A 115,343-nucleotide genomic window follows, 5' to 3' on the forward strand; every position below is an offset into this window, starting at 1 on the left:
CTTCATCGGCCACCACGGCAAAGCCACGACCTTGCTCGCCGGCACGGGCCGCTTCGATGGCCGCGTTGAGCGCCAGCAGGTTGGTCTGTTCGGCAATCGAGGTGATCACGCTGACGATGCCGCCGATTTCCTGAGAGCGCTGACCAAGGGTGTTGATCACGGTTGCCGTGGTGTTCAGCGCGCCGGCAATCTGCTCCAGCGAGGACGATGCCTCTTCCATCGAGCTGCGGCCGATCTGGGTCTGCTGCGCGTTTTCCTGGGCCAGACGCTGGGTGTTGCCCATGTTGTCGGCAATGTTCAACGAAGTGGCGGAAAACTCTTCAACCGCACCGGCCATGCTGGTGATTTCGCCGGACTGCTGCTCCATGCCTTCATAGGCGCCACCGGACAGACCGGACAGCGCCTGCGCACGGCTGTTGACCTCCTCCGAAGCGCGGCGGATGTGCTCGACCATGGTCGACAGCGCCTGACTCATCTGGTTAAACGCACGGGCCAACTGGCCGATTTCATCGTTGCTCGACACATTTAGGCGCACGCTCAGATCGCCGGCACCCAAGGCTTCGGCCTGACGCACCAGATCACCCAGCGGTTGCAGTTTGCTGCGCAGCAGCCACACCGCCGAACCGACCGCGATCAGCATCGCCAGCAGGCTGCCGATGGCCAACTGGAAGCCAACGCTCCAGGTCACTTCGCGGATCTCGGACTTCGGCATGCTCGCCACCACCGACCACGGTCCACCTTCGAACGGCACGGCGATGCTGTAGAAATCCTCGGACGTATCACTCCAGAACCGGCCCTTGCCCGGCGCTTTCGCCAGACCGTTGACCACGGGCACCGCTTGATCCGGCGCCTGCACGCCAGCCGGCGCGACCAGCCATTTGCTCTGTTCGTCCAGCAGCGCCAGGGAACCGCTCTGGCCGATGCGGAAGCGCTTGAGGTTGTCGAACTGGGCGTTCTGCGCGTCGGTGTAATCGAATCCGACGAACAACACCGCGATCACCTTGCCGCTGCTGTCACGCACCGGGGTGTACTGAGTCATGTAGGAACGATCGAACAGCAGCGCACGACCGACGTAGCCCTGCCCCGCCATCAACTTTGCGTAGGCCGGGTGCGCGTGATCGAGCAAAGTGCCGATGGCGCGGCTGCCGTCCTGTTTGGTCAGCGAGGTACTGACCCGCACGAAGTCTTCGCCGCTGCGCACGAACAGCGTGGCAACGCCCGCCGTCATCTGCTTGAACTCGTCGACTTCCTTGAAGTTGTTGTTCAACACTTCGCTGCCCAGGTGCAGGCCCGGGGTCTGGGTGCCTGCCACGCTGACCGGCTCGTCCGGGTGAATGCTCAGGCCCGCGCTGAAGCGCTTCTCGAACAGCCCGCTCAGGCGCTGGGTGCTTTCACGCAGCGTGCCGTGGAAGGTGCTCAACTGGTCGGCGAGCAGACGGGCCTCGCTGGCCAGGTGTTCTTCACGGGTGGCGAGGTTGGCGGTGTCCAGCGAACGCAGGGCGAACACCGTACTGCCACTGATGACAACCGCCAGTATCACGGCGAGCGCAAGGCCCAGCTGCGAGGCGATCCGGGCGCGAGGTTGAGACATGGACAGCTCCTGGCCGAGTCTGCGGATCCTCCCTGATCGCGGCTCGGAAAAATTCTAATAATGGGGGTGATGCGCAGAACCGGCACGACGGTTCCACTTGGACGTATTCGGCGGTGAAAGCGAATACTTGAGCGCACAGCAGGGTTATGGCCTGGGGCCGGCATTGTGGCGGCTCGAACGTTTCAGCTCAAGCGCGCGACCACCGGCAGTTCCATCGCCCGAACTTCGCCCTGAAGGAAATCACTGAGCCGGCGCAAACGTTCACCTCCCGGACGGGTCTTTGGCCACACCAGGTAGTAATTCAGGCCGCTGGCGACCGCCGTCGGCCACGGCAGACTCAAACGTCCTTGCGCCACATCCTCGGCCACCATCAGCAGATCGCCCATGGACACGCCATACCCCCGGGCGGCCGCGATCATCCCCAGTTCCAGGGTATCGAACACCTGTCCGCCCTTGAGTGATACCTGATCCGACAACCCCATGTGCTCCAGCCAACTGCGCCAGTCGCGACGATCCGGTGTCGGGTGCAGCAATTCGGTGGAGGCCAGTCGTGCCACATCCCAGGGCTGGTCATTGAGCAGGTTGGGCGCACCTACCGGGATCAGCTCTTCCGGGAACAACAGGCTGGCCTCCCAGTCCGGCGGAAAATGCCCGTCGCTGAGCAGCACCGCGCAATCAAAAGGCTCGTTGTTGAAGTCCACCGAGTCCACGTCCATCCAGGCACTGGTCAGCTGCACTTCATTACCCGGCTGCAAATGGCGGAAGCGACTGAGCCGCGCCAACAACCAGCGCATGGTCAGGGTCGACGGGGCTTTCATGCGCAGGATGTCATCTTCGGCGCGCAAGGTATTGCAGGCCCGCTCAAGCGCCGCAAAGCCTTCACGGATGCCCGGCAACAGCAGGCGCGCCGACTCGGTCAGTTGCAGGTTGCGTCCGCTGCGGTGGAACAGCCGACAGGCGAAGTGCTCTTCGAGCGTGCGGATGTGCCGGCTCACCGCACTTTGAGTGATCGACAACTCTTCGGCGGCGCGGGTGAACGAACTGTGCCGCGCCGCAGCTTCGAATGCACGCAGGGCATACAAGGGTGGAAGACGACGGGACATGCACAGCGCTCCAATGGCGGGATTGCGCCAACTTAGCAGAATCGCGGCTGGATGAGTTTTAATCATGCCACCCATCCTTTTTATCCCTTTGTGCAACCCGCGCCAAACCTTGAGAATCGACGGTCTCTTGCTCCCTCTTTTATAAGGATGTGAAACCATGCAGCGTCCTGTGCGTACCGAACTCTGGGCCATCCTGCGGCTGGCGGGGCCGTTGATCGCCTCGCAGTTGGCGCACATGCTGATGGTGCTGACCGACACCCTGATGATGGCCCGCCTCAGCCCCGAAGCGCTGGCCGGTGGCGGTCTGGGCGCGGCCAGCTATTCGTTTGTGTCGATCTTCTGCATCGGCGTGATCGCAGCGGTCGGCACCCTGGTGGCGATCCGTCAGGGTGCCGGCGACATTATCGGCGCCGCCAGACTGACCCAGGCCGGACTCTGGCTGGCGTGGCTGATGGCGCTGGGCGCCGGGTTGCTGCTGTGGAATCTCAAACCGGTGCTGTTGCTGTTCGGCCAGACCGAGACCAACGTCAACGCTGCCGGACAATTTCTGATCGCCCTGCCGTTTGCCCTGCCCGGCTACCTGAGCTTCATGGCCCTGCGCGGTTTCACCAGTGCCATCGGCCGGGCGACGCCGGTGATGGTCATCAGCCTCGCCGGCACGGTGGCCAACTTCCTGCTCAATTACGCGTTGATCACCGGCATGTTCGGCCTGCCGAAACTGGGGCTGACCGGTATCGGTCTGGTTACCGCGATTGTGGCCAACTGCATGGCGCTGGGGCTGGCATGGCATATCCGTCGGCATCCGGCCTACGACGCTTATCCGCTGCGCGAGGGCCTGTCGCGGCCGAACCGGCAGTACCTGAAAGAATTGTGGCGCCTGGGCCTGCCGATTGGCGGCACCTACGCGGTGGAAGTCGGACTGTTCGCCTTCGCGGCGCTGTGCATGGGCACCATGGGCAGCACCCAACTGGCGGCGCACCAGATCGCCCTGCAAATTGTTTCGGTGGCATTCATGGTCCCGGCGGGGATGTCGTATGCGATCACCATGCGCGTCGGCCAGCATTACGGCGCCGGGCAATTGAACGATGCGCGAATGTCCGGGCGAGTCGGAATCGTCTTCGGTGCAGTGGTGATGCTGGGGTTTGCGATGGTGTTCTGGCTGTTGCCGAACCAGTTGGTCGGTTTGTTCCTCGACCATAACGACCCGGCGTTTGCCGAGGTGATTCGTCTGGCCGTGAGCCTGCTGGCGGTGGCGGCGTGGTTCGAGCTGTTCGACGGTACGCAGACGATTGCCATGGGCTGCATCCGCGGACTCAAGGATGCCAAGACCACCTTCCTGGTCGGGCTCGGTTGCTACTGGCTGATCGGCGCGCCGGCGGCGTGGCTGATGGCGTTCCATCTGCACTGGGGGCCGACCGGTGTCTGGTGGGGGCTGGCGCTGGGCCTGGCCTGCGCAGCGATCAGCCTGACGCTGGCGTTCGAATGGAAGATGAAGCGGATGATTCGGCTGGAGCCGCAATCTCGAGGATTCAAGATCGCTCAGGCCGAGTGAGTTTCCCTGTGGGAGCGAGCTTGCTCGCGATGAGGGTGTGTCAGTGACCAATAAGTCGACTGTTACTCCGCCATCGCGAGCAAGCTCGCTCCCACAGGGATTTGAGGCTAAACCACAATACCCAACGGAGGCTGGCTGGCGTCAGCAATCAGATAGTCAACCAGCTCCGCCAACGGCAACGGCTTGCTGATCAGGTAACCCTGTACCTGATCGCAGCCGAATCCGCGCAACAGATCCAGTTGCTCCCGGGTTTCCACCCCTTCGGCCACCACTTCCAGGTGCAGGTTGTGCGCGAGGTTGATCATCGCGTGCACCAGTTTGCGGTTTTCTTCGCGCTGCTCCATGCCGCCAACGAAGCTCTTGTCGATCTTCAGCAAGGTGATCGGCAGACTGTTGAGGTGCACGAACGACGAAAACCCGGTGCCGAAATCATCCAGCGAAAAGCGCACGCCGAGGCGACCGAGGGCGTCCATGGTCTGTTTGACCAGGTCGCTGCGGCGCATCACGGCGGTTTCGGTGAGTTCGAACTCCAGCCACTGCGCCTCGACCCCACGCTCGGCGATCAGACGGCTGAGCGTCGGCAGCAACTGGCTGTCCTGAAACTGGCGGAACGACAGGTTGATCGCCATGTGCAGCGCTGGCAATCCGCGTTCGCGCAATGCCTGCATGTCGCGCAGGGCCCGGGAAATCACCCAGTACCCCAGCGGCACGATCAGACCGCTCTGCTCGGCCAGCGGCACGAATTCGCTTGGCGGCAACAGGCCGCGTTCGCTGTGACGCCAGCGCACCAGGGCTTCGAGGCCGACGATCTGACCGTCCTGCATGTCCAGGCGTGGCTGGTAATGCAGCTCCAGTTCGTCGCGGCGCAACGCCCGGCGCAGTTCGCTTTCGAGGTCGGCGATGCTGCGAGCGTTGCGGTTGATTCGTTCGTTGAAGATGTGAAAGGTGCAGCCCTGCGTGCTCTTGGCCTGCTGCATGGCGATGTGCGCATGCCACATCAGCGGATCGGCGCCACCCTGGGCGCGGGCGTGTGCAATACCCAGACTGGAGCCGATCAGCAGGCTTTCACCGTCGATCCAGTAAGGCTCGGCCAAGGCTTCGGTGATGCGCTCGGCCATCCATTCGGCCCGTTGCGGGGCGCGGCGGGTGTCGATCAGCAGGGCAAATTCATCGCTGCCCAGGCGCGCCAGTTGATCGCCGGCCTCCAGCTGGCTTTTCAGCCGGGCGACCACTTGCAGGATCAATCGGTCGCCGGCCTGATGGCCGAGGGCGTCGTTGGCGTAGCGGAAGTTGTCGAGATCGAGGTGCCCGAGGGCCAGCCCGCGACCGTCATTTTCGGCAAGACGCGCGGTCAGCAAAGTCTGGAAGCCCTGACGGTTGGCGATGCCGGTCAAGGGATCCTGTTCGGCCAGGCGTTGCAGGGTGTTTTCCAGCACGCCGCGTTCGCGCACGTGACGCAGGCAACGCCGCAGCATGCCGGCATCGAGGGCATCGAACACCAGCCAGTCGCTGACGCCATCGGGGGCGGTCGCCGGTTCGTGCTCCAGCAGCAACACGGTCGGCAGGCTACAACGGCCGGGGGCCGGCTGCAGGGCGGGAACGGTCAACAACACCGCATGGCGGTTGTCTTCGAACAGACTGCTGACCGACTCCCAGCTCGGCGCGCTGATCAGCACCGCCGCGCTCCCCAACGGAGCCAGACACTCGCGCAATAACGCTGTCCACGCTGGCTCTTCGGCCAGTAGCAGCAAACGCAAGGGTTCGACAGGCGTAGTCAAGCTGACTCCCTAGACTCTGCAATGATGTGGGCGGCGGGCATTATGCCGTTCTGCCAACCAATGACCAAATGACAACGGTTATCAAAACGTTATTTTGTGTCACGAATGAGAACATTAGCCGCAAAATCACCGCGCATCCTGCGTGAAAGTATCAAAACCGGCAAATTTGAATCGCGTGGTGCGTCACAAGTCGGAGAGAGCAGCACAAATCGCTGAGCCTGTTAAAATGCCGGCCCATTTCGTCAACGACTCCCGAATTTTCGTATGTCCCGACTCAATCCCCGGCAGCAAGAAGCCGTGAACTACGTCGGCGGCCCTCTATTGGTGCTCGCCGGTGCTGGCTCCGGCAAGACCAGCGTGATCACGCGCAAGATTGCGCACCTGATCCAGAATTGCGGCATCCGTGCCCAGTACATCGTCGCCATGACCTTCACCAACAAGGCCGCGCGCGAAATGAAGGAACGGGTCGGCACCCTGCTGCGCCCCGGCGAAGGTCGCGGCCTGACGGTCTGCACCTTCCACAACCTGGGCCTGAACATCATCCGCAAGGAACATGAACGTCTGGGCTACAAACCCGGTTTCTCGATCTTCGACGAAACCGACGTCAAGTCGCTGATGACCGACATCATGCAGAAGGAATACGCAGGCGACGACGGCGTCGACGAGATCAAGAACATGATCGGCGCCTGGAAAAACGACCTGATCCTGCCGGCCGTGGCCCTGGAAAACGCCCGCAACCCCAAGGAACAGACCGCCGCCATCGTCTACACCCACTACCAGCGCACGCTCAAGGCGTTCAACGCAGTGGACTTCGACGACCTGATCCTGCTGCCGGTGAAACTCTTCGAAGAGCACGCCGACATCCTCGAAAAGTGGCAGAACAAGGTGCGTTACCTGCTGGTGGACGAATACCAGGACACCAACGCCAGCCAGTATTTGCTGGTGAAAATGCTCATCGGCAAACGCAACCAGTTCACCGTGGTGGGCGACGACGACCAGTCGATCTACGCCTGGCGTGGCGCGCGACCGGAAAACCTGATGCTGCTCAAAGACGACTATCCGTCCCTGAAAGTGGTGATGCTGGAGCAGAACTACCGCTCCACCAGCCGCATCCTGCGCTGCGCCAACGTGCTGATCTCGAACAACCCTCACGAATTCGAAAAGCAGCTGTGGAGTGAGATGGGCCACGGTGACGAGATCCGCGTGATCCGCTGCCGCAACGAGGACGCCGAGGCCGAGCGCGTGGCCATGGAAATCCTCAGCCTGCACTTGCGCACTGACCGCCCGTACAGCGATTTCGCGATCCTCTATCGCGGCAACTACCAGGCCAAGCTGATCGAGCTGAAACTGCAGCACCATCAGGTGCCGTACCGTTTGAGCGGCGGCAACAGCTTCTTCGGCCGCCAGGAAGTGAAAGACCTGATGGCCTACTTCCGCCTGATCGTGAACCCGGACGACGACAACGCCTTCCTGCGCGTGATCAACGTGCCGCGCCGGGAAATCGGCTCGACGACCCTGGAAAAACTCGGCAACTACGCCACCGAACGCAAGATCTCGATGTACGCCGCCACCGACGAACTCGGCCTGGGCGAGCATCTGGACAGCCGCTTCACCGATCGCCTGTCGCGCTTCAAGCGCTTCATGGACAAGGTGCGCGAGCAGTGCGCCGGCGAAGACCCGATCTCCGCCCTGCGCAGCATGGTCATGGACATCGACTACGAGAACTGGCTGCGCACCAACAGCTCCAGCGACAAGGCTGCGGACTACCGGATGAGCAACGTCTGGTTCCTGATCGAGGCCTTGAAGAACACCCTGGAAAAAGACGAAGACGGCGAAATGACCGTCGAGGACGCCATCGGCAAACTCGTCCTGCGTGACATGCTGGAACGCCAGCAGGAAGAGGAAGACGGTGCCGAAGGCGTGCAGATGATGACCCTGCATGCGTCCAAGGGTCTGGAATTCCCTTACGTGTTCATCATGGGCATGGAAGAGGAAATCCTCCCGCACCGTTCCAGTATCGAAGCCGACACCATCGAAGAAGAACGCCGCCTGGCCTACGTGGGCATTACCCGCGCGCGCCAGACCCTCGCGTTCACCTTCGCCGCCAAGCGCAAACAGTACGGCGAGATCATCGACTGCGCGCCAAGCCGCTTCCTCGATGAGCTGCCGCCGGACGACCTGGCCTGGGAAGGCAACGACGACACACCGACTGAAGTCAAAGCCGTGCGGGGCAATAGCGCACTGGCTGATATACGCGCGATGTTAAAGCGCTAGAATTGACCACTTTTTACTAGACCTTCGGCGCACAAAGCGCCAAATGAGGACAGCTTCATGGAAGCATTGCACCAGAAAATCCGCGAACAAGGCATCGTGCTTTCCGACCAGGTCCTGAAGGTCGACGCCTTCCTGAACCACCAGATCGACCCGGCCCTGATGAAGCTGATCGGCGACGAATTCGCCTCGCTGTTCAAGGATTCCGGCATCACCAAGATCGTCACCATCGAAGCCTCGGGCATCGCCCCGGCGATCATGACCGGTCTGAACCTCGGCGTGCCGGTGATCTTCGCCCGCAAGCAACAGTCCCTGACCCTGACTGAAAACCTGCTGTCGGCGACCGTCTACTCGTTCACCAAGAAAACCGAAAGCACCGTGGCCATCTCCCCGCGTCACCTGACCAGCAGCGACCGCGTGCTGATCATCGACGACTTCCTGGCAAACGGTAAGGCGTCCCAGGCGCTGATCTCGATCATCAAGCAGGCCGGCGCCACCGTCGCGGGTCTGGGCATCGTGATCGAGAAGTCGTTCCAGGGCGGCCGTGCGGAGCTGGATTCCCAGGGTTACCGCGTCGAGTCGCTGGCTCGCGTGAAGTCGCTGGCGGGCGGCGTCGTGACCTTCATCGACTGATCACTGACTCAACTGCGCCGCAATACTTGTGGGAGCGAGCTCGCTCCCACAGTGTTTTGTGTGGCTGCTACTGCGCGGTGGCCTTCAGGCCAGTGAGCAACAACCGCTGAAACAGGTCTTCCTTCAGGCCTTCCGGGTGGGTGAGCTGCATGCGTGCCAGATGCTCCGGATACAATGAAGCCTCCGGCGCATCCAGCGCTGCCTTGCCCAGCTCCAGAATCTCCGTCAGCTTGAACTTGCTCTTGAGCCAGTTCAGCGCCCGCAACAGATCCTTCTCGACCTCATTGAAATCGCAGCCCAGCGGATACTCCGGAAACAGGTTCGGGTGCCGCGCGGCAATCGCCTGCAAGCGTTGCGGGGTGTTGTCGGTAAAGCGCGGGTCGAGACGGAAATCCTTCGGTAATTTGCCGACCTTCTGCGCCTGTTCGATCAGGCCTTGCTGGAAGCGTGAGTCGCTGATATTGAGCAACGCTTCGATCACCACCGCATCGGATTTGCCGCGCAGATCGGCGATGCCGTACTCGGTCACCACGATGTCGCGCAGATGCCGTGGAATCGTGCAGTGGCCATATTCCCAGACAATGTTCGAACTGACATCGCCGCCGGATTCGCGCCAACTGCGCAGCAGCAGGATCGACCGCGCATCGTGCAGCGCATGTCCCTGGGCGACGAAGTTGTATTGCCCGCCGACGCCGCTGAGTACTCGCCCGTCCTGCAGTTGATCCGCTACACCCGCGCCCAGCAGGGTCATGGTGAACACAGTGTTGATGAAACGCGCATCAAGACGCTGCAGGCGTTTGAGTTCTTCCTGACCATACAGCTCGTTGATATAGCTGACGCGGGTCATGTTGAATTCAAGACGTTTGCCGTGGGGCAGCTCACGCAAACGTTCATAAAAACTGCGCGGCCCGAGGAAGAAGCCGCCGTGCACTGAAATGCCGTCGGTTTGCGCCGCCTCGTCGAGGGTGCCGGCGTTGGCCTGCTCCTGGGTCTGCACGTCCGGGTAGACCTTGCGCCGGATGATCCCGGCGTCCGCCAGCACCAGCAGGCCGTTGACGAACATTTCGCTGCACCCGTAAAGGCCCTTGGCGAACGGCTCAGTGCCACCCTCGCGTTCGATCAGTTGCGCCCACTGGCTGAGGTTCACATCGGCCAGTAACTCCCGGTAGCCGGCATTATCAGCCTGACGCGCCAGCAGCGCGGCAGTCAGCGCATCTCCCATCGAACCGATGCCGATCTGCAAGGTGCCGCCGTCGCGCACCAATGTGCTGGCGTGCAGGCCGATGAAATGATCCTGAAAGCCGACGGGCATGTTCGGTGTGGAAAACAGCGTGCTGCTGTCCTTCTCGTCGATCAGCAGGTCGAAAGTATCGATGTCGACTTCGGCATCGCCCGGCATGTACGGCAACTCGGTGTGCACCTGGCCGACCAGCAGGATCGTCTCCCCCGCTGCGCGGCGTTTGGCAATCATCGGGAACAGGTCAAGAGTGATGTCAGGGTTGCAGCTCAGGCTCAGACGGTCGGGATGTTCGCTGCTGCTGGCGAGCAACTGCGCCACCAGATTCAGCCCGGCGGCGTTGATGTCGCGGGCCGCGTGGCTGTAGTTGCTGCTGACGTAATCCTGTTGGGCCGATGCGCTGTTGAGCAGGCTGCCGGGCTGCATGAAGAATTGCTCGATGCGGATGTTCGCCGGAAGGCTGTCGCGACGCAGGTCAGCAAGGAAATCCAGCTCCGGGTAATCGCCGAACACCCGCTCGACGAAGGGTTCGATGAAGCGCTTCTGCAAGCCATCGCCCAGGGCCGGACGACCGAGGCACAGGGCGGTGTAGATCGTCAGTTGCCGCTCGGGCAATCCGGCAACCCGCCGGTACAGCGCGTTGACGAAGGGATTGGGTTTGCCCAGCCCCAGCGGCAGGCCCATGTGGATATGCGCCGGCAACCGTGCCAGCACGTCGTCCACTGCCTGTTCGATCGAACACAACTGCACCATCTGAAGCCTCCCGCCCGTTCCGTGAATAGAGGTAGACCGAGATTGCCGGGGATTTACTTCCGAGGGAAGACGATCAAAGAAGAAAACCTTAAAAATGCCCGATTCGCCAAACCTGCAATCTGGTTACCAAGACCAAAGGAAAATCTTTAGACATAACAATGAACTATCAGTGCCTAAAGAATTGCCTCACGAACTAAAAGATAATTTCCTACACCACCTCGAATTCAATCATGCAGTACTACAGGACGCGTCTGAATTGAAGTTATTTCAGCCCCCGCTAGGATTAGTAACGTAACACCTCAATACCAACGCCCTCCAGGCAAATACCAACTCACGCCAAGGCTTAATTATGGAAATCGACTTCCTGGCAATCCATCGTGCCCGGGCACGTGTTTTGTGGAATTCCTAAAACCATGAATAACAACTTGATAATTTGCTGCTTTGGCGTGGGCATTTCAATTGCAACGAGCGCATCACCCTATTTAATTGGCAACTCAATTAATTTGTATCTAGCAAGCGACAACTTATATTTATATGCACTTACAAGCGCTTCACTGTTCATCATCATCACTCCACCATTAAAATTGGCAGCCAATACCTATATCCAAAGAACGACTTCCAAGACAAGGTATATTTTAAAAAAGACAATCCTGAATCATTTACTAAACACACGCCTCCAAACCAAAAGGAAATTAGGCGAGCGAATCGAGCTAATTGATGGCGATGTCGACGGCTCGACCTATCTATATCATTCCGTTTATTTTGATATTTCACTAAACGGCAGCATCATTATCGCTGCGCTCGTGATAACTGCCCTTTATCATCCACTTCTGGCGCTCGCACCACTTAGCGGCCTCCTTTATGCTACTGCAGCATATTTTTTGACTCGAAGAAACAGCAACTCATTATTTTCTGACTATGTTCAAAAAAACACTGCAACAATCGGCAACATTTGTGAGCATTTATATGACGCAACACCATACACCGACAGGCTTGAACTCGACATAAAAAATGTAAAGCGCCTCGCTTTTTGCTCCAGTCTCAAAGCATCAACTTTTGAGTCTGTTTCAGGCTCATGTTATCCGGTAGCGATGTTAGTTTTATTCTTGGTATCGACCCATCTGCTAAGGTCCGGCGATTCGAATATAGGCGCTATTTTTGCCTCAACCATCTATCTTGAGCGCGTACTGAGCCCGACGATGTCACTTATATCAATTTACTACTCAAGCAGAGAGGCATCTTATAGACGAAGTCGAATTCGCAGCTACGAACTACAGAATGAGGGACATTGAACTATGTTTATATGTCTACGAAAAAACCTGGTCTTGTTATTGCTTTCTGTTATTTGCCTAACGTTAGCAGCCACCTGTCAATTGCTAATACCATCAGTCGTCGCAAAGAGCCTAACTGCTCTCACCAGTGGTGCTATTTACGCTGAACTATACTGGATCCTTATCGCTGTTTTTTTAACCAAGCTGTCAACGCAAACCCTGGGCAGCTCCTTGGCAACACTCATAGAAGCGAGATCTCGCTTTATGCTTATCGATTTTATCGTGCATGATGAGCGCCCCTCTCCATTATGGTCTCGCGTAACGATGATAAAAGAGGATGCCGAGAAAATCGCTTCTGTCATTCATGACTCAATTCATTTTATCGGCACTTGCATTTTGACATTTTCCACAGCCTATATCCTGTTTAAGGAAAACGTTTACTTCCTCCTACCCATTGCGTCCATTGTCACATTGACGTGTGTGCAATTGAGGTTTGCGAAGCCTGTAATCCAGCGATTATATGAAGCAGAAATGTCGAAGGAAGAGTTGTACAAGGAGTCGCTCATTAATACTTTCAACGTATCCAGTGACGGCGAGCGAAGTAAAATTCAGCTTGCCAGGAGCTATGGATATTTGAATGACACTGTACGAGCACGTTACAAGTTTCAAAAAGCAAGCACCCTACAGTCCTTCTGGCCGGAAATGGCTATCTCGGCAGGGACTGCATCGGTCATTTTTTTCAGCGCCACTGCCACACCGGAACTATTCGGCGAGCGTCTCATTGCCTGCCTTGGCTATATCGGAATTTTTGCCATGGCTAGCACGACTTCGATAAGACTAGGAATAGCGATGATTGGAGTAAAGGTATCCTTGAATAGAATCTTCAGAGGGTATCGCTATGAATGATTTATTTATCCAGCAAATACGTCTGAAGCCAGACATGATGGCGGCTGACTGCCTGCGCGGCCTATTCCCGCTTGAATTCAGCAGTTCCATAACTGTTTTTATCGGAGAAAATGGCTCAGGGAAATCTACTTTACTTGAAGCTCTCGCCATCAAATTGGGTTGCAATCCAGAAGGCGGAGGGAAGAATTTTAATTTCTCGACCGAGAACACCCACTCGAATCTGCACGAAACCCTAACGCTTTCAAAAGGCTACCGAAAGGAGAAGGACGTTTTTTTCTACAGAGCAGAAACCTTCTATAACTTGAACACTGCGATCCGCAAGCTTGACGCAGAGGCGGGCTTTGATCCCGAAATAAAAACCTACTACGGCGGCGAGGATATGCATTGCATGTCGCACGGTGAAGCAATGGAGGCGCTGTTTCAAAACCGATTCAAAGCCCAGGGACTGTACGTTCTCGATGAACCGGAAGCGTCGTTATCCCCGTTGAGGCAATTGGTGTTTATCAACCGAGTAATGGAGCTATCGCGCAAGGGTGCACAGTTCATCATCGCCACTCACTCACCGCTCATTATGTCGATCCCGGGATGTGATCTGAGACAGATTTCGGAAGGGCGCTCCGAAGCAATAGCCCCGGCAGATACTGATGCTTATGCAGTGTACAAAGCCGTGCTGAATTCTTCCGGTGCCTTTATCGCGAAAAGCACACAGTGATATTGCAGACAAAAAAACCGTCCGAAGACGGTTTTTTTTCATCAGAAGCGCGCCTTATTTCAGGCCGGACATCTTCTGGATCGCGCCCTTCAGCTCGTCATCCGAGCAGTCGGCGCAGGTGCCTTTCGGAGGCATCGAGTTCAGGCCGGTGATGGCTTTGGCCAGCAGGCCGTCGAGGCCGCCCTGGTGATCGGCACGGTCTTTCCAGGCTGCTGCGTCACCGATTTTCGGTGCGCCCAGCAGGCCGGTGCCGTGGCAAGCGTTGCAATGTTTGGCAATCACTTCGTCCGGCGTCTTGGCGCCGCCACCGCCGCCTGCCGAAGCAGCGACTTCCATCCCCTTGCACTCTTGCCCTTGAACACACACCTGGCCGACAGGCTCGAGGCGTTTGGCAATGTCGTCATTCGTCGCAGCTTGAGCGCTGACAGCCCAGAGGGCCAGTACGGTTGCTGGTGCAGCCAGCATTTTCATAATTAGATTCACGCGTTCACCCTCAATGGTGGCTATTCACGCCTGCGGCCACGGTTCGCAGGCGGGCGCAAGTATAGCGGGTAGCCCGCCACACTGAAACAACCCCAAAGTTAAAGGGGTCTTGTTGCGCATCGGTCAAACAGTCCGGACACCTTTGCCGCAGTGGCCTGGCGTCTCTCGGTTTAAAAGTTCGCCGGCGTGGCTGCGCTGATTAGTCGCGCCGGTGCGTCGAACGGATTACGGAAACGATGCGGCTTGGTACTTTCAAAGTAGTAGCTGTCGCCGGCTTCGAGGATAAAAGTTTCAAGGCCCACCACCAGTTCCAGACGACCTTCCACCAGAATCCCGGTTTCTTCGCCTTCGTGGGTGAGCATTTCTTCGCCAGTGTCGGCGCCCGGCGGGTAGATTTCATTGAGGAACGCGATGGCCCGGCTCGGATGAGCACGGCCGACCAGTTTCATGGTCACGGCGCCGTCGGAAATGTCGATCAGCTCGTTGGCCTTGTAGACGATCTGGGTCGGTTTTTCCTGCAGGATTTCTTCGGAAAAGAACTCGACCATGGACATGGGAATCCCGCCCAGCACCTTCCTCAGCGAACTGATCGAAGGGCTGACGCTGTTCTTTTCGATCATCGAAATGGTGCTGTTGGTGACGCCCGCGCGCTTGGCGAGTTCACGCTGGGAAAGCCCTTTGAGCTTGCGGATCGATTGCAGTCGTTCACCGACGTCCAAGGCTTGGGCCTCCTGAGTGTTGTAGAAATATTGAGCGTTATCATGGCGACAGCGTTCAGTATTTACAACACTTGGGCCCGGCCCGGGCCTCAACCCTCGGAATAGAGCCTTGGCACCCGGCGCAGGTTGCAGAAGATCTGGTACGGAATGGTGTCCGCCCACTTCGCCACGTCGCTGGCGAGGATGTTCTTGCCCCACAGCTCGACGGTCGAACCCAGGCCGGCTTCCGGTACGTCGGTCAGGTCGATGCAGAGCATGTCCATCGACACGCGACCGAGAATGCGACTGCGTTTGCCCGCCACCAGCACCGGCGTGCCGGTCGGCGCCTGGCGCGGATAACCGTCGGCGTAACCCATGGCGACCACGCCGATGCGCATCGGTTTGTCGGTGATGAATTTCGCACCGTAGCCCACCGGCTCGCCGGCCGGCAGTTCGCGCACACTGATGACTTTCGATTCCAGGGTCATCACCGGTTGCAGGCGCTCAGCCACGGCGTTGGCTTCTTCGAACGGGGTGGCGCCGTAGAGCATGATGCCCGGGCGCACCCAGTCGCTGTGAATCTGTGGCCAGCCCAGCACTGCCGGCGAGTTGCGCAGGCTGACTTCGGCGGCCAGGCCCTGACGTGCGGCTTCGAATACCGCGACCTGATCGGCGCTGCTCTGCTCATGCAGCTCATCGGCCCGGGCGAAGTGGCTCATCAGCACGACTTTCGCCACTTTGCCGCTGGCCAGCAGACGCTGGTACGCCGCCGGGTAATCCTTCGGATGCAGACCGACACGGTGCATGCCCGAATCGAGTTTCAGCCACACGGTGATCGGTTTGCTCAACGCCGCCTGCTCGATGGCTTCGAGCTGCCACAGCGAATGCACCACGCACCAGAAATCGTGCTCGACGATCAGCGCCAGCTCGTCGGCCTCGAAAAAGCCTTCGAGCAACAGCACCGGCGCACGAATCCCGGCGGCACGCAGTTCCAGGGCTTCTTCGATACACGCCACCGCGAAGCCGTCCGCTTCAGCCTCCAGCGCCTGGGCGCAACGTACCGCGCCATGGCCGTAGGCATCGGCCTTGATCACCGCCAGTGCCTTGGCACCGGTGATTTCACGGGCGATACGGTAGTTGTGACGCAGGGCTTCTAGATCGATCAGGGCACGGGCAGGACGCATGGCAGCAGACTTCTTGGCGGTCATGGGAATAAAAACCGGCGCTGGCTGACGACGTGAACCGCCAACAGCACCGGGAGAGGGATCTTTATAACGGTTTACGGCAACGCAGCAACGATGGAGATCTCGACCAGAATGCTCGGCTTGGCCATCTTCGCTTCGACGGTGGCGCGGGCCGGGGCGGCGCCTTTGGGCAGCCACTGGTCCCACACCGAGTTCATCCCGGCAAAGTGCGCCTCGATGTCGTTCAGGTAGATCGTCGCCGACAGCAGATGCTGCTTGTCAGTCCCGGCCAGATCCAGCAGACGCTCGATATTGGCGAGGACGTCGCGGGTCTGTTGTTCGACCCCGGCGTTGAAGTCGTCACCGACCTGCCCGGCCAGATACACGATGCCGTTGTGGCTGACGATCTGACTCATGCGCTCATTGGTGAGCTGGCGCTGGATTGCCATGCTTTGCGGACTCCTGGGTCTTGTTGCCATAACGGGAAATATCGAGGCCTTCGGCGCTGATCTGCGGTTTTTTCTTCGCCATCAGGTCAGCCAGCAAGCGACCGGAGCCGCACGCCATGGTCCAGCCGAGGGTGCCGTGACCGGTGTTCAGGAACAGGTTCTTGAACGGTGTGGCACCGACGATCGGCGTGCCATCCGGCGTGGTTGGACGCAGGCCGGTCCAGAAACTCGCTTCGGCCAGATTGCCGCCCTGAGGATAAAGGTCGTTGACGATCATCTCCAGGGTTTCGCGCCGACGCGGGTTCAGCGACAGGTCAAAACCGGCGATCTCCGCCATGCCACCGACGCGGATGCGGTTGTCGAAACGGGTGATCGCAACCTTGTAGGTTTCGTCGAGAATGGTCGAAGTCGGCGCCATCGCCGGGTTGGTGATCGGCACGGTCAGCGAGTAACCCTTCAACGGATACACCGGGGCCTTGATGCCCAGCGGCTTGAGCAGTTGCGGCGAGTAGCTGCCGAGGGCCAGCACGTAGCGGTCGGCGGTTTCCAGCTTGCCGTCGATCCACACGCCGTTGATGCGGTCACCGGCGAAGTCGAGGCGCTGGATGTCCTGATTGAAACGGAATTCCACACCCAGGTTCACAGCCATTTCGGCAAGGCGGGTGGTGAAGATCTGGCAGTCGCCGGTCTGGTCGTTCGGCAGGCGCAGGGCACCGGCGAGGATGTCGGTGACGCTGGCCAGTGCCGGCTCGACGCGGGCAATGCCGGCGCGGTCGAGGACTTCGAACGGTACGCCGGACTCTTTGAGGACGGCGATGTCCTTGGCGGCGCCATCAAGCTGGGCCTGGGTACGGAACAGCTGGGTGGTTCCCAGGCTGCGGCCTTCGTAGGCAATGCCGGTTTCGGCGCGCAATTCGTCGAGGCAGTCGCGGCTGTACTCGGACAGCCGCACCATGCGCTCCTTGTTCACCGCGTAACGGTTGGCGGTGCAGTTGCGCAGCATCTGCGCCATCCACAGGTACTGGTCGATGTCGGCGGTGGCCTTGATGGCCAGCGGCGCGTGGCGTTGCAGTAGCCACTTGATGGCCTTGAGCGGCACGCCCGGCGCGGCCCACGGCGAGGCATAGCCCGGCGAGACCTGGCCGGCGTTGGCGAAACTGGTCTCCATGGCCGCGGCTGGCTGCCGGTCGACCACCACCACTTCAAACCCGGCACGGGCCAGATAGTAAGCACTGGCGGTACCGATGACGCCGCTACCCAAGACCATAACGCGCATTTTTGTATCCCTCTCGCGGCGTGCCGCGTACGTCTGTTGTTAGAGCAATGATGCGCGCAGTGTAAAAAAGATTCGCCAGTGCTTTTCACTGTATAAGCGCCTATATTTGGCGACAATTCTCGGCAAAAACCCTTTTCACGGAGGCGCATCCCCTATGCGTACCAACACTCAGACCAAACGTGAGCTGGACAAGATCGACCGCAACATCTTGCGGATCCTGCAGGCGGACGGGCGGATTTCATTTACTGAACTGGGCGAGAAGGTCGGGCTCTCCACCACGCCGTGCACCGAGCGGGTGCGGCGCCTGGAGCGCGAGGGGATCATCATGGGCTACAACGCCCGGCTGAATCCGCAGCACTTGAAGGGCAGCCTGCTGGTGTTCGTCGAGATCAGCCTCGACTACAAATCCGGCGACACGTTCGAAGAGTTCCGACGCGCCGTGCTGAAACTGCCCCACGTGCTGGAGTGCCATCTGGTGTCAGGGGATTTCGACTATCTGGTGAAGGCGCGGATTTCCGAGATGGCCTCGTACCGCAAGCTGCTGGGCGACATCCTGCTCAAGCTGCCGCACGTGCGCGAATCCAAGAGCTACATCGTGATGGAAGAAGTGAAAGAGAGCCTCAGCCTGCCGATTCCGGATTGATCGCTCAGACCAGCACCTGCCGGTTTTCGGCCATGTACTCGAACACCTGCTTCTCGACCCGTGGATGAATCAGTTCCACCGGCCGCCGGCCGTTGGGGCACGGCAAGGTCCGGGTGGTGCCAAACAACCGGCAGATCAGCGGCCGCTCGTCATACACCGTGCAGCCGTTCGGCCCCAGGTGCACGCAGTTGAGTTCTTCCATGGCCGCATCTTGCTCAGCGCGGGTCTTGCGCGGCAGACGGGACATTTCCTCGGGCGAGGTGGTCACCGGCCCGCAGCAGTCATGACAGCCCGGCACGCACTCGAACGTGGGAATCTGCTGACGCAGGGTGCGGATTTTCTGACTGTTGCAGCTCATTGCAGCGGTAACCGGAGCGGAATAGGCGGCAATTGTGCCGCAAAAGCCGCGATCCAGACACCACAGGCCGACCAATGTTGCCCGGCCTCGGGCCTGCGGCTTATGCTCCGTCAAATTTTCTCGACACCCGCTCAGGATGACGCCCATGAATGCCCGCGCCCAAGCCTTCGCGAGCCAACCCCACGTTGCCTCTTATTACGCCGCCAGCAGCCTGCCGCAACCCGACCATCCGGTGCTGCAGGGTGAGCTGATCGCGGACGTGTGCGTGGTCGGCGGTGGTTTCTCCGGGCTGAACACCGCGCTGGAACTGGCCGAGCGCGGCTTGAGCGTGGTGCTGCTGGAGGCGCACCGGATCGGCTGGGGCGCCAGCGGGCGCAACGGCGGGCAGCTGATTCGCGGGGTCGGTCATGGCCTCGACCAGTTCGCCAACGTGATCGGCGCCGACGGTGTGCGTCAGATGAAACTCATGGGCCTGGAAGCGGTGGAAATCGTCCGACAGCGCGTCGAGAAATTTCAGATCCCCTGCGACCTGACCTGGGGTTACTGCGACCTCGCCAACAAACCTTCCGACCTGGAAGGCTTTGCCGAAGACGCCGAAGAATTGCGCGGTCTCGGCTACCGCTACGAAACCCGACTGCTGCAAGCGAACGAAATGCACACCGTGGTCGGCTCCAGACGCTATGTCGGTGGTTTGATCGACATGGGCTCCGGCCATCTGCACCCGCTGAATCTGGCACTCGGGGAAGCTGCTGCAGCGCAGCAACTCGGGGTGAAGCTGTTCGAGCAATCGGCAGTCACCCGCATCGACTACGGCCCCGAAGTCCGGGTCCATACGGCGCAAGGTTCGGTGCGGGCAAAGACCCTGGTGCTGGGCTGCAATGCCTATCTCAACAATCTGAATCCGCAACTCAGCGGCAAGGTACTGCCGGCCGGCAGCTACATCATCGCTACTGAACCGCTGAGCGAAGAACAGGCCCGCGCCCTGCTGCCCCAGAACATGGCGGTCTGCGATCAACGGGTGGCGCTGGATTACTACCGGCTCTCGGCGGACCGTCGTCTGCTGTTCGGCGGCGCCTGCCATTATTCGGGGCGTGACCCGAAAGACATCGGCGCCTACATGCGGCCGAAGATGCTGGAAGTGTTCCCGCAGCTGGCCTCGGCGAAGATCGATTATCAGTGGGGCGGGATGATCGGCATCGGTGCGAACCGTCTGCCACAGATTGGCCGGCTAAGCGATCAGCCGAACGTGTATTACGCTCAGGCCTATTCCGGCCACGGCGTGAATGCCACGCACCTGGCGGGCAAGTTGCTGGCTGAGGCCATCAGCGGTCAGCACAGCGGTGGCTTCGATCTGTTCGCCAAAGTGCCACACATCACCTTCCCCGGCGGCAAGCATCTGCGCTCGCCGTTGCTGGCGTTGGGGATGTTGTGGCATCGGCTCAAAGAGCTGGTCTGATGGACTTTCAGCGTCCCTGAAGACGACTTCGCGAGCAAGCTCGCTCCCACAGTTGACCGCGATCTGCCTGCCAGACACGGTCGAATGTGGGAGCGAGCTTGCTCGCGAATCTAAAGTTCACAGCAGACCTCAGATCCGCCAGAACGGCTTCAACCCCTCCTCCAGCGCCTGCTCCCGGGTCAGCCCGACATCCTTGAGCTGCTCCGGCGTCAGGCCCAGCAACGCTTTGCGTGTGTGCAGACGATGCCAGAACAGGCCCCAGCGACTCAGGCCGGACGGCGCGTTGCGCAGCATCTCGTTGCGCGCACTGTCCTGTTGCCCCGCCTCCAGTTCCTGACTGTGTAACGTCAGCCGCACATCGCTCAAGCCGTTCATTTTTGTCGCTCCTGTTTACTTGGGTAGCCAGAGATTCCATGATGCGCGGGCCGACAAAAGCATTACAGATTCAACACATCTGTATTACTTCCATACAGATTTGCTGTCTCCGGGACTGAATTGTCGATTTACGCCGCATCTGTACTGGTTTTTCGAATCACCTGCATCGAGGCAGTGCCATGACCCTGTATGTGAACCTCGCCGAGTTGCTCGGCACCCGCATCGAACAAGGCTTCTACCGTCCTGGTGATCGCCTGCCGTCGGTGCGCGCCTTGAGCGTAGAACATGGGGTCAGCCTGAGCACGGTGCAGCAGGCCTATCGAATGCTGGAAGACAGCGGCCTGGCCACGCCAAAGCCTAAATCCGGGTACTTCGTGCCGGTCGGCCGCGAATTGCCGGAGCTGCCGGCCATCGGGCGTCCGGCCCAGCGTCCGGTGGAGATTTCCCAGTGGGATCAGGTACTGGAACTGATTCGCGCCGTGCCGCGCAAGGACGTGGTGCAGCTCGGTCGCGGCATGCCGGACATCTCGTCACCGACGATGAAACCGCTGCTGCGCGGACTGGCCCGTATCAGCCGCCGTCAGGACATGCCCGGTCTGTATTACGACAACATTCACGGCACCCTCGAATTGCGCGAACAGATCGCCCGGCTGATGCTCGATTCCGGCTGCCAGTTGAGCGCCAGCGATCTGGTGGTCACCACCGGTTGCCATGAAGCGCTGTCCACCAGCATTCACGCGATCTGCGAGCCCGGCGATATCGTCGCGGTGGACTCGCCAAGCTTTCACGGCGCCATGCAGACCCTCAAGGGGCTGGGCATGAAAGCCCTGGAAATCCCCACCGACCCGCTCACCGGCATCAGCCTCGAAGCCCTGGAACTGGCGCTGGAGCAGTGGCCGATCAAGGTCATCCAGCTCACGCCCAACTGCAACAACCCGCTCGGCTACATCATGCCGGAGTCGCGCAAACGTGCGCTGTTGACGCTGGCCCAGCGCTTCGACGTGGCAATCATCGAGGATGACGTGTATGGCGAACTGGCCTACACCTATCCACGCCCGCGCACGATCAAATCCTTCGACGAGGATGGCCGCGTGTTGCTGTGCAGTTCGTTCTCCAAGACCCTCGCGCCGGGGCTGCGCATCGGCTGGGTCGCGCCGGGTCGATACCTCGAGCGGGTGCTGCACATGAAATACATCAGCACCGGTTCCACCGCGCCACAACCGCAGATCGCCATCGCCGAGTTTCTGAAAGCCGGGCACTTCGAACCGCATTTGCGGCGGATGCGTACTCAATACCAGCGCAATCGCGACGTGATGATCGATTGGGTGACCCGTTATTTCCCGGCCGGAACCCGTGCCAGCCGTCCGCAAGGCAGCTTCATGCTCTGGGTCGAACTGCCGGAGGGTTTCGATACGCTGAAACTGAATCGCGCACTGCACGATCAGGGCGTACAGATTGCCGTCGGCAGCATTTTTTCGGCTTCGGGAAAATACCGTAACTGTTTGCGCATGAACTACGCGGCCAAACCAACGGCGCTGATAGAAGAAGCGGTGCGCAAGGTCGGCGCGACCGCCATCAAGCTGTTGTCCGAGGCCGATCAGTCCACCGTAAAGGCGCCCTGACCTTCAAACCGCACCGGATCAACGGGGCGGCTCGAGGCGTCATCGACCCGCGCATCAAGCTCAAGCTCCACTTCCAGAACACTGCCCCGGGCACTGGCGTCCACCCGCCATGGCACGACGCGGATGCCCGGACGCAGGAGATCGCCTTCGACCGGCTGGCCGCTGTCCAGTCGCCAATGCACCGCCACACCGTCCAGACGCACGGACACGATACGCAATTGCAACGTACCCGCCGCCCACCGGAAACGCTGCGAATCGGCCGGGGGCGCAACAAATGCCCAGCGCATCACACGCACGTCGGGACACTGCACCCGCAAGTGCACACTGCGCAGACCGAAACCCGGACCTCGGCCATCAAGTGCCATGCGTTGCAGCAGCTCGGTGCGCGTCGCGGTCCCCAGATTCACCATCGCGGACGACAGGCTCGACTGACAGGCTTCGGCGCCCGACGCCGGCTGAAAGCCAAGGCCCGACAACGCGGCCGCCAACACCAGGTATTTCATCAGAGGCACTCGTTCAAGACAGCTCGGCCGGGGCGCAGGTGGCATCGACTCGCTCGATGAGCGTGCTGTTTTCAGGGGGTTCGGAAAGTGGGAAATGCAAGACACACTGCGTTTGGTCAGGGAGTTGCACGTGCAACCTCTGACCCGCTTTCACGTCGGGCAGAAAAATCGTTCCGGCGTCCTGGACAGCTGTCAGATAGCGCCCCTGTTCGTCGTGAACACTCAGCCCTTTGGCCAGCCACTGCCGGTCGACCGTCATGGCGTTGAGCAACATTCGCCGGACCGTGACGAGGGAGAAATCCAGATGCTGCACCGACCCTCGCGCCGGGTGCACTTCCTGCACCCCGCCGAGCACTTCAACGTTGCGCGGCAGGCTTGACGGGTCGACTTCCAGCCGCGACCTCGACCAGGCCGGCAGGCTCGCCGCCACGGCGCGGCCCGCACCATCGGTCCAGACCGGCCCTTGAGGCGTATTCAGTTTCACGCCCGATCGCTCACCGGCCTTCAGTACGCCGAAAGTGTCGCGCAAGGGATACGGCGACAACGTAGCACCGTCGCGATGCAATGCCACACCACCGCGCAACCCCACATCGTAATCGGTCGCACCGGATCGCTGACCTGCGCCAACGTCCAGGCTGGTGTAGCGCGGCAGCGCATTCAGGCGCACGCCGTAACTGGCTGCGGACTCATCGCGGTATTCGGCGTTGGCGCTGTAGGCGAGGGTTTCACCCAGCACATCGCTGACGGCCACACCCCGGTGCAGGCCCGAACGATCATCGCTGCGCAAATAACTCCGCAGCCTGCGCTGCCCACCCAGCGCCATTCCCAGCGTCAGGTACGCAGAGCTGCCCTGGCGATCTCGCGATCCATCACCGACATCACGCTCCAGGTTCAATGAAAGACTGATGCGTTCCGGCAATGTCCGAGACCATGACAGGCCCATACGCGCCTGCGATGGCTCACTCTGAGTGGAGTATCGCGACCAGGTCGCCCCGAATGCACCCCATTGATCCGTCGACCCCGTCAGCGAAAACACCATATGGTCGCGGCCGGGGGTTTGAATCTGTTGACGCTCCTGATTCCAGCCGGTGTCTGACAACGTACGAAAATTCTGGCTCTGGCGCACGACCACGACGCTGGTCGACAGATTCTCGGCCAGCGGTGCACTGAACGTTATCTGCGTCTGGTTACCCGCCCGGCTGCGGGAGCGCTCATCGGACAGCGTCTGCCGCACGCCCAGCACATTACCGGCCGCCCATTGCCGCTGCACGCCCCAGCCTGTCGAGAGATATTCGGTGGCCGCGAGCACACCCGCACTCAGCCGGGTGCTCCGCCCCCAATCCCACTCTTCGCCCAGCGTGGTGAACAATGGCGCCTGACGGTCAGCCGAACCCAGACGCCGCACCGTGCCCAATGCAAAGTTGAACCCGCTTGGCCCGGCCCATTGCGCTTCGTGAAGGCTGACCGCCGGCACTCGCAAACGCCGCACCTGCCCATCCTGCTCGTGGACGGTAACGTCCAGATCAATCTGATTGCTCAGCAACGGCAGTGCCCTTAGCGTGAACGGACCACTCGGCACCATGGTGGTATGGATCATGACGCCGTTCTGCCTGACTTCGATGCGCGACGGTGAATACGCGATGCCCTCCACCTGTCCGCGCGCGCCGTCCTGCGCCGCTCGCAACTGCGAGAATGCCGCCTCCGGCAGGAGCTGCACGCCGTTGAATGACTCTCCGGAAAACAGGGGCGACACAAGATTCAACTGCCCGACCTGCAGACTGGCTTCGATGTCCTCCAGGGTTCGCGCACCGTAGGCATACAAGTGCTCGAACCGTGAGTTTTCGGATGTCGAGGTGTAGGACTGCCGGCTGCGCAGCACCCAGTCACCGGTATTCAGGCCGACTTCCGAGCCCAGGCTATCAAACCTGTCGTGCTGTCCTTCGTGCTGGCTGCCGACCATCAGCGCGTCGTAGTTGAAAATGCCGGCAGTACCGCCATGGGCGAAGTTATTTGCCGGGCGCTGCGGCAACGCCAGACTTTCGGTCGGCACCAGCAACTCAATCAGTTCGCGTCCCGGATCCAGTCGCACGACCGCACCGGGAAAACCCTCCGTCGGCGTCAGACACTGCCCCGGTCGCAGCCTGGCCATCGAGGACGGCGGGTGTACGCCGGCAGCGCTCAGCCATTGGGGTTGCAGGCACAATTCTCCGCGCTCGTTGAACGATGCAAGTACACGGCCCCTGGCCTGACCGTTGACCTCAAGCTCCACCAACCGCTCGCCTTGCGAGAAGCGTGGCGCCTCACGAAAGTACGCCGCCAATGCAGGGTCGATGCCACGGTCCCTCAACACCCTGATATCGAAATCCACTGACTCGGCAGCGAACAGGGCACCTGCACCGGTGACGGCAAGCGCCAGTACGGCCCAACGAGCGCAGATTTTCATCACCGAGCAACCGGTGCGTCGTAATGATCGACCGCAAAGCCGTAGGTGGTGGCCGGAAAAATCCTCACCGCCATCGTCTGTGCCGAGGCGTGCAAAGGCAAATCTGCGTGCAGTCGCTCGCCGGGCAAAATGTAGGTCCGGGGCAGATTCACCGATCGGGTGCCGGGCAGAGGCACAATGGTTTTCGCCAACCGAACCACATAGGGGCTCGGATTGACGATTTGTATACCGGTGGCGTCCACAGACCAGGTCAGTCGCTTCCACGGCTCGCGTTCGACCGGCAATCCGGCGGGGCGCAAAATCACTGGCAGGTTCTGCCGTACACCGAGGGTCACCTGCGCTCCGGCGGCGTCACTGACCGGGCTGATTCCCTCGAAGATCACCCGTTTCAGGCGTTCAGTCTTCAGTGGCTGCGGGTTTTGCAGAATGAACCGCACTTGCTGAATGCTCCCCGGCTCGACGCGGGCGATGGGCGGGGTAAAGATCAGCAGGACGTCGTCGCTGTCTTCGACATTTTCGAGGGTGGTGTGCAGCAAGGCGGGGCGCGTGTCGGTATTGCGCACATTCATTACCGCTTCACCCATGCCCTCTTCCACCAGCAGTACCGGCGTCTGCGGGACCATCCCGGCGGCGTGGGACAGCGGTATTGAAAACCATGCGGGCAGGCTCAGCGCTGCCGTCTTGAGAACAGACTTGAAAGATATGAGCATCGGGGTAATCCGTGAAATCGCGAATGCGGTCCGACAGATGTCGGACCGCGCTCATACGCAACGGTCAGACCCGGCGCCTTGAGGGCACCGGACAGCCGCCGTCAGAGATAGAACATGTCGAACGTCACGGAACCATCCAGCGGGATTTCGCTGGTAATCGGCAGAGCGTTGCTTGGGCCGATGATCGGCAGCAGGTGCATCGGGAAACCGTGGTGGCGGGCGGCAACCGGGCCGGTCGCGGCACTGGCGCCCCACGAGTACAGTTGCGGCGCATTGCTGACCAGCGTACTGGTCGGCACACGCCATGCCGGGGCCGCCAGCGTGCGGGTCAGCAATATCCGGGCATTGCCGTCGGTCTCCGGAACGCCGTGGCGCAGGGCGAAACCACCGATACGCGTACCGCTGACTTCACCCAGCCCGTAAAACAGCGCCGGGTCATTCTGACCGGCACCATCGCTGATACCCGGCAACTTGGTGCCGGCCCGGTTGTCGCGCACCGACACTTCCACAGGGGCCGGGGCATCGCAATTGATGTGCAACGACACATCGCGACCGGCCAGCACTGTCTGGGTGGTCGGGTTCAGCGTAGAGGCGGAAATCTTGCGCAGATCCACCGTACCGCCGCCGGCAAAGGCCGGAATGCAGGCAGTCGGAATAATGGTGCCGATGACATTCAGGTCAACGCTTTCTGCCATCGCCAATGTTGGCAGCAATGCCGCTGCCAGTACCGCAAGACGTGATGTCTTTTTCATAAGCCGTAATCGTCCATTTGATTGACAGTTCAATCCCTACAAACCTGGTGTGTAAGCAAGGGAGTTGATGATTGCGACTCAAGAAAGATAAATCTGTAGGAAACAGCAGCGCCCACATAGCGAAATTACGACCGGAACAATAGGTAGTTGGAATTAAGTGACGAAGTCCTACCTTTCCCCGTGACCAGATAGTGAGAACGTCATGCCATACTCCTGACCTCGCCCACACCCGGAACGATCCGACTTGAGCACCAGACATTTCCTGCCATTTGCACTGATGTTCGTCCTGTTGCTCGCCGGGTGCGCCTCGCTTGATGTTCCAAGAGAGCCCAGCCAGACCCTGCCGGCCAATGGATCGGCATTCGGTCGCTCGATCCAGGCCCAGGCCGCACCGTACAAGGGCCAGTCCGGCTTTCGCCTGCTGTCCAACAGCACCGAAGCCTTCACGGCCCGCGCCGAGTTGATCCGCAACGCCCGGAGCAGCCTCGATTTGCAGTACTACATCGTCCACGACGGCATCAGTACGCGGATGCTGGTGGAAGAAGTGTTGAAGGCTGCCGACCGTGGCGTGCGGGTGCGCATCCTGCTGGACGACACCACCAGCGACGGCCTCGACCTGATCATCGCCACGCTGGCGGCGCATCCGAATATCCAGATCCGCCTGTTCAATCCACTGCACCTGGGCCGCAGCACCGGCGTGACCCGTGCCGCCGGCCGGCTGTTCAACCTGTCGCAGCAACACCGGCGGATGCACAACAAACTGTGGCTGGCGGACAACAGCGCCGCCATCGTTGGCGGGCGCAATCTGGGTGACGAGTATTTCGATGCCGAGCCCAACCTGAACTTCACCGACATCGACATGCTCAGCGTCGGGCCGGTCGCCGAACAGCTCGGGCACAGCTTCGATCAGTACTGGAACAGCGCCCTGAGCAAGCCGATCGACGAGTTCCTCTCCAGCAAACCCTCGGCCAAAGACCTGCAGAACACCCGCACGCGCCTGGAGGAATCCCTTGAAGAAACCCGCAAGCAGAATCACGCGCTCTACCAGCAGTTGATGACCTTCACCACTCACCCACGCATGGACATCTGGCGCCGGGAGCTGATCTGGGCGTGGAACCAGGCGTTGTGGGATGCACCGAGCAAGGTGCTGGCGGACGGCGAGCCGGATCCGCAACTGCTGCTGACCACGCAACTGGCACCGGAGTTGCGGGGCGTCACCAAGGAGCTGATGATGATTTCGGCTTACTTCGTGCCGGGACAGCCCGGGCTGGTTTACCTGACTGGCCGTGCCGATGCGGGCGTATCGGTGAGTCTGCTGACCAACTCGCTGGAAGCCACCGATGTGCCAGCGGTACACGGAGGTTATGCGCCGTATCGCAAGGCACTGCTGGAACATGGCGTGAAGTTGTATGAACTGCGGCGCCAGCCCGGGGATAACTTCGGCAGCGGCCCGCATCTGTTTTACAGCAAGTCGTTTCGCGGCTCGGACTCCAGCCTGCACAGCAAGGCGATGATCTTCGACGGGAAAAAAGCGTTCATCGGCTCGTTCAATTTCGACCCGCGCTCGGTGCTGTGGAACACCGAAGTCGGGGTGCTGGTGGACAGTCCCGAACTGGCTGCCCGCGTTCGGGAACTGGCCTTGCAGGGCATGGCGCCAGCGCTGAGCTATGAAGCAAAACTTCAGGATGGAAAAATCGTCTGGGTCACCGAGGACAACGGCCAGATGCACACGTTGACCAAGGAACCCGGCAGCTGGTGGCGGCGCTTCAATGCGTGGTTCAGCACCACGGTGGGACTGGAGCGGATGCTGTAGCCGTCCGCCCCAGCGAACATCAGGCAGGCTCCGGCACCTTGCCGAACGCCCCTTGCCGCGACAGCAGAATCACCAGCCCGAACGCCCCGGCCGCCATGAACCAAGGCAACGCGTGCCCGCTGATCCATTGGCTGCCCGCCCCCGCCGCCAACGGGCCAATCAGGCAACCGACGCCCCACAGCTGCGCGACATGCGCGTTGGCCCGCACCAGCGCGTCGTCACGATAGCGCTCGCCGATCAGGATCAGCGACAGGGTGAACAAGCCACCGGCACTGGCACCGAACAGCACCCACAGAGGCCAGATCAGCAGGGTGTCGATCAGCATCGGGATCGCCAGACTCGACAACATCAGCACCACAGCGCAGCCGGCGAACAAGGTCCGCCGCGACAGGTAGTCGGCCAGCGCACCGATGGGCAATTGCAGCAGCGCGTCGCCCACCACCACGGTGCTGACCATCGCCAGCGCGATTTCCGCCGTGAAGCCCTGTTGCAGGCAGTACACCGGCAACAGGGTCAGGATCATCGCCTCGAACGCGGCGAACAACGACACCGCCCAGGCAATTGCCGGCAATTCGCGACTGAACCCCCACAGATCGCCGAAGGTCACGCTGCTGGCCTCGCTACTCGGTGCACCGCTGCGACCCAGCAACAGAAGTGGCGCAGCGATCAAAAGGCCGACACCTACCCAGAAGCCGTAATCATGCTCGGTGCCAAGTGCGCCCAGCAGCAACGGACCGGACAGTTGGCTGAGCGCATAACTGCTGCCATACAGCGCCACCAATCGCCCGCGCCACTGCTCGACCACCAGTTGATTGATCCAGCTCTCGCCGAGGATGAACACAATGGTCAGGATCACCCCGATCATCAGCCGCAGCACCAGCCAGATCGGATAATTCGGCAGCAGTGCCAGCAGGCCGATGGACAATGCCCCGCCCCACAGGCACAGGCGCATCAGGTTCGCTGTGCCGAAGCGCGCCGCCAGATGACTGGAAACCTTCGCCCCCAGCAACACGCCAATGGCCGGCATCGCCGCCATCACGCCGATGGCGAACGAACCGTAACCCCAGCCCTCAAGACGCAACGACACCAGAGGCATGCTGACGCCAAGGGCCAGTCCAACACTCAAGACAGACGCCAATACGGCGAAATACGTCGCCCAACGCATGGTCCACGCTCCTGTGGATAATTTTTATGTGCACCACAAAACACTGTGGGAGCGGGCTTGCTCGCGAAAACGGTTTCACCTTCAGCAGATGTGCTGACGGATACACCGCTATCGCGAGCAAGCTCGCTCCCACAGGGATCTTTGTATCGTTCGGGAGCCCGCCGAAGCAGGCCCCCTCAACGGGTTACAGCTTGATCCAGGTCGCCTTCAGCTCGGTGTATTTGTCGAAAGCGTGCAGCGACTTGTCACGGCCGTTGCCCGACTGCTTGAAGCCGCCGAACGGTGCGGTCATGTCGCCGCCGTCGTACTGGTTGACCCACACGCTGCCGGCACGCAGTGCCTTGGCGGTCAGGTGCGCCTTGGAGATGTCCTGGGTCCAGACCGCTGCCGCCAGGCCGTAAGGCGTGTCGTTGGCGATGTTGATCGCTTCCTCGGCGGTATCGAAGGCAATGACCGACAGCACCGGGCCGAAGATCTCTTCCTGGGCAATCTTCATCGCATTGCTCACGCCGTCGAAAATCGTCGGCTCGACGTAGGTGCCACCGGTTTCCTGAAGGATGCGCTTGCCGCCGGCCACCAGTTTGGCGCCGTCGGTGTGGCCCGACTCGATGTAGGACAGTACGGTGTTCATTTGCTGGGTATCGACCAGCGCACCGACGTTGGTGGCCGGGTCCAGCGGGTTGCCTGGCTTCCAGGCTTTAAGCGCCTCGATCACCATCGGCAGGAATTTGTCCTTGATCGAACGCTCGACCAGCAGACGCGAACCGGCGGTGCAGACTTCGCCCTGGTTGAAGGCGATGGCGCTGGCGGCGGATTCGGCGGCAGCTTGCAGATCCGGAGCATCGGCAAACACGATGTTCGGGCTCTTGCCGCCGGCCTCCAGCCACACACGTTTCATGTTCGATTCGCCGGAATAGATCATCAGTTGCTTGGCGATCTTGGTCGAACCGGTGAACACCAGGGTGTCGACGTCGTTGTGCAGCGCGAGCGCCTTGCCGACGGTGTGGCCGTAGCCCGGCAGCACGTTCAGCACGCCTTTCGGAATGCCGGCCTCGACCGCCAGTTCAGCGATGCGGATGGCGGTCAGCGGGGATTTTTCCGACGGTTTGAGGATCACCGAGTTACCGGTCGACAGGGCCGGGCCGAGCTTCCAGCAGGCCATCATCAGCGGGAAGTTCCACGGCACGATGGCACCCACCACGCCCACTGGCTCGCGGGTTACCAGACCCAGTTGGTCGTGCGGAGTGGCGGCGACTTCGTCGTAGATCTTGTCGATCGCCTCACCGCTCCAGCTCAGGGCTTGGGCGGCACCCGGCACGTCGATGTACAGCGAATCGCTGATCGGCTTGCCCATGTCGAGGGTTTCGAGCAGGGCCAGCTCTTCGGCGTGCTGCTTGAGCAGGCCGGCGAAACGGATCATGGTGGCTTTGCGTTTGGTCGGCGCCAGGCGCGACCAGACACCGGAATTGAAGGTGGCGCGGGCGTTTTCCACGGCGCGCTGGGCGTCGGCGGCGTCACAGCTGGCAATCTTGCCCAGCAGACGGCCATCGACCGGGCTGATGCACTCGAAGGTCTCGCCGGAGACGGCATCGGTGTACTCGCCATTGAGGTAGGCGCGGCCTTCGATCTTCAGGTCGCGGGCGCGTTGTTCCCAGTCGGCACGAGTCAGGGTGGTCATTCGAGTGTCCTCCTCTTGTTGAATACGAGCGCCGCGCGATCTTCGCCGGCGTCCTCAGGAATTCTGCCCGGCCAGCCTGTTTTCGGCCCAAGGCACCCGCCACCCTAAACCAGCGGCCGGGGTTGTTTCAATATATTTGACATAAGGCTTCCATATCGCCTTGCGGCGTTCAATTTAATCAACATAGACTTTGGCCCTTTCAAGCCACCGCGCCGTCATCACAGGAGAAAACAACAATGAACATCCAGAACGTCGTCGACATCAGCCTGACCATGGACCAGGCCGAGCGCTACCGCCCGGACCCGGCCAAAGTATTGAAAGGCGATCCCGAGCAGGCGGTGTTCAATCAATACGACAGCCCTTGCGGGCAAATGGGCGTCGGCGTGTGGGAAGGTGCAGTGGGTCAGTGGACGGTGAATTACACCGAGCACGAATACTGCGAAATCCTCCAGGGCGTTTCGGTGCTGCGTGACGGCGAAGGCAATGCCAAGACTCTGCGTGTCGGCGACCGCTTCGTGATTCCGGCCGGTTTCCGTGGCACCTGGGAAGTGCTGGAGGCATGCCGCAAGGTCTACGTGATCTTCGAACAGAAGGCCTGAGGCCTTTCGCCAGGCAACAAAAAAGGCCCGTATCGTGAGATACGGGCCTTTTTCGTAAGTCGGGAAAAATCAATTACTTGATTTTGCCTTCCTTGTAGATCACGTGCTTGCGAACAACCGGATCATATTTCTTGATCTCGATTTTGTCCGGGGTAGTACGCTTGTTCTTGTCGGTAGTGTAGAAGTGACCAGTACCGGCGCTCGAAATCAAACGAATCAATTCACGCATGATTAGCTCCCTTAAATCTTGCCGTCGCGACGCAGCTCGGCCAGCACAACGCTGATGCCACGCTTGTCGATGATACGCATGCCTTTGGCGGAAACGCGCAGGCGTACGAAACGTTTCTCTTCTTCAACCCAGAAGCGGTGATGCTGCAGGTTCGGCAGGAAACGACGACGGGTTTTGTTGTTTGCGTGGGAAATGTTATTCCCGGTTACCGGACCCTTACCGGTAACTTGACATACTCTAGACATGCCTCAGCCCTCTAAAACCACATGCCCAACCCGGCATGGGTTGGCCGCTTAATCTCTAGTCATTGTGGCGCCAGGCGCCGCGATTCTTTAGAGGTCTTACCGGCTACACCTACAAGCGAAGGAACCGGGCCCCTAGAAAAGAGCGCTGCTTTATACCAGAAAGACCACGGAGCAACAACTTTCCGTGTGCAATGAATGGCTAAAAAGCCGCTTTTCCTGCCCGCAAGCGGCTTGGGCAAAGGCTGGCGGCAATTTTTACCATTCGTCGAAGAAAAACGATCATACCCGCATTCGGGACTTTTCCTGCCGCCACTTCCGACAAATCCTCAGCCTTCAGACCCTGAAAATGCAAAAAGGGGATAGTCATTTGCAATCGCGACCACTAGGGTAGGCCTTTTCCAGACTGCACTTGCAGATGGGCCTTCGATCTGTAAAGGAAGCCGACCATGCGCCTCGCTGCCCTCCCCCTGCTGCTCGCCCCGCTCTTGCTGAGCCCCCTGGCCCATGCCGCCGCCCTGAGCGTGTGCACCGAGGCCAGCCCTGAAGGGTTCGACGTGGTGCAGTACAACTCGCTGACCACCACTAACGCCTCGGCCGATGTGCTGATGAACCGTCTGGTGGACTTCGACACCGCCAGCGGCAAAGTGGTCCCGAGCCTGGCCGACAGCTGGGAAGTCAGCACCGACGGCCTGACTTATATATTCAAACTGCGCCCGCAGGTGAAGTTCCACAGCACCGATTACTTCAAGCCGACCCGTGAGCTGACCGCCGAAGACGTCAAGTTCAGCTTCGACCGCATGCTCGACCCGGCCAACCCGTGGCACAAGGTTGCCCAGAGCGGCTTCCCGCACGCCCAGTCGATGCAGTTGCCGAGCCTGATCAAGAAGATCGACGCCCTCGACCCGCTGACCGTGCGCTTCACCCTCGATCATCCGGACTCGACATTCCTGGCGACCCTGAGCATGGGTTTCGCCTCAATCTATTCTGCCGAATACGCCGACAAGCTGCTGAAGGCCAACGCGACCGACAAGCTCAACAGCCAGCCCATCGGCACCGGACCGTTCGTGTTCACCCGGTTCCAGAAAGACGCCTCGATCCGCTACAAGGCCAACCCGGACTACTTCGGCGGCAAGCCTGCGGTGGATCCGCTGATATTCGCCATCACCCCGGACGCCAACGTACGCCTGCAAAAGCTGCGGCGTAACGAGTGCCAGATTGCCCTGTCGCCAAAACCATTGGACGTACAGGCAGCGAAGGAAGAACCGACGCTGAAAGTCGAAAAGACTGACGCGTTCATGACCGCATTCGTTGGCATCAACAGCCAGCATCCACCATTGGACAAGCCGGAAGTGCGCCAGGCGATCAACCTCGCCTTCGACAAGGCCAACTACCTCAAGGCCGTTTTCGAAGACACCGCCGAACCCGCCAACGGCCCGTACCCGCCAAATACCTGGAGCTACGCGAAGAATCTGCCGGGTTACCCGCACGACGTGGCAAAAGCCAAGGCTTTGCTGGCCAAAGCCGGATTGAAGGACGGTTTCCAGACCACCATCTGGACGCGTCCGTCCGGCAGCCTGCTCAACCCGAACCCGAGCCTCGGCGCACAACTGCTGCAATCGGATCTGGCGGAAATCGGCATCCAGGCAGAAATCCGCGTGATCGAATGGGGCGAACTGATCCGTCGTGCCAAGGCTGGCGAGCATGACCTGCTGTTCATGGGCTGGGCCGGTGACAACGGCGACCCGGACAACTTCCTCACACCGCAGTTTTCCTGCGCGGCGGTGAAGTCCGGCACCAACTTCGCCCGCTACTGCAATGCCGATCTGGACAAGCTGATCAGCGCCGGCAAGACCACCAGCGAGCAAGGTGTGCGCACCAAGCTCTACGAACAGGCGCAGGCGCAGATTCAGCAGCAGGCGCTGTGGTTGCCGCTGGCGCATCCGACCGCCTACGCCCTGACGCGTAAAGACGTGCAGGGTTACTCGGTGAGCCCGTTCGGGCGGCAGGATTACTCCAGGGTCACCCTGAAGTAGCCCGCAACAACCCAAAACCTGTGGGAGCGAGCTTGCTCGCGAATGCAGTCTGTCAATTACCGGATGAGGCGGCTGACACACCGCTATCGCGAGCAAGCTCGCTCCCACAGGGATACTGCATCACCTTCACATCCAGCCACACTCCGCCATCGACAACGGCTCGCCATCACCGACAATGAAGTGATCGAGCACCCGCACATCGATGAACTCCAAAGCCTTCTGCAATCGCTTGGTCAATAATCGATCAGCCTGACTGGGATCGGTGTTACCCGACGGATGGTTATGGCACAGGATCACGGCCGCCGCGTTATTGGCCAGCGAGCGCTTCACCACTTCCCGGGGATGCACCGCCGTGTTGTCGATCGAGCCGCGAAACAGCGTCTCAAAGGTCAGCACCTGATGTTTGGAGTCCAGAAACAGGCAGCCGAACACCTCGTGCGGCTCGTGGCGCAACATGGCTTTGAGGTAATCACGAACCACCTGTGGATTCTCCAGCGCCGTTTTCTGCCGCATGCGCTCGGCCAGATGTCGCCGCCCCATCTCCAGCACAGCCTGCAGCTGGGCAAACTTCGCCGGCCCCAGGCCCAATTGCTCGCTGAACGCGCCGAGATCGGCCTCCAGCAATGCACGCAGGCTGCCGAACTGACTCAGCAAGTGTCGCGCCAGATCCACCGCGCTTTTACCGGATACGCCGGTGCGTAGAAAAATCGCCAGCAATTCGGCATCGGAAAGACTTCCCGAGCCCTGTTCCAACAGTTTCTCCCGCGGCCTTTCCGCCGCCGGCCAATCGCGAATACTCATACACATTCCTTGTCTGTGGGCGCCGCTGTTCCGTAGCGGTCGCTGTGATATCGTAGCCCATCTTTTTTGCGGGCGAATTCACCCTGGGGAGGGGGTTTCGCCACGCATGTCACCAACGAAATGAAAGGCAGACCTATGCAGCGGCTGTATCGGAAACGCATCGTTCTGGGCGTCGGCGGCGGTATCGCTGCCTACAAGAGCGCCGACCTTGTGCGCCGCCTGATCGATCAGGGCGCCGAAGTGCGCGTGGTCATGACCCGTGGCGGCAGCGAATTCATCACCCCGCTGACCATGCAGGCCCTGTCCGGCCACCCGGTTCACCTGGATCTGCTCGACCCGGCCGCCGAAGCCGCAATGGGCCACATCGAACTGGCCAAATGGGCCGATCTGGTGCTGATCGCCCCGGCCACCGCCGACCTGCTGGCCCGTCTGGCCCAGGGCATCGCCAACGACCTGCTGACCACCCTGGTGCTGGCCACCGACGCCATCGTCGCTGTCGCTCCAGCCATGAACCAGGCCATGTGGCGCGACCCGGCGACCCAGGCCAACCTGCAACTCCTTGAAAGCCGCGGCCTGAAGACCTTCGGCCCGGCCTCCGGCAGCCAGGCCTGCGGCGACGTCGGCATGGGCCGCATGATGGAAGCCACCGACCTGGCCCAGCTCGCGGCGGACTGCTTCCAGCGTCAGGCGCTGACCGGCAAGCACGTGGTGATCACCGCCGGTCCGACCCAGGAAAACATCGACCCGGTGCGCTACATCACCAACCACAGCTCCGGCAAAATGGGCTTCGCCCTGGCTGAAGCGGCGGTGGAAGCCGGCGCCCGCGTCACGCTGATCAGCGGCCCGGTGCATTTGCCGACGCCGGATCGCGTCACGCGTATCGATGTGGTCAGCGCCCGCGACATGCTCGCTGCCTGCGAAGCCGCGATCCCTTGCGACATCTTCATCGCCTCGGCGGCAGTCGCGGACTACCGTCCTGAAGTCGTCGCCCCGCAAAAATTGAAGAAAGACCCTACGAGCGGTGACGGCTTCGTCCTGCAAATGGTGCGCAACCCGGACATCCTGGCCACCATCGCGACCCGTCCCGACCGTCCGTTCAGTGTCGGTTTTGCCGCCGAGACCGAACACCTGCTCGACTACGCTGCACGCAAGCTGAAGGACAAGAATCTCGATCTGATCGTCGCCAACGACGTCGCCAACCCGAGCATCGGTTTCAACAGCGAAGAAAACGCCTGCAGCGTCATCGACCGTGGGCTGCACGCCACGGTTTTCGCCCAGACCAGCAAGAGCAAGATTGCTCGCCAACTGGTCACTTTTATCGCCGAACGTCTGAACCAGGTTTAATTTACATGCACGCTTTGCAAGCCAAGATCCTCGACCCACGCATCGGTACCGAATTTCCGCTGCCGCAATACGCCACACCGGGCTCCGCCGCCCTGGACCTGCGAGCAATGCTCCAGCAGGACGTAACCCTGGAGCCGGGTCAAACTCTGCTGATCCCGACTGGTCTGGCGATCTGCATCGGCGATCCTGGCCTGGCGGCGCTGATCCTGCCTCGCTCAGGACTGGGTCACAAACACGGTATCGTACTCGGCAACAGCGTCGGCCTGATCGACTCCGACTACCAGGGCGAGCTGATGGTTTCCTGCTGGAACCGTGGCACAACGCCTTTCACCCTGGAGGTGGGTTCTCGCATCGCTCAATTGGTGCTTGTTCCCGTAATGCAGGCGCACTTCGAAATGGTTGAAGAGTTCGTCGAAACCGAGCGCGGCGCTGGCGGTTTCGGCCACTCCGGCACCAAGTAATCGGCTAAAAACCTGTCGTGGCGAGTGCGTGTTGCTTGCCACGAAATTCAAAATGTCATCTGCAAGGTTTAGCGCCGAAAATCAAGGCATTGGCAGGCCAAAGCCACGCCGGACAAGGCGTCATGGCCCTTTCACACCACGAACTCTCTGTGAAAACCGCCGTCATACCCTTCAGTTTGAGCCTGCCGCCGAGATGATTCGTCGGTGTGTCCCGCCACTTTCGAGATGGAGCATTTCCGCAGATGAGCACCCCCGCCCAAGTCGCCCCGAAGCTTCCCGACAGCATCTTCCGCGCCTATGACATTCGCGGCACCGTGCCGGAATTCCTCAATGCCGAAACCGCCTACTGGATCGGCCGCGCCATCGGCTCCCAGAGCCTGGCCCAGGGTGAACCGAACGTGTCCGTCGGCCGTGACGGCCGCCTGTCCGGTCCGGAACTGGTTGCCGAGCTGATCCGCGGCATCGCCGATAGTGGCTGCCACGTCAGCGATGTCGGCCTGGTGCCGACGCCTGCGCTGTACTACGCCGCCAACGTGCTGGCCGGCAAATCCGGCGTGATGCTCACCGGCAGCCACAACCCGTCGAACTACAATGGCTTCAAGATCGTGATCGCCGGCGACACCCTCGCCAACGAACAGATCCAGGCCCTGCACGAGCGCCTCAAGACAGGCAACCTGAGCAGCGGCAAGGGCAGCGTGACCCAGGTCGAGATCCTCGACCGCTACACCACCGAAATCGTCCAGGACATCAAACTGGCCCGGCGCCTGAAAGTCGTGGTCGACTGCGGCAACGGCGCGGCCGGCGTGATCGCCCCGCAACTGATCGAAGCGCTGAACTGCGAAGTCATCCCGCTGTTCTGCGAAGTCGACGGCAACTTCCCGAACCACCACCCGGACCCGGGCAAGCCTGAAAACCTTGTCGACCTGATCGCCAAGGTCAAGGAAACCAAGGCCGACATCGGCCTGGCCTTCGACGGCGACGGCGACCGCGTCGGCGTGGTGACCAACACCGGCACCATCGTGTTCCCGGATCGCCTGTTGATGCTGTTTGCCCGCGACGTGCTGGCACGCAACCCGGGCGCGGAAATCATCTTCGACGTCAAATGCACCCGTCGCCTGATTCCGTTGATCAAGGAATACGGCGGCCAGTCGCTAATGTGGAAGACCGGTCACTCGTTGATCAAAAAGAAAATGAAACAGTCCGGCGCACTGCTGGCCGGTGAAATGAGCGGACACATCTTCTTCAAGGAACGCTGGTTCGGTTTCGACGACGGCATTTACAGCGCCGCACGGCTGCTGGAAATCCTCAGCAAGGAAAAATCCGACGCGGAAACGCTGTTCGCGACCTTCCCGAACGATATTTCCACGCCGGAAATCAATATCCATGTGACCGAAGAGAGCAAATTCAGCATCATTGATGCACTGCACGATGCGCAGTGGGGTCCAGGCGCCAACCTGACCACCATTGACGGCGTGCGGGTCGATTACGCCAAAGGCTGGGGCCTGGTGCGCGCCTCCAACACCACACCGGTGCTGGTGCTGCGCTTCGAGGCCGATGACGAGGCTGAATTGCAGCGCATCAAGGCTGTGTTCCATGCCCAGTTGAAACGCGTTGCACCTGATCTCCAACTACCGTTCTGATTCACCCGGAGCCCTGAATGACCCTCGAACGCGAAGCCGCCGCCCAAACCGCCAAGGTCCTGTCCGAAGCGTTGCCTTACATCCGACGTTATGTCGGCAAGACCCTGGTGATCAAATACGGCGGCAACGCGATGGAAAGCGAGGAGCTGAAAACCGGCTTCGCCCGCGACATCGTCTTGATGAAAGCCGTCGGCATCAACCCGGTCGTGGTTCACGGTGGCGGCCCGCAGATCGGTGATCTGCTCAAGCGTCTGTCGATCGAAAGCCACTTCGTCGACGGCATGCGCGTGACCGACGCGGCGACCATGGACGTGGTGGAAATGGTCCTCGGCGGTCAGGTCAACAAAAGCATCGTCAACCTGATCAACCGCCACGGCGGCAGCGCCATCGGCCTGACCGGCAAAGACGCCGGGCTGATTCGTGCGAAGAAACTCACCGTCACCCGCCAGACCCCGGAGATGACCCAGCCGGAAATCATCGACATCGGCCAGGTAGGCGAAGTGGTCGGGATCAACACCGAACTGCTGAACCTGCTGGTCAAAGGCAACTTCATCCCGGTGATCGCGCCGATTGGCGTGGGTGAGAACGGCGAGTCGTACAACATCAACGCCGACCTGGTGGCCGGTAAAGTCGCCGAAGCGCTGAAAGCCGAGAAGCTGATGCTGCTGACCAACATCGCCGGCCTGATGGACAAGTCAGGCAAGGTCCTGACCGGCCTGAGCACCCAGCAGGTCGACGACCTGATCGCCGACGGCACCATCTACGGCGGCATGCTGCCGAAGATCCGCTGCGCACTGGAAGCAGTTCAGGGCGGCGTGGGCAGCTCGCTGATCATCGACGGTCGTGTACCGAACGCGATCCTGCTGGAAATCTTCACCGATACCGGTGTGGGTACGCTGATCAGCAATCGCAAGCGTCCGTAAGCGATCGCACAAATAAAAAGACCCCGCTCAGCCTGACCGAGCGGGGTCTTTTTTTGCCTGAAGAAGCGATCAGACGCCGAACTGGGCGCGATAGGCTTCAACGGCTGGCAGGTGCTGCTTGAGCTGCGGGTCGTCTGCCAGGAATTCCAGCACCTGGTTCAGCGACACGATGCTGATGACCGGAATGCCGAAATCACGCTCGACTTCCTGAATCGCCGACAGCTCGCCGTTACCGCGCTCCTGACGGTTCAGGGCGATCAGCACGCCAGCGGCCTTGGCGCCGTCCTGGGAAGCGATGATCTGCATCACTTCACGGATCGCGGTGCCGGCGGTGATCACGTCGTCGATGATCAGCACTTCACCGGTCAGCGGTGCGCCGACCAGGCTGCCGCCTTCGCCGTGGGCCTTGGCTTCCTTGCGGTTGAAGCACCATGGCAAATCACGGTCGTGGTGCTCGGCCAGCGCCACGGCGGTGGTTGCCGCCAACGGAATGCCTTTGTAGGCCGGGCCGAACAGCACGTCGAACGGAATTCCGCTCTCGGCGATGGCTGCGGCATAGAAACGACCCAGCTGCGCCAGGGCCGAACCCGAGTTGAACAGGCCGGCGTTGAAGAAGTAAGGACTGGTACGTCCGGACTTCAGGGTGAACTCACCGAAGCGCAAAACGCCGCGATCGATGGCAAAACGAATGAAATCGCGCTGATACGCTTGCATGAAAAAAACCCCAAATACCACGGATTTAGCTAATTAGCTTGACGCCGTGTATCATACACGCACGCGATTTTTGGGGCCATTTATGCGGATCATCAGTGTGAACGTCAATGGTATTCAGGCTGCAGTCGAGCGCGGTTTGCTCAGTTGGCTGCAAGCTCAGAATGCCGACGTCATCTGCCTGCAGGACACCCGTGCCTCCGCCTTTGAACTGGATGACCCAGCCTTCCAACTGGACGGCTACTTCCTTTATGCCTGCGATGCTGAAGTCCCTGCCCAAGGCGGCGTGGCTTTGTATTCGCGGTTGCAACCGAAGGCTGTCATCAGCGGTCTCGGTTTCGAGACGGCCGACCGCTACGGGCGCTACCTGCAAGCAGATTTCGACAAAGTCAGTATTGCCACCTTGCTGCTTCCTTCGGGGATGAACGGCGATGAGGACTTGAACCAGAAGTTCAAGCTCATGGACGACTTCGGCAAGTACCTGGACAAACAGCGGCGCAAACGTCGCGAGTACATTTATTGTGGCTCGCTGTACGTCGCGCAGCAGAAGCTCGACATCAAGAACTGGCGCGACAGCCAGCAATCCCCGGGTTTCCTGGCGCCGGAACGCGCCTGGATGGACGAGATTGTCGGCAACATGGGCTATGTCGACGCCCTGCGCGAAGTCAGCCGCGAAGGCGACCAGTACAGCTGGTGGCCGGACAACGAACAGGCCGAGATGCTGAATCTGGGCTGGCGCTTCGACTACCAGATCCTGACTCCGGGCCTGCGGCGCTTCGTGCGCAGCGCACGCCTGCCGCGTCAGCCTCGGTTCTCGCAACACGCGCCACTGATCGTCGACTACGACTGGACGCTGACCATCTAAGCGTCGTTTCGCAGTAGAAAAAATGCCCGTATCGCAGGATACGGGCATTTTTTATGGGTCAGTCTCAGGCTGGAACGTGCTTTAGACAGCAGCGAAGAACGGCAGCGCCAGGTACAGCTTGATCACGATGACATTGATGATATCGATGAAGAATGCGCCCACCATCGGCACGACCAGAAACGCGATCTGCGAAGGCCCGTAACGCTGCGTCACCGCTTGCATGTTGGCGATGGCGGTCGGCGTCGCACCGAGGCCGAAACCGCAATGGCCGGCCGCCAGCACCGCCGCATCGTAGTTGCGCCCCATCACCCTGAACGTCACGAATATCGCGAACAGCGCCATGACCAGTGTCTGTACCGCCAGAATGATGAAGATCGGCAACGCCAGCGCTGCCAGATCCCACAGTTTGAGAGACATCAGCGCAATCGCCAGAAACAGCGACAGGCTGACGTTGCCCAGCACCGAGACTTCACGCTCGAAGACCTGATACAGGCCAAACGCCGAGAGGCCGTTGCGCAGCACGACGCCCACGAACAAGACACAGACGAATGTCGGCAGCTCGAATGCCGTGCCATGCAGCAGCCCGTTCAACAGAGTGCCGACCAGCAGGCTGACCGCGATCAGTGCCAGGGTTTCGATGAACGAGAATGGCGTGATCGAGCGCTCCTTGTTCGGCTGCTCAAAACCCTTTGGCAGACGCGGCGCCTCCTGCGCATGGCAACCCGGCACCTCGACACGCTTGATCAGCAGGCGGGCAACCGGACCACCGATCAGACCACCCAGCACCAGACCGAATGTCGCCGAGGCGATTGCCAGCTCGGAGGCTGAAGCCAGACCGTATTTCTCGCTGAATACCGTTCCCCACGCGGCGCCGGTTCCGTGACCACCGGCCAACGTGATGGAGCCAGTCAACAGCCCCATCAGCGGGTCGAGCCCCAGCATTGTGGCCAGTCCGATGCCCATGGCGTTCTGCAGGATCAGGAGGCCGGTGACCGCCAGTAAAAACACCCCCACTACGCGACCGCCCTTCTTCAGGCTTGCGAAGTCTGCACTCAGACCGATAGTGGCAAAAAACGCCAGCATCAGCGGCGCCTGCAATGAGGTATCGAACCGGACTTCTATGTCGAGCGCACGCAATACCAGAAGCCCCAAGGCAACCAACAGGCCGCCCGCGACAGGTTCGGGAATATTGAAATTGCGCAGTACACCAACACGGGTAACAAGACCACGCCCCAGCAGAAGTACAAGGGAAGCGGCCACGAGCGTGCCGTAAAAATCGAGCTGAATCATCTGGATTATTCTTGGCTATATAGTCGGAGGCGAACTTTTCCCTGGATACGCCTCACGAATCGGCTGACTGTTTCAACACTGGAAACACTGAAATTCAAGAGCCTTCGATGGCCTGAATATATCGAAATATTTCTGAAGGAATATGACGTGCGACAACCTTAACAAGCGCAAAGTCATGCTGCCAATGACCTTTGGCCGCATCAAGGCATTACAGTTGTGACTAAAAATGTAAGGCCGATGAATATATAAAGTCTGCTCTGCCACTCATCGCATGCAGACTATTCCTACGAGCAATGAAGGTTTATTTAGTTGAAAAAAAGCCCTGACAAGTCAGGGCCTTTAAACATGCAGAATTAATTATTCCAACATACACATTTCGGCTGAAGGCTACTTGATCAAGCGCCAGGTAAACGGATAACGGTACGGAAAACCTTCATTGGCCTTTACGCCACCGATGATCGTCAACACCAGTGCGCCAATGGCGAGCAGACCGAACAGCACGAATCCGATGATCAGCACCATCAGCAGGAAACAGATCATCGAAGCAATCGCCACGGTGATCTGAAAATTCAGCGCTTCCTTGCCCTGGGCATCGATAAACGGATCCGTCTCGCGCTTCATCTGCCACAGGATCAGTGGCCCGATCAACGTGCCGAACGGAACCCAGATCCCCAGCAAGGCGGACAAGTGACAAAACATTGCCCACTGGCGAACCTCATGGCTCGGCTTGGGCAGCAACTCTTGCTCATCACTCATCGCGTCCTCCTTGCGGGTTACGAACCTGCTCAGTCGGCCAGTGCAGCCGTTTGCAGTTCGAAGATCTCGTTCATGCCTTTTTTGGCCAGTTCCAGCATCGCGGTCAGCTCTTCAGGCTGGAACGGCGCGCCTTCGGCGGTGCCCTGCACTTCGATGAAACCGCCGGTGCTGGTCATCACCACGTTCAGGTCTGTCTCGGCAGCCGAGTCTTCAAGATAGTCCAGATCCAGCACCGGCTCGCCCTGGTACATGCCCACGGAAACGGCACCGATCATTTGCTTGAGCGGGTCGCCGCCCTTCAGGCCGCCGCGCTTCTTGATCACTTTCAGTGCATCGACCAGCGCAACCATGGCACCGGTGATCGATGCGGTACGGGTACCGCCATCGGCCTGGATCACGTCGCAGTCGACGTACAGGGTAACGTCGCCCAGCTTGGACATGTCCAGCGCGGCGCGCAGGGAACGGCCGATCAGGCGCTGGATTTCCAGGGTGCGGCCGCCCTGCTTGCCACGGCTCGCTTCACGCTGGTTACGCTCGCCGGTGGCGCGCGGCAGCATGCCGTACTCGGCGGTCAGCCAGCCCTGGCCCTGACCTTTGAGGAAACGCGGTACGCCGTTCTCGACGCTGACGGTGCAGATGACTTTGGTATCACCGAATTCGACCAGTACCGACCCTTCGGCGTGCTTGGTGTAGTTGCGGGTAATGCGGATCGAGCGGAGCTGATCGGCAGCGCGACCACTTGGACGTTTCATAGGAGATACCTGTACTGGGGACGGAAAACTGCGGAGCATTATAGAGCTGCGCACCGTGCCTGGGCACTGCCTAAAAATTCCGGCCGTCGATCCAGGGCCCTGAAACGCGCTTCGCCGACGGCCTGCAGCCCTTTGTCACACCGTGTGTTTGGGCGCATCTGCCGCACTGCGCTACAATCCTGCGCCTTTGCTGCCAGTCGGCTTAAATTCATTGATATCGAGCTGCGAAGCTTCAATTCGCGCCGATCTGTATCGCGAGGTCACCCCATGGTGCACAGCATGACCGCCTTCGCCCGCGTCGAGAAAGCCGGCGTTCAGGGCACCCTGAGCTGGGAACTGCGCTCGGTCAACAGCCGCTACCTGGAACCCCACCTGCGCCTGCCGGAATCGTTTCGCGACCTCGAAGGCGCCGTCCGCGAAGCCCTGCGCCAGGGCCTGTCGCGCGGCAAACTGGAATGCACCCTGCGCTTCACCGAGGAAAGCACCGGCAAGCCACTGCAAGTGGACCGCGAGCGCGCTGCACAACTGGTCGCCGCTGCCGAGACCGTCGCCGGCCTGATCAAGAACCCGGCGGCGCTGAACCCGCTGGAAGTGCTGGCCTGGCCTGGCGTACTGGTCGCCGACGCCACCGACCCGCAGGCCTTGAACGCCGAAGCGCTGGCCCTGTTCAATCAAGGCCTGAAAGACCTCAAGGCCGGCCGCGAGCGCGAAGGCGCGGAGCTGGCACGCCTGATCAACGATCGCCTGACCTCCATCGAGGAAGACGTGGTGACCCTGCGCGAACTGGTTCCGCAGATGCTCGCCACCCAACGCCAGAAAGTCCTCGACCGCTTCGCCGACATGAAGGCCGAGATGGACCCGCAGCGCCTGGAACAGGAAATGGTCATGCTCGCGCAAAAGAGCGACGTGGCTGAAGAACTGGATCGCCTGAGCACCCACATCATCGAAGTTCGCCGGGTGCTGAAATCCGGCGGTGCCGCCGGCCGGCGCCTGGACTTCCTGATGCAGGAGCTCAATCGCGAAGCCAACACACTGGGCTCCAAGGCCTTCGACCCGCGCAGCACCCAGGCGGCGGTCAACCTCAAGGTGTTGATCGAGCAGATGCGCGAACAAGTGCAGAATATTGAGTAAGGCAACAGACATGACCCACAGCACCGGCACCCTGTACATCATTTCCGCCCCTTCGGGCGCGGGCAAGAGCAGTCTGGTCAAGGCCCTGACCGACGCCAACCCGGAAATCCGCGTCTCGATTTCCCACACCACCCGCGCCATGCGCCCGGGCGAAGTGGACGGCGTGAACTATCACTTCGTGAGCCGCGAAGAGTTCGTGAAGATGGGCGAGCACGGCGACTTCCTCGAACGCGCCGAAGTCTTCGGCAACTTCTACGGCACCTCGCAAAGCCGCCTGCAGCAGACCCTGGACGAAGGTCACGACCTGATTCTGGAAATCGACTGGCAAGGCGCAGAGCAGGTTCGCAAGCTGATGCCTCAGGCCCGCTCGATCTTCATCTTGCCGCCATCGTTGCAGGCCCTGCACCAGCGCCTGACCAACCGTGGCCAGGACAGCGACGAAATCATTGCCGGCCGGATGCGCGAAGCCGTCAGCGAGATGAGCCACTACGTCGAGTACGACTACCTGATCATCAACGACGATTTCGCCCACGCGCTGGACGATCTGAAAGCGATTTTCCGCGCCAATCAGCTGCAACAGAAACGCCAACAGGTGCGTTTCGGCAAATTGCTGGCTGAATTGCTGGGCTGAAACAGCACTTCCCAAAACCGCTGCAAGGGCTTTACATTGGTGCTTGCAGCGCGTTGAAGAGTCTGGTCAAAAAATCAGCGCTTCCCTAATCGCTGGTGATTTTTTAAACTGTTGAGTCCGCTCGCCCAACCGGGCAGCGCGCATATTGCATTCGCTCCGAGGAATACCATGGCCCGCGTAACCGTTGAAGACTGCCTAGAACACGTGGAAAACCGCTTTGAGCTGGTCATGCTCTCTACCAAGCGTGCCCGTCAACTGGCCACCGGCGGCAAAGAGCCCCTGGTACAGTGGGAAAACGACAAACCGACCGTAGTTGCGCTGCGTGAAATCGCTGAAGGCCTGATGAGCTACGAGTTCATCGCCGAGCAGGAAATCGTCCACGAAGACCCGGTCTTCGCTGCGTTCGAGGACGAGTCCAACGAGGCCGTCTAAGCCTATGCCTGGTCGACGTAGCACGGCGCGGGATCACAGCCTACGGCAGGAGTTATCATGCCGAGCATAGACGCCCTCGCCGATCGCTTATCGACCTACCTCGGCAATGACCAGGTCAACCTGGTCCGCCGAGCGTATTTCTACGCCGAACAAGCCCACGACGGCCAACGCCGCCGCAGTGGCGAGGCGTACGTCACGCATCCTCTTGCCGTGGCCAATATTCTTGCCGACATGCACATGGACCATCAGAGCCTGATGGCTGCGATGCTGCATGACGTGATCGAAGACACCGGTATCGCCAAGGAAGCGCTGCAAGCGCAGTTCGGTGAAACCGTGGCCGAACTGGTCGACGGGGTCAGCAAACTGACCCAGATGAACTTCGAGACCAAGGCCGAAGCCCAGGCTGAAAACTTCCAGAAAATGGCCATGGCCATGGCACGCGACATTCGCGTGATCCTGGTCAAGCTCGCCGACCGCCTGCACAACATGCGCACGCTGGAAGTGCTGTCCGGCGAAAAACGCCGGCGCATCGCCAAGGAAACCCTCGAGATCTACGCGCCCATCGCCAACCGCCTGGGCATGCACGCGATCCGCATCGAGTTCGAAGACCTCGGCTTCAAGGCCATGCACCCGATGCGTTCCGCGCGGATCTACCAGGCGGTCAAACGCGCCCGGGGCAACCGCAAGGAAATCGTCAACAAGATCGAAGAATCCCTTGGCCATTGCCTCGCCATCGACGGCATCCAGGGTGAAGTCAGCGGTCGCCAGAAACACCTCTACGGCATCTACAAGAAAATGCGCGGCAAGCGTCGGGCCTTCAACGAGATCATGGACGTCTACGCGTTCCGGATCATCGTCGACAAGGTCGATACCTGCTACCGCGTGCTGGGTGCTGTACATAATTTGTACAAACCGTTGCCGGGTCGCTTCAAGGATTACATCGCGATCCCCAAGGCCAACGGCTATCAGTCGCTGCACACCACCCTTTTCGGCATGCACGGTGTACCGATCGAGATCCAGATCCGTACCCGCGAAATGGAAGAGATGGCCAACAACGGCATTGCCGCCCACTGGCTGTACAAATCCAGCGGCGACGAACAGCCGAAAGGCACCCATGCCCGGGCCCGTCAGTGGGTCAAGGGCGTGCTGGAAATGCAGCAACGTGCCGGCAACTCGCTGGAATTCATCGAGAGCGTGAAGATCGACCTGTTCCCGGACGAGGTCTACGTGTTCACGCCCAAAGGCCGGATCATGGAGCTGCCCAAAGGCTCCACGGCGGTCGACTTTGCCTACGCGGTGCACACCGACGTCGGCAACAGCTGCATCGCCTGCCGGATCAACCGTCGTCTCGCACCGCTGTCCGAACCGCTGCAAAGCGGCTCCACGGTCGAGATCGTCAGCGCTCCCGGCGCACGGCCGAACCCGGCGTGGCTCAACTTCGTGGTCACCGGCAAGGCGCGGACCCACATCCGCCATGCGCTGAAACTGCAACGCCGCTCCGAGTCCATCAGCCTCGGCGAACGCCTGCTGAACAAGGTGCTCAACGGCTTCGACAGCGCGCTGGAACAGATTCCGGCCGAACGCGTGAAGGCGATGCTCACCGAGTACCGCCTCGAACTGATCGAAGACTTGCTGGAAGACATCGGCCTGGGCAACCGCATGGCCTATGTCGTCGCACGCCGCCTTCTCGGCGAAGGCGAACAATTGCCAAGCCCGGAAGGTCCGCTGGCGATTCGCGGCACCGAAGGTCTCGTGCTCAGCTACGCCAAATGCTGCACGCCGATACCGGGCGACCCGATTGTCGGGCACCTGTCGGCGGGCAAAGGCATGGTCGTGCACCTGGACAACTGCCGCAACATCAGCGAAATCCGCCACAACCCGGAAAAATGCATCCAGCTCTCGTGGGCCAAGGATGTCACCGGCGAATTCAACGTCGAACTGCGCGTCGAGCTGGAACACCAGCGCGGCCTGATCGCCCTGCTGGCCAGCAGCGTCAACGCGGCCGACGGCAATATCGAGAAAATCAGCATGGACGAGCGCGATGGCCGCATCAGCGTCGTCCAGTTGGTGGTCAGCGTCCACGACCGTGTGCACCTGGCCCGCGTGATCAAGAAACTGCGCGCACTGACCGGGGTGATCCGCATCACCCGCATGCGTGCCTGAGCCCACCATTACAAGGAGTCATACATGACCAAGACCGTTATCACCAGCGACAAGGCCCCGGCCGCCATCGGCACTTACTCCCAGGCGATCAAGGCTGGCAACACTGTCTACATGTCGGGCCAGATCCCGCTGGACCCGAAAACCATGGAACTGGTCGAAGGCTTCGAAGCCCAGACCGTCCAGGTCTTCGAGAACCTGAAAGCCGTGGCCGAAGCCGCCGGCGGTTCGTTCAAGGACATCGTCAAGCTGAACATCTTCCTCACCGACCTGAGCCACTTCGCCAAGGTCAACGAGATCATGGGCAAGTACTTCGACCAGCCATATCCGGCCCGCGCCGCCATCGGCGTTGCAGCCCTGCCAAAGGGTTCGCAGGTTGAGATGGATGCCATTCTGGTCATCGAGTAATGCGCACGGCGCGGCCCTTCAGGTCGCGCCGACTGCTCTGCGGTAAAGAAAAGGTTTTGAAAGGATTCCACCATGCGCAAAGCGCTTGCTCTCTCGCTGCTCGCCATTTTCCTCGGCGGTTGCGCCAGCAACCCTGCCGACCGTGACGTCAGCGGCACCTGGATCAATCAGGTAGCCATCGATGCCGCCGCCAAGGGCGGCCCCCTGCGTGAAGCGCTTCAGGCCTACGGCCCGAACCTGGAATGGGACATCAACACCAAGGCCGGCCAGGCCCGTTTCACCAACGGTTTCGAGAACGTCGAAGGACGGCTGCAAGGCGAACAGTCCGGCGCCTGGAAAGTCGACTTCTACGGCAGCTCCGGCAGCGAGCTGAAACGCGACGGCGGCCAGTTGCATCAGGCTGCCAGCGAAAACGAACCTCAGCAGCTCTTCGATCGCGCGCAGATTCCGGTGCCGGAAGGCGCACCGATCGGTGCCAGCTTCGAACGTGCGCTGTACTCGGCCTACCTGGGCGGCAACTGGACCATCGCCAGCGGCCAGGGCGAAGGCGCCACCGTGCAATTCCAGGCTGACGGACAAGTCTCCGGCCTGCCGGGTGCCGACCGCTACGCCTTGTGCCTGGCGGGCGACTGCGCCTCGATGAGCAGCGGCAACGACAGCATGTGGCTGCAACAGAACGGCCAGGGCAATAACTGGATCTTCGTTCGCAAGGGCAAGGAGCTGGAAATTTTGCAGGCCGTGAACACGGCACTGGCGGATGAACAACCGCAGTTCAGCCCGGGCGAACGCAAGTGGTTGCTCGAGAAGCAGTAACCCATCTCTGAAGCTACAGAGATCCCATGTGGGAGCGAGCTTGCTCGCGATGAGGCCATAGCATTCAACATTTGTGCTGACTGTTATGCCGCCATCGCGAGCAAGCTCGCTCCCACAGTGGTTTGTGGCGCCTGGAAATCAGCACTTGCCCTCAAGAATCGCGGCATACCCCTCGCGATAACTCGGATACGTCGGCACCCAACCCAACGCTTTCGCCCGGGCATTGCTGCAACGCTTGCTGCCGGTTCGACGGACGCTCTCGTCTTCCGACCATTCGGTGACACCCAGATACTCACGCAACCAGGCAACGACTTCGGCCAGCGGCGCCGGCGCATCGTCCACGCCGATGTAGACGTCATCCAGCGCCACACCCTTGCGATCCGCCTCCAGCAGAAACGCCATCAGGCCCGCCGCGTCATCGGCATGGATGCGATTGCCATACAGCGGCGGATCGACCGCTACGCGATAGCCACGACGCACCTGGGTCAGCAGCCATTCACGGCCCGGGCCGTAGATGCCGGTCAGGCGCACGATACTAGCGGGAATGCCGCTGTTGAGCGCAACCTGCTCGGCCTCCAGCATCACCCGACCGGAATAACCAGCGGCAACGGTCTCGGATTTTTCATCCACCCATTCCCCGTCCTGCTGCCCGTAGACACTGCTGCTGGAAACGAACAGCAGCCGATCCGGCACCTGTCCGTAATCGTCCAGCCAGCCCAGCACATGCTGCAAACCCTGCACATAAGCCGCGCGATAACCGGCCTCGTCGTGCTCGGTCGCGGCCGCGCAATACACCAGGTAATCCACGGCACCGACCGGCCAGGTCTCGGGGCAGTCTTCATTGAACAAGTCACCGGCCACACCGATAACACCTTCCGGCAAACGTGAAACATTGCGGCGCAGGCCATACACCTGAAAGCCGGCAGCCAGCAATTGCGTGGCCAGACGGCTGCCGACATCACCGCAACCGGCGATCAAAACAGAGGGCGCGGACATCAAAAATCTCCCATCGGAAAGCGACAGACTAGCCCTGGCAGGGGACGAGCGGCTAGCAATGAAGGAAAAAAAGCAACTCTATTACTTCTGTTAACAAGAATTACTTGCAATAATGCACGTCACTTTTGTTCTCGGCCTCACGAGGCCTGGAAGAGCATCACCGTTTTTCTACCTCAGGTCCGGCCAGCATGACACGCATTCAAACCCCCGCTTCGCCAACCAACCGACCTCGCGCCTGGAGCGCGGTGGCTGCCCTGCTCCTCAGCCTGATGCTGGCGCCAACCGCCGCTTTCGCTGACGCCCAGGCGCCGGCCACTCCAGCCGCCCACGAGCAGGCTGCACCGGCTGCCCCTGCCGCCGCGCCGGCCGCGACCGACCCGGTTCAGGCCGTGGACGCCAGCGCCGAAGACGCACCTGAAGTCCTCGAAGCCGACAACACGCTGGGCATGGCCCACGACCTGTCGCCATGGGGTATGTATCAGAACGCCGACATCATCGTGAAGATGGTGATGATCGGCCTGGCCATCGCTTCGATCATCACCTGGACCATCTGGATTGCCAAAGGCTTCGAGCTGATGGGTGCCAAGCGTCGTCTGCGTGGCGAAATCGCTGCCCTGAAAAAAGCCACCACCCTTAAAGAAGCCAGCGCCACTGCGGCGAAGGAAGGCACCCTCGCCAACCTGCTGGTCCACGACGCCCTCGAAGAGATGCGTCTGTCGGTCAACTCCCGCGAGAAAGAAGGCATCAAGGAACGCGTCAGCTTCCGCCTCGAGCGTCTGGTGGCCGCCTGTGGCCGCAACATGAGCAGCGGCACCGGCGTTCTCGCCACCATCGGTTCCACCGCACCGTTCGTCGGTCTGTTCGGCACCGTGTGGGGCATCATGAACAGCTTCATCGGCATCGCCAAAACCCAGACCACCAACCTCGCTGTCGTGGCCCCGGGCATCGCTGAAGCGCTGCTGGCCACCGCACTGGGTCTGGTCGCTGCGATTCCTGCCGTGGTCATCTACAACGTGTTCGCCCGCTCCATCGCCGGTTACAAGGCTCAGGTGTCCGATGCGTCGGCAGAAGTCCTGCTGCTGGTCAGCCGCGACCTTGACCACCAGCCTGAGCGCAGCAGCTCGCAGCCGCACATGGTCAAAGTGGGGTAATCGGCCATGGGCCTGCATTTGAAAGAAGGCGCAGACGACGATCTGGCCGAGAACCACGAAATCAACGTCACGCCGTTCATCGACGTGATGCTGGTGCTGTTGATCATCTTCATGGTGGCTGCTCCGCTGGCCACTGTGGACATCAAGGTCGACCTGCCTGCGTCGACTGCCAAACCGGCGCCACGGCCAGAGAAACCGGTGTTCCTCAGCGTCAAGGCTGACCAGCGCCTGTACATCGGTGACGACGAAGTCAAAGCCGAAACCCTCGGCGCCGTGCTCGACGCCAGGACCCATGGCAAGAAAGACACCACCATCTTCTTCCAGGCCGACAAAGGCGTGGATTACGGCGACCTGATGAGCGTGATGGACAAGCTGCGCAGCGCCGGTTACCTGAAGGTTGGTCTGGTCGGCCTCGAGAGCGCAGTCAAGAAATGATCACGACGCGCCATAAGCTGACGCGTTACAGCGGTAGCCTGGCCGTGGTGCTGGGCGTTCATGCGCTGGCCATCGCGCTGGCGCTGAACTGGACCGCCCGCCCGCCCATCGAACTGCCGCCGCAGGCAATGATGGTCGAGCTGGCACCGGTTCCGGCCCCGCCACCGCCTGCACCGCCGAAAGTCGTCACACCACCGCAGCCACCGGCTCCGGTCGAAGAACTGCCGATCCCGAAACTGGCCGAAGCCCCCAAGGCAGAGATTGCCGTACCCAAGCCGAAGCCAAAACCCAAGCCAAAGCCGCAACCGCCAAAACCGGTTGAGAAGAAACCGGAGCCGGTGAAGGAAAAACCTTCCGAGGAAAAACCGGCGGAACCTCAGCAGACCCAGGCGCCGACGGAGAAATCCGCCCAGCCGGCACCGGGCCCGTCGCCAGCACAACTGGCGGCCAAGGCCAGTTGGCAAGGCACCCTGCTCGCGCATTTGCAGAAGTACAAGAAGTACCCGGCAAGCGCACAGGCACGGGGCAAGGAAGGCTTGAACCGGCTGCGTTTCGTGGTCGATGGCGAAGGCAACGTATTGTCGTTCGAACTGGTGGGCCGCTCCGGCAACGCCGATCTGGACCGGGCCACCCTGGACATGATCCGCCGCGCCCAACCGCTGCCCAAGCCACCGGCCGACATGTTGACCAATGGCTCGATCGAAATTGTTGCGCCGTTTGTTTACTCGCTGGAACGCCGCCGCTAAGAAAACCGCAAAACCTGTGGGAGCGAGCTTGCTCGCGATGGGGCCTTGTCAGCCAGTGCTGCTTCGGCTGATACGCCGCTTTCGCGAGCAAGCTCGCTCCCACAGGGTTCTATGGCAACCGGAAAAATCCAGCCAGAAAGGCACCGAAAGGTGCCTTTCTCATATCTGCCAACGGCAAACCGGCATTGCCCGGTGTCGCATTCATCACTCAGTCTGATAACGTGCGTCTATCGATTGCAGCCGGTATGCTTGGCCCGCATCTTCATGGACGCTTGCTATGACTCTCACAGAATTACGCTACATCGTTACCCTCGCCCAAGAGCAGCATTTCGGCCACGCGGCCGAGCGTTGCCACGTCAGCCAGCCGACCTTGTCGGTGGGCGTGAAAAAGCTTGAAGACGAACTCGGTGTGCTGATTTTCGAGCGCAGCAAAAGCGCCGTGCGCCTGACCCCGGTCGGCGAAGGCATCGTCGCCCAGGCGCAGAAAGTGCTGGAGCAGGCCCAGGGCATCCGCGAACTGGCCCAGGCCGGCAAGAACCAGCTGACCGCCCCGCTGAAAGTCGGCGCAATCTACACCGTCGGCCCGTACCTGTTCCCGCACCTGATTCCGCAACTGCACCGGGTCGCCCCGCAGATGCCGTTGTACATCGAAGAAAACTTCACCCACGTATTGCGCGACAAACTGCGCAACGGCGAGCTGGACGCGATCATCATCGCCCTGCCGTTCAACGAAGCCGACGTGCTGACCCTGCCGCTCTACGACGAGCCGTTCTACGTCCTGATGCCGGCCCAGCACCCGTGGACCCAGAAAGAATCCATCGACGCCGCGCTGCTCAACGACAAGAGCCTGCTGCTGCTCGGCGAAGGCCACTGCTTCCGCGATCAGGTGCTGGAAGCCTGCCCGACCCTGACCAAGGGCAACGACGGCGCCAAGCACACCACGGTCGAATCCAGCTCGCTGGAAACCATTCGCCACATGGTCGCGTCCGGCCTGGGCATCTCGATCCTGCCGCTGTCGGCGGTGGACAGCCATCACTACGCCCCGGGCGTGATCGAAGTGCGCCCGCTGTCGGCACCGGTGCCGTTCCGCACCGTGGCCATCGCCTGGCGCGCGAGCTTCCCGCGGCCGAAAGCCATCGAGATCCTCGCCGACTCCATTCGCCTGTGCTCGGTCGCCAAACCTGCCGCGCCGGTTACGGCCGGTTAAGCCAGCGTCATGACTGAGCTGTCGCAGGTGTCGGTCACCGCACTCAAGGGTGTCGGTGAAGCCATGGCCGAGAAACTGGCCAAGGTCGGCCTGGAGAACCTCCAGGACGTGCTGTTCCACCTGCCGCTGCGTTATCAGGATCGCACCCGCGTGGTGCCGATCGGCGCGTTACGGCCGGGTCAGGACGCCGTGGTCGAAGGCACCGTCAGCGGCGCCGATGTGGTCATGGGCCGGCGCCGCAGCCTTGTCGTGCGTTTGCAGGACGGCACCGGCGGCTTGAGCCTGCGCTTCTATCACTTCAGCAACGCGCAGAAAGAAGGCCTCAAGCGCGGCACGCGGATTCGCTGCTACGGCGAGGCCCGGCCCGGCGCGTCAGGCCTTGAGATCTACCACCCGGAATACCGCGCCATCAACGGCGACGAGCCGCCGCCGGTGGATGAAACCCTGACCCCGGTCTACCCGCTGACCGAAGGCCTGACCCAGGCGCGCCTGCGTCAGTTGTGCATGCAGACCCTGACCCTGCTGAAACCGGCCACCCTGCCCGACTGGCTGCCGACCGAACTGGCCCGCGACTATCAACTGGCGCCGCTGGCCGACGCGATCCGCTACCTGCACAACCCGCCCGCCGATGCCGACGTCGACGAACTCGCCCTCGGCCATCACTGGGCCCAGCATCGTCTGGCTTTCGAAGAACTGCTGACTCACCAGCTATCGCAGCAGCGCCTGCGCGAAAGCATGCGCTCGCTGCGCGCACCGGCCATGCCGAAAGCCACCAAGCTGCCGGCGAAATACCTGGCCAACCTCGGCTTCAACCCGACCGGCGCTCAGCAACGAGTCGGCAACGAAATCGCCTACGACCTCAGCCAGCACGAACCGATGCTGCGGCTGATTCAGGGCGACGTTGGCGCGGGCAAAACCGTGGTCGCCGCCCTTGCCGCACTGCAAGCACTGGAAGCGGGTTATCAGGTCGCACTGATGGCGCCGACCGAGATCCTCGCCGAGCAGCACTTCATCACCTTCAAGCGCTGGCTCGAACCGCTGGGCATCGAGGTGGCATGGCTGGCCGGCAAGCTCAAGGGCAAGAACCGCGTCGCCGCGCTGGAGCAGATCGCCAGCGGCACGCCGATGGTGGTCGGCACCCACGCGCTGTTCCAGGACGAAGTGCAGTTCAAGAACCTCGCGCTGGTGATCATCGACGAACAACACCGCTTCGGCGTGCAACAGCGTCTGGCGCTGCGGCAGAAAGGTGTCGGTGGGCGCATGTGTCCGCACCAATTGATCATGACCGCCACGCCGATTCCGCGGACGCTGGCGATGAGCGCTTACGCCGACCTCGACACCTCGATCCTCGACGAACTGCCGCCCGGCCGAACCCCGGTCAACACCGTGCTGGTCACCGACACCCGCCGCGTCGAAGTCATCGAGCGGGTGCGCAGCGCCTGCGCCGAGGGCCGTCAGGCCTATTGGGTGTGCACGCTGATCGAAGAGTCCGAAGAGCTGACCTGCCAGGCCGCCGAAACCACTTTTGAAGACCTGACCGCCGCCCTCGGCGAGTTAAAGGTCGGGCTGATCCACGGCCGCATGAAGCCCGCCGAGAAAGCCGCCGTCATGGCCGAATTCAAGGCCGGCAACCTGCAACTGCTGGTTGCCACCACCGTGATCGAAGTCGGCGTGGACGTGCCCAACGCCAGCCTGATGATCATCGAAAACCCGGAACGCCTCGGCCTGGCGCAACTGCACCAGTTGCGCGGCCGCGTCGGCCGGGGCAGCGCGGTCAGCCATTGCGTGCTGCTCTACCATCCGCCGCTGTCACAGATCGGCCGCCAGCGTCTGGGCATCATGCGCGAGACCAACGACGGTTTCGTCATCGCCGAAAAAGACCTCGAACTGCGCGGCCCCGGCGAAATGCTCGGCACCCGCCAGACCGGCCTGCTGCAATTCAAGGTCGCCGACCTGATGCGCGACGCCGATCTGTTGCCCGCCGTGCGCGATGCCGCCCAGGCCTTGCTCGAACGCTGGCCGACCCACGTCAGCCCGTTGCTCGACCGCTGGCTGCGACACGGGCAGCAATACGGCCAAGTGTGAGCACCGTCGCAGTTTCTCAAAGCTCGTTCCAACCAAGCTGGTTATACTCCAGCAATTGTTTCAAAAACGGATACAGACCATGACCGAAGCTGCTCTCGCCCCCGAATCCCCGCACGCTCCGTCTGTTATTCGGCTGCTGCTCAACAAGCTGGGCGTCGCCTACGAAGAAGTGCTCGACCACCACGGCCTCAACGCCTCGCGCAAAGTGCAGGCCGTGTTGCTGGACGACGCGGTCGGCGCGCTGATGGTGCTGTTTCCACAGAGCCAGTTGCTGGATCTCAACCGCCTCGCCGAGCTGACGGGCCGTCGCCTGACCGCCGTGTCCACCGAGCGCCTGGAAAAGATGCTCGGCAAACACAGCCTGAGCCTGCTGCCGGGCCTGCCGGCGCTGACCAGCTCGCCGTGCCTCTACGAAGAAAGCCTGCTGCGCGAGCCGAAGCTGCTGATCAACTCCGGCGAGCCGGGCCTGCTGCTGGAAATCGCCAGCGAAGACTTCAAGACCATGCTGACCAAGGCCAGCGCCGCCAACTTCGGCGAAGCCCTGAGCAGCATCCGCCCGAACCTCGACCGCCCGGACGATGACCGCGAGGAAATCACCCAGGCCGTGCAGGCGTTCACCGCGCGGCGCATCCAGCAGCGACTGGAAGCGACCATCGAGATTCCGCCGCTGGCCGAAACCGCACAAAAAATCATCAAGCTGCGCGTCGACCCGAACGCCACCATCGACGACATCACCGGCGTGGTCGAAACCGACCCGGCGCTGGCCGCACAAGTGGTGAGCTGGGCGGCGTCACCGTACTACGCCTCGCCGGGCAAGATCCGTTCGGTGGAAGACGCGATCGTCCGCGTGCTGGGCTTCGATCTGGTGATCAACCTGGCGCTGGGCCTGGCCCTCGGCAAGACCCTGAGCCTGCCCAAGGATCACCCGCAACACACCACGCCGTACTGGCAGCAGTCGATCTACACCGCCGCCGTCATCGAAGGCCTGACCCGCGCCATGCCGCGCGCCCAGCGCCCGGAAGCCGGCCTGACCTACCTCGCTGGTTTGCTGCACAACTTCGGCTACCTGCTGCTGGCCCACGTGTTCCCGCCGCACTTCTCGCTGATCTGCCGCCACCTGGAGGTCAACCCGCACCTGTGCCACAGCTATGTCGAGCAACACCTGCTGGGCATCAGCCGCGAACAGATCGGCTCCTGGCTGATGCGCTACTGGGACATGCCGGACGAACTGGCCACCGCCCTGCGCTTCCAGCACGACCCGAACTACGACGGCGCCTACGCCGAATACCCGAACCTCGTCTGCCTGGCCGTGCGCCTGCTGCGTGGTCGCGGGATCGGCTCCGGGCCGGATGAAGACATTCCGGATGCGTTGCTGGAGCGTGTTGGTTTGACTCGTGACAAGGCCAATGATGTGGTCAGCAAAGTGCTTGAGGCTGAAGTGCTGCTGCGTGAACTGGCTTCGCAGTTCAGCCAGGCCTGATTTGCGCCCATAAAAAAGGCCCCACACTCACACGAGTGTGGGGCCTTTTTTGTTGATCGTTCACACCGGACTCAAGCCTTCGGCTTGGCCTTCCTCGGCTTCAAATACTTCATCAACCCCTGAAACCACATCACCAGCGCCGGATTGCCCTTGAGCTGGATCGACTTGTCCTGAATCCCCTGCATGAACGCCAGCTGCTTGTTCTTCGCCTGCATCGTGGCAAACCCGAACGCCGCGTCTTTAAAGGCAATCGCAAACGCCGGCTCCGCCACCACCCCGGACTTGCTGGTAATGCGCTGGTCCTTCACCACGAAATGCCGCGCCACTTTCCCGTCCAGAGTCTGTAGCTGAAACACCAGATCCTTGTCACCCAACTGCTGCTGGAACGCAGGATTTGTCCGACTGGCCTTACCCATCAACAGACCCAGTATCCACAGTAGAAAACGAAATTTCATGCGCACAGCCTCAAAAGGAAAATGAACGGCTGGGGGAGTGTAAGGGATTCGGACGGATTCGCCACTATCTTGGATTGATAGAAGACGATGCATGGCTTTTCCTGAAAGATGACTGCCAAGTCACGACTTCACTCTCAGGACTTGATCGTTCCCACGCTCTGCGTAGGAATGCCTCCCGTGACGCTCCGCGTCACACCATCCCCCCGTCCTACACCTGAAGAAACACATTCCTGTAGGAGCTGCCGAAGGCTGTGGTTTCTTGTTCCTCTAACCCGCAATTCCTTGGGAAATGTCCTTCAAACTGCGGTGCTGTCCATGAACTAGGCAGGCTGGACCATCGTCGATAGCCTCTGTGTGTCGCCGCAAAATCGGTGACTCGGACGTGCAAGTCCGGTTCAGGTGCACAATCGCAATGGCATTTCGCCGAGCCTTTTCCTATGCTCGCGGATCGTTATGGCGGCTGTGCGTCGGAGACCTTCGGGTCTGCCGGGCACCTGGACCGGTCTTGCACACCAACGCACAGCTGCCACCTATTTCGAAGTGCAAAGCGAATGGGTGTCGGCCTCACAATTCCAGGAAGCTGCGCAATGATCAAACCAACACCGAATCCCCCCGAAATTCCAGAAAACCCGGAAACCTCTCCCTACGAATCCCTCGATTCAAAGAAACTCCACGAAGCCGCCGAACGCGCCCTCGACCACCACTTCAAACCCAGAGCCTCACGCCCCAAACGCCTGGGCGGCCTGTTCGCCCTCTGCCCCAACGCCGACGCCGAAGCCCTCATGGCCAACGCCTCCGAAGACCTGCTGTCCATCAGCGCCATCGCCGCCAACCTGGCCGACGACCTCGACGGCCCCCGCCGCTCGATGGCACTGGGCCTGAGCAGAATGGCGGACGGCGTGCGGTTGATGGTGGAAGGCACGCTCGATCACATTGAGTTTCGGGAGTATCAGGCCAAACCGTAACTGAATTGCGGGCGGAAAAAAGGGGACTTTAAGTCCCCTTTTCTCATAATTTCGGGATCACCACTGGCAACCCGTCTCAGGTGAAAAATCTATCCCGAAATCTTCCTCGAATGAGTACTTCTTCCCAGACTTGTAGTTCGTGTAGACCATGCTGTAGACACGGGCACCCTGACTGACCATCTCATATTCACCTGTCAGAGCACCTTCGGAGACCTCCACCCAAGTCGTCGTGAACTCATACGGTCGATCCTCTGCCAGGATTTCTTGCTCGGTGTTCCGATGCACAAGCGTAATAAATCGCTTGGACTGCCTATACCGGACACCCACCCCGCCCCATGTGGACACGGAGTCGTGATACGTCCTGAACTCAAAATTGATGTTCTTACCTTCCGACGAACGAAAACAGCGAACCTCGGTTGTGAGTTCCCCATAGGCAGCTAAAGGACAGAGCAATAGCGCAACCAAAGGCAGCACAGACAAATACTTCAAACTGGTCGTTCCTTAAGCGGTAGGTGATAACCACAAAACTGCATGGCAACCGTTCAGATGATTACGAAGCGCTAGAGCGAAAAGTCCAAAACCTCTTCAAGCACCCAGCACGCCCCTCGAACAAACCGATACTCGAAGACATAATCGGTATCCGGTTTCTGCAGGATGGCGACGGCGTGATCACCCTGCTCTTCCTTGACAGTCAACGTCAGGCCCTGAGCCTCTCGCTTCGCCAGATCCGGCATGATCGGGAACTTGAGCTGATCACCGCTGAGGCTGCTTTTTTGCATCTCGGGCTCGGGATCACCGGCCACAGTCGTGACCATTTTCAGCGGCTGCTGGACGAAGGCTTTCTGCACGTCCGCGCGTTCAGAGAAGGCTGAGAGAAATGTAGAAAAGTCGGGTGAGGGGCAAGCGGCACTGGCCTTGTCACCCTCGGTTTTGAGTGGCTTCTGACGGTTGCCCTGATCCAGTTTCGAATCCGAAATCATCCTTCCATCCAGGTCCGCCAAGTACTTCTTGATGCTCGCCGCATCCTTGTAAGCACACACGACTTCTAAGCCATCTTCCCGATTTATACCGTCAAGGCAGTTCTGCAACTCAGGGTCTGGCGGGTCACCCCGAAAGAACTGCAAAGCCAAGTGGTCGCCGTCCTTGAAGAGCGGCAGTTCCAGCACCGAATAGGAATCTCCTTCGAAAGGCTCGTGCAGAACTTTGTGTTTTGTCAGGACAAACATGGACTTCCCCGCTCGCTCAGGGAATTTGCGCTCGAAGAAGAACACCGAGGCAATCTGTTCGCCTTCAACCTTCCACACATAATTCAGCGAAGGTTTCACCGCATTCGTGGGCGCGTAGAAAATCTCGGCATCAGGCACATGCACGTCTCTAACCTGATCCTTAAGGTTGTTCTTCAAAAAGAACACCGTGATCTTTTGATCACCCAACGAAGCAACCACCGGGGGATGCAGTTCTCCGATGGTTTGTAGGTCACTTGCCGATGCCGGCTGAGTCGACAAGCCGACGATGAGCCCGAGCACACCAAAACAACTTAAGAGCCTGTTCAATTCCGATCACTTCCCTGCTGATCAATCTTTTAAATATTTACGCTTTTGGTTTCACGATGACTCAGGTGCGCCACATTTCAGCTCTTTGATCTGCTCGTTCTGAATCGGAATCACACAGGCGAGGCGCGTGTCTGCGCCCCCACGAAGCTCAAACAAGCTAAGCGTCACATGCAAACCGTCGTCCGCAAATACGTGATCCTCAAACCCGGCATAGCTATAACCCGACCTGAACGACTTGCCGTCAAAACTGCAAAAGCGCCTGGACGACAACACCCTCCAATTGCCGTCCGGCGCAAGAATTTGCACATCGAGGCACGGACTACCAAACGTGGTGACATAACGAGCAACAACACCACCAAAGCGTTGAGAGGCAGAGTTGGAAACCTTGGCGACATCGACCACTTCACTCGGATCATCCGGCGCGACAGTGTCCAGATAAGCGGCTCGCTCCAGACTCATTCTGGCGATGCAGTTATTGGTCAGCGTGGCATATGCCTTGGATCCGGTTTCAGTCTCTATGGCTTCGAGAGGGCATATGGTGTCGCGCAACTTGATCCACGCGCGTTGCGAGTCTCTGGCCATGGCCATGTAAGCCTTCGCTTGTTCAGGCTGACGCTTCCATTGAGACTCGAATCGAGTCATCAATAGTTTGTAGCTGGCATTGAGTTTTGCATCGGCACTCTTGCGGTCGGCTTCCACGCATTGGTCGTATTGCCAGCTCACCGTGATGACTTTGCAGTTGTCCTCAGCGAGCGCGATTGAAGCGGACAGCAGGCCTAAGGACAACGCGATAAAGCGCACAAACATGTTCAATGTTTCATTCCCTGAATGACGGATCGCTCAACTACGCGTTGAGGTATTTTCTGCGCCTTGCCGTCGGCGCTCATCGCGTCGCGGTACTGGCTGTAATAACGCTGCGCTTCGTCTTTGCGATCAAGGCGCCAGAGTGAGTCGGCGATGTTCAACATCAGCACTGTGCGTTTACCGACGGCCTCAACTCCGCGATAGAACTTCAGTGCAAGCTCATCTTTGCCGCCCTCGGCCAAGTAAAAGCCAAGGTCGTTATAGGCCTGAACATTTTGCGCCGGGGGGTGACACGCCATGTAAGACTCTGGACTTAAAAAGACCAGACCCCATTCGATGGACTCTGCACGGGACTGCGCCGGTTCGTTACTTGAGACATGTTTCAGCAAGTCCTTTGGAGACCTCGTCTCCAGGGCGGGAGTGAGCACATCGCCGTCGCCGGTAACCCACTGATTGCCCTTCCACTGGCCGACACAAAAAGTGGCCGAACGATCAGCCAGCACACAACCGGTCTCCATGGAGATCACCGTGCAATGCTGTTGCGACACTAGCTTCTCTTCACCGTTTTCGTCCGACAACATGCCGAAGATCACCGGGTCGAGCAGCAAGGTTTTCTTGTCAGGACTGAGCATATTGGAGTGCCCATCGGCGCCAATATCGGCGCCAAAGAGCGGAAAGGTTTTGCCATTGGCGGTGAACCATGCAGTCGCCGAATCCACACCGGGCATCGCCCATTCTGTAGCCCGAAATGACACCGTGTTCCCGTTGACGCCGACTATTGGCGGGTCTTCGGCATAGGCGCTCATAGCTCCGAACAGACAGCCGATCATCGATACCCACTTAAGGCTGCCCGCGAGAAGATGCTGACTCATGGAAAATTCCCTTTTGCCGTTAACCGGCCTGTTGTCCAGCCAGACACTTTGCGTAGCCATCGGCGAATTTGGCATCGAATGACAGTTCCACCGGCTCTTCCAGTTCAGCCGAGGTATTGAGCAACACTCGAGTGGCCGGGGTGTATTTGATCCAGCCGATGGTGCCGGTGCCGTCCGTATCAAAGAGCAACTGGGCTCGCACGGTTTCACCGTCGTCATCGTCAATCAGCAGGTTGACCTTGTCCTTGCCGACATAGCGGAACGGGAAGTTGCTGCTCCTGACCATTTCGGTGAGATAGCCGTAGCAACTCACGGCTTCGGCAGTTGCCGGAATGGCGTAGGTGAGGGGCAACAGTAGAAGTGCACTCAGCATGGGCCGAATGGAAAAGCGGTTCATCCAATCATCCTTAATCAAACAACGGCGATCACAAATCCTTGAACGTCAGCAGCCGGAACTCGTTGTTCACAAACTCGAAGTAGCGGGTTCTGTAGCGGCTTTCCAGCTCATTACCCTGCGCGTCCTCTTCGGTATCGGCCGCAATGCCGGAAACAATGAGCAGACGACTGTCAGGCCGGTTCGACAGGCTGAAGGTATTGCCGTCGTATGCATTCGGCAGTCCGCCGACAACCTCCCCCGTACGCGCATCCAGTACTTCGCCGCAAATGGCACTGCCACCACAACCGACTCGGTGCAGGATGTAGTGGCCGGCAAAGTTGACCTTGCCTTTGAGTGCCTGCGCACGAGCCTTATCCATCATCGAGTTGCTGTGTTCTTGCGGCACAGGCTCATGATTAGTGCCGGCGAACACTGGGGAGACGGTGTAATCCTTGAAAGCCGGGTTGGCGGCGTAAGCCACGGACGTGGCAATGACCAAGAGACTACCGAGTAGAACTGAACATCCTTTCACGCTGTAACTCCGTAATTGGAACCTACTCGGACTGACCTTCATAACGCTGTGTCTGCGGGTTGAATTGCCACAGATGTGGCCGGGTCATGGCTACGTTATTTTTGTAGCGAATCTGCCCGCGTTTATCCCTGATGTAGGAATAGATCTCGATGTCTTTGACGTCGCCGCCGTTCTTCGGCGGACCATCCAGTACCTTGATCCCGGCAAAGTAATCACCGCCGGTATGCTTCAAGTAACCACGGCATTGGATCAGGAAGGCGTACGTCATGTCGCCGGCCGAGCCGTGACTTGAATAGGAGAGGAAGATGAAATCGTCTCGGCCATCGCCATTGAGATCACCTTGGTACACCACCTTGCCACGCTCTAGAGAAAATTCGCCATCGTAGAAGCCAGAATGTATGTCTTCGACACTTTCCCCACTGTCTTTCCATTGCGTAAGAAAAGTCTTGGTATCGCTTTCCTCGTTGCAGAAATCCGACGCCATCCCTGCCATCGGCAACCAGCTCATACATAACAACAGCAGTCTTTTCACTTCATTTCCTTTGAACTAACCCGTCTCAATTCAGCGGGAGTGTTTTTCCATTCGCAGCAAAGGGCGCGCTCGCCGTAGCGCCGTTCGCCAGCAACATTTCACGCGCTAACTCCGTTCGGTCTTTGCAGACTTACTCAAAAGCCATGCTGCGCACCGCTGTTTTGATTTCTTCAAATCCTTCGGCGCTGATCACCAGCGGTGTGGCCGAGCCTGACTCCGCCGAGCCGATCAGAACGTCTTTACCCCGCAGCAGGCAAAAAGCGACGCGGGTAATGTGCCGTCGTGGCTTGTCGTGGAAGCCGAAGATGAACCCGGAAGACGCCTCCCCACCCCATTGCTCAAAGGTGTAGGTGTTCGCACGACCCGCCAACTCGTTGGGTACCCAACCGTGATCAGTGAGGGTCGCCGGGCACCTTCGGTCGTTGTCATCACGCAGGACTTGCACCGCAAACGCATCGTCTTCCGGTGGTTTCCAGGCGGTGAGGCGGGAAAAGAACTCCGTACTTTCACACATCAAACCAAACCACGGCTGGCGCAGGTTAGAGGGTTTCTCGAAGTACCACTCGGAGCCACTCGACGTTGGCGCTTGCCACAAGCGAGGCGCGCTGGACGATTGGGGCAACTGTTTGGCTGCCACAAAGACCGGATAGAAATCATCGAACGTCAACCATTGGTCTTGCAGCAGCGGCATGGAAAACCGACATGACCCCATGTCTACAACTGCCGCCGCCGGGCCGTGAAGGACCTGTGACTGACCCATTGAATTGCCGACTATCACAGCATCGGCGGCAACGACCTGGCCCATTTGACCAAGCACGAGCAAAACAGACATCCACCCATGGAAGTATCGAGCGCTCACTTCACACCCTTCGAATTCATCAATTCCAGTTCACCATCCCGATACAACACTTCACACCCGATCCACGCCAGATCAACCTGCGGCATCACCGCCGAGGGCTTGCGCAATTCCCGCAATAACGTCGAACCATGCGACAACCGCCCGCCCATCCGCGCAATCACCGCCCGCGCTGCCTGATAGTGCGCGTGACGCCCGGGATCGAGGGTGTCTTCCAGCAAGATGTCTTCGCCAAGAATGCCCCGCACCTGCCCCGGGTAAATCATGAATCCGGTGGCCTGTTCGGCACCTTCGCGACCGTCCTGCCAGAAGCTGCCGTCGCGCGTGCGGATGTCCGGGTGCGGCGCAAACCAGTGTTCGCGATCCGCCAGAGGCATGGCGTGATGCAGGCGGAAGAAGATGCGCATCAGGTTGTCGCGATACCACTCGCGCACTTGCAGGTAGTAACCACGCAGGCCCGGCAGGCCGATTGAATGGGCGAGGCGGATCAGGCCTGACCATTGCGGGAACGCCTGTAGTGGCAACGCGCTCGACGTGGGTCGAGGTGTGGCCGGATCGGTCTCCCACGGCAGTCGATGGGGGCTGTTTTCCAGGTTGTCGTAAGCAGTGGGTGGTCGGCCCAGCCAGTCCCCGCCGCTGCTGGCCAGCGCCGTGGCGATGCACAGATTGCCCTGCACCACGAACACATAGAACCGGGTGAACCAGTCGGCCAGTTGCTGACCGTCAGCACTCTGGGCAACGAGGTCGGTCAGCTCCCGGTCGAAGCGCTGCAAGCCGTGCTCAAGGCTCAGCAAATGTCCGCGAGCGATACGTTGCATGCGCAGAAACAATGGCAGCGAACGCAACATCCGCAGCGGTCGCCACGGCAGATGCGGGGTCGCGCCGCCGACTTCACCGGCATAGTTGCTGGCGCTGATACCCCAGTCGGCCAACCGTGCGAGAAACAGGTCATTGTTGATGTAGGACGCGCCGACAAATACAGCCGTGAACGGCTCGTTGTCCTGCAACACCCGCGCATCCCAACGGGCCATGATCGCCGGAATGCTCGCAGCGGCCCGGCGCTGGGCGTACTCCACCAGCACGCTGGGTTGTGGTGGCAGGATCTCGGCGATGTTGGCGGCCGTCAGGTGGCGGCGCCAGCCGTAGTCGCTGATCGGCCGATATTGCAGCAGCCACAGTTGCGTACCGTCCCAGGCCCATTCGACATCGCCCGGCACATAGTGAAACACCCGCAAGACATCCTGGAGAAAGCGCCACAGCACGTCTTCGGTCAAACCGTGGGCGGCCGTGAACGTGCCACTGCGCCAGGCTTCGCCGAGCCGCGAAAGCGTCGCCCGTTCCGGGCTGATCTGACCGTCGGCAAGGGACTCCAGATGACCTTCAACCCACTCAAGCTCCACCGACAGATGACGCACAAACGCAATGCCCGATACCTGTGGCGTGATGAAGCGCTGCACCACCACTTCCTCGACACCTTCGACAGTCAGCTCGGCAATGCGCGCCGGCACGTTGGCGGCCGTCTCGCGCAGATAGGTCGTGCTCAAACCCGCATTCGCCGAGTCGGCCTGATCTTCGCCATAACTGGAGGAACGCACCGCCCAGGTCGCCTGTGGTTGGCTGGCGAGGAAGGCCGGCAGCCGCGGATCGTTGCAATCGTTGAGAGTCAGCGCCGCCGGCACCGGTTGCCGGGCCAGTTCCGCCAGACGCAAACGCCCGCCCTTGGTGTGCGCGACGAACCCGCGCTCGCCCGACTCCAGCCACTGCGCAAACTGCGCGGGCGCGTCGATCCACGGGTAATGACCCCAACCGGGTTTGAGGCTGATGGTCAGGTCTGCGCGCGCAAGAATCGCCGACCATGCCGCCGCTTGTTCGATGCCGAGCACCTTGTCCTGATCGCCCCAGACCAGCTCGACCGGGTCGGTGATCCACTCCAGCAATGGCAGCGCAGTGTCGGCACGGATCAGATCCCAGTGCGGCACAAACGCACGACAGCGCGCATAACCGGCGCCCATGCGCTGATATTGCGCGGGCGTCCAGGTCTGGTTGGAGAACTTGCGCGCGAACAGCGTGGGTTTGTTCGAAAGCAGCCAATGAATGGACTTGCGGATCGGCAGCGGTGACATCAGCGCCGGCAATCGGCGTTGCCACAAAAAGGCGCCCACCGGCGCCAGCAACACACTGCGAGCAAAGTGCCCGGGCCGACGTTGCAGCGCATGCAGCACCAGCAACGCGTTGACTCCGACGGCCATGATCGCGCCGCCCTTTTGCGTCATCGCCAACAAGGTCTGGGCGTAAGCCGCCAGATCCTCGCAGGGCGCCTGCGGGTTGGCGCCGAAGCCCGGCAGCTCCAGCGGCACCACGTCGTAACGCTGAAAATGCGGCAGCGCGTCATCCCACCAATCGGCGGCGCTGCCGTTGCCGGCCAGCAGGTACATCAAAGGCTTGCTCATGGGCGATCCTCAGGCCAGATCGCGCAGCGCGGCGTCGAGGGTCGGATAGCGGAACGTGTAGCCCGCCTCGCTCAAACGCCGCGGCACCACACGCTGACCGTCGAAAAACAGCTGAGCCATTTCCCCGGCCAACGCACGCACGGGCGCTGCTGGAATGTGGAACCACACCGGACGACTGAGGACCTTGCCGACGTTCTCGGCGAACGCTGCCTGACTGACGGTTTCGGGCGCGACCATGTTGTAGGTGCCGCGCAAATTTTCATCGTGGAAGGATCGAGCGATCACCTGAATCACATCGTCGCGATGCACCCAGCTCATGATCTGCTGACCGTCGCCCATGCGCCCGCCGAAACCCAGACGGAACGGGATCAGCAACGGCAACAGCGCACCGCCCGGCCCAAACACCACGCCGAGGCGCAGCACGACCTTACGCACGCCAAACTGCGTCGCGGGCTGCGCCGAAGCCTCCCAACGCGCACAGAGTTCGGCCATGAAACCGTCGCCCTTGCTGGCCTGTTCATCGAGGCTTTCGCTGGCATCGCGCACGCCGTAAAAACCGAGGGCCGAGGCCTGAATCCACAGCGCGGGTTTATGGCTCGTGTGCTTCAGCCAGGTCATCAAGGCTTCGGTGGTATCGACCCGACTGGCGAGTAGTTGCGCCTGCCGTTTGGGGCTCCAGCGAGGCCCGGCGACCGGTGCGCCGGCGAGGTTGATCACCACGTCGAAGGGTTCGTCGCGGCCGAGTTCGCTCAACAAACGCACACAGCGGACGCGACCGTCGAACAGGTTCGCCGCTTTCAAAGGATCCCGCGCCAACACGCTGACCGTGTGGCCGGCGTCGAGTAACTGATTGACCACGGCTTCACCGATAAACCCGGTGCCCCCGGTGATCAGCACGCGCTTGTAGGCACCGCCGACAAAGGGGTTGGACTTGCTCGCGGTTCTTTCCGGCGGGGATTTCCGACGATCATGGCGCAGCAACCAGATCAGCGGCGGCAACAGCACCAGCAGCGCGAAACCGTCGAGCCACAAGTGCGACCAGACCTGTTTTTGCGCTGAAAGCCATATGTCCTGCGGCGCCCATAACAGCACGCCCGCCATCAGCCAGCCCCACACGCTCGGTGATTTCAGGCGATTGCCCAAATGCACCAGCGCGAGCATGTACAGCGAATAACTTTGCAACGTCGCGCCGAACAGTGCGAGCCACCACACCTGCTGCTCGTGACCGGCGGCAGGGACCGCATCGGCGCCCCAGAATGCGAGTTCGAGGGTGTGCAAATAGCCGTCGAGTAATCCGGAATGACCGGCCCAGGTCAGCGTGAGACCGGCGAGCACATGCACGATCGCCGCGGCATACAGCCAAAGCACCATCGCGGGGCGAAGAGAGAAAGAGGGGGCTGGCATTCCGTGTCCTGAGCGCGTTCCTTGAGGGCGGGGAGTTTAAAGGAAAATGGGGGTTGTCAGTCGCGCGAAGACAAAACGTTTAGTCCCGTTCAGTGATCGCTATTGCGCGGAGTGAGCGTCGATCACGCCGAATAAACTCTTCAACCTGGCAATATCTTCTTCGTAAAAGCTATTACATTGGGTGACGACTAAATATTCAGAGCTGGTCGCTTTTTCATAGGTGCTGCATACAAGTCCAAAACCTTCCCCGCCACCCTGTCGTTCATACACGACATCCCGCGCATCCATCAGTACCCAGCCTGGCATCGCCAGTTTTTTAGTGGCTGATTCGGGCAACTGATCGAAATGCATGATTCCCTCAGCATTCGGCAACTTGACGAGCAAGTTGTAGGGCGACGACAAAGCACTCATCCCCACCGTTTTCTTGACCTCGTTGAGGTCATTACCCCGCACGATAAACGTAGAGAGGCGGTCTATATCACTCTCATTAGCTGGATGATTGCGCGGCGACAGCTTCAAGACTTCCACGGTGCCCTCGTTGAGGCAACTGACCACCTCAAGGGTTGACTGGACGTCATGAAACTCGCAGGTGGATTCTTGAGCAAATACTGTCGGTGATAGAAATACCGTGCAGAACGCGAACACCCAGTTGAAACAAGATTGGGGCACGCTCAGTTGAATGTCCTTGTACACATTTCCATTCACTGTGTATGACTCGCACCAATGCATTGAATGGAGCTGTCCGCGATGACGCCTCGGGCCAACAAACGCTCGACCGCAGCAGGGCCCGACTTAAGCTCGGTCTTGCTGGCCTCACGATAACAGGCCATTGCACGGGGCAGATCAGCAGCGACGACAGTGCCGGTTTCGTAGACGTCACCCAATCGCAGGAGTGCGTGGCTAGAGCCTCGTAGCGCGGCGCTTTCCAATGTGGCCATCGATTTTTGCGGATCGATGCAGGCCTTGTGATCGTCGTACTCACCCTCATCGCAGTAAAACAAGGAGAGGAACACGCCATCGTCGGGATTACTCTGAAATGCCTGATTCATGAGCGCCAGAATCTGTTCATTCGGCAATCGCGGTGCCTGCCCGGAAAGACTGATTCCCGCGGCCGCCACTGCCGCCTGGGCCGAACCTTTGCGGGCACCGTCCACATAGCTGTCCAGCGCTGCCGCGTACAAAGAGACACCGGATTCACCAGATGCCTTGTTGACCAGCCGATCGAACATCACGCCTTTTTTCAACTCGCGCTCACCGGGTGAAGGGCGATCTGTTCGAGCCACGTCATCCATCACCGCTTCGAGCGTCCAGTCTTCAACACTATTCAGCACCCAGCAGTCGCTGTGTGTGAAGACGAAAATCTTCAAGAAGGTACCCTGCTGATCACGCACGACCACCCTGTTCGGAAACGCGATCTCGGTAGACAGGCTCAACGCGGCAGCATTTTCCGTACCCAGCACGCTAAATTCATCGGCGGGCAAATGCTTGACGCTGCGCACGACAACCTTGGGTATGTTGCCTTCAGCCACGACATGAGTTTCCTTAATCGGCGACGCGGTAAACGCTTTCTGTACCGCCGAGTCCGATGAAAAGATTTTGACGAAGTCAGTGAAGTTGTTAGCCGGGCATTGCTGTTCAGTAGAGGCGAAAGCGCTTGTGCACAGGCCGGTGCTCAACAATGCGATGGAAAGCCACTGATTCAGCCTCCGTGTTGTCATACCGCAAATCGGTACCGCAAAAAATCGTTTCAATAGTGTTCTTCCTTGAGCCACTCAGGTCTTGCGTTTGGTGAATCGGGTAATGCATTGCTCTGGCCCGTTCATGCCCCAATAAGTGCTGAGCAACGCCTTACGCTTTTTGTCTACGCGCAGGTTGACGAAGCCATCGCCGCAATCGGGCTTAGCCTCTTCGAAACGGTTTGTCTCAGGTTGGTAGATGAACACTCTGAAGTAGGAGTAAGTACCCATACCGTCATCAATCTGCCAGACAGAAAAGTCCTTCATACCGTCGAAATTGAAATCGCCGATCTGCATATGCAGCGGTTTTTCCGCTTGAAAATCGATTGTCTGCGACTCGCTATGGGCTGCGCTTTTAACCGAGACGTTCAGCGTGGAACCTTCGAGAACCAATGTTGCTTCGACGTCTTGGGTGGGACTAAACGTCGTGGTTTCGGCCCACACAGGCACTATCCACAGCAGGCCAAGCAGTGATAGCGCCAGAGTTTTGAATGGCATGTGCTCGCCCTACTCCCACTTGCATCCGGACTCCAGTGTCGAGTCGACAAAGGTATTGACCATGAAACTGTATGCCTTGCCGTTGGACTTCTTCGTGTACGACATCGAGACAATCTGCGAGCCTTGAGTCATCAGTTCGTAGGTGCCCGTTACTTTGCCGTAAACCACTTCAGACCAAGTCCGGGTGTGTTGCCAAGGGGCTTCCGGGTCGAGGATTTCGCTTTCGGAGTCGGTCAGCACAATGGAAATCGGCTCGCTGGACTTGGCGTACTTGACGAATCCACCTGACCACTTGCTGGATGAGTCGTAGTAGGTACGCAGTTCGAACTTCACCGGGCTGTCCTGTGAAAGTTCGAAGCAAAGTGATTCGGTGGTGACCTCCGCATAAGCCATCAGGGGGAAGAGGCTGGATAGCAGAAGAAGTGCTTTTTTCACGTTCATTTCCTTATGAGAGATCAGGGGCACGGGCCTATTCCGATCCCGCTACACACTGACCGTCCCGAAGATTAGGAGCCAGCGCCCGATTTCCCAACAGATACCAACTCGCAAGCGACTGACTCTCGCAATAAGCGTTCTTCTCGGCATCGTAATAAAACGCGACCTTGTGCTTGGCCATCCCGCCCCGGTTGGGGACGAACAACTCGACGGCGAACACGACATCGGGCAAAGCAGTTTTTCTGTCCGACATCAGCTTGGGTGGCCCCAGAAACTTACAGGGCACGCCATCAAAAGGCAGATCCAACCGGCCGTCTTGATACCTGTAAATCGCGCAAATGCCATTCGGATCTTCAATCACCACGGCAGCCATCGTTCCACCGCTCCAGTTCACCACGCCATCTGCAATGGCGCGAAAACTCTCGGCAGGCATTTGGTTTTCCTTAGTGAGTGCAGCGACCATCGCGGTGGGCATTGTATGGCTTGTACTGACACCGGCTGGCGCTGCGCTAGCGGACAACGCCCACGCCAACACCAGGAACAACAGGGGAACGACTTTCACTTTGACTCTCCGATGGCTTGGCTGAGCGATATGCAATGCACGACCTTACTGCGCCGTACATTCAGGTTCTGCGAGACGCTCACCATCAACGCGGAATTTGCATAATTCGGTAGTTTCAATCACTCCAACCAACGACATCAGCTTGAAGGTCAACTGCAATTCGGTGTCGGAAAACGCGGCCCTATCCAATGAGACATCGGTGAAGCCGTTGTTAAAGTTCTTCCCTTCGATGTCGCAGAACTCCATCGAGTCGCTCGCTGCTCCTTGTCCCCCAGGCTTGAGAATCTGAATATTGACGCAGGGGCTATCGAACGTTTGGTAATAACGGACCAGTTTTCCGGAAACGTGAGCGACATCTGCCTTATATATATCGACGACCGGCCCTCGTGCGTTGCCTGCAAATGCACAACATGAAAAACACAAAACTGAAAACAGCGACAATCCTTTCAAGACTCACCCACTCCATAAACCTGCTGATCAAATGCTTTAGTTCACTGTTTGCTCTTGTCCGAAGCCATAGCCAATTGACGGGCTCGCTCTATCGTCGCGCGAATCAAACAGGAGTCCGACCATTCCCCGAAAACCGATTTATACGATTTCGGCTCAGGCAGACACTCCGCGTCGCGAAACTTCATCCAGGCCCTTTGGGTTTCTCTCAGACCTTTCTGTGCATTTTCGTCCAACCGTTCCATGCGCTCCCGGTAAACGAGGTTGAGCAGTGCATCCGTATCCGTCACAACCAGATCAAGCGCCCCACTCGACGCTGTTGGCCACACAACGTCCGCCAACGCCTGCTTGGTTTCGTTGTTCCAATTGTAGAAACCGTTCTCTTCAATCTTCAGCCAGGCAGAGCGCCTATGATGATTGGTCGGATCGGTCGCACTGACTTCAGACTGGTAAACAATCTCCAGATAGATCGGGTCGGTTGAGCGCTGAGGATCATTCAGCAGCGTTTGGCGAACGATGGCCCGTTGTTTTTTGCTCTCGGTGATTTCAATCGAAAAGCATGGGTCCGGGCCGGGGCGGTCGGCTGACTTAACCCTCTCCAGACACTCTTTACGAAGGGCCATAGAGGTATCACCCGGCCCCCCTCCTACGTCGAGAACCCTGACGAGCAGTCGTATTTCTGGATCTTTGGAAAAGTCCGCCTGAAGCACGGTCGCAACCATAGTTCCTTCTGCTTTCACAACCGAAGACAGCAAAGAAAAAGCCACAACAAGAATAAATCTAAAACTCATAATCCCTTGATGTCCGCAAAAATCCAACAGCAAACTAGAACCTGTTTTAATCCAAACATACGAAATAGATCTATTTAAACGCCGCACCAAAATCAAAGCCGCTGAGCGCAAGACCACAAATAAATCTGTCACCTTTTTATTCTAAAGCAGGACAAATCTATTTTCGTAAAAATGAGCGTAACAAATAAATCTGCCCCCTTGCGCTTCTTTGCGCTTTCCACTTGCACTTTATTTGTCTATTTTTTGCTGGGTATCATGGCCTCAAATGACGCTTTAATATCATCCAACTTCGGATCACTTTTTAGATTTGACCTAGGTACACATGCAGAAAACTTGACCGTCGCACCACTCACACCTTTCAGCCCATAAAAGCAGTCGAACCACAGGCCCTTTTTCTTCAAGGAAAATTTTCTATCAGCAGCGGCAATTTCATTATCAGAACTCCAAAGCATAAAGGGAGACATTAATACTCTGACCTCGGCGGAGCCCGACGCTGATGAATGGGCAAGGTCTACCCTTCCCGTTTCTAATCCTTGTTGAAACGAATCATCGGCGGCGTAGTTGTAAATATATTTACCATTTCCATCGAATCGTCCAGATGCCGCCAAGCTCTTTTCAAATTCAACAGGCTCAATTAGGAAAACATTTTCCTCTGTTAAAATATCTGGATTTAAATTGACATTCGAAACAAGTTCGCCATAGCACACACCATCCTCTGTTCTCACGTTCAGCTTGAAACCAGGAATTTCGGGAATTAAAACACCGCAGCTATCCAAAGATGCTGACTGAGCAATTGGTAAAAATAACGCAACGAAATAGAAACCACTGAACAGCATCAAAAAAACTTTCATTACAATGTCCTTTTATGAAAAGCGCTCGGTGGTGAAGATACTAAATCCGAAAGAAAATAATAGGCGTGTTTGAAGAAGTGCCTGCGCCTGGCGAGATGTAGCGCTCCTCGGTTCACTTGTCTAGTCAAGCTAAGAATTTTCGTGTCTGCCGCAGCCAGTCCCGTTGCCGTGCTAAGTTCTGTTCCGCTTAAACCGTCAGCCTCTCTATGTATATTTTTCACCCCCCTTAGCACATATACCCCTGAATTATTTCTATCCCTTAAGTCTTCTTTTACCCAATAATATCCCGCACTATCACAAGCGTTATCTGCCACATCCGAAACATCTAAATGGGCTGTACCAGTGACAAAACTCTTGCCACGATAAGCACCGTATTGGGAGTAGAGTTCACGACCTGTCATTTGAATAACACCCCGCCCAATATATTTTGGGCCATCTCCGGGACTGCAGTTACCAATAGGAGACAAGGGCAGAAGTCCAGCCCCCCACTCCGGAACTGCTCTGTGAATGACCACATTGCAACGCCCTTCGTAGCCTCGAGTAAAGTAGTCCGTATTTCCATACTCCCGCGTAGTCCTCAACAAATCAGTTTCCGTCAACGCTTGCGAAAACAAAGCTGAAATTCTCTCGAAAGTAGAAAAATTATACTTCCTCATCATTTTATTGAAGCTCAAATGCATTCCTGCAGGACGATAGGCTTGTTGGTTACCGGAGCCCTCGAGTGTAAGTCTTATTTTCACGGTGGAATTATTTACTTCACTTGGAGTATCTGCTCCAACTGTTGGTATTACCTGCATCATTTCATCCAGGCTGAGCCAGCCGCACTTTCGAAATAGCGCGACAAATTGCTTCGGCGGAAAATGCCAGTGCTCAGCATCAATACCTTCTATATTGGCTTCCTCCCAAAATGCCAGTGCCTCATAATGCTTTTTTAGGCGCTCGTAGATCTCAGTTGAAACGATGGGTGTCTCCCCCTCTTTCAACCAGCTAAATCTTTGGGAAAAATTCTCTTTCTTCCATTCAGTGGGAAACTTACACATCAATCGGCTTATTTTCGCATACATCGCCGGCTGGCTTAATATCGCTCGACACCGCTCCCGCTCTTCGGGGGTTTCTGGTGTTTTTTCAATGCCAAGCAAATCCATAACTGACTTAGACTGGCAACGGCCATCACCATTGGCATCATCATCTATCAACATCCAGCCCTGCCAATGGGGAAAGTCTGCATCGCTATACATTGTGATTGTCGGACCGTTTAGGTTTATCCATCCTGGGCCATTTGGCGACGTTATTTTTCGCCAATGCGCACAATCTGCCGGCTGCAAGCTATCTGAACCCAGCACTCTTCCAAACCTTAACAACTCATAACCGGCACTAGTGCAATTCGGGTAAAGTTTAGACGCATGAGTGTAAAGATTATATTCATAATCAGAATCGTCAGCGCATTCGCCTTGCAATACACCAAACTCATTAAATACTGACAACTTACACTGCCCCCGCTTGTAGCTCATCCGAAGAAATAAAATTTCTTCTGGTCGATAAACTACAGCAGATGTGTTTACTGAGCTCTTAGGATTAGCGGGGCGGTCTGCGTACAAAATGGCTTCGGGTGGTAACTGAAAATGCATATCCCCCCAACAACTATCTATTCGCCCACTAGCGCTTCCAACTTTATTAGTCGACCGCCCTGTGATTTTTGAAATCTGATCCTGACCACAAATTACTTCAAAGTGAATTTTGTTAGGTTTCCCATAAACACTACCGGCAGCGCCCAACTTATCCTTTCTATAGACGCGCAAACCCACGCTAATATTCGCGATTGAGATTGATGAGAGATGCATATAAATAGAATAAAATACAACTTTTGCTTGCTCACCCTCACCGATATCCGTTTCGTGCTTTATAACCAAGCACCCATTATCGGTCCAACCACCCCCATAATTAAGTGCTTCAGAGCTATGTTCCGTAGACGGCTGGCGAAAGTAGGCGATCTTCCCATCAGCGATTGCGCGAACCGGCAGAGAACTACCAGCTACCTGAGGAGCCGTAAGATGGACGCCACCATGCCACCCCATATCGTAACTTACTGGGAATGCGCCATCTCCTGGCTCACCGGCGATCATAGCTCTATCGAGATAGTCCTGATCAGTTTCATTGGCAACGCTTGCAGGAATAAAGGGAGGGCTAATTAACATTGATATGGTCCATTTCTACTCAATTCAAATCCATAGAAGCCAGCATTACAGCGAAAACGGATAATCCACTTCAGGCTTCGATTCTTGTGGCGCATTCGCAATCGCCTGATCCATCAAACTCCCCGCCTTATCCTTATCCGCCGCCCCCGGCAGCACCGGCGGTTTGATCCCGATGCCAGTGCCCGCACCCGGCGAGCCGCCAGCGTTGATCTTCACCACCGGCCCAACCACCGTCACACCACCGCCATCCAGCTTGATGAAACTGCCGCCGCCGAGAATCGTCAGCTCAGTCCCCGCCTCAATGACAATCTTGTCCCCAGCCTTGATATGAATTTCTTTCCCGGCACTGGTCAGTTGCGCAGTCCCGAGCTTCACATGCTGGCTCTCGCCAATAGTCAGGTGGTCGTCCATCCGCGCTTCGATCTTGCGGTCGCTGATGGTAGTGCGGTGTTCTTCAGCCTTCAGCTCGGTGTAGGTGTTTTTCACCACGGTGTCGTGACGTTCATTCCCGACGCGGATTTTCTGGTCGTGCTCGATGTTTTCATCCCAGTCGCGCTGGGCGTGGATGAAGATTTGTTCGGCGCCTTTTTTGTCTTCGATGCGCAGTTCGTTGTAGCCACCGCCGCCCGGGGAGCTGAGGGTTTTGAAGACGGTTCGGGTTTTGTTCGCTGGCAAGGCGTACGGCACCGGGTTTTCCTTGTGGTACAGGCAGCCGGTGACCAGTGGCTGGTCGGGGTCGCCTTCAAGGAAGGTGACGAGGACTTCCATGCCGATGCGCGGGATGCTGATGGCGCCGTAGCGGTCGCCGGCCCAGGAACTGGAGACGCGTAGCCAGCAGCTGGTTTTGTCGTCGGCCTGGCCTTCGCGGTCCCAGTGGAATTGCACCTTGATGCGGCCGTATTGGTCGCAGTGGATTTCTTCGCCTTTGGGGCCGGTGACCATGGCGGTCTGGCTGCCGAGCACGCGGGGTTTCGGGTGTTCGAGGGCCGGGCGGTAGAACACGTCCCACGGGGTGGCGAGGAAGGTGTTGCGGTAGCCCTGGTGGAAGTCGTCCTTGTTGTCGGTGGTGTCGCTGGTCACCGACTCTTCGAGGACTTGCGGCTGTTTGCCTTCGTGGAAGATTTCGGTGAGCAGCCACAGGTCGTTCCACTCGCTGCGCGGGTGGTCGGACATTTCCATGAAGTGGCCGCTGACCAGTTTTGTCTGGTCGCCGCGACCCTCGGCCTGACGGTAGTCGGCGCGATGGCGTTCGAGAGCGCGCTGGCTGAGGAATTTGCCACGCGCGCGGTCGATGAATCGGCCGGGGTAGTCGTAGTCTTCGAGATCCGGTTCAGTGCTCTCGCCGTCCGGTTTGTAGGCGGCTTCCATTTGCAGGCGCGGTTTTTCGAAATCGTAGTCGCGGCGGGTGGTGCGGCTGGTACGGGTTTCCAGGCGCAGTCTGAAGCCTTTGATCACCGGTTCTTCGGCGACCATGCCGCTGCCCTGCACATACGCGGTGGGCTGGCCGAGATTCGGGAACACGGTCTGGTCATCGCCGAACACCAGCAGATGGCCTTTCTTGCTGTGCTGGAAGTGGTAGTGAATGCCTTCCTCTTCGCACAGACGCTGGACGAAGTGCAGGTCGGTTTCGTCGTACTGCACGCAGTAGTCGCGATCCGGGCACGGCTGGCTCAACTGGAAGCTGTAGGCGTTGCCCTTGATGCCGTGCTCGTCGAGGATCAGCGCGATGATTTTCGGCGCCGACATCTGCTGGTAGATGCGCTGGTTGGTGCGGTGATGCAGGTATTGCAGCTGCGGCACCAGCGAGACCTTGTAGCGGGTCAGGCGCTTGCCGGCATCGCCCTGGGCGACGCGGTAGATCTGGCCGTGAATGCCCGAGCCCTGTGGATCGAGGGCAAGGAACGCCTGTTTGTGCAGGAGTTTTTCCAGGTCCAGATCCGGGTTTTCGCTGACCAGTTCCAGGTCGAAACGGAACGGCTGGCTGATGCCTTCGGTGCCGGTGAACGACAGGACTTGCAGGTCGCCTACGTAGTCTTCAACGGTCAGGCTGAAGTGCGTTTCGTTAGCTGGGTTGAACATAAAGTGCTCCCTGTTCGAATGTCATCCGTTACGCCCTCAGCCGCAAACGCTGCAACCAGGACGAAGTGGCGCCCAAGGCGTCACGCAATTGTTCAGCAGAAATCGTGCGCTCTGCTGCGTCAAAGGCCAGCGCAGTGCGCAGCGCTGGCCAACAGTGTGTCGGCAGATTTGCCGGGGCTTGCAGTTCGCGATCCAGGTGTTCGTCACGGGCCTGGGTCGAGGGCAAGCGGCGGAACGGGTGTTTGCCGCCCGCCAGTTCATAGATCACGCAGGCCACGCCGTACACGTCTGCGCTGGCCGACAGCGGTTGGCCCTCGAGCAGTTCGGGAGCGGCGTAGCCCGGGGTCCAGGCGTTGAAGCGTTCGCGGCTCAGGTGCGGCAGACCGGGCAGGATGCCCTCCTCGGCTTGCCCGAGACCGAAGTCAAAGAGGCGCACGCCGTCTTCGCAGAGCATGACGTTGCTCGGCTTCATGTCACCGTGCAGCACGCCGCGACGGTGGGCGTAGGCCAGCGCGTCAAGCAGCGGCAGCGCAATGTCGCGCAGTTCTTTCCACGGCAGGCCCAGTGGCCGCTCGCAGAGCAGTTTGTCCAGGGTCAGACCACGCATGAGTTCCATGGTGATGAAGGCCCGCTGGCAATCGGTGTCCACTTCGAACGTGTGCGGTCGCAGCACGTTGTCGTGGCGCAGGCGTCGGGTCAGGGCGAACTCGCTGTAGAGCAAGGCACTGGCGTCCGGCGACTCGGCAAATTCTTCGCTGAGGATTTTCAGCGCAATGTAAGGATCGGGATCGCCGAACTGTTCGTGCAGCAGATCCCGGGCCCGGTAAACCGCACCCATGCCGCCGGCCCCGAGCAGACGCTCGAGGTGATAGCGGCCGGCGAGTACGTCCGGCAGTGCACCGATGCTGGCCTTGGTCGGCGCCAGCAAAGGCTCTGCCTTGTTTTCCCTGGCGAAGGCGAAGTAGGTCAGGTTGTTGGCCTGCTCTTCGCTCATCAGCAAGTCGTCGACTGAGGATTCGAGTTCAGTCATTGGCGGATCACCACGGCAGTCAGATTGTCCCGGGCGGCGCCACGCAGGGCGCCGTCGAACAGACGTTCCAGCGCCACATGCGGCGCCGCCAGGCTGAGGGCGTTGCCGAGGGCATCGCTGCTCAGGCCTTGATACAAACCATCGCTGCACAGCAGGAACACGTCGCCCGGATACACCTCGAGTTCCAGCACATCCAGGGTCAGTTGTTCCGCCGCTCCCACCGCCCGGGTCAAGGCCTGGGCTGCCGGGTGCGCCGCAGCCTGTTCGGCGCTCATCTGTTGCTCGTCGATCAGTTGCTGCTGCAGCGAATGGTCCTTCGACAGCTGATACAACCGCTGCCCGCGCCACATGTAGCAGCGGCTGTCGCCGGCCCAGATGCAGGCCGCACGATTGCCTTCCACCAGCAGCGCCACGACGGTGCTGCCCATGATGCTGTCGTGACGCCCGGCGGTGACGGTCAACTCCTGCCCCAGGCGCCGGTTCAGCCAGTGCAGGCACTGGCGGATGGCTTTGAGGCGTTCGTCGAAGTCTTCGTGCTGCGGCAGTTCAGCCAGGCTGGCGACGATCATCTGGCTGGCGATGTCGCCCCCCTGATGACCGCCCATGCCGTCCGCGACCACCCACAGCCCATGCTGCGGGGTGTCGAGGAAGGCATCTTCGTTGCGCGACCGTACCTTGCCCGGGTCGGTTCGCGCCGCGCTGCGCCAGGGACTGGCCACCAGCATCAGAGCTGCACCGGCATACGGAAGGTGCGCATCACGCCCATGTCGAACGGGTTCGGCGTGCGCTGGCTGGTCAGCAGGTAGTTGGCGCGCAGGCCACCCACGTCGGCTTTCAGCACCAGCACGTCGCGACCGGTCAGGTACTCGGTCTGCATCAGGTCGAACAAGCGGAACAGCGACCACGGGCCGGAGTTCTTCTCGATGCCGATCGGGCGGCCGGCCATCTTGTCCATGACCAGGCTGGTGCGACCGTCTTCAGCATCGGTCGGCCATTTGAAGTTCATCGGCAGGATCGGACCGTGGCGGTACTCCATGGTCTTGTCGCCGAACTTGAACTCGGAACGGCTGACCGCCGGATCGAGGGTGTACGGCTCCAGTTTGAACTGCACGGTCGGCTCGGCCGGGTTGATCGAGAAGAAGCTCTGGCGAATGTTCAGTGCAGCCGCCATCTGATCAAGGAAGACCTTGGATACCGGCAGGCTGCGACCGTCGATGCTGCGCATCCGGTAGTTGCCCGGATCACCGCTGACGAACGGACGCATGTAGCTGTCGAAGAAGCGGTCGATGGTGCCTTGAGCCCGGAAGAACTCGCGGAAGTCGCTGATCGCTACGTCGCTGGTGCTCGATGCGCTGAACGGGTAACGCTGGTTGATGGTCTTGCCATACACGCTGTACAGCTCGCTCTGATAACGGCCGTTCAGGTATTGGTAGGCATCGTTGAGCACCAGGCGCCACGAGTCTTCGGCCAGCACGTTGAACCACACGCTCAGCGGACGCGGCAGACGACCCGACGCATTGCGCAGGTTGGTCAGCGCATCACGCTGGCCGCTCATGCGGGTCTTGGCCAGCTCAAACGCGGCCTGCTCCGGCGTGCTGGAACGGGCGAGGCCCGCCAGTTGCAGTTGCAGGTCGTTGAGTGCGGTGAAGGCCGGGGTCAGGTCAGCGGCCGGGCCGTTGTTGTCGTCGAGCAGTTTATGCAGCGGCTCGAAGCGACGTTGCAGGGCCTTCTTGGCGGTGTCCGGCAGGTTCTTCACTACGTTCATGGCCGCAGCCTTGTCCGTCAACGCCGAAGCAAGTTTGCCGACCTTGCCCAGTTTGCCCTTCTGGCCTGCCAGTGCATCGGCGGCGTCACCGGCTTCATCCACCGGCTCAGGAGCCGCCGGGAAGCGGGTGTTCTCACGTACTTCGGTCAGCAGCGCCAGCACTGGCGAGTTGGCCGAGGTCAGGCCCGCCAGTTGCTCGGCGCCTTCACCGGCATCGCTGATCGGCGGCAGCGCCACCTGGCCAACGGCCTCGCTCCAGTAGTTGGCGTAGTCGCGGAAGTACAGTTGCTCCAGCTCGACCATCAGGCGACGCAGATCCATGTCGCTGATGCCCGCACCTTCGCCCAGTACCCAGTTGTCACGCAGGATGTCGGTGACCAGCGCCGAACCCTGCACCGAGAAATACTGCTGATAACCGGTCTGGGTGTAGAAGCCCGGGATCACGTATTCCGTGCCGATGAACAACGAGCCCTGCGGGCCGAGGTGCTGGCTGAAACGGTAGTCCGGCAGGTTGCGCGCCTGTTCGCGGAGCATGCGGTAAACCACAGCCGCCAGGGACTCACTGCGCAGAACCTGACGGGCCTGCGTCACCAGTTGCTCGTTGAGCGGGTAGATGAACGGCAGCTTCAGCAGACGCTCAAGGTGCGCGTTCAAACCGTTCTGTACCGCAGTGTTGCCGGTATAGCGCTGGGACCAGTCAGTGGCGACCCAATCCTTGAGCCATGCTGCGTCGCGGCGATCCTTCATGTTCAGCATCAGGTACGCGCGCAGGCTGTTGATCAGCTTTTCGCGGTCCTTCATGTTGGCGCGGATCTGGCCTTCGAGCATGGTTGCAACACGCGGCAGCAGTTGCTTTTCAAGCTCGCGCTCGTAAGCCTCCTTGACCACCGGATTGACGTCCTGGCCCTGATAAAGACCGACGCGTTCGTGGTACGCAGCGTCGCCCTTCTTCGGGAACACCTGAGTCGCGGCGTAGCTGGTGTCGAGGGTTTTCAGCGTGCCCATGGCGTCATCGCGCGGCGACAGTGCCGTGCGCTGCTGCGTCCAGTTCTGCGCCAGATTGCGCAGGTTTTCCAGACGCTCCCAGTTGGCCGAGAAACCACCGGCCCAAAGCATGCCGAACAGTACGAGCGCGCCCAGTGCACCGACGTACAACGCACGCTGGCCCCAATGGATGCGGCTGCGCTCGCGCTTGTCCAGACCGGCCAGATCGGCCTCGGGGAAAATCACCCGGCTGAGCAAGTGGTGGATGAAACGCGAACGACCGCTGCGCAGGGTCGGCAGCACGCCGGCGCTCATGCCCAGGCTCGCGCCGATGCCGGCGGTGGTCGAATCCATTTCGTGGGTCAGGTGCGGTGCACTGGTCAGGTAGAAACCACGCAATTGTGTCGCACGCTGGTAGCGGTTGCCGGTGAACGCCATGTCGACGAACAGGCACAGACGCTCGCCGATCTGCCCCATCTGGTGCGGGAAGTCGAGGATGCGGCCACGGCGCTGGGTGTCGCGCTCGGAATGCATGCGCATGATCACCTGGCTGTTGAGGCGACGCAGCAGCTCTTCGAACTCGCCGCGCAGCACAGCCACGTCGGTGCCGACCTGATCCTTGCGGAAACTGGTACCCAGCACCTGATCGCTTTCTTCGCGGGTCAACTGGTCGAAGAACTCGTCGAAGCCCAGCAGCTTGTCAGCCTTGCTCAGCACCAGATACACCGGCACATCGACGTGCAGTTTCTGATACACGTCCTGCAGACGCGCACGCACCTGGCGGGCCAGCGTGTCGATGTCCTGCTCGCTGCCACCGGTCAGGGTTTCCACCGGAATGGTCACCAACACGCCGTTCAGCGGACGACCGCGACGACGCTTGCGCAGCAGTTCCAGCAGAGTGGTCCAGGCGCTGCCGTCGACTTCCGAATCCGGTTGGGTCAGGTAGCGGCCGGCGGTGTCGATCAGCACACCGTGGTCGGCGAAGTACCAGTCGCAATGGCGGGTGCCGTGGGTGTCGCGGGTCAGCTTGCGGTCGATCTTGTTGATCGGGAATTCCAGCCCGGAGAAGTCCAGCAGGCTGGTCTTGCCGCTGGCCTGCGGGCCGATCAGCAAGTACCACGGCAAGTCACTGCGCCAGCGCTCGCTGCGGCCGCGATACAGGCTCGAAGTCTTGAGGGTTTTCAGGGCGTCCTTGAAACGCTCCTTCAACTCTTTCTGCTCTTCTTCGATCAGGTCGTCGCGACGGATACGGTCCTGGCCGTCTTCGGTTTCTTCGACGGCTTTCTTGCGGATACCCGCGCGCCAGCTGACGAAGACCATGGTCAGGCCCCAGATCAGGAACAGCACGGCGATGGTCAGCAAGCGCGAGGTCGAACTCTCCCAGAACTTGTAGTCATCCACTGCCAACAGCGGGCCGACGAACCACACCAGCAGCGCCACGAACAGCACCAGCAGCAAGGTCCAGACCCAGGTCTGGCGCAGGAAGGCGCCGACTTTCTTGAAAAACTTTTTCATCACACGTCCCTGTTTACGGCTGCGACTGCGGCTGGACCGCGGCCGGATCAAGCGGCTGATAAGGTTGCAGAACGGTGTCGCGCTGCTCGCCCAAGACCCAGGCGAAACCCGAATACATCATCACCAGGCAGACGAAGGTGAACAGCACCACCATCCACGCCGGCACGATGCGCACCAGGTTGCGGCGCTGATCGTTGAGGCCTTCCCACTGCGGCGACAATTCGCGCGGCACGTCGCCACGCAACTGACGGATCTGCCGGTACAGGGCGTCGCGGATGCCTTCGAGCTCCAGCATGCCGCGCGCCTGCACGCGGTACTTGCCCTCGAAACCGAGGGACAGGCACAGGTACATCAGCTCCAGCATCGGCAGGTGCTTGACCGGGTTTTTCGACAGCCGATCGAGCAGCTGGAAGAACTTCTCGCCACCGAAGGTTTCGTTGTGGAAGCTGCTGAGCAGGCTCATCTGCGACCACTCGCTTTCGTTGCCCCACGGCGTGGTCACGACGGCTTCGTCGACCACGGTGCAGAGCACGTAACGCGCCGCCATCACCTGGCTGCTTTCGGCGCCGTTGTGCAGGGCGCGCACTTCAAACAGCTTGAGCCCGGCAGTCAGGCGCTCGTTCAGCGCATAGAGGTCTTCGCGGGTTTCGCTGTGCTTGAGGCGCACCACTTCCGACAGCAGGTCGGACGACGCCGCCACCAGCGAATTGAGACTGATGTTGAAGGCTTCCGCCGGGCGCAGGCGCGCGGCGTAGATCATCCGTTCTTCCAGTTGTTCGAAGCGCGGCGGCGCAGCGAAGTCGGTCAGCGGACTCGCCGCCGGGCCATGGCCCTGACGGTCGAGCAGGACGGTTTTGTCGTCCTGGTTGTGTTCCATGTCCTTGATCATGTCGGTCAGTTCCTGATGGCCCAGAATTTCAGTTCAAGCTCGGCGAATTCGCCGGACACGTGGAACGCGAAGCCGCCGGAGCGCTCGAGTTGCGCCAGGTCTTCGGAACTGAGTTCGAGGATGAAATAGGTTTTGTTGGAGTGGAACGCGATCTGCCGCGGGGCCACCGGCAACGGTTTGACCTTGATCCCCGGCAGGTGCAGGTTGACCAGTTGGCGGATGCGCTCCACCGGGCCGACCTTGAGGTGCGCAGGCAAGCGGTTGCGCAGTTCTTCGGAGTCGCAGTTGGCACTGGCTGCCAGCACGAACGACGCCGAGCCCAGCAGTTTGTGGTCGTGCAGCGGCGACACGATGATCCCGTACTGACGCGCCTGCAGGATCAGTTCGATGGCGTGCTGTTCCAGCACCATCGACAGCACCTGACGGATCGACTCCATCAGTTTGCGGAAGCTCGCACCCTGGTCGGCGTGGGAGTAGCGGCTGTCCAGACGCGGGCGTTTGCTGTCGCTGGAGAAAGTCGCCAGATCGCCGAGCATGGTCAGCAGCGTGCGGTACAACTCTTCCGGGTGAACCTGCTCCAGGCCCAGATAGTGGCGCAGCAGCAGTTCGGTGCGGTTGATCAGTTGCAGCATCATGAAGTCGCCGATCTCCGCGCCGCCGACCTTGCCGTTCGAACGAATGCGCTCGGCAATGGTGTCGCCACGGTGACCGAGCATGCTGATCACTTCCTTCAGGCACGACAGCAGGTAGCTGGAGGCGTGGGCCTGAATGTAGGTTGGCACGAAGTCCGGGTCGAGGCTGATCACGCCGTCCGGCGTGGTGTCGAGCACGTCGCAGATCTTCAGCTTCACGTAGGCCTGGTCGCTCTGCTGCTCGCCGAGCAACAGCTTGAAGTCCGGGCGACCGCATTTGACCTGGCTCGCCGAATCGTCGCCGGCGTTGGAGTCGGCCACTTCGGTTTCATAGGCGGTGTAGCGCGCCAGCACATCGGACTGCTCCGGGCGGCGGGCTTCGATGTGGTTGCCGGTGACCAGCGGCAGCGCCAGGTAAATCGGCGTATTGCCGGTGTTCGGCGGAATGTCCAGGGCCAGCGGTTCGGTGTTGCCGCCGAGCTCGAACAGACTGCCGTCCGGCAGAATCCCCGAGGCTTCACTGATCACCAGTTTGCCCATGTTGAGGAACTGCAAGTCGATCTCCAGATTCAGGAAACCCCAGGTGTAACCACCCAGCAACTGGGTGCGGGTCTTCATCTGGTGATCGTAGTAGCGGTCGTTGTGCTGGAAGTGCTGCGGACGCAGCAGCATGCCTTCCTGCCAGATGACTTTATGGGTATTCATGATCAGTCATCCGCCTTGGCGAGCACTTCGTTGGTCTTGCGGATACCGGCCTGATCCAGGGTCAGATCGGCTTCGGTGACTTCCAGCGGCATGATCGGGAACGTGTGGCGCCATTTGGTTTCCGGCAGGTCGCGGTACGCGGCGAGGATGCCGATGTAGCGGCTGCCCTCCTCCACGCTGAGTTTCAGCTCCACGGTTTCACCCGGGCGCAGTTCGAGTTCTTCGCTGGCCACCAGATCCGGGTTGAGGGATTCCTTGGCGCGCTCGTAGAGGCTGAAGAAATCGGCGTTCTCGAAGGTCACCGGGTGCTTGAGTTCGAACAAGCGCACCACGATCGGCGACGGACGACCGTTGAGGTCCGGGTTCAGCTGATCGCTGCCGGTCAGCTTCAGGTTGATCTTGGTCACTTTCGAATACGGCGACAGCGACGAGCAACCGGCGAGCAGCACCATCAGGGTGAGCGCGGTCAGCGTCTTGAAAAAAGCGGTCGAGCGGCGAGACATGCGCATCATCCTTGGTGGTCGGTGTGGAGGGTGGAGATCAGGCGGATCTGTTCTTCGTAGGCCTGGGCGAAGTCGCGGGCCAGCAGGCGCTCGCTCCAGTCATCGTCCTGACGCAGTGCGTGGTGGTAGCGGTTGAACGCTCTCCAGCGGCCACCGGAAGTGGCGAGCAACGGCTTGTTGTCGCGCTCGAAACGCAGGGTCAGCTGCTCCGGCGAGAAATGCTCCAGGGTGCCGCGCACCGCCGCACGGCTGGCGGTCAGCAGCGCCACCTGGTGCGCCTGCAAGTCGCGGAACGCACGGGAGATCGCCTGCTCGGCCGGCAAGTGGCCCGGCTTGTGCGGCTGCAACAGGATGTCCAGCGCTTCGCTCGGATCGACGGCGAATTTCAGCGGATTCTTGTTGGTACCTTGCACGGTGGTCTGGGCCAGACGCAGTTCGTTCTTCAGCTCGGAACGGGTGCGCAGGCTCTGTTGCAGACCGCCGATGCTCTGGCGCAGCAGACGTGCAGCGTTGACCGCCAGCGCCTCGCGCTCGTCATGACTCAGGCCTTTCAGATCGACACCCAGTGCCGCACCGAAGTGATCCCAGAAACCCTGTGGCTGACGCTCGACTTCTTTCGGAGCCGGCGCAGGTTCTGGCTTGGGCTCGACGATCAGCTCCGGCACCATCAGGCTTTCCATGTCGATGCGTGCGTAGTCGGCGCGCTGACGGGAGTCTTCCGGGTCGGTGGTCGGCGCGAGCATTTCCTCGAATTCCGAGTACACGCGCTCTTGCTGCTCCAGCGATTTCAGCGGGTCGAGGTCGAGGAACGCGTCGTCGGGAATGATGGTGCCGGCGGCCCGTGGCAGGCCTGCTTCACCGTCGAAGGTCGCCGGGTCGCGCACCAGTCGCGCACGAATCTCGAAGTCGCCGAGCACGTAGGTGCTGCCATGCTCGATGCGCACCGGTTCGCCCTTGTGCAGACGTGCGCCGCTGTCGCCGTCCTGGACACCGTTGCTGCTGGTGTCGGTCAGGAAGAACGTGCCCTCGCGATAACTCACGATCGCGTGGTGGTTGGACAAGTGACGCTTGCGGTCAGGGATGATCCAGTCGCAGTCCTCGCCCCGCCCGATCACGCCGCCGGCCTGTTTGAAGGTCCGCTGGCACAGCTCGGTGGGCACGAACTGCTTGGTGTTCAGCATTTCGAAAACCAATTCCATGTTTGATGCTCCTTGCGGTCACTTGCCGCGATTGACCGCCTGCGGATCACCCAATGGGCGGTAATCGTTATCGTTGAATTTGTAATTGCCGCTACAGCCGCCGAGGCCGCATAGAACGACGAGGGTCAGCAGGACAGCGTGCCAGTGACGAACAGACATCAGAGGGTCTCCAGGTGTAGACAAAGCACAAAGCGCCGACCCTTTCGGGCGGCGCTGATAGAAGCGGACGAGGTGAAACCGACGGACTTTTGCCTACCCATCGAAGTCACCCAGATTGATGTTCAAACGGCCGAGCCGGTACAGCAGCGTGCGTCGGGGCAGGCCCAGTTCGCGGGCCGCGAGCGTCTGGTTGCCGTCGTTCTTGCGCAGGCAATCGAGCAGCAACGTGCGCTCGACTTTCTCCAGGCGTTCGCGCAGGTTCAGGCTGCTGTCGTCCTCCAGCATCGGTTCCATGCGCAGGGCAAAATGCTCGGCCAGCAACTCGCCGCCTTCGCACAGCAGCACGGCACGTTCGACCAGCGCCTTGAGTTCACGGACGTTGCCGGGGAAGGTGTAACCCGACAGGTGCTCGAGCGCCGAATCGGACCAGCGCACCGGATCCCGCTGCAAATAGGCGCAGGCCTTCTCGGCAAAATGCTTCGCCAGATCGAGGATGTCGCCTTCGCGCTGGCGCAGGGCCGGCAGGACAATCGGGAATTGCGCGAGGCGGTAATACAGGTCCTCGCGGAATTTGCCTTCGCTGACCAGCACCGACAGATCGCGGTGCGTCGCAGCAATGATGCGCACGTCAATCTTGTGGGTATCGTTGGAACCCAGCGGGCGGATCTCGCCTTCCTGCAACACGCGCAGCAGTTTCGATTGCAGCGACAGCGGCATGTCGCCGATTTCATCGAGCAACAGCGTGCCGCCATTGGCCGCGTCGAACAGCCCGGCGCGGTCGCGGTCGGCGCCGGTGAACGCACCTTTGCGGTAGCCGAACAGCTCGCTTTCCAGCAGGTTTTCCGGGAACGCCGCGCAGTTCTGCACGATGAACGCCTGGGAACGGCGCGGCCCGCAATCATGGATCGCCCGCGCGACCACTTCCTTGCCGGTGCCGGTTTCGCCGCGCAACAACACGGTGTACGGGCTGTGCAGGACCTTGCTGATCAGCGAATAGGTCTGGCGCATGGCCGCGCTTTTACCGATCAGGCCGTAACCGCTGATGCTCGGCACGCTGCGAACCGCCGGCGCAACGGTGTCCACCGGTTGACGCAGGCGTTGCAGCAGATGCAACTGACCGAGCACGAAGGAGCCGAGCTGACCGAGGGAATCGGCAAAGCCTTTCAGGTCGGTATGACGACGGCTGGCACACAACAACAGACCCTCGACGGCCTTCTGTTGATTGACCAGCGGCACGCACAACAGCGACTGCCACGGCGTGGCCGACGCCGGCAGAAAACTGGTTTCGTGCAGGCTGCCGCCCAGGTCGTCGAGGCATACCACGCGGTTCTGGCACAGGGCGAACTGCAGCAATTGCTCGCCGTTGTAGTCCGCCGGCAGGCTCGCCGCACCTCGCGGTTGCAGCAAACCGTCGAGGCACTCGGCGTTCATCCCCAGGCACGTGTGGGTGGCATCGAGCAGATACAGCTGCGCCAATTCGCAGCCACTCAACCCGGCCACGCCGCGCACGAAGTCACCCAGCAGCGCAGCACCGTCCGCCGAGCGCGACAGGCTGGCGAACTGCGCCAGCAACGCTTCGGCATAGAGCAGTGGCTGCGGCACTTGAGTGAACATCACGCTCACCTCAGGCGAACTCGCAGGTCACGCTGGCTTCACCATCGAGCGTCGCATGCACACGCTTGAGGCTTTCACCGGTGGCCATGGCGTCCAGCAGGCGGTCGGCCACCAGCGGCAGCACGTGCTGGTCGAGCAAATGGTCGATCAGGCGCGCGCCGCTTTCGCTCTGGGTGCAGCGCTCGGACAGATGATCGACGAGGTTCTGGCACCAGCTGAAATCCAGTTGGCGACGGTTCAGTCGCTCGCCCAGACGACCGAGTTTGATCTCGATCAGCTCGCGCAGCACCGGGCCACCGACCGGGTAGTAAGGCACCACTTTCATCCGTGCCAGCAGCGCCGGTTTGAAGTGTTTGCTGAGCACCGGGCGAATGGTTTCTTCCAGCACTTCGGCGGTCGGACGCGCGCCGTCTTCGCAGAGGTCGCTGATCTTGTCGCTGCCCAGGTTCGAGGTCATCAGGATCAGCGTGTTGCGGAAGTCGATCTCGCGCCCTTCGCCGTCGTTGGCCACGCCTTTGTCGAAGATTTGGTAGAACAGGTTGAGCACGTCCGGATCAGCCTTTTCGACTTCATCGAGCAGCACCACCGAGTACGGCTTCTGCCGCACCGCTTCGGTGAGCATGCCGCCCTCGCCGTAACCGACGTAGCCTGGCGGTGCACCGATCAGGCGGGAGACGGTGTGCTTCTCCTGGAACTCGGACATGTTGATGGTGGTGATGAAACGGTCGCCGCCGTACAGCAGATCGGCGAGTGCCAGTGCGGTTTCGGTCTTGCCGACGCCGCTCGGGCCCACCAGCAGGAACACGCCGACCGGCGCATCAGGCTTGTTCAGGCCGGCAGCGGTGGCGCGCATCGAGCGATCCAGCGCGTGCACGGCTTGTTCCTGACCACGGATGCAGGTGCGCAGGTCGGTGGCGAAGCTGGCGACCTTGGCGTTGTGTTCACGGGCCAGTTGCGCCAGCGGTACGCCGGTCCAGGCGCTGATCACTTCGGCCACCAGACGCGGGCAGACTTCGAAGCTGACCAGACGCTCCTTGACCTGAGCGGCGGTCAGGGCGCTGTGGGTTTCGTTGAGTTGGGCTTCCAGCGCTTCGACGCTTTGGCCTTCTTCAACCTCAGCGGCAACGGTTTCGATCACCGTGCCTTCGGCGTCTTCTTCAACAGTCACTGTCGGCTCGACCGCCGCAGCTTCACGAGCCTTGGCCAGTTGCTGACGCAGCTCCAGCAGACGCTCGGCCAATTGTTTCTGCTCGGTCCACAGGGTTTCCAGTGCGACCATTTCGGTTTCGGCTTCGTCCAGACGCGCTTCCAGTGCCTCCAGCGCTTCGTGGTCGATCAGCAAACCGGCTTCAGCGTCGCGGCGTAGGGCCTGACGCTGACGGCCACCTTCAGCCAGCTCGCCACGCAGGCGCTCCAGGCTTTCCGGGGCGGCGGCGAGACTGATGCGCACGCGGGCGCACGCGGTGTCGAGGACGTCGACGGCCTTGTCCGGCAGTTGGCGACCGGCCAGGTAACGGGCGGACAGTTCCGCTGCCGACACCACCGCGTCATCGCGCAGGTAGATGCCGTGGCTCTTCTCGTAGACCTGAGCCAGGCCACGCAGGATGGTCACGGCTTCGCTCACGGTCGGTTCGTGCAACTGAACTGGCTGGAAACGACGGGCCAGCGCCGGGTCCTTCTCGAAGTATTTCTTGTACTCGGCCCAGGTGGTGGCGGCGATGGTGCGCAGTTCGCCACGGGCCAGCGCCGGTTTCAGCAGGTTGGCCGCGTCGGAACCACCGGCATTGCCGCCCGCGCCGATCAGGGTGTGGGCTTCGTCGATGAACAGGATGATCGGCTTCGGCGAGGCTTTGACCTCGTCGATCACGCCTTTCAGACGACGCTCGAATTCACCTTTGACGCTGGCGCCGGCCTGCAACAGGCCCATGTCCAGCGACAACAGTTCAACGCCTTTCAAGACCTGCGGCACTTCACCGGCGGCGATGCGCGAGGCCAGGCCTTCGACGATGGCGGTTTTACCGACACCGGCTTCACCGACCACGATCGGGTTGTTCTTGCGACGACGGGCGAGGATGTCGACCATCTGACGGATTGCGCCATCGCGGCACAGCACCGGGTCGAGTTTGCCGTCGCGGGCCTGTTGGGTCAGGTTGTGGGTGAAGCGCTCCAGCAGCGATTCGCCCTGGGAGGCCGGTTTGCCGTTGGCCGCTGCCTGAGGCTGTTGCGACAGGGCAAATTCTTTCAGGCGATCAATGTTCAACTTGGCGAGCAACGGCTGGTAGCGGCTGCCGGCGTAGCGCATCGGGTTGCGCAGCAGCGCGAGGATCAGCGCCGCGTCTTCCACCGAGGTCTGGCCCAGTTCAAGGTTGGCCACCAGCAGCGCGTCTTGCAGCCACTGCACCAGCTCCGGAGCGAACACCGGGTTGCGCGAAGCGCTGTGCTCGACCCGCGATTGCAGCGCGGCGCTCAGTTCGCCGGCATCAACGTCGGCATCCTGCAACGCACGGGAGAGCAGACCGTTCGGGCGCTCCAGCAGACCGAGCATCAGGTCTTCGACCAGAATCTTGCTGCCGCCACGGGCGACGCAGCGCTCGGCCGAACGCTCCAGATCGCGACGGGTTTCGGCGTCCAGCGCCTGGATGAGTTGTTGCAGGTCTACGTTGATCATGGCTCACGTCCTTAATGAATTTTGCTGCCCAGGGTCACCACGCCGTCTGCTTTCTCGCAGCCCAGCCAACTGGTCCAACCCAGGCGACAGTCGTTCTTCTCGCCAATGCGCAGTTCGCGGATTTCTTCCGGGCGCAGCACCAGGCGAATGTCGTAATCGAGCGGGTCACGCAAGGTGAACCGCACCAGCGCGCAGAGCGGCTGGTAACCGAAACCGATGGGCAGGAATTCGTGGAAGCGTTCCCAGTCGAGTTCGGTGATGTGAATGCGGAACTTGCCGCTGCGGTCGCGCACGTGTTCGCCCAGCACCAGGTCTTCACCCAGCACGCTGTTGGCGAAGCCGAGGCGGTTGCGCTGTTCTTCGAGGATTTCCACGCGGCGCTCGATGCACTGCTCGATGACCAGGTCTTCGTGCTTGAAGTAGTAACGCAGCACCGCTTCGATCAGCGCCGCCGAGTGGGCCCGCAGGCTGAGCAGGCCGAGGTACGGCAGCAGGCGTTTCCAGTTCAGTTCCTTGGCCCGGCGAATCTCGTCGCCACCGAGGCCGATCAGCGCAAACAGCTGCGACGAAAACGGGTCGACCGCGCCGCTCTGGAAGCTCGCGCGATAGCGGTATTTGCGCCAGATCGGCAGCATCAGCCGTTGCAGGCGATGGTGGAACAGATCGAGGAAATTGCGCGTCGGGTTGCCGTCTTCGCTGTCGCCCAGGGCCTGTTCGCCGTAGAACGCCGGCAGCGGCGAACCGGAACCGACCAGGCCGATCAGGTTGAAGCGCAGGCGCGCGCGCATCTGCCCGTGCTCTTCGAAAAACTCCACGCGGTCGACATCGCTGCGCGGAAATCCAAGGCTCGGGTTGGCCTGGAATTCCACCTGGTCGTACAGATCCTCTTCGCTCAGGTACGGGTGCGCCTCGCGCAGCCGGTCGATCACCAGCAGCACGGCCTGAAACAGCGAGTACTCGCGTATTACCTTCGTCAGCCCGCTTAAAGCAGGGGCTGCAGGCCCATACGTGGTGTCCATTGGTACACCTCTCCCTGTGTGCTTTTTACCCGCAGCTCGTGGAATGAATTGAGACTGGCGTAAAGCGCGAAAAACTCGTTGAGAACCGAGGCGAAGACGAACAGGTCGCCCTCACCGATATACCCTTCCGGGTCGATGGTCAGTTCGGTGCGCAGACCGCGCACCGGCAGGCCACGGTGCAGCCGGTCGACGTGGTGATGCTTGATCAGTTTCAGACCGCCGAGCAGGCGCTTGCTGACCTTCTCCGCGTGCTGGTCGTAGTAGCGCGGCAGGTCGTAGGTTTCGAGAATCACCTTCAACGCATTGACGTCGGCCAACGACAAGTAGTTGAGCGACATGTTGCTGATCAGCTTCCACAGGAAGTCACGATTCAGCGGCGGCGCGAAACTCGAAGTGGCCGGGGTGATGTTGCGGAAACTCAGGAACTCCGGGGTCTCTTCGCAGGCCATGCAGATCTGCCCGAGCTTGAGTTTGCGCGGCAGGTTCTGGTTGGTGCAGACCAGCTCGATCGACAGGGTTTCGTGGGCTTCGGTGTGGCGGATGCCGAAGCTCAGGTAGGTGTCGAGACCGTCATGCAGCAGCGACGAACGCTGGCGGATGCTGTAATGCGGACGGCTGTTGGGCACGTCGAAACTCGGGTCGTGCTCGAAGGATTCGAACGGCACGTACTCCTGATAACCGAGGCCGCCGGGCTTCCAGCCAGTCACGGTTTCCACCGAGAACACGCCGCAGTTTTCCAGATCGAATTCCGCCGGCAGCAGCAGGTATTCGTCCTGCTTGCCGTCGAGGCGGATCGGCAGCGCGTCGTGCTTGAACAGGTTGACGATCGGCGTGCAGAACAGCTTCACGTTATCCGTGGTCGGACGCATGCGCATGATGCCGCTCTTGCGGATGTCGAAGCGCAATTCCAGGCCGCGCATCTGCTTGAGAGTGTCTTCTGGCAGCGCCTTGAGAATGTCCAGGCCGTGGACATCGACGAACAGGAACTTGTCCTGGAAGGCGAAGTATTCCTGCAGGTAGCGATAGCCCCGGAAGGTGTTCAGCGGATACGGGATCAACGCTTCTTCTTCGGCAAAACCCACTGGCTTGACGCGGTCGCCCGGAATCTTGAACGCCATCGGCTTGCCGCTCACGCCGTCGATTGGCTTGCCGGCGCCGTCGAGGGGGATCAGTTCGATGCCGTCGAGGTTGCGCAGCAGGCTCAGGTAGAGCATCTGGCTGATGTAGCGCTCGCCGGCAAAGTGCAGGCGCAGCTTGCTCAGTTCCAGCTCGCCGAGGTGACCGTCGGCACTCATCTCCAGGCGCAGGCTGAGCAACGAACCGTCACCCTTCACCGAGTAGTTCAGCGCGGCCAGATCCAGCGCCATGACTTCGGTCGGGTAGCAGGTGCGGAAGCGGCAGCGCACGTCCTCGATGGGCACGCTTTCAATCGGCGTATCACGCTCGACCTTCAGCGCAGGCCCCGAACGCTTGAGCGGATCGAACTGCAGAATGCTGAACGCCGGCAGCGGGCGCATGTAGTTCGGCCACAGCAACTGCATCAGGGAATGGCTGAGCTCCGGCAACTCGTCATCGAGCTTCTGGCGCAAGCGCCCGGTCAGAAACGCAAAGCCTTCCAGCAACCGCTCCACATCCGGATCCCGCCCGGCCTGCCCCAGGAACGGCGCCAACGCCGGACTACGCTCGGCGAAACGGCGGCCCAGTTGGCGCAGTGCAGTGAGTTCGCTTTGGTAGTAGTGGTTAAAGGACACGGAGAGTTACCTGTTTATCGTTTTTTTCAAGAAAACCGGGTGGGTGATCAACGCCAAGGCGCTTCACGGGCAGAAAGCCCCGTCATCGAGCGTCCAGGAGCGAACTGCTTTCTCTTCGGTCTTTTCAATGCCTGCTATCGCTTTGCGCAAAGCTTGCGCATCGATGGTTTTACTGGCCGTTGGACTTTTCAGCATCAGGCTGTATTGGTCACTGATCTGATCGGATACGTCTTCGCCGAAGGATTGATAGTTGGCGACGGAGCTGCGCTCATTCGGAGCCAACGTGAAGCTGCGTGGTTGATCGTCGTAGTTGGAGTCGTTTGCCAACGTCAGCTCCAGCGGTACTCCACAAGTGTTCTGCAGGTACACGTCATTGCGATAGAGCTGTTGGACAGTGCAGGCAGCCAATGAAAGGCCCGCCCAGCTCGACATGCAGATCATTCCTGGCAGTTTCATGGGCAGATCGAAGCCTCGCGGATCGTCCACTCGCGCTGGGTTCCTTCAGTGACTTTCTCGACAACGGCCAGGCGCTGTTTCAACTGAGTAGCGTCAATGGATTTACTGCCCGCAGCGTCGTTGATGGTCAGTCGATAGTTGCTCGGAATCTGTTCGATAACGTCTTCACCGTAAGAGGCAAAGCTCGCCACGAGCGCACGAGCGCCTGCTGCAACGGTCAGGTTGCGATCCAGTGAGTGCATGTTCGAGCTGTTGGAAACCTTCATCTCGAGTGGCTGGCCACAACGGTTCTCCATGTACACATGGTTGTTGTAGACCTGCTGCGCTGCGCAGCCGTACAGGGAGACAAACAGCAGGATGAACCCGGCGAACCTAGTCATCGAATTCAACCCTGGCCAGCCAGAGCAGGCTTTTCACGTCTTGTTCAGAAGCGGCCATGCGCTTCTGCAGGCTGGCAGCCGACTGGGTGTAGCTGCTGAAGTAATGCATGACATCCACCTCCCCCGTGCTCGGTGTCGGATGGTTTGCCTTGGGGTTTTGCATCAACGTTGACGTTTCTTTGTGCGTCCACGAGTAATTCGGGATCAGTCCGCCACCGTATTCGTTGAGAATCAGATGCCCGAACTCATGGGCCGAGGTCTCTTTGAATTCTTCCTGTGCATAGTTGGCAGCATCCGCAGCCCCAAGGCCTTGACGCTTGACGAGTTGGTCAAAGGCATAGCCAGCGTTGTGGTAAACCTTCCGGGCGATTGCCAGGCTGGTCGAACGACCGAAGTCCGCTGACAACGAGTCAATCAAGGGGAAATTCCCGGCCTTGGGCTCGACGTTGACCTCGGCCTTGACCGTGACTTTGTAGACCCCTTTGCTGGTGGTGATCCCTTCGGCAATACCACCGCCGCGCGAACCATTGCGTGACCAATACAATTCGATGCCTTCTTTGGCCCAACCCAGCAAAGTGCTGAACGGCGTAGGCACCAGGCCGGGCGTAGAACCACTGCTGCCACCATCCGAGAAGCTCGGGCGCAGCGTCACTTCTACGGTCTTGGCATTGCGATCAATACGCGCATCGACCCACTTCACCTCTTCAGCCGAACAAGTGAGCTTCACTTCGGTGACTTGCTGCTTGCCCGCTCCGGTCGCGGTCAGACGAACTTTGAGGTTCGGGCTTTTCAGGATTTTGGTGTCGAGGATGCCGGCAGTGTCGTACCCATCCCATTGCCACGGGTGCTTGCCAGGGGGCAAGAACGGAGCGGTATTGGCTTCGGTGTAGACCGGCTTTTCGCCGTCCAGCACTTCCAGCTTCACACTGTCTGCCGCGTCCATCCGGTTCTCGACGACGAAGTCGACCAGTTCGCGGTTTTTCGATGTTCCGGACTTCAGTTCATCGAAGTCCGGTATTTCCAGCGGGGTCAAAACCGAGTTGCCACCCGACTTCAGACCCAGTCGGTATTCCAGAGCAGCGGCGACCGCAACGGCAGCAAGCCCCGAAAACGGTGCAGGCGTATGCGAATTCCCGATGATTACCGTCCCGGAGCCGGCAGTGACCTTGTTGCCATGGGCCCCGACTGAACCTACGGTGGCAGCTGGCTTGCCATTGATCAGAACCGTGGTCGCAAGATCGCCGACCAATGCACTGCCACACGCCGAAGCATCGCCCTGGCGGGCCGCCGGCAGGCCGTCGAAGAATACGTCGCCGGAACCGGCGGCGATCGGGTTGGTGCCGTGGCCGGGGAGCGGGCAAGCGGTGGGGTCGGATACACGTGCTGCGGGTTTGCCAGACATCGGGGTTCTCCTTAGGTGACCTTCACTTGACCGCTGCCATCCAGGCGCGCGGCGAAACTGACCTGACGCTTGAAGCCCTCGACTTCCAGCAGGCCTTCGATGCTGAAGGCCAGGCGGAGCTGGTCGTGGTCTCGCGGCAGGGAAATGACACGCACGTTGCTCAGGCGCGGTTCGTAGGCTTCGATGAAGCTTTCGATGGCCAGGCGGGCCTGACTCAGGGAGTCGTGCAGGCTCAGGCGCATGTCATTGAGATCGGGCAACCCGTAGTCGGACAGCGTTTGCACGCTGCCGGCCCGGGTGCTGAGCATTTTGGCCAGATGGGCAGCCACCGACGCCATGGCCGAAGCCTCGAGGCTCCTGCCCTTGCGTAGTTCCGCATCGCCGTTGAGGCGTTCGAAAAGGCTGCCGTATCCGTCCATGAGTCGCTCTTACTCTTTGTCCAGCTTGCCAACCAGCGACAGGGTGAAATCGGCACCCATGTACTTGAAGTGCGGGCGCACGTTCAGGCTGACGCGGTACCAGCCCGGCTCGCCTTCAACGTCGCTGACGATCACTTGCGCAGCGCGCAGCGGACGACGGCCACGTACTTCGGCGCTCGGGTTTTCCTGGTCGGCCACGTACTGGCGGATCCACTTGTTCAGTTCCAGCTCGAGGTCGGTACGCTCTTTCCACGAACCGAGTTGCTCGCGCTGCAGCACTTTCAGGTAGTGGGCCAGGCGGTTGACGATCATCATGTACGGCAGTTGGGTGCCGAGCTTGTAGTTCAGCTCTGCAGCCTTGCCTTCTGCGCTGATGCCGAAGAACTTCGGCTTCTGCACGGAGCTTGCGGAGAAGAACGCCGCGTTGTCGGAGCCTTTACGCATGGTCAGGGAGATGAAGCCTTCCTCGGCCAGTTCGTATTCACGACGGTCGGAAACCAGAACTTCGGTAGGAATCTTGGTTTCGATTTCGCCCATGCTTTCGAAGTGGTGCAGAGGCAGGTCTTCAACGGCGCCGCCGCTCTGTGGGCCGATGATGTTCGGGCACCAGCGGAACTTGGCGAAGCTGTCGGTCAGCTTGGTACCGAACGCATAAGCGGTGTTGCCCCACAGGTAGTGCTCGTGGCTGTTGGCAACGTTTTCCTTGTACACGAACGATTTGACCGGGTTCTCTTCCGGATCGTACGGGTTACGCAGCAGGAAACGCGGAACGGTCAGGCCAACGTAGCGGGAGTCTTCCGAGGTACGGAAGCTCTGCCATTTGGTGAATTGCGGGCCTTCGAAGTGATCTTTCAGATCCTTCAGGTCCGGCAGGCCGGTGAAGCTTTCCAGACCGAAGAATTTCGGGCCGGCAGCGGCGATGAACGGTGCGTGGGACATGCAGGATACGCTGGCCACGTACTGCATCAGTTTCACGTCCGGCGAGCTTGGGGACAGGTAGTAGTTGGCGATGATCGCGCCAACCGGCTGACCACCGAACTGGCCGTATTCAGCGGTGTAGATGTGCTTGTACAGGCCCGACTGCATCACTTCCGGCGAATCTTCGAAGTCGTCCAGCAGGTCGTCCTTGGAGACGTTGAGGATTTCGATCTTGATGTTTTCGCGGAAGTTGGTGCGGTCGACCAGCAGCTGCAGGCCACGCCACGACGATTCCAGCGCCTGGAAGTCCGGGTGGTGCAGGATTTCGTCCATTTGACGGCTGAGCTTGGCATCGATCTCGGCGATCATGCGGTCAACCATGGCTTTCTTGACCGGCTCACCGTTGTTCTGCGGCTTGAGCAGCTCTTCGATGAACGCCGACACACCGCGCTTGGCGATGTCGTAGGCTTCGTCGTCCGGCGTCAGGCGGGTTTCGGCGATGATGCTGTCGAGAATGCTGTATTCGCCGTTTTCGGCGGCGTTCTGTTGTGCTGCGCTAGTGCTCATTGTGTTGGCTTCCTTGGCTGCTGTGGGCTCAGGCGTCCGGGGCTGCGGCGTTCAGGCCCAGCTCACCGAGTACGCGACCGCGGGATTCGTCGTCGGCGAGCACGCCTTCGATGGCTTTACGGAACGCAGGTGCGTTACCCAGCGGGCCTTTGAGGGCCACCAGCGCATCGCGCAGTTCCATCAGTTTTTTCAGCTCAGGCACTTGCTCGACCAGGCTGGCCGGGTTGAAGTCCTTCATGGAGTTGACGCGCAGTTGCACGGCCAGCTCGTCGGCCTCGCCATCTTCCTGCAGACGGTTCGGCACGCTCAGCGTCAGACCCAGCTCTTGCTTGGCCAGCACTTCGTCGAAGGTCATCTTGTCGATGCTGATCGGCTTGCGATCCTCGATCTTGCGATCGTCCTTGCGGTGGGTGTAGTCACCGATTGCCAGCAGCTTCAGCGGCAGTTCAATCTCTTCCTGAGCACCGCCGGTGGCGGGTTTGAAGGTGACGTTGATGCGTTCCTTGGGGGCTACCGAGCCTTCTTTGGCCATGGCTTTTCTCCTTGCGGTTGTGGCCCTGGGGCCTATTCGAGTACCACTTCGAGGTCGAGGTGGCACAGCCTGCGATAAATCTCTTCCTTGCGTTCACGTACGGCATGGTTCTGCGGCAGCAACTCGCAGCAACTGTGCAGCAGGTGCAGCACTTCCAATGCAAGATCGGGCTCCCAGGCGTGCAGGCCTGAGTCCTGTAATGTCTGATCGAGGGTTTCGAGCTGGTTCTTGGCGAGTTCGTATTTCTTGGCCAGGAAGCACAGCCGCGCGAGGGCGAACTGCCAGAAGAAGCGTTCGCGGCCGCCATGGGCGGACTGCAATCCTTGCTTGAGGATCTGCACCGCTGGCTTGAGGCCTTCCTTGCGCAGGATCGGCTGGACTTCTTCCAGGGCCTTTTCCCAGGCCGGCTGGGTTTCGACGTTCTCGTTTTCGACCTTGCGCGGCGCGCTGGCGCTTTGCAGGTGCGGCATGACGTTGCCCGCGATCCACGCCCGGGTGGACGGATCGGCGAACGGCGCGCCGTCATGGAAGCGCAGCTCGATGATGCCGGGCAGGCGCTGAATCAAAAGCGCGAAGTGGATTTCCACTTCGCGCATGGCCAGCTCGGCGTTGAGGTTCTGGAGACATTCCCAGACCATCCTCTGGCCATCGAACCAGAACGGCGCCTTCGCCAGGCTCGCCTCCAGTTCCACCAGCAGGTCGGCGTATTTGCCCTGATCGAAACGGTCCTGATACTGCTTGAGCTTGTCCACCGGAAGCCCGCGCAGCACGGTGATCTGCTCGGCGTTGCGCTCGGGCACCGCGTCGATGGTCATCCACAGCAAGGTGCGGTTGAGGCGCAGGGCCCGCAGGTCAGTGGCCTTCTGCTTGAGCCACCAGGCGCACAGCGGGCGGGCGCTTTCCTGCTGGGCGCGGAGGGCCTTGTGGGCTTCTTTCTCGTTATCGATCGGCGCACCGGGCGCCAGCAACTGGCTGGCGGCCTGTTTGACCTGTGCCACCGCCGCGCCCACTACGCCGGGCGCCGGCTGGTTGTCGGCGGCGCGCTGGATCATGGTTTTCAGGCGGCGGGAAAGCGGCAGCAACAGCGGCGCGTCATCGCCCAGATGTTCGGTGCAGGCCGCGTCAAGACCGGACAGGTGCTCGGATAACTGCCGGAACATCGGCAGCTGTTCCTTGATCGCGATGTTCTCGGTGATCACCTGCTCCAGACGCGGCACCAGCCAGCCGATGGCAGCGGCCCGGGTACGGGGCTTGAGCGGGTGAACGTCGGCCCAGTTATTTTCCGACAAGTGGTGCAGCAAACCGAGGCCGGCGAGCAGTCCGGGGAAGGATTCACGCTGGTACAGCGACCAGGTCAGCCAGGCGCCGACACGTAGATCCTTGGATTGGGTGCGCAGCAGGTTTTCGCTGTTTTCGCGGATTTTCAGCCAGTCGACCTGCCCGCTTTCGTGCATCGACGAGGCTTTGGCCAGCTCGCTTTCCAGCGCCTCGAATTCGCTCGAGAAACGAACGTCTTCGCCCGCAAAATTCTCTTTGGAAACAGAGACTTTAGCGAGTTCGAGGTAATGGGCGGAAAGTTTGCTTGAGTAGGACATCCATGGCCTTTATTTGGATTACGGTCGTACGCCTATTGGAGTTGCAGCGGCGCGGGGACAGTATCGAAGAGCATTGGGGAAACTCATCCAATTGAGTGTGTGCTCTTTCAAGTGCGCGCATCGTAATCACAATGATGGCCACTAGCAAGCATCCGATTAAACAACAAGACGAACTGTTCATTGGGGTGTGTAGGAGATCGCCCTATATGTCGCAGGGGTTTCCCTGATATCGGTTTATATTTCGCATTTTCGGCCTCCTGCCCCGTAAGCATTGATCTAGAGCGCCCAGTGAAAGCCAGCAACAGTGGTGGCACGGCCGTTCCATAAATACGGATGAAAGCATGACAAAAACGGAAAAAATTTGAAGTAGGACGCTTCCGAAAATACACGCTCATCTATTAACAAATGACTGGCGACAACAGCAAACAATAAAAGTGCCATCAATTTGATGGCAATTCATATGTTGAATATTGTTGGAATACCTGCACAGACAGGACTATCGCAAGGTTTCCTTATCACCTTGAATCACTTTCCCACAGGCATTTCCCACAACCCTGGCGCTGTTTTACAACGCGGAATGTTCCGACTTAAACCAGGGACTCTTCTTACATAAATTTGTTTCACGCCTTGTTAGCGTGCCGGGCAATGTTCGCGTGCGCTGACCAGGGAGGGTTTCGACATCACGCCAAATTTCCCTCTCTGCTTAAGGACAAGCGCATGTCTGGAGCTGTCAGTTCTGCGCGCTTTACGCTGCAGATCCCCGCCGTTCGCAACGACTTCAAGGTGTTGGCTTTCGAGGGTTCCGAGGCCGTCAGCACGCTTTATGCCATCAAGGTAGAACTGGTCTGCGAGGTTCATGATTTTGACGTGGAAGGTTTGCTTGGTCAGCCGGCGTTCCTGTGCTTCGGACTGGATGGCGAGGGTATTCACGGGTGCATCGAGGATGTACAGGCCGGCGAGTCGGGAAAGCGCCTGTCGCACTATGGCCTGACACTGGTTCCAGTCCTCCACTATTTGCAGTTCAGTCACGATCAACAGATTTTCCAGAACCAGACTGTCCCGCAAATCATCACCCAAGTGCTCAAACGTCACGGCATCCTTGCCGATGCGTTCAGGTTCCATGTCCAGACCTTGCCACCACGCGCGTACTGCACCCAGTACGGTGAAAGCGATTTCGAGTTCATCCAGCGCCTGTGCGCCGAAGACGGCATCGCATGGCATCACCAGCACTCGGTGGAGAGGCATTTGCTGGTGTTCACCGATGACACGGTGTTCCTGCCGACATTGCACGCAACAACCTACCGGCACGACAGCGCGATGGTGGCGGAGCACCCGGTGGTCCACCGGTTTTCCTGGCACGCCCGAACACGTACCAGCCGCGTCACCCGTCGGGACTACGACCTGAAGCGCCCGCACCTGTTGCTTGAAAGCCGCTTTGTCGCCGATTTCACACCCGGACTTGAGGACTATCGCTATCCGCTGGCGATGGAGAACGAAAAGCGCGGCAAACAACTTGCCCGTCAGGCCCTGGAACGCCATCGCGCCGATTATGAAACGGCCGAGGGTCAGAGCAACCAGCCAACCCTGCGCTGTGGCCACCTGTTCGAATTGACCGAACATCCCCGCAAGCAATGCAACGGACTGTGGCAATTACTCGAAGTCACGAACACCGGGCGACAACCTCAAGTTCTGGAGGAACACGCCACAAACGAAACCACTACTGCAGACGGTTTTACCCAGGGATATCGCAACAGCTTCCGCGCCATACCTGCCGAAGTGGTTTTCCGCCCACAACTGCCTGCGCGCCGGCCACCGTTGGTGAGCCAGACGGCTCGGGTAACCGGGCCAAAAGGTGAAGAGATCTACTGCGATGAGTTCGGTCGCGTGAAGATCGAATTCCACTGGGACCGGGCAGAGCTGAACTGCGAACGCAGCAGTTGTTGGGTACGAGTGTCGTCGAACTGGGCCGGAAACGGTTTTGGCGCAATGACCCTTCCCCGCGTCGGAATGGAAGTCGTGGTGACCTTTCTGGAGGGCGACCCCGATCAACCACTGATTACCGGTTGCGTGATCAACAAACTCACGCCCGCGCCTTACAGATTGCCCGAGCACAAGACCCGCACTGTACTGCGCAGTCGCAGCTCACCCGACACCGGCGGCTACAACGAACTGACGCTTGAAGACCGTGCCGGCCAGGAACTGGTTTACCTGCGCGCCCAACGCGACATGGAGCGGCAGATCCTCCATGACAGTCGACTGGAGGTCGGACGCGATCGACGGGAAAGCATCCAGGGCAGCAGCCAGACATCTGTCGGCAAGGTCATTGCCGTCGAAGCGGGACAGCACGTGCAGATCAAGGCCGGTGCCAATGTGGTGCTGGATGCGGGCGCCAGCATCACGCTGAAAGCGGGCGGTCATCACATCGTGATCGACGAGGGCGGGATCTTCAGCAGTACCGAGATTGTGATGGGTGGCGAGGTATCCAGGGATGAATCTGCCAAGCGTTTTGCGTCGCAGGCCACGGGTAATCCGGCAGCGAGACAGACGAACGCCTCGCAACCCTCCCCAGAGGAAAGCGAGCTCGAAGAAGAGGAAGAAGAAGTCGAGCTGGAGGATGAAACGCCTGCCGGGATTACGTTGCGGATTGGCGTGTTTTTCGATGGGACGGGGAACAACAAGGCCAACAGCGAAACGGTCGCGGCTTGCTATGCGCCAGATGCCAACCTGGCGGAGGCGGCCGAAGAGATTCAGAAGCACTGCGCCGCCCATGGGTACGACGGGAATGGCAACTCGCCGGATAACAGTTATGGCAATGATGTGAGCAATATCGTGCGGTTGCATGAGCTTTATACGGACCATGCGTTCGAGGTACTGCCGGAGAAAACGAAACAGGCTTCCTTGCGCGTATACATCGAAGGCATCGGTACAACAGCTGATGGAGGCGATTCACTTTACGCACAGGCAACCGGCCGAGGCGAAACGGGTGTCCTGGCTCGTGTGGAGCAGAGCCCTGAAAAAATCATGGAGCAAATTCGATCACTGATTGATAGCAACCCCAACGCGCTAATAGAAAAAATCGAGTTCGATATTTTCGGCTTCAGTCGAGGCGCCGCCGCTGCACGGCACTTCGCAAACGAAGTGCTCAAAGGCAAGCGCAGCATTCTTGCAAAGGCGCTGCCAGCGGGCTCTCCGTCTTTATCCAGTAGCTTTGACTGGGATCCACAATCCTGTATCGGCATCAATTTCATTGGTCTGTTTGATACCGTCGCGGCAATCACCAATCCATGGTTGTTCGACTTCACAGGCGCTAACAGCAGAAATCCCGGGCTGGACTTGAAGCTGCCGGAAGGTTGCGCCAGCAAAGTGGTGCACCTGGTGGCTCGTGATGAATATCGCGAGAACTTTGCCCTTAACAGCCTGGGTGAGATTGATCTGGTATTACCCGGCGCCCACTCGGATCTGGGAGGTGGTTATCTGCCCAGAGCCAAGGAGAAACTTCTGTTGAGCAGTCCGGTCACCAGCACCATCAGCCGAAGCCACGAAGCGACCCGTAGCGCAGCCTACGTCGCTGCCGAAAAGGAGGCGTTTGCCTGGTATACGAAAGGCGTCATCGAAGATGACGCTCCAGGCAATCAACTGCGGGTCGCACTCTGGGAGACCCCTGTAATTCAACGATTGGAAAGGGGCAGATCCACACCGGATCCCCAGAAGCGGGTTTATGCTGCGGCCATGATTGAACGCCCGGTACACGGTGAGTTGTCGCTGGTGTATTTACGCATCATGCGTGAGCTGGGGGTCAGACATGGTGTGCCATTTGAAGCGATTGACAAAAACGATTCAAAACTTTCGCTGCCTGAGGAACTGATCCCGATCCACACCAAGCTTGAGGCTTATGCGCTTGGAAATTCATCCGTTGAGGGACTGACCATCAAAGAACGGGCTTTGTTACGCAGTCGCTATATCCATCTTTCTGCGCACTGGAACGCAGCCAAAGATTTCAACAACAGCGACATAAGCATTGTTTTCATAAACCGACCGACAAAAGACAAACAACGAGTGATACACCCCCATGAATAAATTCACTCGGTCCATCAAAAAAAACACGGGATTCGTCTTCGGATTGCTGTTGGTACTTTGCAGTCAAAGCCACGCACAACCAATCACCAAACGGCCCTGGTACCTCGGCTTCGGAGCACCTGCCTACATGGAGGTCTGGATTGAAACGGCAGACGTGGTGGATATACGTGAACGTGTGTTCAAACGCGCCGGCGCCGGGATTGTCTCGGTAAACACCCCAGCCGACAACAAGGGCAAGCCTGCGGGCTGGCCAGAAAACCCCGGTAGCGGCTCGGGGCGTCACGTCACCGGAGCCGATCTCCCCCGTTTGATCTATGTGCGTTGGCAATCCTTGGCAGAGCCTCAAACCTATGAGGCCTACATTGTGATTCCCGAATCTGCGCGGGAAATCATGCACAAACCGGAAAAGGCGTACTGCAGACTGGATGGTAAATGGATCACGGATTACCGCGACCGCGTAACTATTGGCTTGGCGCCCGGGGGAATTGCCAAGGTGTGGCTGAGGGGGCCGTGCTTGAAGCCAGTAGAAATTACCCGAGTCGAAGGAACTATCAATCCCAAAGGTCCCTATGACGGTAAATCCGGAGGTAAACATCGACCTCTCAAAGACGCATCCAAAACCTACATCGAAAAATACGGCATCCCCTTCGGGAGCTGGTAAGGCATCCAAACACCCTCCAGTCACTTGCCATGTGCAATCGCTGCACAAAGGGATCCATAAACAATAAAAGGGAGCTTTAAAACCAACATGAGCGGTAGACACAATAAACAATCAATATCGGGGATTGGATGCGCACTGGTTGTCATGCTGACGCTCACAACCAGCACCTCTGTTCGAGCGGAAGGCTGCGTTGGTATTGGATGCCTGGTGAACGGTGGTCCCCTGGAGTTCTCAATGCTGACGGGTATCGGCTTGCTTTTCACAGTGGCGGGACCGTTCATTTCAACTTCGGAAGCCAGTGCAAACAAATCCTCGAAACATTACACCCAGGCCCTGATAGACGATGCAGCCACACATCTGGCGACGGAGGGCGAATACGAAAGCCCCATACTCGAGTCCGAATGGCATAAATACCTGAAATCTTATGGACACCAGCCAAGCAAGAACGAGTTTGCCAAGATGGTATTGGCTACCTATGAGTGAACTGCTAGAAGCAGTATCTGCGGTCACCCGATTATCGAGCGCCGTCTACCGGTAGCAACGACAGCTGATCGGTGGCTGCATGTTCTGGATGACGCCGATCAGCTTCGCCGCACCGATTTTCTTCCACATGATCCGGTACTTCTTCTCTACCTGATCAGACAAACGCTTCACCGAGATAGAGACGATGCGTCTTCTCGATCTCATCGATCAATCGCGGCGCAACGCCAACGGACCCGGCTATTTCGCGCCAGCGCTTAACAGCAGCGCAAACCTCCTTGATGATGGCTGGCGCGTTGATGCCCCGGATCTGTCCGGCCACCGCCTCCAGGTCCGCGAGTTCGAAGTTGTCGCGCTTGCCGTTGATCGTCATCTGGTGGGTAGCCACCCAAAAGCTGCCGGGCTGGTACGACCAGGAAACGTCATAGGCCGGGGAAAGAGACCAGGTGCCTGCCCGATCCATCAGGAAGCTGGTGTTCTTGGTGTGGTCATCCTGATTCCGGCCCACCACGTTGAAAACCATGCGGCGGAAGTACTCTACGGCGTCACGGCGCGGCAAACCGAGCACCCGCATGACCCCGAAGGCCTCCTCGTAGGAGTAGCCGCCCGGCTGTTTGTAGTCGGCATGATCCATGGCGCACAGAGTGGCCATGTGGATCTTTTCCCCGTCATCGGTACGATCAAAGCGTTTGGTCAGAAAGTGCGCGCGGCCACCCTCTTCCAGCAATTCACACGGGCTCATGGTGATGCCGGCAGCTTTGGCCATGAGCGAATAGGCGTACTCCACGCGGCCGAAGCCTTGCGAATCGGCCAGGACGTCGGTGTTCTTGGCAACGTCGAACTTCAGCAGCCAGTAGGAAAACCCTTTTGGCGCCCTGACTTGCCCCGAGCGGATCTCGCCAGCCGCATTCATCGCAATAACCGCTTTGGCCCGTGCACCGCCAGCGCTGGTACCGACCTGAATCAAACGCTTCAGTGCCTCGTCATCGACCTCGGTGTCGTGATGGGCGAGGCGATCGGCCAGGCTTTCCCGTTGCGAGAGCACTTCGCTGGCGAGCTCTACCAGCGCATCAATCTGAATACGTTCACTGGCATTTACAGAACCGCTGAGAGCGGGCCGGTATTCGAGCCCGCCCATTCCGCGCGAACCCTGATACAGGACCCTTTCAACCGGGGTGAACGTCGCTTTGTCTCGGCCCTCCTTGGCGAGCCAGGCATCGATCAGTGCGTTACCGAAATCGTCCGGCAGGGAGTCCGCCAGGATGGCCGGTAGGCCTTTGTAGGTTTCCCGGTTCAAGCCGGGGAAGGCGTATGTCTGATTGGCGGCCAATGGCATATGGATGGGCGAGATTTCGATACCGGTCTTGACGAATTCAGGATCGTATTCGAACAAACCCAGCTGGGTGCCCTCATCCCAGAGCAGCCCCCCGACAAACCGCTCGAAGAGATAGACCTTTGCCGTAATCACCAATCAACCTCCTTTTTGACTTCGCTGCCGGACACCGGATCGCCTGCGCTCCCCGCCGAGGTCTTGCCCACCGCCCGCGTGCCGGTTGCCCGCATACGCCGGGTTCCGGCCATCTTGATTACCTGCAACGGGCTCGGTCGAACAGGCTCCACGAGCGAGGCCGCTCTTTCCAGCTCGCCGATGACACGCAGGACGGCCAGCAGATTCACCAGGGTGCCTTTGCCATGGAGAAGATTGATCAGGGTCTGGCGGCTGATGCCGGCCTCCCTGGCGACCTGCTCTTGGCTGAGATTTTTCTTCAGGCGCAATTCCTGGAGCCGGGCACCAATGGCGCTGGCAATCGCATCGTCGGTCATGGCTTGGAGGCGCATAGTGTCTGAATTCCTGGAGCGAATGTGCAAATCACGGAGTGTGTGTATTCAATACTAGACATTGCAGAAGGATCGACCTGCATGAAAGCCAACACCAACCCTGCGTACGTAAATCTGTTCACTAACTGATGAAACGAACCTTATGTCTCAATTCAAAGGCATTGGATTTCAGCAATATCTACGATATGTGCAATATCAACACTGCCTAGATAGCTAGACAATAACAATTATAAAGACTGATAACGTATGCATATCAAGACAAAACAGTTAGATCGATACATGAGTAAAGGCGAGAAGAGAACCTGCGGCCTCGGGATTCTCCAGACACAAAAAATGGGCACCCGACCGCAATCGGTGTGCCCATTTTTTATTACGGTTCTCCCCGCTATTCAGGGATGCGCCGCAATTATGGATTGACGCTGTCTTTCAACGACTTGCCCGGCTTGAACGCAACAGTGTTGCTGGCCTTGATTTTAACGGGTTCACCGGTTTGCGGGTTTTTACCGGTGCGGGCACCGCGATGGCGTTGCAGGAAGGTGCCGAAGCCGACGAGCGTGACGCTGTCCTTGCGGTGCAGGGCGCCGGTGATTTCTTCGAGAACAGCATTGAGAACGCGGTTGGCCTGCTCTTTGGTCAGATCCGCTTTTTCAGCGATTGCAGCGGCGAGTTCTGGTTTACGCATTAGTGAAGCCCCTTTGAGTCGGTTTTTTGTTGTTATGTCCGTGCTGCTCTCGTTGGAACAGCGCCCAAGGCGCCGCAGGCTCTACTCTGCGGCAGACGGGAGTGAGAATGGCACGCGGATAAGGGCGGCGCCAGTCTCCTCGCGACCTTTGTGGGGGCAAAAGCGGGGTGATTCCGACAGAACGACCAGTATTTACGCCAGCAGGGCCGGAAGCTGTTTGTTCAGCGCGAGTTTTTCCATCACCGCCGCACCCGTCAGGGCGTAACCGAGCAATTGCCCTTGCGCGTCGTGACACAGCGCCTTGACGTCGGCGCCCTGCCCTTCGACGGTCCAGACGCCTTCACGGCCTCGTGGCGGCGGCGAAACCACCAACGGGCAGACCGGGGTTTTCACGGTGATCGGCATCGGTCCGTAGTTCACCACGGTCGGGTTGCCGGCCAGGGTCTGTGCCAGCGCTCGCGCACAACTCATGAGGGGCATGACGTACAGAAGATTCAGCCCGTCGACCTCGGCGCAGTCGCCCAGGGCGTAAATATTGGCGTGAGAGGTTTGCAGATGACGGTCGACCACCACACCGCGGTTGGTCTGGATGCCGGCAGCCGCTGCCAGATCGATCCGTGGGCGCAGACCGATGGCCGACACCACCACATCACATGGGACAACCTGGCCGTCGGAGAGGTGTGCTTCCAGCCCATCGGCAACTTTTTGCAGGCGGGTCAGCACCGGGCCGAGGTGAAAACACGCGCCAAGGCTTTCCAGCCCGGCCTGCACCGCTGCGGCGGCGGACGGGTGCAACAGGGTCGGCATCACCTGCTCGCACGGCGCTACCAGTTGCACCTCGTAGCCGCCAAGGATCAGGTCGTTGGCGAACTCGCAGCCGATCAGACCGGCACCGAGCAGCAACACCCGTCGCTTGCCTGCCGCTGCCGCGCGAAAACGTGCGTAGTCTTCGAGATCGTTGATCGGGAACACCAGATCCCCGCCGTCGCCTTCGATCGGCACACGCACGGTTTCGGCGCCCCAGGCGAGGATCAGGTCGCGATAACTCACCGCTTCCTCGCCGACCCACAGGCGCTTGTGGCCCGGATCGATGCCGCTGATGCGGGTGTGAGTGCGGATCTCGGCTTTCAGTTGCTCGGCCATGGCGCCCGGTTCGGCCATGCTCAGGCCGTCGGCGTCCTTGTTCTTGCCGAAGCCGGTGGAGAGCATCGGCTTGGAGTAGGAACGACCGTCATCGGCGGTAATCAGCAGCAGCGGGGTTTCGCCATCGAGTTTGCGAAACTCGCGGGCCAGGTTGTAACCCGCAAGCCCGGTGCCAACGATTACGACAGGTGCGCTCATGCCCTACTCCTCAGTGTTTTCTCAGTTGATTTCGATCATTTCGAAGTCCATCTTGCCGACGCCGCAGTCCGGGCACAGCCAGTCTTCCGGCACGTCCTGCCACAGGGTGCCCGGCGCAATGCCGTCATCCGGCCAGCCGTCGGCTTCGTTATAGATCAGGCCGCAGACCACACATTGCCACTTTTTCATTCAGGTACTTCCTCAGGATTCAGGCTTTAGCCGGCGCGGACGGTCGATGGTGCAGCACTGCCATCCGGCTCAGGGCGTTTTGTACTGATGGTACCGGCCAGATGCAAGCCTGTTCGGCGCAATGGCGGCCCGGATCAATCAAATTCGCGGTGCGCCATGGTAAGCTCGCCGCCTCATTTGCTGCCAATAATGACTCATTGTGCAACTCAAAAACGCCCCGTTGTGGCGCCCGCAAAGCCACCTGACACCCCTCCCCGACACGTCCACGCTCGACTGGCTGTTCGACGAAGGCTCCTTGACCCGCCGTCTGACCCGCCTGTCCGATGACGGCTTCAGCGTCACGCCGCTTTTCGAAGGCTGGCAGACCCTGCGCGACGACGAATGCGCGGCGCTGGACCTGGCCGAAGGCAGCGAAGGCTGGGTGCGCGAGGTGTATTTGCGCGGTCATGGCGAGGCTTGGGTGTTCGCCCGCAGCGTGGCGTCGCGCAGTGCCTTGCAGGGCGACGGCTTGCATATGGATGAGCTGGGCAGCCGCTCGCTGGGCGAACTGCTGTTCTGCGATCACGCGTTTCAGCGCCGCGCCATAGAAGTCTGCCATTACCCGGAACACTGGCTGCCCGAGGATTCCCGGGCCATCGGTCTGTGGGGTCGTCGTTCGCGTTTCGACCGTGGTGCCTTGAGCGTACTGGTGGCGGAGATTTTCCTGCCTACGCTGTGGGAAGCCGTCCGCGCCCATCCGGAGAACTGCTGATGTATCAAAGCCTGCTCAAATCCCTGAATCGCCTGAACCCGCGCGCCTGGGACTTCATCCAGTTGACCCGCATGGACAAGCCGATCGGCATCTATCTGCTGCTGTGGCCGACGCTCTGGGCGCTGTGGATTGCCGGCAAAGGTTCGCCGTCGCTGGCCAACGTCGTGATTTTCGTCCTCGGCGTGGTGCTGACCCGTGCCGGCGGCTGCGTGATCAACGACTGGGCCGACCGCAAGGTCGACGGCCATGTGAAGCGCACCGCCGAACGCCCGTTGGCCGCAGGGCGGATCAGCTCGAAAGAGGCGCTGGTGTTCTTCGCCCTGCTGATGGGCGTGAGTTTCCTGCTGGTGCTGTGCACCAACGCCGCGACGATCTGGCTGTCGCTGGGTGGACTGGCGCTGGCGTTCACTTACCCGTTCATGAAGCGCTACACCTATTACCCGCAAGTGGTGCTGGGGGCGGCGTTTTCCTGGGGCATGCCGATGGCGTTCACCGCCGAGACCGGTGAGCTGCCGGCGACGGCCTGGCTGCTGTGGATCGCCAATCTGCTGTGGACCGTGGGCTACGACACTTATTACGCGATGACCGACCGCGACGATGACCTGAAGATCGGCGTGAAATCCACGGCGATCCTGTTCGGCGAAGCGGACCGGGTGATCATCCTGACCTTGCAGGCGCTGTCACTGGGCTGCCTGTTGCTGGCCGGGTCGAAGTTCGAGTTGGGGACGTGGTTCCACCTCGGCCTGCTGGTGGCTGCCGGGTGCTATGCGTGGGAGTTCTGGTACACCCGCGATCGCGACCGGATGCGCTGCTTCAAGGCGTTCCTGCACAACCATTGGGCCGGGCTGGCGATCTTCGTCGGGATCGTGCTGGATTACGCGTTGCGCTGACCTCAACGCATCGCGGCCCGAGGCAATGCCGGCGGGCCGCGATGCTGTTTCACTGCCGATGGCTTACTTGTGCTCGTGAACCACGTGCCACGCGTCCATCTTGCCGTCGCCCATCATGTCCCCCGGCTTGGCGTCCATCTTGAAGGTATACAGCGGCTTGCCGTCGTAGGCGTATTGCATCTTGCCGTCGTCGCGCTTGATCACCGTCCACTTGCCTTCCGCCTTCGCACCGGCCGGCGCCATCATCGGAGGCCAGTTGTCGGCGCACTTGTCATTGCACATCGACTTGCCGCCAGCGTCCTTGTCGAACGTATAAACGGTCATGCCTTTGTGATCGACCATCATGCCGTCTTTCATCATTGCCGGTTCGGCGGCCATCGCAAGGCCGGGCAGCGTCACGGCAGCAGCCATCAACAGAGCCTTAAAGGAAGCAGTCATTTGAGTCATGGAAACCTTCTTTTGTGGTTGTCAGGATTCGGACTTAGAGCTTAGTTCAGGATTTGCACAATCGCCGCTGGACTAAAATACTGTCACACGACTGCAATAATTCCGTTATCTAATGCGGCGCAAGACAGTTAAATGACAAGAGGATTAAGGCATGGTTGGCAGGAGCATTCTGATCGTCGACGACGAAGCGCCCATTCGCGAAATGATCGCCGTTGCGTTGGAAATGGCCGGCTATGACTGCCTCGAGGCAGAGAACTCGCAGCAGGCGCACGCCATTATCGTCGACCGCAAGCCGGACCTGATCCTGCTCGACTGGATGCTGCCCGGCACCTCCGGCATCGAGCTGGCCCGCCGCCTCAAGCGTGACGAGCTGACCGGGGACATCCCGATCATCATGCTCACCGCCAAGGGCGAAGAGGACAACAAGATCCAGGGCCTGGAAGTCGGCGCCGACGACTACATCACCAAACCGTTTTCCCCACGCGAACTGGTGGCGCGCCTCAAGGCCGTGCTGCGCCGCGCCGGCCCGACCGATGGCGAAGCACCGATCGAAGTCGGCGGCCTGCTGCTCGACCCGATCAGCCACCGCGTGACCATCGATGGCCGTCCGGCCGAGATGGGCCCGACCGAATACCGTCTGCTGCAATTCTTCATGACCCACCAGGAACGCGCCTACACCCGTGGCCAGTTGCTGGACCAGGTCTGGGGCGGCAACGTCTATGTTGAAGAGCGCACCGTCGACGTGCACATCCGGCGCCTGCGCAAAGCCCTCGGCGACGCCTACGAAAATCTGGTACAAACCGTGCGCGGCACCGGCTATCGGTTCTCCACCAAGGCCTGAGCCGACCGCCAGACTCGCTAACAAGGACCGTATTTCCCGTGAATCAAAACTGGCATGGCACCCTGATTCGCCACATGCTGTTGCTGGTCACCGCCTGCCTGGTGATCGGCCTGATCACCGGCTACTACGGCTGGAGCCTCGCGGCGGGACTGGGCCTGTACCTGGCCTGGACGCTCAAGCAACTGCTGCGCCTGCACGAATGGCTGCGCCTGCACCAACCCGATGAAGCACCGCCCGACGGCTATGGCCTATGGGGCGAAGTGTTCGACAGCATTTACCACCTGCAACGCCGCGACCAGCGGGTACGCGGGCGCCTGCAGGCGGTGATCGACCGCGTTCAGGAGTCCACCGCCGCGTTGAAAGACGCGGTGATCATGCTCGACAGCGACGGCAACCTGGAATGGTGGAACCGTGCCGCCGAAACCCTGCTCGGCCTCAAGACCCCGCAAGACAGCGGCCAACCCGTGACCAACCTGGTCCGCCATCCGCGCTTCAAGGAATACTTCGAGCAGGAAAACTACGCCGAGCCGCTGGAAATCCCCTCACCGACCAACGACCGCGTGCGCATCCAGATGTACCTCACGCGCTACGGCAATAACGAACATTTGATGCTGGTGCGCGACGTCACGCGCATCCATCAGCTGGAACAGATGCGCAAGGACTTCATCGCCAACGTCTCCCATGAGCTGCGGACCCCGCTGACGGTGATCTGCGGCTACCTGGAAACCCTGCTCGACAACGTCGAGGAAGTGAACCCGCGCTGGAGCCGCGCCCTGCAGCAGATGCAGCAACAGGGCGGACGCATGCAGACCCTGCTCAACGACTTGCTGCTGCTGGCCAAACTGGAAGCCACCGATTACCCGTCGGACAACCAGCCCGTGCACATCGACACCCTGTTGCAGTCGATCAAGAGCGATGCACAGCAGCTGTCGGGGTCGAAGAATCAGAAAATCACCCTGGAAGCCGACGCCAGCATCCTGCTCAAGGGCAGCGAGGCGGAACTGCGCAGTGCGTTTTCCAACCTGGTGTTCAACGCCGTCAAATACACCCCGGCCGAAGGCAACATCCGCATCCGCTGGTGGGGCGACGATCAGGGCGCACACCTGAGCGTGCAGGATTCCGGGATCGGCATCGACAGCAAACACCTGCCGCGCCTGACCGAACGCTTCTACCGCGTCGACTCCAGCCGCAACTCCAACACCGGCGGTACGGGCCTGGGCCTGGCCATCGTCAAACACGTGTTGCTGCGCCACCGCGCGCGGATGGAGATCAGCAGCGTGCCCGGCCACGGCAGCACGTTCACCTGCCATTTCGCCCCGGCGCAGGTCGCCCAGGCACGGCTCATCAGCGCCGCTGAGTAATGACGGACTAGGCAATCGCCAGGTCAGCCGCTACATTGGCTGACTTGCGCCTGCCTTTCAGGCGCGATTTCTTCTCTCTTACGAATCACACGGAACCCGCAAAACTCCATCATGGACCCTTCCCCTGGCTTGTCCCTCGCTACAATATTCGCCGATTTCGGCATGATTCTTTTCGCTCTGATCCTGGTTCTGCTCAACGGCTTCTTCGTTGCGGCGGAATTCGCCATGGTCAAACTGCGCTCGACCCGAGTCGAAGCCATCGCTGAACAGCACGGCTGGCGCGGGCACATCCTGCGCACCGTACACAGTCAGCTCGATGCGTACCTCTCGGCGTGCCAGCTCGGTATCACCCTCGCCTCCCTCGGCCTGGGCTGGGTCGGTGAGCCGGCGTTCGCGCACATTCTCGAGCCGCTGCTGAGCGCGGTCGGCGTGCAGTCGGCGGAAGTGGTCAAAGGCATCTCGTTCTTCACCGCGTTCTTCATCATTTCCTACCTGCACATCGTGGTCGGCGAGCTGGCACCCAAGTCCTGGGCGATCCGCAAACCCGAGCTGCTGTCGCTGTGGACGGCGGTGCCGCTGTACCTGTTCTACTGGGCCATGTACCCGGCGATCTACCTGCTCAACGCCAGCGCCAACACCATCCTGCGCATTGCTGGCCAGGGCGAACCCGGTCCGCATCACGAACACCATTACAGCCGTGAAGAACTGAAACTGATCCTGCACTCCAGCCGTGGCCAGGACCCAAGCGACCAGGGCATGCGCGTGCTGGCCTCGGCAGTGGAAATGGGCGAACTGGAAGTGGTCGACTGGGCCAACTCCCGGGAAGACCTGATCACCCTCGAATTCAACGCACCGCTGAAAGAAATCCTGGCGATGTTCCGTCGCCACAAGTTCAGCCGGTATCCGGTGTACGACAGCGAGCGCAAGGAATTCGTCGGCCTGCTGCACAT

The 115,343-nt window shown here is 59.9% G+C and carries 106 protein-coding genes and 2 pseudogenes (2 of these 108 only partly in view); 38 read left to right on the plus strand and 70 right to left on the minus strand.

Annotated elements, in window-relative coordinates:
• Together CAG02_RS06690 and CAG02_RS06695 are read right to left on the minus strand one after the other, a co-directional pair.
• On the minus strand, positions 1-1,591 hold the 5' portion of the coding sequence (locus CAG02_RS06690) for a methyl-accepting chemotaxis protein (RefSeq protein WP_085708899.1). 386 nt of this gene lie to the left of the window's left edge; 1,591 of the gene's 1,977 nt are visible here — the first part of the coding sequence; its start codon is at positions 1,589-1,591; its stop codon lies off the left edge, out of view.
• A 182-nt stretch (positions 1,592-1,773) separates the two neighbouring features.
• On the minus strand, positions 1,774-2,694 hold the full coding sequence (locus CAG02_RS06695) for a LysR substrate-binding domain-containing protein (RefSeq protein ID WP_085708898.1): 921 nt from the start codon (positions 2,692-2,694) through the stop codon (positions 1,774-1,776).
• 157 nt (positions 2,695-2,851) lie between these two features.
• Here CAG02_RS06695 and CAG02_RS06700 point away from each other — a divergent pair, with 157 nt between their 5' ends.
• The gene (locus CAG02_RS06700) at positions 2,852-4,246 is read left to right on the plus strand and encodes a NorM family multidrug efflux MATE transporter (protein WP_085708897.1); all 1,395 of its coding nucleotides are present in this window, start codon (positions 2,852-2,854) and stop codon (positions 4,244-4,246) included.
• A 107-nt stretch (positions 4,247-4,353) separates the two neighbouring features.
• Here the strand turns inward: CAG02_RS06700 and CAG02_RS06705 are convergent, their stop codons facing one another.
• A complete protein-coding gene (locus CAG02_RS06705; protein ID WP_085708896.1) occupies positions 4,354-6,024 on the minus strand; it encodes a bifunctional diguanylate cyclase/phosphodiesterase in 1,671 nt (556 codons plus the stop codon).
• A gap of 264 nt (positions 6,025-6,288) precedes the next feature.
• Between CAG02_RS06705 and rep the strand changes: the two genes are divergently transcribed.
• Both rep and CAG02_RS06715 read left to right on the plus strand, forming a co-directional pair.
• The gene (gene rep, locus CAG02_RS06710) at positions 6,289-8,298 is read left to right on the plus strand and encodes a DNA helicase Rep (protein WP_085708895.1); all 2,010 of its coding nucleotides are present in this window, start codon (positions 6,289-6,291) and stop codon (positions 8,296-8,298) included.
• Between the two features lie 57 nt (positions 8,299-8,355).
• Entirely contained in the window at positions 8,356-8,928 is a 573-nt protein-coding gene (locus CAG02_RS06715) for a xanthine phosphoribosyltransferase (protein ID WP_085708894.1), read from the plus strand.
• A gap of 67 nt (positions 8,929-8,995) precedes the next feature.
• Here CAG02_RS06715 and CAG02_RS06720 read toward each other — a convergent pair whose 3' ends face one another.
• Positions 8,996-10,918 (minus strand): acetyl-CoA hydrolase/transferase C-terminal domain-containing protein, encoded by a 1,923-nt coding sequence (locus CAG02_RS06720; protein WP_085708893.1) that lies wholly within the window; start codon positions 10,916-10,918, stop codon positions 8,996-8,998.
• A gap of 413 nt (positions 10,919-11,331) precedes the next feature.
• On the opposite strand from CAG02_RS06720, the gene CAG02_RS29470 reads away from it, so the two are divergent.
• From CAG02_RS29470 to CAG02_RS06730, 3 genes are all read left to right on the plus strand, one after another.
• Entirely contained in the window at positions 11,332-12,210 is an 879-nt protein-coding gene (locus CAG02_RS29470) for an ABC transporter ATP-binding protein (RefSeq protein WP_139831835.1), read from the plus strand.
• 243 nt (positions 12,211-12,453) lie between these two features.
• The gene (locus tag CAG02_RS06725) at positions 12,454-13,095 is read left to right on the plus strand and encodes a hypothetical protein (protein ID WP_139831834.1); all 642 of its coding nucleotides are present in this window, start codon (positions 12,454-12,456) and stop codon (positions 13,093-13,095) included.
• Complete coding sequence (locus CAG02_RS06730) at positions 13,088-13,807, plus strand: AAA family ATPase (RefSeq protein WP_085708891.1); 720 nt, start codon at positions 13,088-13,090, stop codon at positions 13,805-13,807. The genes CAG02_RS06725 and CAG02_RS06730 overlap by 8 nt, the downstream gene beginning before the upstream one ends.
• 54 nt (positions 13,808-13,861) lie before the next feature.
• Here CAG02_RS06730 and CAG02_RS06735 read toward each other — a convergent pair whose 3' ends face one another.
• From CAG02_RS06735 to dadA, 5 genes are all read right to left on the minus strand, one after another.
• The gene (locus CAG02_RS06735) at positions 13,862-14,278 is read right to left on the minus strand and encodes a cytochrome c5 family protein (protein ID WP_025112727.1); all 417 of its coding nucleotides are present in this window, start codon (positions 14,276-14,278) and stop codon (positions 13,862-13,864) included.
• A 182-nt stretch (positions 14,279-14,460) separates the two neighbouring features.
• Positions 14,461-15,009, minus strand: coding sequence for a cupin domain-containing protein (locus CAG02_RS06740; RefSeq protein ID WP_003229444.1), 549 nt, complete (start codon positions 15,007-15,009; stop codon positions 14,461-14,463).
• An 89-nt stretch (positions 15,010-15,098) separates the two neighbouring features.
• Positions 15,099-16,172 carry an alanine racemase gene (gene alr, locus CAG02_RS06745; protein WP_085708890.1) on the minus strand — a complete coding sequence of 358 codons (1,074 nt, stop codon included), beginning with the start codon at positions 16,170-16,172 and terminating at the stop codon, positions 15,099-15,101.
• A gap of 95 nt (positions 16,173-16,267) precedes the next feature.
• Positions 16,268-16,621 carry a RidA family protein gene (locus tag CAG02_RS06750; protein ID WP_085708889.1) on the minus strand — a complete coding sequence of 118 codons (354 nt, stop codon included), beginning with the start codon at positions 16,619-16,621 and terminating at the stop codon, positions 16,268-16,270.
• Positions 16,593-17,897, minus strand: a complete 1,305-nt coding sequence (gene dadA / locus CAG02_RS06755) for a D-amino acid dehydrogenase (RefSeq protein ID WP_085708888.1) — start codon at positions 17,895-17,897, stop codon at positions 16,593-16,595. Before dadA ends, CAG02_RS06750 begins: the two co-directional genes overlap by 29 nt.
• A gap of 154 nt (positions 17,898-18,051) precedes the next feature.
• Between dadA and CAG02_RS06760 the strand changes: the two genes are divergently transcribed.
• Positions 18,052-18,540, plus strand: a complete 489-nt coding sequence (locus CAG02_RS06760; RefSeq protein ID WP_003177284.1) for an Lrp/AsnC ligand binding domain-containing protein — start codon at positions 18,052-18,054, stop codon at positions 18,538-18,540.
• A gap of 4 nt (positions 18,541-18,544) precedes the next feature.
• Here CAG02_RS06760 and CAG02_RS06765 read toward each other — a convergent pair whose 3' ends face one another.
• Positions 18,545-18,898, minus strand: a complete 354-nt coding sequence (locus CAG02_RS06765) for a YkgJ family cysteine cluster protein (RefSeq protein ID WP_085708887.1) — start codon at positions 18,896-18,898, stop codon at positions 18,545-18,547.
• A 145-nt stretch (positions 18,899-19,043) separates the two neighbouring features.
• Here CAG02_RS06765 and CAG02_RS06770 point away from each other — a divergent pair, with 145 nt between their 5' ends.
• Positions 19,044-20,354 carry an FAD-binding oxidoreductase gene (locus tag CAG02_RS06770; protein WP_085708886.1) on the plus strand — a complete coding sequence of 437 codons (1,311 nt, stop codon included), beginning with the start codon at positions 19,044-19,046 and terminating at the stop codon, positions 20,352-20,354.
• 129 nt (positions 20,355-20,483) lie between these two features.
• On the opposite strand, the gene CAG02_RS06775 is transcribed toward CAG02_RS06770, so the two are convergent.
• Entirely contained in the window at positions 20,484-20,729 is a 246-nt protein-coding gene (locus CAG02_RS06775) for a DUF1127 domain-containing protein (RefSeq protein ID WP_085708885.1), read from the minus strand.
• Between the two features lie 179 nt (positions 20,730-20,908).
• On the opposite strand from CAG02_RS06775, the gene CAG02_RS06780 reads away from it, so the two are divergent.
• Entirely contained in the window at positions 20,909-22,351 is a 1,443-nt protein-coding gene (locus CAG02_RS06780; protein WP_085708884.1) for a PLP-dependent aminotransferase family protein, read from the plus strand.
• Here CAG02_RS06780 and CAG02_RS06785 read toward each other — a convergent pair.
• From CAG02_RS06785 to CAG02_RS06800, 4 genes are all read right to left on the minus strand, one after another.
• Positions 22,327-22,854, minus strand: a complete 528-nt coding sequence (locus CAG02_RS06785; RefSeq protein ID WP_085708883.1) for a hypothetical protein — start codon at positions 22,852-22,854, stop codon at positions 22,327-22,329. The two genes, CAG02_RS06780 and CAG02_RS06785, sit on opposite strands and share 25 nt — an antisense overlap.
• 13 nt (positions 22,855-22,867) lie before the next feature.
• Complete coding sequence (locus tag CAG02_RS06790) at positions 22,868-25,297, minus strand: fimbria/pilus outer membrane usher protein (protein ID WP_085708882.1); 2,430 nt, start codon at positions 25,295-25,297, stop codon at positions 22,868-22,870.
• Positions 25,297-26,007 carry a fimbria/pilus chaperone family protein gene (locus CAG02_RS06795; protein ID WP_085708881.1) on the minus strand — a complete coding sequence of 237 codons (711 nt, stop codon included), beginning with the start codon at positions 26,005-26,007 and terminating at the stop codon, positions 25,297-25,299. The genes CAG02_RS06790 and CAG02_RS06795 overlap by 1 nt, the downstream gene beginning before the upstream one ends.
• 101 nt (positions 26,008-26,108) lie before the next feature.
• A complete protein-coding gene (locus CAG02_RS06800) occupies positions 26,109-26,759 on the minus strand; it encodes a DUF1120 domain-containing protein (protein WP_085708880.1) in 651 nt (216 codons plus the stop codon).
• Between the two features lie 277 nt (positions 26,760-27,036).
• Between CAG02_RS06800 and CAG02_RS06805 the strand changes: the two genes are divergently transcribed.
• Positions 27,037-28,572, plus strand: coding sequence for a phospholipase D family protein (locus CAG02_RS06805; protein ID WP_139831846.1), 1,536 nt, complete (start codon positions 27,037-27,039; stop codon positions 28,570-28,572).
• A gap of 19 nt (positions 28,573-28,591) precedes the next feature.
• Here the strand turns inward: CAG02_RS06805 and CAG02_RS06810 are convergent, their stop codons facing one another.
• Both CAG02_RS06810 and CAG02_RS06815 read right to left on the minus strand, forming a co-directional pair.
• A complete protein-coding gene (locus tag CAG02_RS06810) occupies positions 28,592-29,737 on the minus strand; it encodes an MFS transporter (RefSeq protein ID WP_085708878.1) in 1,146 nt (381 codons plus the stop codon).
• A gap of 184 nt (positions 29,738-29,921) precedes the next feature.
• Complete coding sequence (locus CAG02_RS06815) at positions 29,922-31,415, minus strand: aldehyde dehydrogenase (protein ID WP_085708877.1); 1,494 nt, start codon at positions 31,413-31,415, stop codon at positions 29,922-29,924.
• A 236-nt stretch (positions 31,416-31,651) separates the two neighbouring features.
• Between CAG02_RS06815 and CAG02_RS06820 the strand changes: the two genes are divergently transcribed.
• Positions 31,652-32,014, plus strand: coding sequence for a cupin domain-containing protein (locus tag CAG02_RS06820; RefSeq protein ID WP_085708876.1), 363 nt, complete (start codon positions 31,652-31,654; stop codon positions 32,012-32,014).
• A gap of 73 nt (positions 32,015-32,087) precedes the next feature.
• On the opposite strand, the gene rpmG is transcribed toward CAG02_RS06820, so the two are convergent.
• Positions 32,088-32,243, minus strand: a complete 156-nt coding sequence (gene rpmG, locus CAG02_RS06825) for a 50S ribosomal protein L33 (RefSeq protein WP_003177274.1) — start codon at positions 32,241-32,243, stop codon at positions 32,088-32,090.
• Between the two features lie 11 nt (positions 32,244-32,254).
• Positions 32,255-32,488, minus strand: coding sequence for a 50S ribosomal protein L28 (gene rpmB / locus CAG02_RS06830; protein ID WP_003229474.1), 234 nt, complete (start codon positions 32,486-32,488; stop codon positions 32,255-32,257).
• Positions 32,489-32,934: 446 nt separating this feature from the next.
• Here rpmB and CAG02_RS06835 point away from each other — a divergent pair, with 446 nt between their 5' ends.
• On the plus strand, positions 32,935-34,521 hold the full coding sequence (locus tag CAG02_RS06835) for an ABC transporter substrate-binding protein (RefSeq protein WP_085708875.1): 1,587 nt from the start codon (positions 32,935-32,937) through the stop codon (positions 34,519-34,521).
• Between the two features lie 126 nt (positions 34,522-34,647).
• Here the strand turns inward: CAG02_RS06835 and radC are convergent, their stop codons facing one another.
• The gene (gene radC, locus CAG02_RS06840; protein ID WP_085708874.1) at positions 34,648-35,322 is read right to left on the minus strand and encodes a DNA repair protein RadC; all 675 of its coding nucleotides are present in this window, start codon (positions 35,320-35,322) and stop codon (positions 34,648-34,650) included.
• A gap of 135 nt (positions 35,323-35,457) precedes the next feature.
• On the opposite strand from radC, the gene coaBC reads away from it, so the two are divergent.
• The 4 genes and pseudogenes from coaBC to argB all read left to right on the plus strand — a co-directional run bounded on the left by coaBC (position 35,458) and on the right by argB (position 39,690).
• A complete protein-coding gene (gene coaBC, locus CAG02_RS06845; RefSeq protein ID WP_085708873.1) occupies positions 35,458-36,666 on the plus strand; it encodes a bifunctional phosphopantothenoylcysteine decarboxylase/phosphopantothenate--cysteine ligase CoaBC in 1,209 nt (402 codons plus the stop codon).
• A gap of 5 nt (positions 36,667-36,671) precedes the next feature.
• Positions 36,672-37,127 (plus strand): dUTP diphosphatase, encoded by a 456-nt coding sequence (gene dut, locus CAG02_RS06850; RefSeq protein ID WP_085708872.1) that lies wholly within the window; start codon positions 36,672-36,674, stop codon positions 37,125-37,127.
• A gap of 236 nt (positions 37,128-37,363) precedes the next feature.
• Positions 37,364-38,767: pseudogene (locus CAG02_RS06860) on the plus strand (phosphomannomutase/phosphoglucomutase); the annotation flags it as partial.
• Positions 38,768-38,784: 17 nt separating this feature from the next.
• Positions 38,785-39,690 (plus strand): acetylglutamate kinase, encoded by a 906-nt coding sequence (gene argB / locus CAG02_RS06865; protein WP_065258175.1) that lies wholly within the window; start codon positions 38,785-38,787, stop codon positions 39,688-39,690.
• 69 nt (positions 39,691-39,759) lie between these two features.
• On the opposite strand, the gene pyrE is transcribed toward argB, so the two are convergent.
• Complete coding sequence (gene pyrE / locus CAG02_RS06870) at positions 39,760-40,404, minus strand: orotate phosphoribosyltransferase (RefSeq protein WP_042608114.1); 645 nt, start codon at positions 40,402-40,404, stop codon at positions 39,760-39,762.
• Between the two features lie 82 nt (positions 40,405-40,486).
• Between pyrE and CAG02_RS06875 the strand changes: the two genes are divergently transcribed.
• A complete protein-coding gene (locus CAG02_RS06875) occupies positions 40,487-41,266 on the plus strand; it encodes an exodeoxyribonuclease III (RefSeq protein ID WP_007920349.1) in 780 nt (259 codons plus the stop codon).
• A gap of 81 nt (positions 41,267-41,347) precedes the next feature.
• Here CAG02_RS06875 and gltS read toward each other — a convergent pair whose 3' ends face one another.
• From gltS to rph, 3 genes are all read right to left on the minus strand, one after another.
• Positions 41,348-42,556, minus strand: a complete 1,209-nt coding sequence (gltS, locus tag CAG02_RS06880) for a sodium/glutamate symporter (RefSeq protein WP_085708870.1) — start codon at positions 42,554-42,556, stop codon at positions 41,348-41,350.
• Positions 42,557-42,943: 387 nt separating this feature from the next.
• Positions 42,944-43,312, minus strand: coding sequence for a DUF4870 domain-containing protein (locus CAG02_RS06885; protein ID WP_085708869.1), 369 nt, complete (start codon positions 43,310-43,312; stop codon positions 42,944-42,946).
• 29 nt (positions 43,313-43,341) lie between these two features.
• On the minus strand, positions 43,342-44,064 hold the full coding sequence (rph, locus tag CAG02_RS06890) for a ribonuclease PH (protein ID WP_085708868.1): 723 nt from the start codon (positions 44,062-44,064) through the stop codon (positions 43,342-43,344).
• Positions 44,065-44,331: 267 nt separating this feature from the next.
• On the opposite strand from rph, the gene CAG02_RS06895 reads away from it, so the two are divergent.
• The 6 genes from CAG02_RS06895 (at position 44,332) to CAG02_RS06920 (ending at position 49,639) form a co-directional block, all read left to right on the plus strand.
• On the plus strand, positions 44,332-45,195 hold the full coding sequence (locus tag CAG02_RS06895; protein ID WP_007954440.1) for a YicC/YloC family endoribonuclease: 864 nt from the start codon (positions 44,332-44,334) through the stop codon (positions 45,193-45,195).
• A 10-nt stretch (positions 45,196-45,205) separates the two neighbouring features.
• Positions 45,206-45,826 (plus strand): guanylate kinase, encoded by a 621-nt coding sequence (gene gmk / locus CAG02_RS06900; protein WP_085708867.1) that lies wholly within the window; start codon positions 45,206-45,208, stop codon positions 45,824-45,826.
• 168 nt (positions 45,827-45,994) lie between these two features.
• Positions 45,995-46,258, plus strand: a complete 264-nt coding sequence (gene rpoZ / locus CAG02_RS06905; RefSeq protein ID WP_003229503.1) for a DNA-directed RNA polymerase subunit omega — start codon at positions 45,995-45,997, stop codon at positions 46,256-46,258.
• A gap of 57 nt (positions 46,259-46,315) precedes the next feature.
• The gene (gene spoT, locus CAG02_RS06910; RefSeq protein WP_007954439.1) at positions 46,316-48,421 is read left to right on the plus strand and encodes a bifunctional GTP diphosphokinase/guanosine-3',5'-bis pyrophosphate 3'-pyrophosphohydrolase; all 2,106 of its coding nucleotides are present in this window, start codon (positions 46,316-46,318) and stop codon (positions 48,419-48,421) included.
• 24 nt (positions 48,422-48,445) lie between these two features.
• Complete coding sequence (locus CAG02_RS06915; protein ID WP_003229509.1) at positions 48,446-48,826, plus strand: RidA family protein; 381 nt, start codon at positions 48,446-48,448, stop codon at positions 48,824-48,826.
• 72 nt (positions 48,827-48,898) lie between these two features.
• The gene (locus CAG02_RS06920; protein WP_085708866.1) at positions 48,899-49,639 is read left to right on the plus strand and encodes a hypothetical protein; all 741 of its coding nucleotides are present in this window, start codon (positions 48,899-48,901) and stop codon (positions 49,637-49,639) included.
• Between the two features lie 138 nt (positions 49,640-49,777).
• Here CAG02_RS06920 and CAG02_RS06925 read toward each other — a convergent pair whose 3' ends face one another.
• On the minus strand, positions 49,778-50,635 hold the full coding sequence (locus CAG02_RS06925; protein WP_085708865.1) for an SDR family oxidoreductase: 858 nt from the start codon (positions 50,633-50,635) through the stop codon (positions 49,778-49,780).
• A 188-nt stretch (positions 50,636-50,823) separates the two neighbouring features.
• Here CAG02_RS06925 and exbB point away from each other — a divergent pair, with 188 nt between their 5' ends.
• The 6 genes from exbB (at position 50,824) to CAG02_RS06955 (ending at position 57,739) form a co-directional block, all read left to right on the plus strand.
• A complete protein-coding gene (gene exbB, locus CAG02_RS06930; protein WP_085708864.1) occupies positions 50,824-51,786 on the plus strand; it encodes a tonB-system energizer ExbB in 963 nt (320 codons plus the stop codon).
• Positions 51,787-51,792: 6 nt separating this feature from the next.
• On the plus strand, positions 51,793-52,221 hold the full coding sequence (gene exbD / locus CAG02_RS06935; protein WP_085708863.1) for a TonB system transport protein ExbD: 429 nt from the start codon (positions 51,793-51,795) through the stop codon (positions 52,219-52,221).
• On the plus strand, positions 52,218-52,967 hold the full coding sequence (locus CAG02_RS06940) for an energy transducer TonB (protein ID WP_085708862.1): 750 nt from the start codon (positions 52,218-52,220) through the stop codon (positions 52,965-52,967). Before exbD ends, CAG02_RS06940 begins: the two co-directional genes overlap by 4 nt.
• A gap of 277 nt (positions 52,968-53,244) precedes the next feature.
• Positions 53,245-54,174, plus strand: a complete 930-nt coding sequence (locus CAG02_RS06945; protein WP_064379831.1) for a hydrogen peroxide-inducible genes activator — start codon at positions 53,245-53,247, stop codon at positions 54,172-54,174.
• A 9-nt stretch (positions 54,175-54,183) separates the two neighbouring features.
• A complete protein-coding gene (gene recG / locus CAG02_RS06950) occupies positions 54,184-56,259 on the plus strand; it encodes an ATP-dependent DNA helicase RecG (RefSeq protein WP_007954416.1) in 2,076 nt (691 codons plus the stop codon).
• Positions 56,260-56,338: 79 nt separating this feature from the next.
• Positions 56,339-57,739, plus strand: a complete 1,401-nt coding sequence (locus tag CAG02_RS06955) for an aminoacyl-tRNA deacylase and HDOD domain-containing protein (RefSeq protein ID WP_085708861.1) — start codon at positions 56,339-56,341, stop codon at positions 57,737-57,739.
• A gap of 71 nt (positions 57,740-57,810) precedes the next feature.
• Here the strand turns inward: CAG02_RS06955 and CAG02_RS06960 are convergent, their stop codons facing one another.
• Entirely contained in the window at positions 57,811-58,194 is a 384-nt protein-coding gene (locus CAG02_RS06960) for an SCP2 sterol-binding domain-containing protein (RefSeq protein ID WP_085709252.1), read from the minus strand.
• Between the two features lie 587 nt (positions 58,195-58,781).
• Between CAG02_RS06960 and CAG02_RS06965 the strand changes: the two genes are divergently transcribed.
• Positions 58,782-59,159, plus strand: a complete 378-nt coding sequence (locus tag CAG02_RS06965) for a DUF6124 family protein (RefSeq protein WP_085708860.1) — start codon at positions 58,782-58,784, stop codon at positions 59,157-59,159.
• Between the two features lie 560 nt (positions 59,160-59,719).
• On the opposite strand, the gene CAG02_RS06975 is transcribed toward CAG02_RS06965, so the two are convergent.
• The 38 genes and pseudogenes from CAG02_RS06975 to tssA all read right to left on the minus strand — a co-directional run bounded on the left by CAG02_RS06975 (position 59,720) and on the right by tssA (position 100,834).
• Positions 59,720-60,712 (minus strand): hypothetical protein, encoded by a 993-nt coding sequence (locus CAG02_RS06975; RefSeq protein ID WP_256576837.1) that lies wholly within the window; start codon positions 60,710-60,712, stop codon positions 59,720-59,722.
• A 51-nt stretch (positions 60,713-60,763) separates the two neighbouring features.
• On the minus strand, positions 60,764-61,519 hold the full coding sequence (locus tag CAG02_RS06980) for a lysozyme inhibitor LprI family protein (RefSeq protein ID WP_085708858.1): 756 nt from the start codon (positions 61,517-61,519) through the stop codon (positions 60,764-60,766).
• Between the two features lie 2 nt (positions 61,520-61,521).
• A complete protein-coding gene (locus tag CAG02_RS06985) occupies positions 61,522-62,388 on the minus strand; it encodes a type IV pilus biogenesis/stability protein PilW (protein WP_085708857.1) in 867 nt (288 codons plus the stop codon).
• 19 nt (positions 62,389-62,407) lie between these two features.
• Entirely contained in the window at positions 62,408-62,785 is a 378-nt protein-coding gene (locus tag CAG02_RS06990) for a hypothetical protein (RefSeq protein WP_085708856.1), read from the minus strand.
• A gap of 28 nt (positions 62,786-62,813) precedes the next feature.
• Positions 62,814-63,245 (minus strand): hypothetical protein, encoded by a 432-nt coding sequence (locus CAG02_RS06995; RefSeq protein WP_256576836.1) that lies wholly within the window; start codon positions 63,243-63,245, stop codon positions 62,814-62,816.
• A gap of 73 nt (positions 63,246-63,318) precedes the next feature.
• Positions 63,319-63,828 (minus strand): hypothetical protein, encoded by a 510-nt coding sequence (locus tag CAG02_RS07000; RefSeq protein WP_256576835.1) that lies wholly within the window; start codon positions 63,826-63,828, stop codon positions 63,319-63,321.
• Positions 63,829-63,958: 130 nt separating this feature from the next.
• Entirely contained in the window at positions 63,959-64,633 is a 675-nt protein-coding gene (locus tag CAG02_RS07005) for a hypothetical protein (protein ID WP_256576834.1), read from the minus strand.
• A gap of 50 nt (positions 64,634-64,683) precedes the next feature.
• Complete coding sequence (locus CAG02_RS07010) at positions 64,684-67,134, minus strand: alpha/beta fold hydrolase (RefSeq protein WP_085708853.1); 2,451 nt, start codon at positions 67,132-67,134, stop codon at positions 64,684-64,686.
• A 9-nt stretch (positions 67,135-67,143) separates the two neighbouring features.
• Positions 67,144-68,538 carry a TIGR01777 family oxidoreductase gene (locus CAG02_RS07015; RefSeq protein ID WP_085708852.1) on the minus strand — a complete coding sequence of 465 codons (1,395 nt, stop codon included), beginning with the start codon at positions 68,536-68,538 and terminating at the stop codon, positions 67,144-67,146.
• A gap of 99 nt (positions 68,539-68,637) precedes the next feature.
• Positions 68,638-69,231, minus strand: coding sequence for a hypothetical protein (locus CAG02_RS07020; protein ID WP_085708851.1), 594 nt, complete (start codon positions 69,229-69,231; stop codon positions 68,638-68,640).
• Positions 69,232-69,239: 8 nt separating this feature from the next.
• Entirely contained in the window at positions 69,240-70,289 is a 1,050-nt protein-coding gene (locus CAG02_RS07025; RefSeq protein ID WP_139831833.1) for a sel1 repeat family protein, read from the minus strand.
• 21 nt (positions 70,290-70,310) lie between these two features.
• Positions 70,311-70,772 (minus strand): hypothetical protein, encoded by a 462-nt coding sequence (locus CAG02_RS07030; RefSeq protein ID WP_085708849.1) that lies wholly within the window; start codon positions 70,770-70,772, stop codon positions 70,311-70,313.
• Positions 70,773-70,781: 9 nt separating this feature from the next.
• On the minus strand, positions 70,782-71,105 hold the full coding sequence (locus CAG02_RS07035; protein WP_256577295.1) for a hypothetical protein: 324 nt from the start codon (positions 71,103-71,105) through the stop codon (positions 70,782-70,784).
• A gap of 136 nt (positions 71,106-71,241) precedes the next feature.
• The gene (locus tag CAG02_RS07040) at positions 71,242-71,640 is read right to left on the minus strand and encodes a hypothetical protein (RefSeq protein ID WP_085708848.1); all 399 of its coding nucleotides are present in this window, start codon (positions 71,638-71,640) and stop codon (positions 71,242-71,244) included.
• 174 nt (positions 71,641-71,814) lie between these two features.
• Entirely contained in the window at positions 71,815-72,219 is a 405-nt protein-coding gene (locus tag CAG02_RS29475; protein WP_139831832.1) for a hypothetical protein, read from the minus strand.
• Between the two features lie 41 nt (positions 72,220-72,260).
• Entirely contained in the window at positions 72,261-73,139 is an 879-nt protein-coding gene (locus CAG02_RS07050; protein WP_256576833.1) for a lysozyme inhibitor LprI family protein, read from the minus strand.
• A gap of 104 nt (positions 73,140-73,243) precedes the next feature.
• Positions 73,244-73,858 (minus strand): hypothetical protein, encoded by a 615-nt coding sequence (locus CAG02_RS07055; protein WP_085708845.1) that lies wholly within the window; start codon positions 73,856-73,858, stop codon positions 73,244-73,246.
• Complete coding sequence (locus CAG02_RS29480; RefSeq protein WP_139831831.1) at positions 73,858-76,053, minus strand: M23 family metallopeptidase; 2,196 nt, start codon at positions 76,051-76,053, stop codon at positions 73,858-73,860. The genes CAG02_RS07055 and CAG02_RS29480 overlap by 1 nt, the downstream gene beginning before the upstream one ends.
• Positions 76,054-76,098: 45 nt before the next feature.
• Positions 76,099-78,132 (minus strand): type VI secretion system tip protein VgrG, encoded by a 2,034-nt coding sequence (locus CAG02_RS07065; protein WP_085708843.1) that lies wholly within the window; start codon positions 78,130-78,132, stop codon positions 76,099-76,101.
• A 28-nt stretch (positions 78,133-78,160) separates the two neighbouring features.
• Positions 78,161-79,162 (minus strand): serine/threonine-protein kinase, encoded by a 1,002-nt coding sequence (locus tag CAG02_RS07070; RefSeq protein WP_085708842.1) that lies wholly within the window; start codon positions 79,160-79,162, stop codon positions 78,161-78,163.
• Positions 79,159-79,887: a PP2C family serine/threonine-protein phosphatase gene (locus CAG02_RS07075; protein ID WP_085708841.1), complete on the minus strand. Its 729-nt coding sequence runs from the start codon at positions 79,885-79,887 to the stop codon at positions 79,159-79,161. The genes CAG02_RS07070 and CAG02_RS07075 overlap by 4 nt, the downstream gene beginning before the upstream one ends.
• Positions 79,887-83,426: a type VI secretion system membrane subunit TssM gene (gene tssM / locus CAG02_RS07080; protein ID WP_085708840.1), complete on the minus strand. Its 3,540-nt coding sequence runs from the start codon at positions 83,424-83,426 to the stop codon at positions 79,887-79,889. Before tssM ends, CAG02_RS07075 begins: the two co-directional genes overlap by 1 nt.
• Positions 83,427-83,439: 13 nt before the next feature.
• Entirely contained in the window at positions 83,440-84,315 is an 876-nt protein-coding gene (gene icmH / locus CAG02_RS07085) for a type IVB secretion system protein IcmH/DotU (protein ID WP_085708839.1), read from the minus strand.
• Positions 84,316-84,320: 5 nt separating this feature from the next.
• Positions 84,321-85,652 (minus strand): type VI secretion system baseplate subunit TssK, encoded by a 1,332-nt coding sequence (gene tssK, locus CAG02_RS07090; protein WP_085708838.1) that lies wholly within the window; start codon positions 85,650-85,652, stop codon positions 84,321-84,323.
• A 2-nt stretch (positions 85,653-85,654) separates the two neighbouring features.
• Positions 85,655-86,155, minus strand: coding sequence for a type VI secretion system lipoprotein TssJ (gene tssJ / locus CAG02_RS07095; protein ID WP_085708837.1), 501 nt, complete (start codon positions 86,153-86,155; stop codon positions 85,655-85,657).
• 5 nt (positions 86,156-86,160) lie between these two features.
• Positions 86,161-87,354: a type VI secretion system-associated FHA domain protein TagH gene (tagH, locus tag CAG02_RS07100; protein ID WP_085708836.1), complete on the minus strand. Its 1,194-nt coding sequence runs from the start codon at positions 87,352-87,354 to the stop codon at positions 86,161-86,163.
• 18 nt (positions 87,355-87,372) lie between these two features.
• Positions 87,373-87,513, minus strand: a complete 141-nt coding sequence (locus tag CAG02_RS07105) for a hypothetical protein (protein WP_003229566.1) — start codon at positions 87,511-87,513, stop codon at positions 87,373-87,375.
• Between the two features lie 93 nt (positions 87,514-87,606).
• Positions 87,607-89,127: a sigma-54-dependent Fis family transcriptional regulator gene (locus CAG02_RS07110; RefSeq protein ID WP_085708835.1), complete on the minus strand. Its 1,521-nt coding sequence runs from the start codon at positions 89,125-89,127 to the stop codon at positions 87,607-87,609.
• 10 nt (positions 89,128-89,137) lie between these two features.
• Positions 89,138-91,795: a type VI secretion system ATPase TssH gene (gene tssH, locus CAG02_RS07115; RefSeq protein WP_085708834.1), complete on the minus strand. Its 2,658-nt coding sequence runs from the start codon at positions 91,793-91,795 to the stop codon at positions 89,138-89,140.
• A gap of 11 nt (positions 91,796-91,806) precedes the next feature.
• On the minus strand, positions 91,807-92,814 hold the full coding sequence (tssG, locus tag CAG02_RS07120) for a type VI secretion system baseplate subunit TssG (RefSeq protein WP_085708833.1): 1,008 nt from the start codon (positions 92,812-92,814) through the stop codon (positions 91,807-91,809).
• A complete protein-coding gene (gene tssF, locus CAG02_RS07125; protein ID WP_007954380.1) occupies positions 92,778-94,565 on the minus strand; it encodes a type VI secretion system baseplate subunit TssF in 1,788 nt (595 codons plus the stop codon). Before tssF ends, tssG begins: the two co-directional genes overlap by 37 nt.
• Positions 94,566-94,628: 63 nt before the next feature.
• Positions 94,629-95,051: a hypothetical protein gene (locus CAG02_RS07130; protein WP_256576832.1), complete on the minus strand. Its 423-nt coding sequence runs from the start codon at positions 95,049-95,051 to the stop codon at positions 94,629-94,631.
• Positions 95,018-95,401: a hypothetical protein gene (locus CAG02_RS07135; protein WP_085708832.1), complete on the minus strand. Its 384-nt coding sequence runs from the start codon at positions 95,399-95,401 to the stop codon at positions 95,018-95,020. Before CAG02_RS07135 ends, CAG02_RS07130 begins: the two co-directional genes overlap by 34 nt.
• Positions 95,402-96,509: 1,108 nt before the next feature.
• Positions 96,510-96,803 (minus strand): annotated as a pseudogene (locus tag CAG02_RS30000) (PAAR domain-containing protein); the annotation flags it as partial.
• Between the two features lie 11 nt (positions 96,804-96,814).
• Entirely contained in the window at positions 96,815-97,222 is a 408-nt protein-coding gene (tssE, locus tag CAG02_RS07145; protein WP_085708830.1) for a type VI secretion system baseplate subunit TssE, read from the minus strand.
• 9 nt (positions 97,223-97,231) lie between these two features.
• The gene (gene tssC / locus CAG02_RS07150; RefSeq protein WP_085708829.1) at positions 97,232-98,707 is read right to left on the minus strand and encodes a type VI secretion system contractile sheath large subunit; all 1,476 of its coding nucleotides are present in this window, start codon (positions 98,705-98,707) and stop codon (positions 97,232-97,234) included.
• Positions 98,708-98,735: 28 nt separating this feature from the next.
• Complete coding sequence (gene tssB, locus CAG02_RS07155) at positions 98,736-99,239, minus strand: type VI secretion system contractile sheath small subunit (protein ID WP_003229587.1); 504 nt, start codon at positions 99,237-99,239, stop codon at positions 98,736-98,738.
• 32 nt (positions 99,240-99,271) lie between these two features.
• The gene (tssA, locus tag CAG02_RS07160; protein WP_085708828.1) at positions 99,272-100,834 is read right to left on the minus strand and encodes a type VI secretion system protein TssA; all 1,563 of its coding nucleotides are present in this window, start codon (positions 100,832-100,834) and stop codon (positions 99,272-99,274) included.
• Between the two features lie 717 nt (positions 100,835-101,551).
• Here tssA and tssI point away from each other — a divergent pair.
• The 3 genes from tssI to CAG02_RS30005 all read left to right on the plus strand — a co-directional run bounded on the left by tssI (position 101,552) and on the right by CAG02_RS30005 (position 106,055).
• Complete coding sequence (gene tssI, locus CAG02_RS07165; protein ID WP_085708827.1) at positions 101,552-104,911, plus strand: type VI secretion system tip protein TssI/VgrG; 3,360 nt, start codon at positions 101,552-101,554, stop codon at positions 104,909-104,911.
• Positions 104,904-105,572: a DUF2931 family protein gene (locus tag CAG02_RS07170; protein ID WP_085708826.1), complete on the plus strand. Its 669-nt coding sequence runs from the start codon at positions 104,904-104,906 to the stop codon at positions 105,570-105,572. Before tssI ends, CAG02_RS07170 begins: the two co-directional genes overlap by 8 nt.
• A 234-nt stretch (positions 105,573-105,806) precedes the next feature.
• Positions 105,807-106,055 (plus strand): hypothetical protein, encoded by a 249-nt coding sequence (locus CAG02_RS30005; protein WP_256576831.1) that lies wholly within the window; start codon positions 105,807-105,809, stop codon positions 106,053-106,055.
• Positions 106,056-106,209: 154 nt separating this feature from the next.
• Here the strand turns inward: CAG02_RS30005 and CAG02_RS07180 are convergent, their stop codons facing one another.
• The 5 genes from CAG02_RS07180 to CAG02_RS07200 form a co-directional block, all read right to left on the minus strand.
• Positions 106,210-107,517: a type II toxin-antitoxin system HipA family toxin gene (locus CAG02_RS07180; protein WP_085709247.1), complete on the minus strand. Its 1,308-nt coding sequence runs from the start codon at positions 107,515-107,517 to the stop codon at positions 106,210-106,212.
• Positions 107,517-107,891, minus strand: coding sequence for a helix-turn-helix transcriptional regulator (locus CAG02_RS07185; protein WP_085708824.1), 375 nt, complete (start codon positions 107,889-107,891; stop codon positions 107,517-107,519). The genes CAG02_RS07180 and CAG02_RS07185 overlap by 1 nt, the downstream gene beginning before the upstream one ends.
• 406 nt (positions 107,892-108,297) lie before the next feature.
• Entirely contained in the window at positions 108,298-108,573 is a 276-nt protein-coding gene (locus CAG02_RS07190) for an HU family DNA-binding protein (RefSeq protein WP_003213368.1), read from the minus strand.
• A 192-nt stretch (positions 108,574-108,765) separates the two neighbouring features.
• A complete protein-coding gene (locus CAG02_RS07195; protein WP_085708823.1) occupies positions 108,766-109,914 on the minus strand; it encodes an NAD(P)/FAD-dependent oxidoreductase in 1,149 nt (382 codons plus the stop codon).
• A gap of 21 nt (positions 109,915-109,935) precedes the next feature.
• Positions 109,936-110,103, minus strand: coding sequence for a rubredoxin (locus CAG02_RS07200; RefSeq protein ID WP_007954349.1), 168 nt, complete (start codon positions 110,101-110,103; stop codon positions 109,936-109,938).
• A 199-nt stretch (positions 110,104-110,302) separates the two neighbouring features.
• On the opposite strand from CAG02_RS07200, the gene CAG02_RS07205 reads away from it, so the two are divergent.
• The gene (locus tag CAG02_RS07205; RefSeq protein WP_085708822.1) at positions 110,303-110,854 is read left to right on the plus strand and encodes a chorismate lyase; all 552 of its coding nucleotides are present in this window, start codon (positions 110,303-110,305) and stop codon (positions 110,852-110,854) included.
• Positions 110,854-111,744, plus strand: coding sequence for a 4-hydroxybenzoate octaprenyltransferase (gene ubiA, locus CAG02_RS07210; RefSeq protein ID WP_085708821.1), 891 nt, complete (start codon positions 110,854-110,856; stop codon positions 111,742-111,744). The genes CAG02_RS07205 and ubiA overlap by 1 nt, the downstream gene beginning before the upstream one ends.
• Before the next feature lie 63 nt (positions 111,745-111,807).
• Here the strand turns inward: ubiA and CAG02_RS07215 are convergent, their stop codons facing one another.
• Positions 111,808-112,191: a hypothetical protein gene (locus CAG02_RS07215; protein ID WP_085708820.1), complete on the minus strand. Its 384-nt coding sequence runs from the start codon at positions 112,189-112,191 to the stop codon at positions 111,808-111,810.
• A gap of 151 nt (positions 112,192-112,342) precedes the next feature.
• Here CAG02_RS07215 and phoB point away from each other — a divergent pair, with 151 nt between their 5' ends.
• From phoB to CAG02_RS07230, 3 genes are all read left to right on the plus strand, one after another.
• Complete coding sequence (gene phoB, locus CAG02_RS07220; RefSeq protein WP_003229608.1) at positions 112,343-113,032, plus strand: phosphate regulon transcriptional regulator PhoB; 690 nt, start codon at positions 112,343-112,345, stop codon at positions 113,030-113,032.
• Positions 113,033-113,106: 74 nt separating this feature from the next.
• Positions 113,107-114,393 carry a phosphate regulon sensor histidine kinase PhoR gene (phoR, locus tag CAG02_RS07225; protein WP_256576846.1) on the plus strand — a complete coding sequence of 429 codons (1,287 nt, stop codon included), beginning with the start codon at positions 113,107-113,109 and terminating at the stop codon, positions 114,391-114,393.
• A 111-nt stretch (positions 114,394-114,504) separates the two neighbouring features.
• Positions 114,505-115,343: the 5' portion of a hemolysin family protein gene (locus tag CAG02_RS07230; RefSeq protein WP_007954342.1), read on the plus strand. The gene runs 502 nt beyond the window's last position; 839 of the gene's 1,341 nt are visible here — the first part of the coding sequence; it begins with the start codon at positions 114,505-114,507; its stop codon lies beyond the right edge, outside the window.

Source organism: Pseudomonas sp. R43(2017) (assembly GCF_002112345.1).
Lineage (GTDB): Bacteria > Pseudomonadota > Gammaproteobacteria > Pseudomonadales > Pseudomonadaceae > Aquipseudomonas > Aquipseudomonas kribbensis.

What these genes read in the sequence shown, in the direction of transcription:
- CAG02_RS06990 (WP_085708856.1), bottom strand. Translation starts at nt 62,785, where the DNA reads ATGAACCGCTTTTCCATTCGGCCCATGCTGAGTGCACTTCTACTGTTG.
- CAG02_RS07010 (WP_085708853.1), bottom strand. Translation starts at nt 67,134, where the DNA reads ATGAGCAAGCCTTTGATGTACCTGCTGGCCGGCAACGGCAGCGCCGCC.
- CAG02_RS06960 (WP_085709252.1), bottom strand. Translation starts at nt 58,194, where the DNA reads ATGAAATTTCGTTTTCTACTGTGGATACTGGGTCTGTTGATGGGTAAG.
- tssB (WP_003229587.1), bottom strand. Translation starts at nt 99,239, where the DNA reads ATGGCCAAAGAAGGCTCGGTAGCCCCCAAGGAACGCATCAACGTCACC.
- CAG02_RS06770 (WP_085708886.1), top strand. Translation starts at nt 19,044, where the DNA reads ATGAATGCCCGCGCCCAAGCCTTCGCGAGCCAACCCCACGTTGCCTCT.
- tssA (WP_085708828.1), bottom strand. Translation starts at nt 100,834, where the DNA reads ATGTCCTACTCAAGCAAACTTTCCGCCCATTACCTCGAACTCGCTAAA.
- CAG02_RS06785 (WP_085708883.1), bottom strand. Translation starts at nt 22,854, where the DNA reads ATGAAATACCTGGTGTTGGCGGCCGCGTTGTCGGGCCTTGGCTTTCAG.
- tssH (WP_085708834.1), bottom strand. Translation starts at nt 91,795, where the DNA reads ATGATCAACGTAGACCTGCAACAACTCATCCAGGCGCTGGACGCCGAA.
- radC (WP_085708874.1), bottom strand. Translation starts at nt 35,322, where the DNA reads ATGAGTATTCGCGATTGGCCGGCGGCGGAAAGGCCGCGGGAGAAACTG.
- CAG02_RS06800 (WP_085708880.1), bottom strand. Translation starts at nt 26,759, where the DNA reads ATGAAAAAGACATCACGTCTTGCGGTACTGGCAGCGGCATTGCTGCCA.
- CAG02_RS07030 (WP_085708849.1), bottom strand. Translation starts at nt 70,772, where the DNA reads ATGCCATTCAAAACTCTGGCGCTATCACTGCTTGGCCTGCTGTGGATA.
- tssJ (WP_085708837.1), bottom strand. Translation starts at nt 86,155, where the DNA reads ATGTCTCGCCGCTCGACCGCTTTTTTCAAGACGCTGACCGCGCTCACC.
- CAG02_RS06805 (WP_139831846.1), top strand. Translation starts at nt 27,037, where the DNA reads ATGTTCGTCCTGTTGCTCGCCGGGTGCGCCTCGCTTGATGTTCCAAGA.
- tagH (WP_085708836.1), bottom strand. Translation starts at nt 87,354, where the DNA reads ATGGAATTGGTTTTCGAAATGCTGAACACCAAGCAGTTCGTGCCCACC.
- CAG02_RS06790 (WP_085708882.1), bottom strand. Translation starts at nt 25,297, where the DNA reads ATGAAAATCTGCGCTCGTTGGGCCGTACTGGCGCTTGCCGTCACCGGT.
- argB (WP_065258175.1), top strand. Translation starts at nt 38,785, where the DNA reads ATGACCCTCGAACGCGAAGCCGCCGCCCAAACCGCCAAGGTCCTGTCC.
- CAG02_RS06940 (WP_085708862.1), top strand. Translation starts at nt 52,218, where the DNA reads ATGATCACGACGCGCCATAAGCTGACGCGTTACAGCGGTAGCCTGGCC.
- phoB (WP_003229608.1), top strand. Translation starts at nt 112,343, where the DNA reads ATGGTTGGCAGGAGCATTCTGATCGTCGACGACGAAGCGCCCATTCGC.
- CAG02_RS07015 (WP_085708852.1), bottom strand. Translation starts at nt 68,538, where the DNA reads ATGCCAGCCCCCTCTTTCTCTCTTCGCCCCGCGATGGTGCTTTGGCTG.
- rpmG (WP_003177274.1), bottom strand. Translation starts at nt 32,243, where the DNA reads ATGCGTGAATTGATTCGTTTGATTTCGAGCGCCGGTACTGGTCACTTC.
- spoT (WP_007954439.1), top strand. Translation starts at nt 46,316, where the DNA reads ATGCCGAGCATAGACGCCCTCGCCGATCGCTTATCGACCTACCTCGGC.
- rpoZ (WP_003229503.1), top strand. Translation starts at nt 45,995, where the DNA reads ATGGCCCGCGTAACCGTTGAAGACTGCCTAGAACACGTGGAAAACCGC.
- dut (WP_085708872.1), top strand. Translation starts at nt 36,672, where the DNA reads ATGCACGCTTTGCAAGCCAAGATCCTCGACCCACGCATCGGTACCGAA.
- dadA (WP_085708888.1), bottom strand. Translation starts at nt 17,897, where the DNA reads ATGCGCGTTATGGTCTTGGGTAGCGGCGTCATCGGTACCGCCAGTGCT.
- CAG02_RS07195 (WP_085708823.1), bottom strand. Translation starts at nt 109,914, where the DNA reads ATGAGCGCACCTGTCGTAATCGTTGGCACCGGGCTTGCGGGTTACAAC.
- rep (WP_085708895.1), top strand. Translation starts at nt 6,289, where the DNA reads ATGTCCCGACTCAATCCCCGGCAGCAAGAAGCCGTGAACTACGTCGGC.
- icmH (WP_085708839.1), bottom strand. Translation starts at nt 84,315, where the DNA reads ATGATCAAGGACATGGAACACAACCAGGACGACAAAACCGTCCTGCTC.
- CAG02_RS06750 (WP_085708889.1), bottom strand. Translation starts at nt 16,621, where the DNA reads ATGGCAATCCAGCGCCAGCTCACCAATGAGCGCATGAGTCAGATCGTC.
- CAG02_RS07075 (WP_085708841.1), bottom strand. Translation starts at nt 79,887, where the DNA reads ATGCTGGTGGCCAGTCCCTGGCGCAGCGCGGCGCGAACCGACCCGGGC.
- CAG02_RS06925 (WP_085708865.1), bottom strand. Translation starts at nt 50,635, where the DNA reads ATGTCCGCGCCCTCTGTTTTGATCGCCGGTTGCGGTGATGTCGGCAGC.
- CAG02_RS07070 (WP_085708842.1), bottom strand. Translation starts at nt 79,162, where the DNA reads ATGACTGAACTCGAATCCTCAGTCGACGACTTGCTGATGAGCGAAGAG.
- tssG (WP_085708833.1), bottom strand. Translation starts at nt 92,814, where the DNA reads ATGGACACCACGTATGGGCCTGCAGCCCCTGCTTTAAGCGGGCTGACG.
- CAG02_RS07135 (WP_085708832.1), bottom strand. Translation starts at nt 95,401, where the DNA reads ATGACTAGGTTCGCCGGGTTCATCCTGCTGTTTGTCTCCCTGTACGGC.
- CAG02_RS06820 (WP_085708876.1), top strand. Translation starts at nt 31,652, where the DNA reads ATGAACATCCAGAACGTCGTCGACATCAGCCTGACCATGGACCAGGCC.
- CAG02_RS06760 (WP_003177284.1), top strand. Translation starts at nt 18,052, where the DNA reads ATGCGTACCAACACTCAGACCAAACGTGAGCTGGACAAGATCGACCGC.
- CAG02_RS07065 (WP_085708843.1), bottom strand. Translation starts at nt 78,132, where the DNA reads ATGTTCAACCCAGCTAACGAAACGCACTTCAGCCTGACCGTTGAAGAC.
- CAG02_RS07200 (WP_007954349.1), bottom strand. Translation starts at nt 110,103, where the DNA reads ATGAAAAAGTGGCAATGTGTGGTCTGCGGCCTGATCTATAACGAAGCC.
- CAG02_RS06735 (WP_025112727.1), bottom strand. Translation starts at nt 14,278, where the DNA reads ATGAAAATGCTGGCTGCACCAGCAACCGTACTGGCCCTCTGGGCTGTC.
- CAG02_RS06875 (WP_007920349.1), top strand. Translation starts at nt 40,487, where the DNA reads ATGCGGATCATCAGTGTGAACGTCAATGGTATTCAGGCTGCAGTCGAG.
- CAG02_RS06765 (WP_085708887.1), bottom strand. Translation starts at nt 18,898, where the DNA reads ATGAGCTGCAACAGTCAGAAAATCCGCACCCTGCGTCAGCAGATTCCC.
- CAG02_RS29480 (WP_139831831.1), bottom strand. Translation starts at nt 76,053, where the DNA reads ATGTTAATTAGCCCTCCCTTTATTCCTGCAAGCGTTGCCAATGAAACT.
- CAG02_RS06810 (WP_085708878.1), bottom strand. Translation starts at nt 29,737, where the DNA reads ATGCGTTGGGCGACGTATTTCGCCGTATTGGCGTCTGTCTTGAGTGTT.
- gltS (WP_085708870.1), bottom strand. Translation starts at nt 42,556, where the DNA reads ATGATTCAGCTCGATTTTTACGGCACGCTCGTGGCCGCTTCCCTTGTA.
- CAG02_RS29470 (WP_139831835.1), top strand. Translation starts at nt 11,332, where the DNA reads ATGAATAACAACTTGATAATTTGCTGCTTTGGCGTGGGCATTTCAATT.
- CAG02_RS06795 (WP_085708881.1), bottom strand. Translation starts at nt 26,007, where the DNA reads ATGCTCATATCTTTCAAGTCTGTTCTCAAGACGGCAGCGCTGAGCCTG.
- CAG02_RS07170 (WP_085708826.1), top strand. Translation starts at nt 104,904, where the DNA reads ATGAATAAATTCACTCGGTCCATCAAAAAAAACACGGGATTCGTCTTC.
- CAG02_RS06700 (WP_085708897.1), top strand. Translation starts at nt 2,852, where the DNA reads ATGCAGCGTCCTGTGCGTACCGAACTCTGGGCCATCCTGCGGCTGGCG.
- CAG02_RS06980 (WP_085708858.1), bottom strand. Translation starts at nt 61,519, where the DNA reads ATGTTTGTGCGCTTTATCGCGTTGTCCTTAGGCCTGCTGTCCGCTTCA.
- CAG02_RS07190 (WP_003213368.1), bottom strand. Translation starts at nt 108,573, where the DNA reads ATGCGTAAACCAGAACTCGCCGCTGCAATCGCTGAAAAAGCGGATCTG.
- CAG02_RS06895 (WP_007954440.1), top strand. Translation starts at nt 44,332, where the DNA reads ATGGTGCACAGCATGACCGCCTTCGCCCGCGTCGAGAAAGCCGGCGTT.
- CAG02_RS07040 (WP_085708848.1), bottom strand. Translation starts at nt 71,640, where the DNA reads ATGCCTGCCGAGAGTTTTCGCGCCATTGCAGATGGCGTGGTGAACTGG.
- CAG02_RS06920 (WP_085708866.1), top strand. Translation starts at nt 48,899, where the DNA reads ATGCGCAAAGCGCTTGCTCTCTCGCTGCTCGCCATTTTCCTCGGCGGT.
- CAG02_RS06725 (WP_139831834.1), top strand. Translation starts at nt 12,454, where the DNA reads ATGCTTATCGATTTTATCGTGCATGATGAGCGCCCCTCTCCATTATGG.
- CAG02_RS06835 (WP_085708875.1), top strand. Translation starts at nt 32,935, where the DNA reads ATGCGCCTCGCTGCCCTCCCCCTGCTGCTCGCCCCGCTCTTGCTGAGC.
- CAG02_RS06915 (WP_003229509.1), top strand. Translation starts at nt 48,446, where the DNA reads ATGACCAAGACCGTTATCACCAGCGACAAGGCCCCGGCCGCCATCGGC.
- rph (WP_085708868.1), bottom strand. Translation starts at nt 44,064, where the DNA reads ATGAAACGTCCAAGTGGTCGCGCTGCCGATCAGCTCCGCTCGATCCGC.
- phoR (WP_256576846.1), top strand. Translation starts at nt 113,107, where the DNA reads ATGCTGTTGCTGGTCACCGCCTGCCTGGTGATCGGCCTGATCACCGGC.
- alr (WP_085708890.1), bottom strand. Translation starts at nt 16,172, where the DNA reads ATGCGTCCTGCCCGTGCCCTGATCGATCTAGAAGCCCTGCGTCACAAC.
- exbB (WP_085708864.1), top strand. Translation starts at nt 50,824, where the DNA reads ATGACACGCATTCAAACCCCCGCTTCGCCAACCAACCGACCTCGCGCC.
- CAG02_RS06730 (WP_085708891.1), top strand. Translation starts at nt 13,088, where the DNA reads ATGAATGATTTATTTATCCAGCAAATACGTCTGAAGCCAGACATGATG.
- CAG02_RS07215 (WP_085708820.1), bottom strand. Translation starts at nt 112,191, where the DNA reads ATGACTCAAATGACTGCTTCCTTTAAGGCTCTGTTGATGGCTGCTGCC.
- CAG02_RS06775 (WP_085708885.1), bottom strand. Translation starts at nt 20,729, where the DNA reads ATGAACGGCTTGAGCGATGTGCGGCTGACGTTACACAGTCAGGAACTG.
- tssM (WP_085708840.1), bottom strand. Translation starts at nt 83,426, where the DNA reads ATGAAAAAGTTTTTCAAGAAAGTCGGCGCCTTCCTGCGCCAGACCTGG.
- CAG02_RS07055 (WP_085708845.1), bottom strand. Translation starts at nt 73,858, where the DNA reads ATGAAAGTTTTTTTGATGCTGTTCAGTGGTTTCTATTTCGTTGCGTTA.
- CAG02_RS06945 (WP_064379831.1), top strand. Translation starts at nt 53,245, where the DNA reads ATGACTCTCACAGAATTACGCTACATCGTTACCCTCGCCCAAGAGCAG.
- CAG02_RS06985 (WP_085708857.1), bottom strand. Translation starts at nt 62,388, where the DNA reads ATGAGTCAGCATCTTCTCGCGGGCAGCCTTAAGTGGGTATCGATGATC.
- CAG02_RS07005 (WP_256576834.1), bottom strand. Translation starts at nt 64,633, where the DNA reads ATGGGCCAGGTCGTTGCCGCCGATGCTGTGATAGTCGGCAATTCAATG.
- CAG02_RS30005 (WP_256576831.1), top strand. Translation starts at nt 105,807, where the DNA reads ATGCTGACGGGTATCGGCTTGCTTTTCACAGTGGCGGGACCGTTCATT.
- CAG02_RS06715 (WP_085708894.1), top strand. Translation starts at nt 8,356, where the DNA reads ATGGAAGCATTGCACCAGAAAATCCGCGAACAAGGCATCGTGCTTTCC.
- CAG02_RS06780 (WP_085708884.1), top strand. Translation starts at nt 20,909, where the DNA reads ATGACCCTGTATGTGAACCTCGCCGAGTTGCTCGGCACCCGCATCGAA.
- recG (WP_007954416.1), top strand. Translation starts at nt 54,184, where the DNA reads ATGACTGAGCTGTCGCAGGTGTCGGTCACCGCACTCAAGGGTGTCGGT.
- ubiA (WP_085708821.1), top strand. Translation starts at nt 110,854, where the DNA reads ATGTATCAAAGCCTGCTCAAATCCCTGAATCGCCTGAACCCGCGCGCC.
- exbD (WP_085708863.1), top strand. Translation starts at nt 51,793, where the DNA reads ATGGGCCTGCATTTGAAAGAAGGCGCAGACGACGATCTGGCCGAGAAC.
- tssK (WP_085708838.1), bottom strand. Translation starts at nt 85,652, where the DNA reads ATGAATACCCATAAAGTCATCTGGCAGGAAGGCATGCTGCTGCGTCCG.
- CAG02_RS07110 (WP_085708835.1), bottom strand. Translation starts at nt 89,127, where the DNA reads ATGTTCACTCAAGTGCCGCAGCCACTGCTCTATGCCGAAGCGTTGCTG.
- CAG02_RS06885 (WP_085708869.1), bottom strand. Translation starts at nt 43,312, where the DNA reads ATGAGTGATGAGCAAGAGTTGCTGCCCAAGCCGAGCCATGAGGTTCGC.
- CAG02_RS06695 (WP_085708898.1), bottom strand. Translation starts at nt 2,694, where the DNA reads ATGTCCCGTCGTCTTCCACCCTTGTATGCCCTGCGTGCATTCGAAGCT.
- CAG02_RS06720 (WP_085708893.1), bottom strand. Translation starts at nt 10,918, where the DNA reads ATGGTGCAGTTGTGTTCGATCGAACAGGCAGTGGACGACGTGCTGGCA.
- pyrE (WP_042608114.1), bottom strand. Translation starts at nt 40,404, where the DNA reads ATGCAAGCGTATCAGCGCGATTTCATTCGTTTTGCCATCGATCGCGGC.
- CAG02_RS06955 (WP_085708861.1), top strand. Translation starts at nt 56,339, where the DNA reads ATGACCGAAGCTGCTCTCGCCCCCGAATCCCCGCACGCTCCGTCTGTT.
- CAG02_RS07105 (WP_003229566.1), bottom strand. Translation starts at nt 87,513, where the DNA reads ATGTCTGTTCGTCACTGGCACGCTGTCCTGCTGACCCTCGTCGTTCTA.
- tssE (WP_085708830.1), bottom strand. Translation starts at nt 97,222, where the DNA reads ATGGACGGATACGGCAGCCTTTTCGAACGCCTCAACGGCGATGCGGAA.
- tssC (WP_085708829.1), bottom strand. Translation starts at nt 98,707, where the DNA reads ATGAGCACTAGCGCAGCACAACAGAACGCCGCCGAAAACGGCGAATAC.
- CAG02_RS06965 (WP_085708860.1), top strand. Translation starts at nt 58,782, where the DNA reads ATGATCAAACCAACACCGAATCCCCCCGAAATTCCAGAAAACCCGGAA.
- gmk (WP_085708867.1), top strand. Translation starts at nt 45,206, where the DNA reads ATGACCCACAGCACCGGCACCCTGTACATCATTTCCGCCCCTTCGGGC.
- coaBC (WP_085708873.1), top strand. Translation starts at nt 35,458, where the DNA reads ATGCAGCGGCTGTATCGGAAACGCATCGTTCTGGGCGTCGGCGGCGGT.
- CAG02_RS07185 (WP_085708824.1), bottom strand. Translation starts at nt 107,891, where the DNA reads ATGCGCCTCCAAGCCATGACCGACGATGCGATTGCCAGCGCCATTGGT.
- tssI (WP_085708827.1), top strand. Translation starts at nt 101,552, where the DNA reads ATGTCTGGAGCTGTCAGTTCTGCGCGCTTTACGCTGCAGATCCCCGCC.
- CAG02_RS06815 (WP_085708877.1), bottom strand. Translation starts at nt 31,415, where the DNA reads ATGACCACCCTGACTCGTGCCGACTGGGAACAACGCGCCCGCGACCTG.
- rpmB (WP_003229474.1), bottom strand. Translation starts at nt 32,488, where the DNA reads ATGTCTAGAGTATGTCAAGTTACCGGTAAGGGTCCGGTAACCGGGAAT.